The sequence below is a fragment of the Litorimonas taeanensis genome (assembly GCF_003634015.1).
In the GTDB taxonomy this organism is placed as follows: domain Bacteria; phylum Pseudomonadota; class Alphaproteobacteria; order Caulobacterales; family Maricaulaceae; genus Litorimonas; species Litorimonas taeanensis.
Genome location: NZ_RBII01000001.1, coordinates 1,268,773 through 1,384,115, shown reverse-complemented (window position 1 = coordinate 1,384,115; position 115,343 = coordinate 1,268,773). Strand labels below are relative to the sequence as shown.

The 115,343-nt window shown below is 46.9% G+C and carries 90 protein-coding genes and 2 tRNA genes (2 of these 92 only partly in view); 63 read left to right on the top strand and 29 right to left on the bottom strand.

The window, feature by feature from the left end; all coding sequences use genetic code 11:
- The 12 genes in view from DES40_RS06360 to DES40_RS06305 are tightly spaced (at most 49 nt apart) and all read left to right on the top strand, a layout consistent with a single transcriptional unit that may run on beyond the window.
- Positions 1-758: the 3' portion of a polysaccharide deacetylase family protein gene (locus DES40_RS06360; protein WP_233345464.1), read on the top strand. It extends 127 nt beyond the left edge of the window; 758 of the gene's 885 nt are visible here — the last part of the coding sequence; its start codon lies beyond the left edge, outside the window; the stop codon is at positions 756-758.
- A gap of 4 nt (positions 759-762) precedes the next feature.
- Entirely contained in the window at positions 763-1,575 is an 813-nt protein-coding gene (locus DES40_RS06355; protein WP_121099727.1) for an HpcH/HpaI aldolase/citrate lyase family protein, read from the top strand.
- Positions 1,576-1,577: 2 nt separating this feature from the next.
- Positions 1,578-2,099, top strand: coding sequence for a MaoC family dehydratase (locus DES40_RS06350; RefSeq protein ID WP_121099725.1), 522 nt, complete (start codon positions 1,578-1,580; stop codon positions 2,097-2,099).
- Positions 2,099-3,286, top strand: coding sequence for an acyl-CoA dehydrogenase family protein (locus DES40_RS06345; RefSeq protein ID WP_121099723.1), 1,188 nt, complete (start codon positions 2,099-2,101; stop codon positions 3,284-3,286). The genes DES40_RS06350 and DES40_RS06345 overlap by 1 nt, the downstream gene beginning before the upstream one ends.
- A 5-nt stretch (positions 3,287-3,291) precedes the next feature.
- Entirely contained in the window at positions 3,292-4,440 is a 1,149-nt protein-coding gene (locus DES40_RS06340) for a CaiB/BaiF CoA transferase family protein (RefSeq protein WP_121099721.1), read from the top strand.
- On the top strand, positions 4,437-5,540 hold the full coding sequence (locus tag DES40_RS06335) for a CaiB/BaiF CoA transferase family protein (protein ID WP_121099719.1): 1,104 nt from the start codon (positions 4,437-4,439) through the stop codon (positions 5,538-5,540). The genes DES40_RS06340 and DES40_RS06335 overlap by 4 nt, the downstream gene beginning before the upstream one ends.
- Positions 5,540-6,112 carry a carboxymuconolactone decarboxylase family protein gene (locus tag DES40_RS06330; RefSeq protein ID WP_121099717.1) on the top strand — a complete coding sequence of 191 codons (573 nt, stop codon included), beginning with the start codon at positions 5,540-5,542 and terminating at the stop codon, positions 6,110-6,112. The genes DES40_RS06335 and DES40_RS06330 overlap by 1 nt, the downstream gene beginning before the upstream one ends.
- Before the next feature lie 14 nt (positions 6,113-6,126).
- On the top strand, positions 6,127-7,308 hold the full coding sequence (locus DES40_RS06325) for a multidrug effflux MFS transporter (protein ID WP_170144908.1): 1,182 nt from the start codon (positions 6,127-6,129) through the stop codon (positions 7,306-7,308).
- Positions 7,309-7,357: 49 nt separating this feature from the next.
- Positions 7,358-8,656 carry an MmgE/PrpD family protein gene (locus DES40_RS06320; protein WP_121099713.1) on the top strand — a complete coding sequence of 433 codons (1,299 nt, stop codon included), beginning with the start codon at positions 7,358-7,360 and terminating at the stop codon, positions 8,654-8,656.
- Positions 8,653-10,011: an MmgE/PrpD family protein gene (locus DES40_RS06315; RefSeq protein WP_121099711.1), complete on the top strand. Its 1,359-nt coding sequence runs from the start codon at positions 8,653-8,655 to the stop codon at positions 10,009-10,011. The genes DES40_RS06320 and DES40_RS06315 overlap by 4 nt, the downstream gene beginning before the upstream one ends.
- A gap of 14 nt (positions 10,012-10,025) precedes the next feature.
- Positions 10,026-11,414, top strand: a complete 1,389-nt coding sequence (locus DES40_RS06310; protein WP_121099709.1) for a phenylacetate--CoA ligase family protein — start codon at positions 10,026-10,028, stop codon at positions 11,412-11,414.
- Positions 11,415-12,515 carry an amidase gene (locus tag DES40_RS06305; protein ID WP_121099707.1) on the top strand — a complete coding sequence of 367 codons (1,101 nt, stop codon included), beginning with the start codon at positions 11,415-11,417 and terminating at the stop codon, positions 12,513-12,515.
- A gap of 6 nt (positions 12,516-12,521) precedes the next feature.
- Here the strand turns inward: DES40_RS06305 and DES40_RS06300 are convergent, their stop codons facing one another.
- Entirely contained in the window at positions 12,522-13,304 is a 783-nt protein-coding gene (locus DES40_RS06300) for an enoyl-CoA hydratase/isomerase family protein (protein ID WP_121099705.1), read from the bottom strand.
- Positions 13,304-14,722 carry an aldehyde dehydrogenase family protein gene (locus DES40_RS06295; protein WP_121099703.1) on the bottom strand — a complete coding sequence of 473 codons (1,419 nt, stop codon included), beginning with the start codon at positions 14,720-14,722 and terminating at the stop codon, positions 13,304-13,306. Before DES40_RS06295 ends, DES40_RS06300 begins: the two co-directional genes overlap by 1 nt.
- Before the next feature lie 97 nt (positions 14,723-14,819).
- On the opposite strand from DES40_RS06295, the gene DES40_RS06290 reads away from it, so the two are divergent.
- Entirely contained in the window at positions 14,820-15,860 is a 1,041-nt protein-coding gene (locus DES40_RS06290) for a nitrilase-related carbon-nitrogen hydrolase (protein WP_121099701.1), read from the top strand.
- A gap of 99 nt (positions 15,861-15,959) precedes the next feature.
- Here the strand turns inward: DES40_RS06290 and DES40_RS06285 are convergent, their stop codons facing one another.
- On the bottom strand, positions 15,960-16,706 hold the full coding sequence (locus tag DES40_RS06285) for a CpcT/CpeT family chromophore lyase (protein ID WP_121099699.1): 747 nt from the start codon (positions 16,704-16,706) through the stop codon (positions 15,960-15,962).
- Positions 16,707-17,490: 784 nt separating this feature from the next.
- Here DES40_RS06285 and DES40_RS06280 point away from each other — a divergent pair.
- Positions 17,491-19,986, top strand: coding sequence for a TonB-dependent receptor domain-containing protein (locus tag DES40_RS06280; RefSeq protein WP_233345463.1), 2,496 nt, complete (start codon positions 17,491-17,493; stop codon positions 19,984-19,986).
- A gap of 108 nt (positions 19,987-20,094) precedes the next feature.
- Here DES40_RS06280 and DES40_RS06275 read toward each other — a convergent pair whose 3' ends face one another.
- Complete coding sequence (locus DES40_RS06275) at positions 20,095-21,642, bottom strand: tryptophan halogenase family protein (protein WP_121099697.1); 1,548 nt, start codon at positions 21,640-21,642, stop codon at positions 20,095-20,097.
- 71 nt (positions 21,643-21,713) lie between these two features.
- Here DES40_RS06275 and DES40_RS06270 point away from each other — a divergent pair, with 71 nt between their 5' ends.
- Entirely contained in the window at positions 21,714-23,231 is a 1,518-nt protein-coding gene (locus DES40_RS06270) for a tryptophan halogenase family protein (protein WP_121099696.1), read from the top strand.
- A 36-nt stretch (positions 23,232-23,267) separates the two neighbouring features.
- Positions 23,268-24,284: a LacI family DNA-binding transcriptional regulator gene (locus tag DES40_RS06265; protein WP_233345461.1), complete on the top strand. Its 1,017-nt coding sequence runs from the start codon at positions 23,268-23,270 to the stop codon at positions 24,282-24,284.
- A 19-nt stretch (positions 24,285-24,303) separates the two neighbouring features.
- On the opposite strand, the gene DES40_RS06260 is transcribed toward DES40_RS06265, so the two are convergent.
- The gene (locus tag DES40_RS06260; RefSeq protein ID WP_147405867.1) at positions 24,304-25,371 is read right to left on the bottom strand and encodes a glycoside hydrolase family protein; all 1,068 of its coding nucleotides are present in this window, start codon (positions 25,369-25,371) and stop codon (positions 24,304-24,306) included.
- A gap of 42 nt (positions 25,372-25,413) precedes the next feature.
- Positions 25,414-26,670: an MFS transporter gene (locus DES40_RS06255; RefSeq protein ID WP_121099692.1), complete on the bottom strand. Its 1,257-nt coding sequence runs from the start codon at positions 26,668-26,670 to the stop codon at positions 25,414-25,416.
- Positions 26,671-26,796: 126 nt separating this feature from the next.
- Here DES40_RS06255 and DES40_RS06250 point away from each other — a divergent pair, with 126 nt between their 5' ends.
- On the top strand, positions 26,797-27,723 hold the full coding sequence (locus DES40_RS06250) for an ROK family protein (protein ID WP_233345459.1): 927 nt from the start codon (positions 26,797-26,799) through the stop codon (positions 27,721-27,723).
- A gap of 89 nt (positions 27,724-27,812) precedes the next feature.
- On the opposite strand, the gene DES40_RS06245 is transcribed toward DES40_RS06250, so the two are convergent.
- The 6 genes from DES40_RS06245 to DES40_RS06220 all read right to left on the bottom strand — a co-directional run bounded on the left by DES40_RS06245 (position 27,813) and on the right by DES40_RS06220 (position 29,815).
- Positions 27,813-28,127: a helix-turn-helix domain-containing transcriptional regulator gene (locus tag DES40_RS06245; RefSeq protein ID WP_121099690.1), complete on the bottom strand. Its 315-nt coding sequence runs from the start codon at positions 28,125-28,127 to the stop codon at positions 27,813-27,815.
- Between the two features lie 127 nt (positions 28,128-28,254).
- Positions 28,255-28,464 (bottom strand): type II toxin-antitoxin system RelE/ParE family toxin, encoded by a 210-nt coding sequence (locus DES40_RS13355; RefSeq protein WP_233345457.1) that lies wholly within the window; start codon positions 28,462-28,464, stop codon positions 28,255-28,257.
- Positions 28,461-28,754, bottom strand: coding sequence for a site-specific integrase (locus DES40_RS06235; RefSeq protein WP_170144907.1), 294 nt, complete (start codon positions 28,752-28,754; stop codon positions 28,461-28,463). Before DES40_RS06235 ends, DES40_RS13355 begins: the two co-directional genes overlap by 4 nt.
- A gap of 27 nt (positions 28,755-28,781) precedes the next feature.
- On the bottom strand, positions 28,782-29,405 hold the full coding sequence (locus DES40_RS06230) for a hypothetical protein (RefSeq protein ID WP_121099686.1): 624 nt from the start codon (positions 29,403-29,405) through the stop codon (positions 28,782-28,784).
- Between the two features lie 6 nt (positions 29,406-29,411).
- The gene (locus DES40_RS06225) at positions 29,412-29,627 is read right to left on the bottom strand and encodes a DUF6538 domain-containing protein (RefSeq protein ID WP_147405866.1); all 216 of its coding nucleotides are present in this window, start codon (positions 29,625-29,627) and stop codon (positions 29,412-29,414) included.
- 112 nt (positions 29,628-29,739) lie between these two features.
- Positions 29,740-29,815, bottom strand: a tRNA-Asn gene (locus tag DES40_RS06220).
- 317 nt (positions 29,816-30,132) lie between these two features.
- Here DES40_RS06220 and DES40_RS06215 point away from each other — a divergent pair.
- A complete protein-coding gene (locus DES40_RS06215) occupies positions 30,133-30,480 on the top strand; it encodes a DUF962 domain-containing protein (RefSeq protein ID WP_121099682.1) in 348 nt (115 codons plus the stop codon).
- A gap of 66 nt (positions 30,481-30,546) precedes the next feature.
- Here DES40_RS06215 and pyrC read toward each other — a convergent pair whose 3' ends face one another.
- The 3 genes from pyrC to ruvX form a co-directional block, all read right to left on the bottom strand.
- Positions 30,547-31,812, bottom strand: a complete 1,266-nt coding sequence (gene pyrC, locus DES40_RS06210) for a dihydroorotase (RefSeq protein ID WP_121099680.1) — start codon at positions 31,810-31,812, stop codon at positions 30,547-30,549.
- The gene (locus DES40_RS06205) at positions 31,809-32,807 is read right to left on the bottom strand and encodes an aspartate carbamoyltransferase catalytic subunit (RefSeq protein WP_121099678.1); all 999 of its coding nucleotides are present in this window, start codon (positions 32,805-32,807) and stop codon (positions 31,809-31,811) included. Before DES40_RS06205 ends, pyrC begins: the two co-directional genes overlap by 4 nt.
- A gap of 103 nt (positions 32,808-32,910) precedes the next feature.
- Positions 32,911-33,363: a Holliday junction resolvase RuvX gene (gene ruvX, locus DES40_RS06200; RefSeq protein WP_121099676.1), complete on the bottom strand. Its 453-nt coding sequence runs from the start codon at positions 33,361-33,363 to the stop codon at positions 32,911-32,913.
- Positions 33,364-34,152: 789 nt separating this feature from the next.
- On the opposite strand from ruvX, the gene DES40_RS06195 reads away from it, so the two are divergent.
- Complete coding sequence (locus tag DES40_RS06195; protein WP_121099673.1) at positions 34,153-36,192, top strand: PAS domain-containing hybrid sensor histidine kinase/response regulator; 2,040 nt, start codon at positions 34,153-34,155, stop codon at positions 36,190-36,192.
- A 50-nt stretch (positions 36,193-36,242) separates the two neighbouring features.
- On the opposite strand, the gene DES40_RS06190 is transcribed toward DES40_RS06195, so the two are convergent.
- Positions 36,243-36,815, bottom strand: coding sequence for a 1-acyl-sn-glycerol-3-phosphate acyltransferase (locus DES40_RS06190; protein ID WP_233345455.1), 573 nt, complete (start codon positions 36,813-36,815; stop codon positions 36,243-36,245).
- A 42-nt stretch (positions 36,816-36,857) separates the two neighbouring features.
- Positions 36,858-37,433 carry a 1-acyl-sn-glycerol-3-phosphate acyltransferase gene (locus DES40_RS06185; protein WP_233345453.1) on the bottom strand — a complete coding sequence of 192 codons (576 nt, stop codon included), beginning with the start codon at positions 37,431-37,433 and terminating at the stop codon, positions 36,858-36,860.
- 316 nt (positions 37,434-37,749) lie between these two features.
- Here DES40_RS06185 and gatC point away from each other — a divergent pair, with 316 nt between their 5' ends.
- The 7 genes from gatC to DES40_RS06155 all read left to right on the top strand — a co-directional run bounded on the left by gatC (position 37,750) and on the right by DES40_RS06155 (position 42,763).
- Positions 37,750-38,052, top strand: a complete 303-nt coding sequence (gene gatC, locus DES40_RS06180; protein ID WP_233345452.1) for an Asp-tRNA(Asn)/Glu-tRNA(Gln) amidotransferase subunit GatC — start codon at positions 37,750-37,752, stop codon at positions 38,050-38,052.
- A 3-nt stretch (positions 38,053-38,055) separates the two neighbouring features.
- Entirely contained in the window at positions 38,056-39,522 is a 1,467-nt protein-coding gene (gatA, locus tag DES40_RS06175; protein ID WP_121099667.1) for an Asp-tRNA(Asn)/Glu-tRNA(Gln) amidotransferase subunit GatA, read from the top strand.
- Positions 39,523-39,525: 3 nt separating this feature from the next.
- On the top strand, positions 39,526-41,019 hold the full coding sequence (gene gatB / locus DES40_RS06170) for an Asp-tRNA(Asn)/Glu-tRNA(Gln) amidotransferase subunit GatB (protein ID WP_121099665.1): 1,494 nt from the start codon (positions 39,526-39,528) through the stop codon (positions 41,017-41,019).
- A gap of 9 nt (positions 41,020-41,028) precedes the next feature.
- A complete protein-coding gene (locus DES40_RS06165; RefSeq protein WP_121099663.1) occupies positions 41,029-41,235 on the top strand; it encodes a hypothetical protein in 207 nt (68 codons plus the stop codon).
- Positions 41,236-41,412 (top strand): hypothetical protein, encoded by a 177-nt coding sequence (locus DES40_RS13180; RefSeq protein WP_170144906.1) that lies wholly within the window; start codon positions 41,236-41,238, stop codon positions 41,410-41,412.
- On the top strand, positions 41,409-42,098 hold the full coding sequence (locus DES40_RS06160; RefSeq protein ID WP_121099661.1) for a nitroreductase: 690 nt from the start codon (positions 41,409-41,411) through the stop codon (positions 42,096-42,098). The genes DES40_RS13180 and DES40_RS06160 overlap by 4 nt, the downstream gene beginning before the upstream one ends.
- A gap of 368 nt (positions 42,099-42,466) precedes the next feature.
- The gene (locus DES40_RS06155) at positions 42,467-42,763 is read left to right on the top strand and encodes a hypothetical protein (RefSeq protein ID WP_121099659.1); all 297 of its coding nucleotides are present in this window, start codon (positions 42,467-42,469) and stop codon (positions 42,761-42,763) included.
- An 85-nt stretch (positions 42,764-42,848) separates the two neighbouring features.
- Here DES40_RS06155 and DES40_RS06150 read toward each other — a convergent pair whose 3' ends face one another.
- Positions 42,849-43,847, bottom strand: coding sequence for a polysaccharide biosynthesis/export family protein (locus DES40_RS06150; RefSeq protein ID WP_121099657.1), 999 nt, complete (start codon positions 43,845-43,847; stop codon positions 42,849-42,851).
- Between the two features lie 95 nt (positions 43,848-43,942).
- Between DES40_RS06150 and DES40_RS06145 the strand changes: the two genes are divergently transcribed.
- On the top strand, positions 43,943-45,949 hold the full coding sequence (locus DES40_RS06145) for a GumC family protein (RefSeq protein ID WP_121099655.1): 2,007 nt from the start codon (positions 43,943-43,945) through the stop codon (positions 45,947-45,949).
- Between the two features lie 59 nt (positions 45,950-46,008).
- The gene (locus DES40_RS06140) at positions 46,009-46,725 is read left to right on the top strand and encodes a P-loop NTPase family protein (RefSeq protein ID WP_121099653.1); all 717 of its coding nucleotides are present in this window, start codon (positions 46,009-46,011) and stop codon (positions 46,723-46,725) included.
- Positions 46,726-46,730: 5 nt separating this feature from the next.
- Here DES40_RS06140 and DES40_RS06135 read toward each other — a convergent pair whose 3' ends face one another.
- Genes DES40_RS06135 through DES40_RS06115 form a run of 5 tightly spaced genes read right to left on the bottom strand, consistent with a single transcriptional unit; the run spans position 46,731 to position 52,634 of the window.
- Positions 46,731-47,669 carry a glycosyltransferase family 2 protein gene (locus DES40_RS06135; RefSeq protein ID WP_170144905.1) on the bottom strand — a complete coding sequence of 313 codons (939 nt, stop codon included), beginning with the start codon at positions 47,667-47,669 and terminating at the stop codon, positions 46,731-46,733.
- A complete protein-coding gene (locus DES40_RS06130) occupies positions 47,666-48,565 on the bottom strand; it encodes a polysaccharide deacetylase family protein (RefSeq protein ID WP_121099649.1) in 900 nt (299 codons plus the stop codon). Before DES40_RS06130 ends, DES40_RS06135 begins: the two co-directional genes overlap by 4 nt.
- Positions 48,562-49,485 (bottom strand): glycosyltransferase family 2 protein, encoded by a 924-nt coding sequence (locus DES40_RS06125; protein ID WP_121099648.1) that lies wholly within the window; start codon positions 49,483-49,485, stop codon positions 48,562-48,564. The genes DES40_RS06130 and DES40_RS06125 overlap by 4 nt, the downstream gene beginning before the upstream one ends.
- Complete coding sequence (locus DES40_RS06120) at positions 49,478-50,989, bottom strand: lipopolysaccharide biosynthesis protein (RefSeq protein ID WP_170144904.1); 1,512 nt, start codon at positions 50,987-50,989, stop codon at positions 49,478-49,480. The genes DES40_RS06125 and DES40_RS06120 overlap by 8 nt, the downstream gene beginning before the upstream one ends.
- Before the next feature lie 43 nt (positions 50,990-51,032).
- Complete coding sequence (locus tag DES40_RS06115; RefSeq protein ID WP_121099644.1) at positions 51,033-52,634, bottom strand: exopolysaccharide biosynthesis polyprenyl glycosylphosphotransferase; 1,602 nt, start codon at positions 52,632-52,634, stop codon at positions 51,033-51,035.
- 364 nt (positions 52,635-52,998) lie between these two features.
- On the opposite strand from DES40_RS06115, the gene DES40_RS06110 reads away from it, so the two are divergent.
- From DES40_RS06110 to mmsB, 4 genes are read left to right on the top strand one after another with little or no spacing between them, the layout of a single operon-like run.
- Positions 52,999-54,492, top strand: coding sequence for a CoA-acylating methylmalonate-semialdehyde dehydrogenase (locus tag DES40_RS06110; RefSeq protein WP_121099642.1), 1,494 nt, complete (start codon positions 52,999-53,001; stop codon positions 54,490-54,492).
- Positions 54,493-54,501: 9 nt separating this feature from the next.
- Entirely contained in the window at positions 54,502-55,641 is a 1,140-nt protein-coding gene (locus DES40_RS06105; protein ID WP_121099640.1) for an acyl-CoA dehydrogenase family protein, read from the top strand.
- A 2-nt stretch (positions 55,642-55,643) separates the two neighbouring features.
- Complete coding sequence (locus tag DES40_RS06100; protein WP_121099638.1) at positions 55,644-56,690, top strand: enoyl-CoA hydratase/isomerase family protein; 1,047 nt, start codon at positions 55,644-55,646, stop codon at positions 56,688-56,690.
- 9 nt (positions 56,691-56,699) lie between these two features.
- The gene (gene mmsB / locus DES40_RS06095) at positions 56,700-57,590 is read left to right on the top strand and encodes a 3-hydroxyisobutyrate dehydrogenase (protein WP_121099636.1); all 891 of its coding nucleotides are present in this window, start codon (positions 56,700-56,702) and stop codon (positions 57,588-57,590) included.
- Here mmsB and DES40_RS06090 read toward each other — a convergent pair.
- Positions 57,587-58,717, bottom strand: a complete 1,131-nt coding sequence (locus tag DES40_RS06090; protein WP_121099634.1) for a CaiB/BaiF CoA transferase family protein — start codon at positions 58,715-58,717, stop codon at positions 57,587-57,589. The two genes, mmsB and DES40_RS06090, sit on opposite strands and share 4 nt — an antisense overlap.
- Positions 58,718-59,131: 414 nt before the next feature.
- Between DES40_RS06090 and DES40_RS06085 the strand changes: the two genes are divergently transcribed.
- From DES40_RS06085 to DES40_RS06030, 12 genes are all read left to right on the top strand, one after another.
- Entirely contained in the window at positions 59,132-65,350 is a 6,219-nt protein-coding gene (locus DES40_RS06085) for a DUF7507 domain-containing protein (RefSeq protein ID WP_121099632.1), read from the top strand.
- Positions 65,347-69,438 carry a TonB-dependent receptor gene (locus DES40_RS06080; RefSeq protein ID WP_121099630.1) on the top strand — a complete coding sequence of 1,364 codons (4,092 nt, stop codon included), beginning with the start codon at positions 65,347-65,349 and terminating at the stop codon, positions 69,436-69,438. The genes DES40_RS06085 and DES40_RS06080 overlap by 4 nt, the downstream gene beginning before the upstream one ends.
- 487 nt (positions 69,439-69,925) lie before the next feature.
- The gene (locus DES40_RS06075) at positions 69,926-73,027 is read left to right on the top strand and encodes a TonB-dependent receptor (protein WP_121099628.1); all 3,102 of its coding nucleotides are present in this window, start codon (positions 69,926-69,928) and stop codon (positions 73,025-73,027) included.
- A gap of 227 nt (positions 73,028-73,254) precedes the next feature.
- Entirely contained in the window at positions 73,255-76,362 is a 3,108-nt protein-coding gene (locus DES40_RS06070) for a TonB-dependent receptor (RefSeq protein ID WP_121099626.1), read from the top strand.
- 192 nt (positions 76,363-76,554) lie between these two features.
- Positions 76,555-77,301 (top strand): FadR/GntR family transcriptional regulator, encoded by a 747-nt coding sequence (locus DES40_RS06065; protein WP_121099624.1) that lies wholly within the window; start codon positions 76,555-76,557, stop codon positions 77,299-77,301.
- 170 nt (positions 77,302-77,471) lie between these two features.
- Positions 77,472-79,679, top strand: coding sequence for a polysaccharide lyase 6 family protein (locus tag DES40_RS06060; protein ID WP_233345451.1), 2,208 nt, complete (start codon positions 77,472-77,474; stop codon positions 79,677-79,679).
- Positions 79,676-81,853 carry a heparinase II/III domain-containing protein gene (locus tag DES40_RS06055; RefSeq protein WP_121099620.1) on the top strand — a complete coding sequence of 726 codons (2,178 nt, stop codon included), beginning with the start codon at positions 79,676-79,678 and terminating at the stop codon, positions 81,851-81,853. The genes DES40_RS06060 and DES40_RS06055 overlap by 4 nt, the downstream gene beginning before the upstream one ends.
- 2 nt (positions 81,854-81,855) lie before the next feature.
- Positions 81,856-82,224: a cupin domain-containing protein gene (locus tag DES40_RS06050; RefSeq protein WP_121099619.1), complete on the top strand. Its 369-nt coding sequence runs from the start codon at positions 81,856-81,858 to the stop codon at positions 82,222-82,224.
- Complete coding sequence (locus DES40_RS06045; protein WP_233345450.1) at positions 82,211-83,518, top strand: MFS transporter; 1,308 nt, start codon at positions 82,211-82,213, stop codon at positions 83,516-83,518. Before DES40_RS06050 ends, DES40_RS06045 begins: the two co-directional genes overlap by 14 nt.
- A gap of 45 nt (positions 83,519-83,563) precedes the next feature.
- Complete coding sequence (locus tag DES40_RS06040; RefSeq protein ID WP_121099618.1) at positions 83,564-84,445, top strand: NAD(P)-dependent oxidoreductase; 882 nt, start codon at positions 83,564-83,566, stop codon at positions 84,443-84,445.
- A 24-nt stretch (positions 84,446-84,469) separates the two neighbouring features.
- Positions 84,470-85,225 (top strand): SDR family NAD(P)-dependent oxidoreductase, encoded by a 756-nt coding sequence (locus tag DES40_RS06035; RefSeq protein WP_121099617.1) that lies wholly within the window; start codon positions 84,470-84,472, stop codon positions 85,223-85,225.
- 87 nt (positions 85,226-85,312) lie between these two features.
- Positions 85,313-86,350: a sugar kinase gene (locus tag DES40_RS06030; protein ID WP_121099616.1), complete on the top strand. Its 1,038-nt coding sequence runs from the start codon at positions 85,313-85,315 to the stop codon at positions 86,348-86,350.
- Between the two features lie 539 nt (positions 86,351-86,889).
- On the opposite strand, the gene DES40_RS06025 is transcribed toward DES40_RS06030, so the two are convergent.
- The gene (locus tag DES40_RS06025; protein ID WP_121100479.1) at positions 86,890-87,975 is read right to left on the bottom strand and encodes a polysaccharide lyase family 7 protein; all 1,086 of its coding nucleotides are present in this window, start codon (positions 87,973-87,975) and stop codon (positions 86,890-86,892) included.
- A gap of 300 nt (positions 87,976-88,275) precedes the next feature.
- Between DES40_RS06025 and DES40_RS06020 the strand changes: the two genes are divergently transcribed.
- Positions 88,276-90,549: a TonB-dependent receptor gene (locus DES40_RS06020; RefSeq protein WP_121099615.1), complete on the top strand. Its 2,274-nt coding sequence runs from the start codon at positions 88,276-88,278 to the stop codon at positions 90,547-90,549.
- Here the strand turns inward: DES40_RS06020 and DES40_RS06015 are convergent.
- On the bottom strand, positions 90,539-91,210 hold the full coding sequence (locus DES40_RS06015; RefSeq protein ID WP_121099614.1) for a TetR/AcrR family transcriptional regulator: 672 nt from the start codon (positions 91,208-91,210) through the stop codon (positions 90,539-90,541). The genes DES40_RS06020 and DES40_RS06015 overlap by 11 nt on opposite strands.
- 79 nt (positions 91,211-91,289) lie before the next feature.
- Between DES40_RS06015 and DES40_RS06010 the strand changes: the two genes are divergently transcribed.
- From DES40_RS06010 to DES40_RS05995, 4 genes are read left to right on the top strand one after another with little or no spacing between them, the layout of a single operon-like run.
- Positions 91,290-92,849 (top strand): class I adenylate-forming enzyme family protein, encoded by a 1,560-nt coding sequence (locus DES40_RS06010; RefSeq protein WP_121100477.1) that lies wholly within the window; start codon positions 91,290-91,292, stop codon positions 92,847-92,849.
- Positions 92,842-93,705: an alpha/beta fold hydrolase gene (locus DES40_RS06005; RefSeq protein ID WP_121099613.1), complete on the top strand. Its 864-nt coding sequence runs from the start codon at positions 92,842-92,844 to the stop codon at positions 93,703-93,705. Before DES40_RS06010 ends, DES40_RS06005 begins: the two co-directional genes overlap by 8 nt.
- Positions 93,702-94,622 (top strand): alpha/beta fold hydrolase, encoded by a 921-nt coding sequence (locus tag DES40_RS06000; RefSeq protein ID WP_121099612.1) that lies wholly within the window; start codon positions 93,702-93,704, stop codon positions 94,620-94,622. The genes DES40_RS06005 and DES40_RS06000 overlap by 4 nt, the downstream gene beginning before the upstream one ends.
- Before the next feature lie 3 nt (positions 94,623-94,625).
- Complete coding sequence (locus DES40_RS05995) at positions 94,626-95,897, top strand: spinster family MFS transporter (RefSeq protein ID WP_121099611.1); 1,272 nt, start codon at positions 94,626-94,628, stop codon at positions 95,895-95,897.
- A gap of 69 nt (positions 95,898-95,966) precedes the next feature.
- On the opposite strand, the gene DES40_RS05990 is transcribed toward DES40_RS05995, so the two are convergent.
- The gene (locus DES40_RS05990) at positions 95,967-97,544 is read right to left on the bottom strand and encodes a tetratricopeptide repeat-containing sulfotransferase family protein (RefSeq protein WP_121099610.1); all 1,578 of its coding nucleotides are present in this window, start codon (positions 97,542-97,544) and stop codon (positions 95,967-95,969) included.
- 201 nt (positions 97,545-97,745) lie between these two features.
- On the opposite strand from DES40_RS05990, the gene DES40_RS05985 reads away from it, so the two are divergent.
- The 10 genes from DES40_RS05985 to DES40_RS05920 all read left to right on the top strand — a co-directional run bounded on the left by DES40_RS05985 (position 97,746) and on the right by DES40_RS05920 (position 108,875).
- Positions 97,746-100,139, top strand: a complete 2,394-nt coding sequence (locus DES40_RS05985) for a TonB-dependent receptor (RefSeq protein ID WP_121099609.1) — start codon at positions 97,746-97,748, stop codon at positions 100,137-100,139.
- Between the two features lie 154 nt (positions 100,140-100,293).
- Entirely contained in the window at positions 100,294-100,971 is a 678-nt protein-coding gene (locus tag DES40_RS05980) for a hypothetical protein (protein WP_147405865.1), read from the top strand.
- Positions 100,972-102,064: 1,093 nt separating this feature from the next.
- Entirely contained in the window at positions 102,065-103,294 is a 1,230-nt protein-coding gene (locus tag DES40_RS05965; protein WP_147405864.1) for an RHS repeat-associated core domain-containing protein, read from the top strand.
- 534 nt (positions 103,295-103,828) lie between these two features.
- Positions 103,829-104,203 carry a hypothetical protein gene (locus DES40_RS05955; RefSeq protein ID WP_121099603.1) on the top strand — a complete coding sequence of 125 codons (375 nt, stop codon included), beginning with the start codon at positions 103,829-103,831 and terminating at the stop codon, positions 104,201-104,203.
- Positions 104,204-104,252: 49 nt separating this feature from the next.
- Positions 104,253-104,429, top strand: a complete 177-nt coding sequence (locus tag DES40_RS13175) for a hypothetical protein (protein WP_170144902.1) — start codon at positions 104,253-104,255, stop codon at positions 104,427-104,429.
- 6 nt (positions 104,430-104,435) lie between these two features.
- Positions 104,436-105,002, top strand: coding sequence for a DUF4329 domain-containing protein (locus DES40_RS05950; protein ID WP_121099602.1), 567 nt, complete (start codon positions 104,436-104,438; stop codon positions 105,000-105,002).
- 1 nt (position 105,003) lies between these two features.
- The gene (locus DES40_RS05945; RefSeq protein WP_121099601.1) at positions 105,004-105,414 is read left to right on the top strand and encodes a hypothetical protein; all 411 of its coding nucleotides are present in this window, start codon (positions 105,004-105,006) and stop codon (positions 105,412-105,414) included.
- 6 nt (positions 105,415-105,420) lie between these two features.
- The gene (locus tag DES40_RS05940) at positions 105,421-106,464 is read left to right on the top strand and encodes an RHS repeat-associated core domain-containing protein (protein WP_121099600.1); all 1,044 of its coding nucleotides are present in this window, start codon (positions 105,421-105,423) and stop codon (positions 106,462-106,464) included.
- A 980-nt stretch (positions 106,465-107,444) separates the two neighbouring features.
- Positions 107,445-108,260: an RHS repeat-associated core domain-containing protein gene (locus DES40_RS05930; RefSeq protein WP_233345449.1), complete on the top strand. Its 816-nt coding sequence runs from the start codon at positions 107,445-107,447 to the stop codon at positions 108,258-108,260.
- Positions 108,261-108,569: 309 nt separating this feature from the next.
- Positions 108,570-108,875 (top strand): hypothetical protein, encoded by a 306-nt coding sequence (locus DES40_RS05920; RefSeq protein ID WP_147405863.1) that lies wholly within the window; start codon positions 108,570-108,572, stop codon positions 108,873-108,875.
- Positions 108,876-109,085: 210 nt separating this feature from the next.
- Here DES40_RS05920 and DES40_RS05915 read toward each other — a convergent pair.
- Positions 109,086-109,176 (bottom strand) — tRNA-Ser (locus DES40_RS05915).
- 155 nt (positions 109,177-109,331) lie between these two features.
- Positions 109,332-110,522: an FAD-dependent monooxygenase gene (locus DES40_RS05910; protein ID WP_121099595.1), complete on the bottom strand. Its 1,191-nt coding sequence runs from the start codon at positions 110,520-110,522 to the stop codon at positions 109,332-109,334.
- 134 nt (positions 110,523-110,656) lie between these two features.
- On the opposite strand from DES40_RS05910, the gene DES40_RS05905 reads away from it, so the two are divergent.
- The 4 genes from DES40_RS05905 to pgl all read left to right on the top strand — a co-directional run.
- Positions 110,657-111,748 (top strand): NADH:flavin oxidoreductase, encoded by a 1,092-nt coding sequence (locus tag DES40_RS05905; protein WP_121099594.1) that lies wholly within the window; start codon positions 110,657-110,659, stop codon positions 111,746-111,748.
- Positions 111,749-112,358: 610 nt separating this feature from the next.
- Positions 112,359-113,375 (top strand): LacI family DNA-binding transcriptional regulator, encoded by a 1,017-nt coding sequence (locus DES40_RS05900; RefSeq protein WP_121099593.1) that lies wholly within the window; start codon positions 112,359-112,361, stop codon positions 113,373-113,375.
- A 185-nt stretch (positions 113,376-113,560) separates the two neighbouring features.
- Positions 113,561-114,994, top strand: a complete 1,434-nt coding sequence (gene zwf, locus DES40_RS05895) for a glucose-6-phosphate dehydrogenase (RefSeq protein ID WP_121100475.1) — start codon at positions 113,561-113,563, stop codon at positions 114,992-114,994.
- Positions 114,995-115,343, top strand: partial view of a 6-phosphogluconolactonase gene (gene pgl, locus DES40_RS05890; RefSeq protein ID WP_121099592.1) — the 5' portion only. 377 nt of this gene lie beyond the right edge of the window; only the first 349 of its 726 coding nucleotides appear in the window; it begins with the start codon at positions 114,995-114,997; its stop codon lies beyond the right edge, outside the window.

The window sequence follows — 115,343 nt, the reverse complement described above, 5'->3', positions numbered from 1 at the left end:
AGCCTGTAGATGAACTTGTTACAGGTCTAAAAGCGCCAATTCGCGTGCATGGTAATGAGAGCAATTACCAATACGGAATAAATCGTGGTGCACCTCGAATTTTACGTGCTTTGAATGATGCGGGCGTAAAGGCCAGCTGGACTGTGTGCGCGCAGGCGCTTGAAAAAGCTCCATGGCTCGCGAATGAGATTTCTTCTCGTGGTGATGAGCCTGTCTCACATGGTTATCGCTGGTTATTTACGGCCTTTATGGATGAGGCCAAAGAGGCGGCTTTCGTTCAAAAAGGCACGGATAGTATTTTAGCGACCACAGGGCGTAAACCCGTAGGGTATTTGTCGCGCTATCTACATACTGATCATTTGCGGAAAACTTTGGCAAAGCAAGGGTATCTTTATCACATGGATGATTTCTCTGACGACTTCCCGCGTTGGGAAAGCTTTGATGATGGAACGCCGCCAATTATTGTTTTGCCTTATGCGGTTGATAGTAATGATATGAAATTTTGGCTGTCTCCAAGTTTTACAGCCGAGATGTGGTTAAGCTATGCGAAACGAACTTTTGATGAACTTCTTGAAGAGGCGTCATCAGAAGGCGCGCGCATGATGAGTCTAGGGTTGCATCTTCGTATAATTGGCAGGCCCGGACGGATCTGGGCGTTCAAGGTGTTTTTAGAGTATGTCAAAGATCGCAGTGATGTTTGGATTGCCACGCGCGAAGATATCGCAAATCATTTCGCTAAACACGTAAAGCCGGAGTAGAGCTATCTATTATAGATCCCAATTATTCGTCCCTGGAAATCGCCCGGATAGATTTGAAAAGGCTTGTCAGGCTGGCGCCGATTTAGTGTGTATCGATCTTGAGGATGCTGTGGCGCCAGACGATAAAGTATCAGCCAGAGAATCCACCTTGGCCTGGCTTGCCGAGACAAAACATAAAAATGTTGGCTTACGTATCAATGCCATGGACAACCCATTTGCAAAAGGGGACATAGAAGCGATTGCGTCTAGCGGTGTCTCGCTTCCTTTTGTCATGATTCCAAAGGTCTCTACTAAAAAGCAACTCAAAGCCTTGGATAAAGCTTTGCCAAAAGAAGCGGGTGATTTCTTTGTTATAATTGAAAGCGCTTTGGGGTTGATGAATGCGGGAGATATTCTCTCTCATAAACGCGCCAAGCTCGCACTCTATGGCGCAATTGATTATGCTGGCGATGTGGATTGTGATTTAGAGTGGGAAACGCATTTGTATGCACGGTCTAAACTCGTGGCGGCCGCGACAGCTCATAATGTTCAGCTATTTGATGTGCCCCACATTCATGTGCGGGACTTAGAGGATTGCGAGCAGACCACACGTCAAGCCAAATTGATTGGCATTCATTCACGGTCTGCCATTCATCCGGCTCAAATTGCTAGGATTCATGCTGCGATAGCGCCTTCGGATGAAGAAGTCGCTCAAGCAGAAAAAGTGATTGCGGCGTATCAAACATCCGATGGGAATGTTGCGCTATTAGATGGAAAATTAATAGAGACGCCGCTGGTGAAAAAGGCTGAGCGCATACTTGCAGCGAGAAAGATTTAAACGTGGTAGGAACAATAAAAGAAGTCGGACCCAACAGATTCCGTGAAACTTTTGGACGATATTACGAAGACTTTGAGGTCGGGCATATCTATGAGCACCGTCCGGGTAAAACCGTCACTGAGTATGACAACCATCTGTTCACTTTGATGACCATGAACACCCACCCAATGCATTTTGATGCAGAATTTGCGGCCGCCAGTGAGTTTAAGAAAAACCTTGTCGTCAGCCCATACACGCTGGCCTTGCTAATTGGGATGTCCGTGACGGACACGAGTCAAAAAGCCATTGCGAATTTGGGGATGGATGACGTCAAATTTACCGCGCCTGTATTTGCGGGTGACACCATTTATGGTGAGAGCGAGGTTCTGGCAAAACGTGAAAGTAAATCACGTCCCGGGCAGGGCATTGTGACAATTGTCACTCGCGGCCTTAACCAAAGGGGCGAGATGGTCTGTACCTTTAAGCGGAATATGTTGATCCCATCTGCGGGTAATGCGGTGGAAGATAAAGTTGAGAATTACTAATGAGTGATACTGCTTGGACAGCCGAAGACGAGAGCATGATGTTTGACACCATCGATAGATGGTGCCGCGACGAAGTGCGAGATAAGGTTATGGAGATGGAGCATGCGGACGAATATCCGCATGAATTTGTCGAGCGAATGAAGGAATTTGGTTTGTTCGGCGCGACGATTAGCCAAGAATATGGTGGCTTGGGTCTTTCCGCGTCTTTTTATGCAAAAATTGTAACGCGCATATCCGAAGAATGGATGAGCTTAACGGGCATCTTTAATTCACATATCATGATGGCGACTGTCGTTGAAAAATACGGAACAGACTTTCAAAAAGACTATTGGCTTCCAAAGTTTACCTCTGGGGAAATTCGTGGAGCTTTAGGCTTAACCGAACCCAATGCTGGCACCGATTTGCAGGCCATCAAAACAGTCGCCAGAAAAGACGGTGATCATTACGTTATCAATGGTTCTAAAACATGGATTTCAAACAGTATCATGGGCGGCGCTGTTGCGTTGATGGTTAAAACCAACCCTGATTCAGATCCCCGTTATAAAGGGATGTCGATGTTCATCACGCCTCGAATGGACCCAGATACAGGCGAGAAGTATGAAGGCTATTCCAACGGAACGAAGATGCAAAAACTTGCCTATAAAGGTATTGATTCTGCGGAACTGTTTTTTGATGACTACCGTATTGACGCTAAACGCCATTTGATTGGCGGCGAAGAAGGTAAAGGTTTTTACATGGCCGTTGGTGGTCTGGAGCTTGGCCGAATTAATGTGGCGGCGCGGTCAGTGGGTATCGCAAAGCGCGCGCTTGAAGAAGCCACACGCTATTCTCAAGAGCGTAAAACATTTGGCAAACCAATTTGTGAACATCAAGCCATTCAATTAAAACTTGGCGAGATGGCAACACGGGCCAAAGCGGCAGAGCTTATGGTGGAAAATGCCGCTGCGGCTTATGATGCAGGTCAGAGATGCGATATGGAAGCCGGCATGGCGAAATATTTTGCGTCTGAAGCAGCAGTTGAAAATGCACTTGAGGCGATGCGCATTCATGGCGGTTATTCCTATTCAAAAGAATATCCCGTTGAGCGCTTATTCCGAGAGGCTCCATTAATGTGCATTGGTGAAGGTACCAATGAAATGCAGCGCATCATTATTGCAAAGCAACAAATCGCACGGAACAAGATTTAACTGTTATGGCACAAAACCTACCCCTTAAAGGCATTCGAATTATCGCAGTTGAGCAGTATGGCGCCGGGCCATATGGCACACAGCTTCTGGCTGATTTAGGGGCGGAGGTTATTAAAATTGAAAACCCTCTCACCGGAGGAGACGTCTCGCGTTTTGTTTCACCGCACTTAATTGGTGAGAAAGACAGTCAGTTTTTTCAAACCTTTAATCGGAATAAAAAATCCATTTCCCTTGATTTGAAATCAAAAGAAGGCCGCGCAGCATTTGAAGCCTTAGTGAAGACGGCTGATGCGGTATCGAATAATCTGCGCGGAGATTTACCCGAAAAGCTCAAGATAGACTATGCGGCACTTAAATCTGTGAACCCTAAAATTGTCTGTGCTCACCTATCGGCTTATGGTCGAGGGAACTCTCGAGAAGCCTGGCCAGGCTATGATTATTTAATGCAGGCCGAGGCAGGATTTTGTTCAGTGACCGGAGAGCCTGACGGGCCGCCCGTCCGTTTTGGTTTAAGTATGGTAGATTTCATGACGGGGTCTATGTTTGCGACGGGCCTCGTTTCAGCTGTGTTTGGCGCGCATAGGAGCGGCGAGGGCAGTGATATCGATGTCTCGCTTTTTGATACAGCTTTGCATCAGTTGTCTTACCCCGCCACGTGGTATTTAAACTCTGGTGATATTACAACGCGCCAGCCTCGCGGCGCTCATCCGGCGATTGTTCCGAGCCAGCTTATGGAAGCGGGTGATGGTTGGATTATGTTTTGTTGCCAAACCCAAAAATTCTGGGAACGCTTATGTGAATGTCTTGGTAAAACCGAGTGGGTTTCAGATCCGCGATTTGTGAAAGTCGAAGATCGCCGCGCGAATAGAGACATTGTGCAAGAGGAAGTCGAACGGGTTTTAAAAACAAATACAGTGTCGTATTGGATGGAAAAATTTGGCGGTTATGTACCCGCTGCCCCAGTTTACGATATACAACAAGCCCTTGAAAATGATTACGTCCATGAAGTCGAAATGGTATATGAAGACCGCCATGATGATATGCCGGGACAAAAAATCAAATTACTGTCTTCGCCTTACAAATTTAATGGAGAGCGCCTAAAGGGCGGAATATCTCCTGAACTAGGCGCTGATACGCAGGTGCTTGTTAAATGAAACTAGACGGCGTTAAGGTTCTCGATCTTTCGGCTTTTCTCCCGGGGCCGCACATGTCCATGATGATGGCCGATCATGGCGCAAGTGTCGTGATGGTTGAACCTGATAACGGTGTTGGGGAGCCCACGCGAGTTATGGGCGAAACATATGATGACGGCACATCTGTGTGGTTTGCCAATATTGCGCGCGGCAAGAAGAGTTACAAAGTTAATTTAAAAGACCCTGAACAGCAGTCTCAGTTTTTGAAACTTGCCGCCGAAGCCGATGTGTTCGTTGAGGCTTTCCGTCCTGGTGTTGTCCAGCGTTTGGGCGTCGATTACGAATCTATCAAAGCAATTAATCCCAAAATTGTTTATTGTTCTATTTCAGCTTTTGGACAGAATGGTCAATATAAGAATAAACCCGCACACGACCTCGTTATACAGGCGATGGCTGGGACAGCCGACCTTACGCGCGGGATGGACGGTGCGCCCGCTTTAACGCCAATGCCCTCTGCGGATATGACGGCATCCTTACATGCGCTTTCTGGCATTTTGATGGCGCTTTACCGACGAGAATCGACAGGTGTTGGGGATTATTTAGATATATCGATGTATGACAGTCTTTTGTCTTGGGTGCCCAATGTTACAGGCGCTATTTTTGCGGAAGATCGTCAGCCCGTGCGTTCGGAAATGCGAAGTTTCGGTGGAAATGCTTTTGTTAATATTTACGAGACCTTGGACGGCGGCCACATCATCCTTGGAGGCAGCGAACCTAAGTTTGTTCTGAATGTCCTGACCGCTTTGGGCGGCCTTGACCATATAGAGGATATGCGAAAACCTGTTGGGCAACAGGGCGCTGTCATTTCATTTCTCAAAAATACATTTAAAACTAAAACTCAAAGTGACTGGGAAGCTATTTTCGATGAAATAGATTGTTGTTGGTCTACAATTAGGACCCTGCACAAAGCCCTAACTGAAACTGGAGCGCCGACGATAAAAGACCCCGCAGGAAAAACCCATATTAAGTCACCTATTCGATTTAAAGATGAACCTGCTCAGCTCTCTTTTGATTTGCCTGAATTTGGACAACATACACAAGAATTGAAAGGCGGGTTCTAATGTCACGCTTACCCCCTGTGCCGCCGACAGAAATTTCAGAAGATGCAAAACCGCTCTTTGATTTTGCGGAAAATATGATGGGATTTACACCCAATGATGCACAGGACATGGCCCGAAACCCAGAAATATTAAGCGGTGTCGCGGCCATGTGCGGAGCGATTTATTCACCAAACGGCAAAGTCTCTCCTGGGTTAAAACGCCTTATTGGATTCATAACCTCCAGCGCTTCAGGCTGTAAATATTGCCAAGCTCACACAGCTCATGGAGCACATGAACAAGGTGTAGAAGATGAGAAAATATTGAAGGCTTGGGAATATGAAACGTCCCCTTTGTTTACCGAAGCCGAGCGGTCTGCCCTTCGTGTAGCTCAAGGCGGCGCCATGAGCCCATCCGAAGTAACGGATGAACAATTTGCCGATATGCGGAATTATTTCAGTGATGACCAGATTGTCGAAATTGTAGCTGTGATTTCCATGTTTGGATTTTTAAATCGCTGGAATGCTATTATGGACACAACACTTGAGGAGACACCGCTTAACTTCGTTAATAAGGCGGGTGTGGTAACGCGGTAATGAATGCGCGCGCTATGGCATTGACCCAAAATCGTTGGGGCTTCATTCTGTTTATGTCTGCTATGTGCAGTCTTTCGCCATTTGCCATGTCATTTATTATTCCTGCTTTTCCGTCACTGGCGGTTGAGTTTGGAAAACCTGTCGCAGATATTCAGTTTTTAATTTCAGCCTTCCTTATTGGACTGGGGGTCGCTCAACCAATCCACGGGATGTTAGCGGATAGAATTGGTCGCCGTCCTGTTCTGTTGATGGGGTTCGTAATCTTTGTAATAGCGAGTTTTGCAAGTGTACTAACGACCTCATGGACAGCCTTGATTATTTGCCGCTTTTTGCAAGCCGCGGGTGTAAGTGCTGGGACTGTTATCAGCCGCGCCATCGTAAATGATATTCAGCCGCGCGAAGAGGCGGCTGTGTCACTTTCTTATATTTCTATCGCGATGGGACTTGGCCCTATTATTGCGCCGATATTTGGCGGGCTGTTAGATGAAGCCTATGGATGGCGCAGCATTTTCATGGGGTGCGCAGCCTCTGGGCTCATCATTCTTACAATGGCTGTTCTGCGATTGCCAGAAACGCGCCCAGTCCAAAAAGAACCGCGCAGGGTTGGGAGAGATTATAAGCGCCTGTTAACGAGCCCAGCGTTCATCGGTTACACATTGATGTTCGGCTTTGGGCAAGGGGTTTTCTTTTCTTTTCTGCCATTCGCGCCAGACTATTTCGAAAATGTGTTAGGACATGGCACAGCATTCTTTGTTCTGTGTTGGATACTCTTATCGCTTGCTTTTATGTCGGGATCGCTTTTGGGGACAAAGTTAACGCGTAGGTTAGGGATGGATAAGTCCCTATTCTATGCCGCGTTATGGCTAGTCATGACCCTAGCCATAATGATTATTGTCTATAGCGTCATAGGAGACAATGCTTTCGCCTTTACCGCGACGCTCATGCTGGCCATGATTGGAACGGGTTTAATTTGTCCAATATCTCTTGCGGGGTCTATCAGCATAGACCCAAAGCTAGCGGCTACGGCTGCGGGACTCTCCAGCTCTATCGGGTTGATGCTCGGCGGTGTGTTTACCGTGATTGGCGGATCAGTTTACGATAAAACTTTGTGGCCTTTCTTTGCCTTGGCGGCGATGGCTATCTTTGGAAATATGTTTGCCGTGTGGTTAACCCAGGTGGGACGCCAAGGCTCATGAGGATACTAATCGAGAGTAAACATTTTTCACTGCCGGAGGAGCTAAAGATATGCGTAATCTGACACTCACTGAGCGTTTGTCCCCAATCTTGTGCCGGCCTATCTCAGAGGTTGATAGACGGCGGGCGGCTTTGTTATTCCTAGATTGGACGGGCTGCGCCGTCGCCGGGCAGGTCGAACCCAGCGGGCAGAAAATGACAGCCGCCTTTAAGGAAGAAACTGGCCCATGTTCGCGAATAGGGACAGGACCGTCTTCACCGCTCATGGCGGCTTTACATAACGGGGCTCTGGGTAATGTGCTTGAAATGGATGATGTCGATAGGCAAGCGGTGCTTCATGCGGCGCCCACTATAATCCCCGCTGCCTTATCCGTGGCTGAATATGTTGGCGCTGACCCAGATAAATTCCTAAATGCAATTGTTGTGGGTTACGAGGCCACAATTCGAATTGGCCGCGCTGTGGGCGCAGGACATTATGCTTTTTGGCATAACACAGCGACATGCGGCCCTTTCGGCGCAGCGGCGGCGGCTTGTTATTTATTAGAGAATAGCGATTTGGTGTCAGCGCTTGGCCTCGCCGGGACGCAGGCCGCAGGCCTTTGGCAGACGCGTCACGAGCCTGATAGCATGGCAAAGCAGCTCCATGCAGGCCATGCCGCACATGCAGGGGTTCTAGCGGCCCTCTTATCTGTGCAGGGGTTTCAAGGCCCCAAATCTATACTCGAGGGAGAACAAGGTTTCTTCAGGGCGATGTGCCCGGGGGCTGACCCAGAAGATATTCTAGCCAACCCAAAAGCAGAATGGCTATTACATGAAACGAGCTTGAAACCTTATCCGGCCTGCCGTCATGCTCACCCCGCTATTGATGCGGCTCTTAAGGCTTTTAACGAATTGGGGGCTTCCGACTCGGATGTTCTGGTAGAAACCTATGCGGATGCCATAAAATTTTGTGATCGTCCAAATCCTCAAAGCACAATTGAAGCGAAATTCTCGTTGCAACACAGCGTTGCTTTGGCCTTGACGAAAGGCGTGCCTGTGCTTTCTGATTTTGAACCGGATGTTGTAGGGGGGCCTCTTAAGGCTTTAAGGGCGCGGGTGAGCGTTAAAGAAACCGATGCGTTTTCTGGTGCTTATCCTAAACATTATGGCGCCTCCGTAACCCTTTATGGGAAGACATACACGGCTCATGATGCATATGGGGACCCAGAAGTTCCAATGTCTGAAAATGCCGTAAAAGACAAAGCTATTGGCTTGATGACCCATGCGGGGATGCGGGCCAAAGATGCAGAACGACTAGCCCAAGCTGCATTAGAGTCTGATTTAATTAAATATCTGAGTTTATTGCCATGAGTGAGTCCTCTCGTACCTTTGCACGATATGCTCTGACCCAAGCAAAATTTCCTGATTCTGCTTATCGGTCGGCCAAAATATTTATTTTGGACAGTCTTGGTGTTGGCATTGCTGGGGCTAAAGCGCCATTTAACCAAGCGGTTTTCAAAACTGCAATGCGTTGGGGAACCGGAGAAGAGGCTTGCTTGTGGGGTAGAAAAATAAAGGCACCCGCGGCCACCGCTGCTTATCTTAATGGCTTCCAAATTCATTCAATGGAATATGATTGCGTGCATGAACCCGCCGTGGTGCATCCAATGGCCACAATTTTTGCGGCTATTTCAGCCGAAGCAGAAAGGCAAAACGGCGTAACAGGGAAAGAGCTTATAGAGGCTGTCATCGTGGCTGTTGATGTGGCGGCTGAACTTGGCGTGGCCGTGAACACGCCATTGAAATTTTTCCGTCCTGCCACCGCAGGTCTGTTCGGTGCAACGCTCGGCATAGCGCGATTAAGAGGGTTTGATGAAGCGACGGCCATGTCTGCAATGGGGTGCGCGCTGTCTCAATGCGCGGGGGTCATGCAGCCTCACTTAGAGGGCAAGCCTACACTTCCTGTGCAGATTGCAGGAGCAGCCCGTTCTGCAGTTGTTGCTTGTGACCTTGCGGAAGCTGGTCTGCATGGGGCAGAGAGTTCACTGGAAGGGCCGTTTGGGTATATGGCGTTGTTCGAAGATGATGGCAGCGCGTCTTTGGCCGCCGAGAGATTGGGCGCTGTTCATAGAATTACCGAAGTCAGTTGGAAACCATTTCCTACGGGGCGCGCGGCGCAAGGCGGGATTGTACTTGTGCAAAAGCTATTGGCGGAAGGTGTTACAGCGGATAATTTAGAGGCGCTCATACTCTCAGCCCCACCAATTATTCAAAGATTAGTCGATCGGCCAATCCCCAAAGATATGAGCGCAAATTATGCGCGGCTATGCTATCCTTATTTAGCCGCTGTAACTTTGCAAAGGGGAACCGTTGGGTTGGAAGACTTTTCACATTCTGATTTACAAGATGCGACCTTACGCGAAATTGCAGGTAAGGTTAAAATAGAAATCAATCACATAGAAGACCCCGCAGAATTTGTTCCTCAATCTCTGACCGCGAAACTTAAAAACGGCGAAGAGAAAACCGTCTCGATTGAAAAACTCTTTGGGTCTCCCGCTGATCCACTCTCTCAGGAACAACATTTAGAAAAATTCCGAAAATGTCTTTCATTCGGATTGAGTGAAGTCAAAGCGAAAGTGACCACAAACAGGCTCATTAGCGAAGTAGAGAGTTTAGAAAAATCTGATGATTGTTCTGAACTTTTCATGCTCGCATCGGGCTTGTAAATGGACACTGTATTATGCACGCAACATATTTTGATTTTGTGAACCCAGCGAAAATTCGCGCAGACCATCCTATTGGTGAAGATTTCTTATTATTCGCAAAACATACAAGCCGTGATGAACTATTCGCGCATCAAGACCGCTTGTTTCGAAAAATGTTATTACGCGCGTGGAAGACGCCCTTCTATCAAAAGCTTTGGGGCGCAAAAGGTATTGAGCCCGGTGATATTGATGGGCTGAAGGATATTAATAAGCTACCTACTTATGATAAATCAGACATTATGGCATCAATTGATCGCTGTCCTCCATTCGGAGATTTTTCAGGCTTGGACAGCTATCCTCCGAATGAACAACCACCCGTAAAATTTCACACGACTTCGGGAACGACGGGCAAACCTCAGGTTTTGATTTTCGGCCCTAAGTCACGCGAAGTACAAAATTTACTTCTTGCACGGCTTTATACACTTCAAGGCATTGGCCGTGGGGATGTTGTACATTCTGTTTATGGGCATGGCCCCATTAATGGTGGGCATTACATACGGGAATCAGTCACCCATTGGACACAAGCAATTATGGTTTCAGCGGGTACAGGTGTTGAAACGCGCTCTGTAAAACAAGTTCAAATGATGGCTGATTTTGGTGCAACGGCAATTGTTGGCTTTGCAGATTATATCAAAAAATTGGCAAAAGTCGCGCGAGAGGCAGGACTTGAACCGGGTGTTGATATACCTGTCCGAACAATTTCAGGACATATGGGCCGCGAAGATAAATCCGCCGTTTCCGAAATGTGGGGCGGAGCGGCCTGTTATGACTGGTACGGCGTTGGGGACACAGGGGCGATTGCCGGAGAAGGTCCAGATCAAGACGGGTTATATGTCATGGAAGACGCCCAATATCTTGAGATTTGTGATATTGATACAGGAGAACCCGTCAAAGATGGTCAAAGTGGCGACATGGTTTGTACATGTTTGTTCAAAGATGATGTTTTCCCAATCATACGATTTAACACACATGATGTTTCGGCCGTAAGAACTGGGAAGTCTTCTTTGGGCCTTAATTTTACACGTATTGAAGGCTTTTTGGGCCGCTCTGATAATATGGTGAAGCTACGCGGCATTAATATATTCCCGCAGGCGATTGGCCCATTAATGGAAGAAATAGATAGCTTCGCTGGTGAGTTCTATTGTCAGGTCGACAGAGATGATGCGGGCCGCGATGAAATGACTGTGATTGCTGAATGTAAATCAAATGAGATAGATAAATTATCACCCAAATACGAAGCGCTTCTTAAGGAAAAACTCGGTTTGGGTATGAAGGTGAAACTGGTTTCTGTGGGCGCTACAAGTGAAACAACACAAGTGGATGTTCGTCAAAAACCTATTCGTCTCGTTGATACCCGCTTTTAAATGCACAGCAAAATAAATGCGATATTAGAATCTATTCCTTATAGCGGGAGTGGCCCAACCCTTGGCGTAAAGGCCAATATTGCTGTCAAAGGTCACGCCTGTCACGGCGGCATCAAAGCCTATGATTCACAAATGGCCGAAGAAGATGCCTTAGTTGTTGCGCGGCTTCGCGGCGCTGGGTTTAACGTGTCTGCTATTTTGAATATGGAGGAGGGCGCATTAGGCGCGCAGACGGATAACCCATGGTTTGGGAAAACATATAATCCAATGAAAGAGGGTTATACGCCGGGCGGCTCCAGCGGCGGATCGGCTGCGGCGGTAGCCGCTAAAGAAGTCGATGTCGCGCTTGGTACGGATACAATGGGTAGTGTTCGTATTCCTTCTAGCTATTGCGGGCTGTGGGGATTTAAACCTTCACATAGTCAGAATATGCTTCAAGGCGTAATGCCGCTCTCGCCTACTTTGGATACAGTAGGAACACATGGACATAGCTTGTCCGATGTTGTTTCAGTTACAGAAATTATTTGCGGCAAAACATTTTCAGCCGGCACTGCCGGTGAAGTTACATTGCTTGATTGGGGCCAGGACGTTGTTTGCGATGAAGAAGTGCTATCGCGGTATTTAGAATTTACAAGTCAGCTAGGGCCCTTACAAACAACTAAGCTCTCGCCCTATAAATATACGCAGTCGCGTAAGGCTGGATTAGTGCTTTCAGAAGTAGAAGGTTATGATTTCCATAGAGACATGTTAGCGAAAAACCCCGAGGGTTTCTCTAAGTTTTTCAGAGGCATGCTAGAGTATGGGCATCAACTGCCCAAAGAAAAGATAGAGGCGGCCTATCAACATGTAACAGCCCTTCGTCAGGCGGATTTTCCAGATTTCATTTTAATGCCGACCGCTCCGCAAACGGCATTTAAGTTCGGCAGCCCTGTCCCCAGTAACCAAGCCGATTTTACGGCTTTTGCTAATCTCGCCGACCGCCCCGCGATACAATTTCCGATTGGCGTTAGCGCCGAAGGCTTGCCTATAGGGGCGCAGTTAGTTGGACCACGGGGTAGAGAGGCTGATTTAGTCGCAACCGTTAAGGCTTTACCCGTTTAAGCCAGATTATTCGGTTGGAAAAACGGGTTTTCGTTTTTCTAAAAAGGCTTGATAACCTTCTTTAAAATCACGGCTTTTGAAACCGCTAAGAAACATTTCTTTTGTGTCTGTAGTCTCGCCGCGCTGGCCGCTTTCATAGGCCGCGAACATCTGCTTCGTGAGGGCATTAGATTGGCTTGAAGTTTCGCAGATGGCTTGGGCGTATTGGAGAGTTTCGTTATCCAAAGCATCAGGATCGACGAGCTGATTGATAAGGCGCATGTCTTTGGCTTCGCCAGCGAGGATTAATCTTGCTGAATATAATATGTCCTTTGCAGGGCTAAGTCCCACAGCTTCGATGAGGCGCTTAATATCTGAAAAAGGGTACACTAGACCTAGCTTTCCAGGCGTAATGGCAAATTTCGATGTGGTGTCAGCTATGCGTATGTCACAGGCGAGCGCAAGGCCGCATCCACCGCCAACGCAGGCGCCGCGGATTTTGGCAATTGTAGGTTTGGGGAAATTGGCTAATGCGTTCATCGCATTCGATATACGCATTGAAATTTCTTCTGATGTCTCGGCCGTCGCATAGAGTGTTTCGAATTCACTGATGTCAGCACCGGCTGCAAAGTGCTGGCCTGCGCCAGTTATAATGAGCACCTTTAATGCTTGATTGTCAGAGGCCATTGAGATTGTTTGTTCTAAATCCAGCCACATTTGTGCCGAAAGGGCGTTTCGCTTGGTCTCCTTATTCAGTGTGATGCAGCCAATATTCGAGGCTATCATTTCAAATTGGATGTTTTCTGACATTATTCTTTGAAGTCTTCCATGGTAAGTGGAGATATAGTATTCGCTATATAGGCCTTTTGACGGAAAAAGCGCAAAAATCCGTTTTCGCCCATACGAGAGGGGCCAAGCCCAGAATGTTTAAAGCTCTGTTTGCCGGCTTCGAAATATTGTCCAGTAAGCGCGGCGTCCATAATACTGATGGCACCCGCATCAATATAGTCGCCAATTTGTTTGGCTTCATCAATTGATCCCGCGAAAACGCCGCCAGACAATCCGTATTCGGTGTCATTGGCAAGCTCTATAGCCTGTTCTATGCTGTCATAAGCCATGACTGGAATAACAGGGCCAAAGGTTTCGGAACGCATCACATCCATATCATGCGTGACATCAATGATAACTGTTGGCTCCAGCCAATATCCGCCGCCGTGCCTTAAAATTTCTCCGCCTGACAAGACACGCGCGCCTTTGGCTTTGGCATCATCAATCTGCGCGCTGACAATTTGGGCTTGCTTATCAAAAATAAAGGGGCCGATATGGCCATCATCTATATCAGGGAAATTTAAGCGAGTCTCTTTTGCTTTAATTGCCAGCTTTTGAGTGAAGTCTGAATAAATAGATCGCGGCACATAGACACGTTCAATTGATTGGCAGGCCTGCCCAGTGGCGAGAACTGAAGACCGTAGGGCAAGCGTGGTCGCGGCCTCTAAATCAGCATCAGCTGTAATAATAAGCGGATCTTTGCCGCCGAGTTCAAGATTGGCAGGAATTAGGTTTTCAGCGGCTTTCACCGCGACCTTTTTACCCGTAGGGACTGAGCCTGTAAAACAAACGCTATCCACATAATCTATCAATGCGGCGCCTGTTCTCCCATCGCCTTGAATGAAGGTTAGGATATTTTCCATACCTGCTTTAGGAATGGCCGACATAACAGCATCTGCAAATCTTGGCGTTACTTCACTTGGTTTTACGATAACACAAGCCCCCGCTAGCAAAGCAGGAATGGCATCAATGAAAGAGAGCGTCATGGGGAAATTCCATGGGCTGATGACGCCTACGAGGGCATAAGGCACATAATCATTTTTGTGTTTGAAGTTTGGTTTCGCGCGGCCTTGTATCCACTCGCTATTGGGCATTAATTTTGGCGCTCGGTCTACCCAAGCCCGTATGTTCGCAATGACGCCTAGAACTTCCATTTGGGCCATACGCTTTCGGCCCGTATCAATAGATAGCGCCTGTTGAATAGCGCTAGCTTCAGCTTCCATCGCATCTGCGAGTTTCAACATCGCTGCGCCCCGCACCTCTAAACCCTGTGCACGCCATTGCAATTGTGACGCTCTGGATCGCTTTGCGATAGACGCTATTTGGTCCTCTCCGACGGGCGAAATTTCATAATCCGCAATACCTGTCCGGGGGTTCTTAACCTGGAGTGTTTTAGTCATAATGATGCCCTTTATATGAGCTTGCTCTAAACAGAAAGCAACGTCATAAATATGACTTAGGTCAACTCAGATAATAGATAAGTACCTATAGGAAGCTATGTCAAAATCACCCCGTATTTATAAAGCTCTCGCTCTTCAAACAGAATGTAAGGCCGTCAATCGCTGCGCTTCCCGAGAGGAAAGTCGATTAATCATGATGGGTTCAATTGCCCGTATCAGAGGCCAGGTGTTTTCTGCAAAAGCCTTTCACGGACAGGATTTAAAGCTCATCTGTTTGCCAGAGTATTTCCTTACGAGTTTCCCAGCAGGAGAATCCGCAAGTGAGTGGAGGGCCAAAGCCGCCATAGATATTGATGGCCCTGAATATAAGGCACTAGGGAAAATTGCCTCTGACGCGGATATTTACTTGGCTGGCAATGCTTATGAAAACGACCCGCATTTTCCTGAACTCTATTTTCAATCAAGCTTTATCATAGCGCCGTCAGGTGAGGTCGTTCTTCGTTATCGGCGCCTTATCTCAATGTATGCACCTTCCCCCTATGATGTGTGGGATAAATATATGGAGCATTACTCTGTGGCTGATTTATTTCCTGTGATTGATACGCCTTTGGGACGATTAGCCGCCTTAGCAAGTGAAGAGATTCGTTACCCAGAAATCAGCCGTATTTTGGCGGCGCGAGGAGCGGAGATTATCTTACATCCAACATCAGAGGCCGCGAGTACGCAGATGACGTATAAAAACGTGGCCAAGCTTGCACGCGCACAAGAAAATCAATGTTATGTCATTTCTGCCAATAGTGCGGGCATTACGGGTACTGGCCTCGCCGCCTATAGCACGGATGCCCGTAGCCAAATCGTTGACGACCGCGGTATTATTTTATGTGAAACGCCAAGTGGTGAGACCATCACCGCCTGCGCGGATATTGACATTTCGGCGCTTCGCTATCGTAGGGAAAGAAACGGAATGGATAATATGTTGGCGCGGCAACCTATGGCGCTCTACGCAAAAGCCTATGCTGGGTTTGATATGCACCCTAGCGGATCCTTAGGCGATGGCGCCACGCCGCCAGCCAAAGAATTTTACAAAAAACGCCAAGATCAAGTTATCGAAAAACTGGGCAAAGCGGGTATAATCTAACCCTCTCGTGCCCCCGTAAACCTTAAGGAAGCAGAATGAGACATTCCGCTCTATGCGGGTAAAATGGACTTAAGGCTATTATTGTAAGACTGTCTGTCTTTAATCAGAGACTCTTATAAATTTGTCTGCCGTTTCATGACCTGGGTGCGGGATTTCTTCACCAGACATTTCAAAATTTCTGTCATGGCGCATTAGGCGGTTCGGTTCCAATACACCTAATCCTTCAACGGTAATATTTCTGTCCATATATGAGTTTGTCACACAGGCCCCTTGTTGGGTAGCGCCTTCAAATCTCTTACCCGTCCATTTCCAATATAGCCGACAACTTTCGCGCGCTCGGATGTCATCTTCTGTAATCATTTCGAGTGGCTTCAAACTTACAGCGAGGCTCTTTCGAAAAGCTTCATCTTTCAAAAATAATATTTCGTGTAAAATGAAATGGCTGTCTTCGCTTAGCATAAAGCGATGTAACGAGACGCGCTGCATATTACCCTCAAAGCCTCGTCCATCGTCATAATTCTCAATGGCCAATAACCGGCCTTGAATAGAGGGGGCCTGAATCGCGGTGTACTGCATCGCATAACGGTGACGGCGATCGCTTTCAGCAACGCCGCTATCGATTTCTGCTTGGACTTGGGCAATATTGTCCCAACGTCCTACGAGCCACGACGTAAATTTGATAAGGTCGTTTTCAGTTAATCTCTCGGATGGTGCCTCCGCTAATGTCTTAGGTCGTGTCTGTTGCGGTATCTGTGTGTCAGCGGAGCAACCCTGTAGCCAGATAGATGAGATAGAGAATAAAACGGCGACGGCTCGAAAGTAGGCTTGAGAGGTTATGTGGCTCATGATGATATTGAATTCCCTTACTTCGCTTCAGTGAGAGTTGTAAGCGGGCGAGGTCGGTTCAAGATTGTGAAATCTCAACCCCGCAAAACATGCAAATCCAAAAAATGTCGTTCAAACACTATGTTGTTCAAAGGCAGAGCCGTGAGGACGCAGCATTATTGGGAAAGTAAAGCCGCGCCGAAATGCAGGCGGGGTCGTTAATTCTAAGAAGGAAAAGTGAATGGCTCCGCAAGCAGGAGTCAATAGAAATCAGTAAACACAATTAAAACAGTATCTTAATTGCTTTTCATTTTACAAAAAGGGCACATGGAGAGGCGCCTAAAAGGGCACATGAAAGGGCACGACATGTTCTTTGCAAGTTTCGGGCTTAAAAATCGTCTGCAAATGACCACATGATTCGCCCATGAAAACTCCCTATCATTCTCAATCTTCAATCACCTTAAAGATAGAATGCTTGAAGCTACCGGGTGTGGATCGACCTCAAGCTGTCTGAATGGCTTTGTGACAGATAAAATACATCCTTATTCGTGCGGGATCATTTTTCTCAACATTACTCTATATATGACGGCGAATATTTTCGGCACTTATTATAGGTCTTACCACACATCGCACCCAAATGTGATATTTTTGCCACGACGCAAAATAATCATACAATCGTTTGTATTTATTGTTGCAATCGTTTGTAATATGAGTCATGTCAAGGTCGAAATTGTCTGTTGGTGAGTCTATTAACTACGCTTTCAGGCTAACAAAAAATAAAAACTGGCCATAAGGGGAGATATCGATGTTTATTCGTACCAGCCAAAAACTACTCGCAACTGCAGCAACTGCTGCGCTTCTTACGGCGCCTGCCTTCGCGCAAGACGCAAATAGTGATGAAGTGATTACAACCGGTGTGGTAAGCTCTAAGGGTAAGACTAAAATAGACACATCAATTTCAGTATCTTCGATCAATCTGGAAACAATTCAAGATTTGGCCCCAACAAATCTCGCTGAGATTTACCGTAACCTTCCGGGTATTCGCTCAGAATCATCGTCTGGTGGTGGTAACTCTAATGTGGCTGTTCGTGGTCTCCCTATCTCAACGGGTGGTGCGAAGTATTTATCGACGCAAGAGGACGGTCTCCCAGTTCTTTTGTTTGGCGATTCTAACTTCGCACCAGCTGATGGCTTTGTGAAAGCCGACTCTACATTGGCCCGTATCGAATCTGTTCGCGGTGGTACATCTTCTACGCTGACAACAAATGGCGTTGGCGGCATTATCAACATCATTGGCAAAACAGGCCAGCAAGAAGGCGGTAGCGCAGCTATCACTTATGGACTTGACCATGACGACATGCGTTTTGATGCTGAATATGGCGGAAGTCTGTCGGAAGACATGTATTTCCACATTGGCGGTCACTTCCAGCAGGGCGGTGATTATCGCGACTCTGGTTACGACCCAATTTCAGGCGGTCAAATCCGCGGTACACTGACAAAAGAGTTCGAGAACGGCTTCGTTCGCGTCACAGGTAAGTGGCTTGATAAGAAGGATGCGGCCTACTTCCCGCAATTGGTGTCTCGCACGGATGATGGTAGCGGTGTCGGCACTGTTGGCGAAAGCCTTGGCGGCTTCGAAGCTCAAAATCACAGCATCTATAGCAACCTCACACGTAATGGTATTTCTGTTGACGGTGCGGGCAATGCAATTCCATATGACTTAGCAGATGGCCTTGATCACAAAGTTAAAGCCATTGGCGCCGAAGTTGATTACGATCTCGGCAGCGGAATCAATTTCAATAACAAAATGCGATATCAGGATATCAAAGGCCGCTTCCTTGGCGGCTTTACGAATGGTGTGTCGGACGCAGGTGGTGCCAATTATCCAGCTGATAGGTCTGTTCATGTGCCTGGGACGGATGAACTAACATATTTCAATGGTCCGAATGCGGGACAAGTCGTCACGAATGCAAACCTCCCAAATGGTGTTGTTTCTAATGTGGCTGTTTTCGATGTTGAGCTTGATGACATGAGCAACTTCGCTAATGAGCTGAAGCTATCGAAAAGTTTTGATTTTGATGGCGGTTCGACGCTTGACGTGACACTCGGTCACTTCTTCATGAACCAGAACCTCAATCAAGATTGGCACTGGTCAGAGCTTCGCACCACGACTGAAAACGATGCGGCTCTTATTGCAACGCCGCAATCTATCAATGGCATTCACGGCGTAAACCAAGCCTTTGGCTGGGACGGTTCAAACCGCAATTACGACCTTGAAGGTCAAGTTAGCTCACCCTTTGCAGCTGCGTCTTGGACAAATGATGCCCTTACGCTTGATGCCAGTGTGCGTTTCGACAATATGACACAAACAGGTGTCCGTCTTGAAGCCGCCGGTGGTGACTTTGATGTCAATAATGACGGTGTCATTACAGGCTCAGAATCGAGCGTTTCCTTAAACACAGGGACGGTTGGCGCGCGCGCTGACTTGGAAGTTGATAATACAGCATGGTCCGTGGGCGCAAACTACCGCCTCTATGATGACTTCTCAGTATTTGGTCGTGCTTCCAGCGGTGCAAGCTTCAACTTCGACCGTGCGCTTGATTTTGGCGTTCGTAATCCGGATGGGTCTTTGAGATCCGGTGGTGAAGATGCTTATGTCGATGTTGCTGATCAGTATGAAGTTGGCTTTAAAATGCAAAACAGAGAAATTGCCGGTGGTGATTTGGATTTCTACGCAACAGCCTTCTTCACAAATACCGAAGAGTCTAACGTCGAAATTCTGTCTGGAACGCCAAACGGTCGTGTCCGTGAATATGATTCCAAAGGTGTTGAGCTTGAGGCGAACTATAATAATGGCGGCTTTGATCTCTTCGCTACAGCCACATTTACAGACGCTGAAATCACGCGCGCCGAAGATAACGGTGTTGCCAACACGGTTCTGGAAGGCAATACGCCGCAACGCCAAGCTGACATGATTTGGACCATATCACCCAGCTACACCTTTGACCGGTTCCGCGTTGGCGGCAGCTGGGTTGGAACGAGTGACAGCTTCTCATTGGATGACAATCTGCTCGTCCAAGACGGCTATTCAGTCTTGCATCTTTATGGTGCGGTGAATGTTACCGAGGCACTTGAGCTGTCGATTAACGCAAACAACGTCTTTGATGCTGTCGGGATTACAGAATCTGCCAATGATGGCCGTAATGGCTGGGATACGAATGGCGACGGGAATCTAGATACAACGATTGGCCGCTCTATTACCGGACGGACAATTTCAGGTCGCTTGCGGTACACATTCTAAATTGAAAGTCTCTGAAAGAGGCCTCTGTCTCTTTCAGTTTTTACGGTTACGTCTGTCACTGGACGTAGCTTCCCCTGACGAACTTTGCCCGCCTTTTGGCGGGCTTTTTTATTCTATATTTGATGGCGTGATGGCAGTGAAAATTTCGCTATTAGGTAGCGTATCTCTCAATACAAATTCTTTTAACCGCGCACGCCGAATGGCGAGCTGTTCCAGCAAATTTTTAGTTTGACCGGTTAATACGTTGGGCTCTTCATGCCCCCGCCAGCCCATCCCATAGAGTACAAACTGATAGTTCGTTGCTGAGAAGCACTGGATTGACCGTCCGAAATCATAGACGGACGGCACATCATTCTCCCAAGCCTTGAGATTAGCTTTCAGCGTTTCAGGCCATGTGTCGGGATTGGCATTATCGCGCCAAAACGGCGTATCGCGCCGTTCGCTAATGGCATAGTGAAGCTTTAGAAAATCTACGATATTCTCATAGTGATGGACCATCGCATCCGTATATTGCGCCTGCGGATTATGGCCTGACATGTAACGCGGCAGCATATCCGCCAAAGCCCAATTTGCCATTTCAGTTAGATAAATGCCCGTCGATTCGAGCGGCTCTAAAAACCCGCTTGCAAGACCAATAGCCACGCAATTACCGCGCCATTGATGCTGTTGATAGCCGATGCGCATATTGAGCGTACGCGTTTCAAGCGCGTCTTCGCTCTGCCCAATATAGCTTGCAAGTTCAGTTTTTGCTTGAGCGTCGCTAATGTATTTAGAACTATAGACATGGCCGATGCCACGGCGATTTTGCAGGACGATGTCCCAAATCCATCCCGCGCTTTGCGCTGTACAGGTCGTAAAACCGTTAATACTCGCTGTGCCTTTCGTCGGGAGCCGGGTTGTAACGGCTTTGTCGACAAAAAGGACATCCGTTTTATCGATAAAGGGGTTCTGCTTATCCGAGTTTATCAACCGCGCGGCAAAGCCCGTGCAGTCAATATAGAAGTCGGCTGTCAGCTTTGTGCCGTCATCTAGGGTTAAAGCGGATATAATTTCTGTGCTTGGATTATAGTCAACCTCAGCGACTTTCCCGATGATGTGCTTAACGCCTTGTGCGCGAAAGCGCTGTTTCAGGTATTCAGCAAATTTACCGGCATCCAAATGATAAGCGTATGAGAGTGCGCCGTCATAAGGTCTGTCTTTTAGATGTTTAGGCGCTCTTCCCATTTCCGCCATCTCAGACTGTACGGAAAATATGTCGGCGATATTGCCGCGCTTATCCTGAGGGAGTTTCGACCAAGCCCTGAGAGGATCAACGGCCCCAACTTTGAGCGGCGCGCCAAAAGGATGAAAATAAGACTCGCCCGAGTTTTCTTTCGGTGGCTGTCGCCAATTTACAAATTTGATCCCATGCTTGAATGTCGCGCCGCAGGATGTGAGAAAATCTATTTCTGAAATTCCGCAGGCTGCAAGTGTTTCTCTTAAAGAAGGAACCGTCGCTTCCCCTACGCCTACAGTCGGAATATCGGAGGCTTCAACAAGCGATATTTGAATGTCCCGGCCCGACGATAGGGGCAACTGTTGACTCAAAAACGCTGCGGAAAGCCATCCGGCTGTGCCGCCGCCTACTATAATAATTTTAAACGGCTTATCTGTCATATGGCTCTCTGAAATCGATTGTATTTTAGCCTATTTTCTTGGTAGTCTCAACGCCTAAGAGGTGGGACGAAATGGTAGTAAATGCGGATAATAAACAGGTAAAAACTATTGCCGTTGTTGGCGGCGGCAGTTCCGGCTGGATGACTGCCTGCCTATTAAATGCGCGCCTGAATGAAGACCCGAGGCGGCCCGTAACAATTACATTGATCGAAGCCCCTAATATTCCTGTTATAGGTGTTGGCGAAGCAACAGTCCCCAGCATACGCCGAACATTGAAAGCAATTGGCATCAGTGAAAAGGCATTTATGATCGGCGCGGACGCCACGTTTAAGTCGCTGATCAGATTTGAAGATTGGAATAAGGGAGAGCATTTTGATCATCCCTTTGACAGGCGGGAAAGGCCAAATTCGGATCCTGCCGTACTATCATGGCTTGCCAGAAATCAAATGGGTGGTGAGGGTTTTTCAAATCGATTCTCAGTTTTATCAAATACAAGCACGAAAGGCCTTGCGCCAAAAGCCCTGGGTTGGCCTGAATATCAATCGACTTTTCCCTATGCCTATCATTTGGACGCTGTGAAGTTGGGAAAGGTTCTTACGGAGTTTGGAACGGAAAATGGAATCGCGCATAAGCTTGCAAAAATTGTAAATGTCGAGATTTCTGAGGCGGGTGATATTGAAGCTTTGGTGAGTGAGGACGGCGCCTCATATAGAGCTGACCTCTATGTGGACTGCACAGGCTTCTCAGCCCATCTGGCTAAACATATCATGCCTGAGACCCAGGATTATTCTGAGCATTTATTGTGCGATCGTGCCGTGACTATGTCTGTTCCCTATGAGGTTCACCGGCCAGACCGTATATTACCCTATACTTCTGCGAAAGCGTTAGGGGCAGGCTGGCTTTGGGATATTAACTTACGGTCGCGCCGCAGTCTTGGTTACGTTCATTCAAGCGCGCACTTGTCCTCTGATGAGGCAGAAGCGGAACTGCGCGTAATCGAGGGTCGGCATGCTGACAATATTGAGGTCAAACATATTCGATTTAAGACCTATAAAAGAAACAAGTCTTGGCACCGCAACTGCCTAGCAATTGGATTGGCAGATGGTTTTGTTGAGCCATTGGAATCCACAGGGCTTTATATGATGCAGTTTGCAGCGCAAAGCGTGGCTGATATATTGCGGTTTAACCGCCATTTCGACGCGGCGACCACAAACCAATTTAATAAGTTGATGCAGACTTTATTTGATGAAATCTTGGGCTATGTCGCCTTACATTATTTGACCTCTAAAAGACGAGACACGCCTTTTTGGAAAGATGCGACCGCATCCCATCGCACGCCAGCTGCGCTTCAAAATTTACTGAAAGAGTGGAAAAAACGCCCGCCCCACGACGTGGACCTTTTGAGCAATCACCGCCTATTTTCATTGGAAAGTTACGAATATCTTCTTTTTGGTATGGGCTATATGAGTGAGGGACAGATAAATGCTGCGCCAGTCGTCTTTGACCAAACCGATATGTTGAATAAAGTTTACGCGAAGTTTCCTGAGCATGAAGATTGGTTATCCAGCACACTTGGTCATATCAAATAAAATTGCGTACCGGATAGGAATGGGTAAGAGTTAAATATGGCAAAAAAAGTAACAATGTCTGAACTCGCACGGCTTGCAAAAGTCGACATCTCTACAGTATCGCGTGCGCTCAATGATAGCCCCTTGGTGAAACCGCATACGAAAGAAGCCATCCTAAAAATTGCAGACGAGATTGGTTATACCGTTAACGTAGCGGCGCGGAATCTGCGCAAGCAATCTAGTGAAGCCATCGGTATTGTTATTCCTTTAGCACCAGGGTCTGAGCAGACGATTTCAGATCCGTTTTTTTTGGAAATGGTTGGCGCTGTGTCTCATGCAGCGTCCCAAAACGGATATGATCTCATTGTTTCTGTGCCACAAGACGAGATGAAAATTGCAGAGCGACGATTACTGGGATCAGGTCGTGCGGACGGATTGATCGTTATTGGTCAGGCCGGGCGAACAGAGCGCCTTAACGCTATGAGTGCGTCCAATAGTAATATCGTTGTTTGGGGCGGCGCCCATGGCGAACAGAACTATACGCTTGTCGGGAGTGATAATGTGAAGGGCGGTCAATTAGCGACCTCTCATCTCTTATCTCTGGGGCGTAAAAATATACTCTTCCTGGGTGATGTCTCACTGCCCGAAGTGGCTTTGCGCTATGAGGGTTATGTTAAAGCCCATAATGATGCAGGCATGGCCTATGATCCAGATTACATATTAAAGCTGAATTTCGGGGGCCAATCAGCTTTCAATAGCGTACTAAAATTCATTGATGAGGGCTTTGTATTCGATGCAATTTTTGCGGCCTCGGATGTCTTAGCGATGGCGGCTATTCACGCCTTACAGTCGCGAGGCAAATTAGTTCCCAAAGATGTTTCGATTGTCGGTTATGATAATATTGGTCAGGCACAACTTTCTACGCCTACACTCACAACCATTAACCAAAATATATCGCAAGGTGGTGCTATTATGGTCGACCTGCTTCTTGCTAAAATCGCAGGAAAACCAGCGATCTCTAGGTTTACAGATACAGAACTTATTGTGCGTAAATCCTGCGGCGGGGCGGCTTAAGGCTTGAATGAGTATGTAATTAAACCTTGAGGGTTTTTACAGGTGCAAATGTGAGCTCTAAAGAAGAGACGGCCTTTTCAGTGTAAGGCGCGATGATTTGGAATGAATTCTCTTTGACAGTCATATCGAGAAAACTTGCACCAAATAGGTTATCCATATTCTTCAAGACATTTGACCCAGCTTTATAAGGCTTCCATGGGCCCGATAAGCTTTCGCTTTTATAAAGGCGTAATTGTTTGAAGACCTCTTCATCCGCCTGCTTTTCATCCAGTCGACTACAAGCTGAGATCATCATGAAATAGGTGTTCGTCGCTAGGTTTTTGCAAATTTTTGGCACTTCAGCTTGCGTGTAATCACCGTCATCGGGCAGCGAAATTGGGGGAAAAAGGTCTAAGCGGACATCCTTACCATCGATAGTAATTTTACCCCACGCGACAGCAGGGCGGCGCGGGCCTAATTTGGCCGACCAAAAGGCATAAATGTCCCCGCTGTCTTCGCGGTAAAAATAAGGATCACGCCATGCGGATATTGGCCCATTTTCTTCGCCGTCGCCGTGTCCGATGTCCTCAGCGCTAGGGAGATAATAGCCCATCTGAAGAATGGCGTCCCTATCTCGAGCAGGATGGCTCGCCGCCTTATCGGCAAAGTATACGGGACCGTCAGGCGTGCCAATGGCAAAGTTAATTGATTGTACAAAAGGATGGTCAGGCGAGTCGTCAGAAATGCCCGTAAAGCCGAAGAGAACTTGGCCGCTCTCTATAGGCAAGACACCGCCGCTCCACACATTACCTGCGTCATTACCGTCAGCAATGTTTCCAGGTTTGAGGGCGACACCTTTATCTGTCCATGACGCGCCGCGGTCACTCGATTCAAAATGGCGGAAATGGAATTGATAAGCGTTACGCTGCGCAGGAGTAATGGGCGAGCCATCATGGTCACGGCGCGCCAGTGCTAAACAATAAAGAAAATCTTTCCCATCCATATGCATGATCCAGCTGTCCCATAGGTGTAAGTCAGGATGTTGTATCGGCCCAGAGAATGTCCGCGGGTAGGGTGCAGGAAAAGGGGGTGTTTTACGAAGTGTCACAAGGTGTCTCTTGTTCTTATATATTTACGGAAAAGCCAAATATCACTGATTATATTCAGTGATATTGGCTTGTTTGAGTGCTGAAGCTGCTGGGTCTTTGATGAAATTGTAAATCATCCCGACAAATAATAACCCTGCGAGGATTGTGGCGAGTATGAAACCGTAACGCATATCGCCGCCAAAGCTATCAGCAACGAATCCCATTAGCGGCGCAATAGCAGCGGCAGAAACGGCGGTGAAAAATAATATTAGACCCGCAACCGCGCCATGTTTCGTTTTTGGAAAGCAGCTAATGCCCTTAGAGTTAAGTGTCGGGTACATCATTGACATGAAGAGGCCTGATAATGGCATCAAGAATGCGGCAACAGTTTGCCCAAAGAAAGCGCTCGCGGCAAAACATACGAATATGACTCCAGAGAATATCATCATGACAGTTGTCCATTTGATATGTTTAAGAATCCATATCCCGAGGAAACGGCCAAGCGCGCGGAATACAAAGAAGACCATGACGGCATAAGTTGCCATCCATGTGGCTATTTGAGTGCCGGTATAACCTTCAAGATATGAGGGTAACCAAACAAAAATGGAGACTTCGGCAGCAACGTAAAGTGCAATCGCCATTGAGAAACCCATAGCATATTTATTGCTCATAAGGGCAAAGGACTTCCATAAGTTTACGGGCTCATCTGTTGATTTTTTAGTTTGAGGATAACTCGTAAACGCGGCCCAAATAATCATGACAAGACAGAGAGCTGCGGCAAATAGATAGAGATATGTCCATGAAATTCCTCGGGCATGCAGAGAAATGACCAGCAGAGGGCCGACTATGGCGCCAATACCGAAAAAGCCCTCAAGGGCATTCATAGTGCGCGTATGCTCTTCTGTTGACGTCGTTATGTCGCTGATGAGGGCCAATGCGGCTGTTTTAAAAATACCGATCGCAAGACCACTCACAAAGAGAAGGCTGAAATAAAGTTGAAAACTTGTCCCCATGAAAAATGACGCGCTCGCGAGACCGTAGAGCCCAAGACCGGCAATGATTGTTTTTTTGCGCCCAAACTTATCGGCAAAATATCCGAATAATATTCCAGACAGGGCAATCGCTGTCATCGTTGCCCAATGGAACGCGCTGGCTTGTGTGTTGGAGAGGTTCATATCGCCCTTAGCGATTTTAATGATTTCACCTACTGCATCGGTTGTCATCGCAAACATGAAGAACATGGTATAAGTTAATGCCGTCACCGCGAAATAACTGGGTGCAGGTGTCACCGTCTCTGAATTTGGCTTTAGAATTAACATTTATTTTCCCCTTTTTTTTGACTCATAACCATAAATACAATCGATTGCAATTTATTTTATTTTCGCGCATATATCGCCAGATAATAGAATGAATTAGGTTTGAACTGGTCCTCGAAAGGTAATTTTATGACTATGAACGACGGTTTAGAAACTGCGCCTATTTTTGCAGCGATTGATGCTGGCGGAACAACATTTAAATGCGCCCTGATCCAGATGGGAAATGAGAAAAATCACCGTGAAGTCTTAGCCGGCGTGCGTATTCCTACGACCAGCCCAAATGAGACCCTATCCAGATGCGTAGCTTTCTTTCAAGAGCAGGCCGTTAAAGGCATTCAGGCCCGCGCTATGGGTATCGCATCCTTCGGACCCATAGATGTCGATATTCAATCCCCAAATTACGGTATGATACTGGAAGGACCAAAATTGGGCTGGTCCGCGACAAATCTGAAAACCTATTTCGAAGCGGCGCTATCAGTGCCGGTCTCTATCGATACGGACGTAAACGGGGCGCTTCTCGCTGAAATGGAATGGGGGGCTGCCAAAGGAGCGAAATCGGCGGCCTATATCACGATTGGCACAGGGATCGGTGCCGGGCTTTTTGCTAATGGATATCTGATTGGAAAACCCTCACATCCGGAATTTGGTCATATACGCCTCAAGCGTCACGATGCTGACATGGATTTTAAAGGCGTTTGCTCAATTCACGGCGATTGCCTTGAGGGTCTGGCATCGGCAACAGCCTTAACCCGAAGATACGGCGACCCCAAATCTCTTTCACCTGCGCATATAGGCTGGGACATAGAAGCCTTTTATCTCGCTCAAGCGTGCAATATTCTTTCACTTACGCTCCGCCCTAATAAAATTATTCTTGGCGGGGGCCTCATGCTCGCCCCGCATTTACTTGACAAAGTCAGAGAGCAATATGCCAATTTAATAAATAATTATCTCGGACAATCAGAAGCGGCAATCAATAGCCTCATTGCCTCCCCCGCTTTGGGAGATGACGCGGGTCTGTTTGGTGGGGTCGTTCTAGCACAACAGCTAGATATCTAATGATTGTCATCTGTCAGCTTACCAACAGCAGAACGATAAAACGTAATGTGCTTGGCTTGCGAATAGCATCAAGTGTCAATCAATAACGCTTAGGCCGTTCTAATTTGTAAATGCAACCCTTCTTCACGCTGTAAGAGGCTGATGATAGCAAAGAGGTTCTTAGCCGTTGGATTACCCGAAGGACTGACCATCCGCATGAGGCTTTTTGGCGATTTCTCTGTGAGTTCTGCCAAGCCCTCAAAGCCAATCGTGGCATTCACATAATCGCGCAGGAGCGACTTACCCGTGTCGATGTCGCCGGACAACATGCTCTCAATGCTCTCAGTGAGGAGGCCATAGCGAAATTCAGAATCGCGCGCGGCGCGATTTTGAATACGGTCTTTAAAACTTTTTGTTAGGGCCATCGCTCTACTTTCTGTCTTTGCGCTTACACGCTTTATAGTCTTTCCATGCGGTTTTGGCCGCGTCGATGTCTTTGCTCTGGCGGCGTTTCGTCCCGCCGCCAAGCAGGATGACCAGTTTTGTGCCACCCTAGGCCAAATAGATCCGAATGCCCGGACCCCAATGGATACGACATTCTGAAATGCCGTCGCCCAGGTTTTTGAGCTGGGACGTGTTACCCGTCTCAATGCGCGCCAGATAGGTTGTGACTTTCAGGGCCGCCTGACTATCCAGTTTGTCGAACCAGGCTCCAAAGGGGCTTTGACCCTGCGCATCAAGATATTCTTCAACCTCAATCATATGGTAACATATGTGTTACTTGTTCTTTTGTCAAAATATCTCGGAAATCCGTGCGGATGTAACTTCATTGCCGCAAGGGAAATTCCTACCAACGGAATATCACGGTCAGAAGCGTCCGCTTTGATCTCGCGGCTATCCGCTTCCCGAATTGCCAAATAGGGCACATCCGCATCAAGACGAATATTCTCAGGACGTAAGTTACAAAGCTCACTTGGACGAGCACCCGTTTCAATCAGTGTGTAAAGAATGTGGCGTGCTTCTTCGTTCACACTATCAAACAGGCCGGGCACTAGAAATTTGTCTTTTATCCAATCTGTCTAAAATGGCGGTCGTTTCTTTTTTGTAGAGCGGTCTTCCTTGAACGAAATACGGCGGAATGGGTTGGAGCGGTCTTCTTCTCCTTTATAAGAAAAGTACTCGCGGTAGAGAGAACGCATATTCCCGATATGACGGTTTGCAGTATAGGGTGTGGGACGATCCCCATTGTCATCGCCTGATTTTATCCTGTCAGCCCACCAGTTGCGATATTGAAGGGCGTGACGACGTTCAATTTTACCAATCTTCAAATCACAGATGGCTTGCACAAAATAGTTGATAGACGTGCGTTTGGCTTTCTCCCAGGAACTGCGCTGAGCGGGGGATTTTTTACGTTGAGCATCAAACGCGATTTCTGCAACATAAAGCTCGAAAACCTCGGTCAGTGTGATTGAGCCTGCGCTTGGACGCTCAACGCCACCCAAGAGAGCAGCCGTTTCAGAGACAGGGGGTTCTGTCCCCAACTCATAATTTTCAGCCAGCTTCTCAGTGCGCGCTAAGAATTCTTCAAGAGCTTGCTCATCGCGGAGCTGTGAGATTGGCTTGTAGTCAAACCCGTAGGCCAAAGCTCTGGATGAAGCAGCTTTGTAAAGATGCTGCTGAACGGCCCGAGTTGCATCTGTCACGCCGCCTTAAGATTCGGCCTCTAAAGTCAGGGCTTGCCAGTAATTATCATCAGCTATGACGAGGGCATCACGCTTAGCACGGGCTAATTCGAGTGAACGCGTATTGAGCGCGACTCGCACACGAGGGCGCGGTTCGACATGTCTGAACTTCTGCGGCACATTGCGCTTATAATTCCAATATTCCCCTCGCATGTAGAGGTACTTGTTGACAGCACGAGTCATGCCGAAAACTTAAAAAGGGCACATGAACGCGATAAGGGAGTATTGATGAGCCAATTCATCCTTAATTTATAAGGAAAAACAGGCATTTAGTCAATTTCAGAATAGGAAAGGATGGCTCCGCAAGCAGGACTCGAACCTGCGACAAGCTGATTAACAGTCAGCTGCTCTACCAACTGAGCTATTGCGGAACATCATTCTTGGTAGGCGCGCTCAATAACGGGAAAGAACCGTTTCGACAAGCCCGATTTTCACTATTTTCAAACAAATTTCATATTAGTTGTTTGAGAGGTTTTAAAAGGCGTAAATATTCCCAATACGCAAAAAAAAAGGAGCGCGAGGGCTCCTGAAGGTATTAGGTGAAAATTGGGGTGTCTCTGTTGGAGACATCGCTCTTATTAACGAACGAGGTAAAGATAACCTTAATTTTTCTTCAAAATTTTAAATTTGATTCATGAAACTGTTCAAGCTGTTAAGATTGTTCTATGATAGGGGCGGGAGAACAGAGATGAAGACTATAAAAACATATTCAGAGTTTTGGCCGTATTATTTGCGTGAACATGCCAAACCCGCGACGCGGGGATGGCATTATTTTGGCACGGCCATGGGGCTGGCTATATTGATTTACGCGTTTCTTTCACAAAATTGGTGGTTGATTCCCCTTATGTTTGTCTCAGGCTATTTCTTTGCTTGGATGAGCCATGGCTTGATTGAAAAAAATAAGCCGGCCACATTTACCTATCCTGTCTGGTCCTTCATTAGTGATTTTAAGATGTTATTCGTGTTTCTGACGGGGCAAATGGGCAAAGAGCTTGAAAAGGCCGGCATTGACAAAGATGGCGCGATACGAGCGTAATCAGGCCTAAATCCTTGTCGTAACACGTCAATTTTTGCTTAAATCTCACTAAAACCTTATAGGGGCTCAGAGGGAAAAGACCTCTTTACCTTTGTAGAATGTCTTAACAGCGCGGCCCGTTAAGCGGCGACCGTCAAAGGGCGTGTTCTTTGATCGGCTGCGAAGTTTGTCACTCTCACAAATCCAAGGCTTATGCGGGTCTATGAGAGCAAGATTAGCTGGCGCGCCGATGGCAAGGCGTCCGCAATCAAGCCCCAGTAAATCCGCAGGGTTACATGTCACCGTGGACAAGAAGGCCATAAGGTCCAAATGCCCATCAGCGACTTGGGTTAATCCCGCAGAGAGTAAAATCTCAAGCCCCACAGCGCCGCTGGCCGCTTCGGCATAGGGTAATCGCTTCTCACCCGCAGGGCGCGGATCATGATCGGAAACGACAACATCAATCGCCCCTTCATTAATGCCATTAAGCAGGGCCATTCGGTCGCTTTCTTCACGTAGCGGCGGAGAGAGTTTGGCGAAACTGCGGTAATCCCCGATATCAAGTTCATTCAAACAGAGATGATTGACGGAAACGGAACAATAAACATCAAGGTCACGTGACTTTGCGCGAATGATAGACTCTAAGGCGGCTTTGGATGATATTAAATCAATCAAGATTGAACCGCCCGTAAGTTCAGCCAAGGCGATATCACGCTCTGCCATAATCCGTTCTGATATGGCGGGGGAGGCGGTGAGGCCTAATCGCGATGAGAAATTACTCTCATGAGCGACTGTGTCCGCGCTTAAGCTGGGTTCAACGGCTCGGTTGGCAATTAAGGCATTAAAATTTGCCGCATAAGACATGAGGCGGCGCATAATTTGTGCATCACCAATAGGCTCTGACCCATTTGAGAAAAGCACAGCCCCCGCTTCGCGCATTAATCCGATTTCGGTCAGGCTCACGCCGTCCAGACCTTTCGTCAAAGCGCCCGAGATATAGACATCAAAGGGTAAATCTTCACCCTTGCGTATAAGATAATCGACCAGAGAGACGTTATCGATAACGGGGTCTGTTTGCGGCGTCAGAACCACAGATGTTACGCCGCCGGCTATGGCGGCTTGCGCCGCCGTAGCGAGGGTTTCTCTGTTTTCACGGCCCGGTTCGCCTGTGCGCACACGCATGTCAATAAGGCCCGGGCAGAGGATCAAACCACCTGCATCAATAATATCACCGCGTGGAATAATATCCCCGATTTCGATGATTTTCCCATCTTCACAAACAATACCGCCTTCTTCATCACGGCCAGAAGCGGGATCTATCAGACGGGCATTCACGATTGAGAGCAAGCTCATGAGGCTGCTCCTGTGTTATTATGACTGTCTTGCGCTTCGGCCAGAGCGTGAAGAATACCCATGCGCATGGCAACACCCGTCTCCACTTGGTTCGAAATTAAACTGACTTCGGGGTCGTCTGCGATAGACGCCGCAATTTCGACGCCTCTATTCATCGGGCCGGGATGCATCACAAGGGCGCCCGGCTTGGCAAAATTAAGCTTGGTTCGGTCAAGGCCGTAATAATGAAAATATTCGCGTTTAGAGGGGACAAAGGCCCCATTCATACGTTCAGTTTGCAAGCGTAACATCATGACAACATCACAGCCCTTTAATCCGGCTTCCATATCATGAAAGACCTCTGCGCCCCATCTATCGGCATCCATAGGCACAAGGGTCGGCGGCCCGATAAGGCGGACATCTACACCCAGCATGTTAAACAAGGCGACATCTGAACGCGCCACGCGGGAGTGCATAATATCTCCACAAATGGCGATGCGAAGGCCGTCTAGCCCTTCGGGAAAGGCTTGTCGCAGGGTGAGGGCGTCGAGCAAGGCTTGTGTGGGATGGGCGTGCATGCCGTCACCGGCGTTAATGACCGAACAGCCGACTTTTTGTGCTAAGAGTGACGGCGCACCAGATGAGCCATGTCGCACGACTAAAAGGTCAGGGTTCATAGCATTCAATGTGACCGCCGTATCCAACAGCGTCTCGCCTTTTTTCACGGATGAGGTGGCAACATTCATAGAAATTACATCTGCGCCAAGGCGTTTCCCCGCCAACTCAAAACTTTTCTCGGTTCGGGTCGAGTTTTCAAAGAATAAATTAATAAGGGTCTTGCCCGATAGGACAGATCTGTCAGGGGATTTTTGAACGTCAAGGTCGAGGTAATGCTCGCCAAGTTGTAATAGGTTTTCAATATCAACGCGGTGAAAGTCTGAAACAGAAAGACAATGCCGTTTGGTAAACGGATATTCGCGAGTCGCATTCTCTAAAATAGACGGTTCAGAATTCAAGACGAGATGACCTTCTTACGATTTTCGCGGTGATAGGGCGGGGCGGTTTCAGAGTCAAAGTTTTCCTTATGGTTTTCTCAACTGGGTTTCTCTTGTAGATGACTTAAGTGCGAAGCCTGTCCAGAACCCCTTGCAAAATATAAGCCGCCGCCATTTTATCAACATTCTTGGCGCGTTTGGCGCGTGACATATCATCAGACAGCATGGTGCGCGTCACAGCCATTGTCGAGAGCCTTTCATCCCACAGGAAAATAGGAATATCTTCGATACGGGTGAGATTGGTACAGAAATCTCTGACGGATTGCGTGCGGGGCCCGTGGCTGCCATCCATATTTATGGGCAAGCCCACGACAAGCGCTGTGGCCTCGTTTTCCTGAAAGGTTTTCAAAAGGCTTTGTGCATCAGGCGTAAATTTCTTGCGGTGTATCGTGTGCAATGGCGAAGCGATAAGGCGCGTACGGTCGCTTATGGCGAGGCCAAGCGTCTTTGTACCCGGGTCAAGCCCAAGCAAAGCGCCGCTGGTTTCGCGCAGATCGTCTAAGGTGATGTATGCCATGTGGCGCTCTTAGCTTTGACGCCATAGCGGCGCAAGCGGCATTCGCGTTGCAAGGTATTTGTTTATTTTAAGGGCTCATGTCTCTGCTCAATTATCGCCTAATTATATGTCTGTTTTGGATGAAAGTGGGCGTCCGTGTGGTCATTGGGTTACGGGCTGGGGAACCCTGGCTAGCGAAATTTATTTTTGTAACCTTTCGGCCACACGGTGACATGTTTCATCCAGATTACTGATGGCCAAAAGACCCCTCATTACAAGGCGTTGATAGCACGCATCAGGCCGCCTCATAACTTTGGGCGCGTTACAACCCAAAGCGTTCAACGACGCATGTCATCTTTATGCCAATCCAACGTACGATCAGGCCCGCCATAAAGAACAAATCTAATTTACCCTCGCTTTGAAGAGCGGGGATTAGATATTGAAAAAGGTAATGATTATGGGGCTTTTGCGGCAGACTTTTGAGGACGTAAATTTAACAGAGTTTCCAAAGGGGCGGTTGATATTCAGTAATAAATTCATCGCAGCCTTCATTCCTGGGTCATTAGCCTTCTGACATGCCTGTGCCTTTACCCCGTGATTTGGCCGAGAATAGAGATTTGGCCTAGAACAGTATAAAAATCTACCATAGGTAGATAAGTCATTGATTTTATTGTATAATATTTATAATTTGGTAGTAAGTTTGGTGTTACTTCACAGTGTTGCAGGGTAACGCACATTCATTGGCTCAGCAAAATATATTCAAGAAACGTAAGGATTTACGGAGAGAATTTGTTGGACAATAGGTTAGACATGAATGTTCCGCCTAAGGACGGCGTTGATTTTTTAATCGACGTTATCAACTTGCTTCCGAGCCCCGTTTACATAAAAAATGAGAACCATGTTTGGGTTGAGGTTAATTCGGCATTTTGTGAATTCATCGGAATTCCTCGGGAACATTTAATTGGAAAGACTGATTTTGAACTGTCATCAAGTGAGAGAGCGAAAGCGTTTTGGAAAATAAATAACGCTGTTTTTGAAACTAAAAAAACGCGATCTGATATCATTAAAATGCCCATGCGAAATGGTGATGTTAAATGGATGGAATCCGTCAAATCTTACTATCAAGATAGAAGTGGTAAGGGGTATATCATCGGCATATTGACGGATATTACGGAGCTGAAAAAAAGAGAAGCGGCTCTCATTAAAGCGGAAAAGAAAGCTTTTGCTGCCTCGCAAGCTAAATCAGATTTCCTTGCTAATATGAGCCATGAAATCAGAACCCCTATGAATGGTGTTTTGGGAATGGCACAAATTCTTAAAGGGGCAGAGCTGACGGGAATGCAATCGGAATGCGTTGATGTTATAATGCGCTCTGGTGAAGCCTTGGTCACCATCATTAATGATATTCTTGATTTTTCTAAAATTGAAGCGGGCAAGTTTGAATTCGTCGAAGAGGCTTTTGACTTAAAAGAGGCTGTAGAAGATGTGGTGGCTTTGCTTGGTGTGACAGCCAATGAAAAATTAATAGAGCTTATTCTAGATTTTCAGAACCCATCTAATCGCCTCGTCTTAGGGGATAAAGGGAGGATACGCCAAGTTCTGACTAACCTTATTGGCAATGCGATTAAGTTTACACCAGAAGGCTCTGTTTTAGTCAAAATACGTATGGCCGATAGAGCGGACAGGCTTTGTGTCACGATAGATATTGAGGATACAGGCATTGGTATTGCCGAAGACCAAATAGAAAAGATTTTTGACAAGTTTTCTCAAGCAGATAACTCACGCACACGAGAATATGGAGGGACGGGGTTAGGTCTTACGATTACCAAGAGCTTGGTAGAAGCCATGCAGGGAAGCATCAGAGCCGAATCTGTTCTGGGGGAGGGCACAAAAGTTACGATAAAGGTGGGTTTAAAGGCGGGGGGCTATATAGAGGAAGTCTCATCAGAGGCTCTGAATAAAGCCTCTGAGAAAATACTCTCTGAGAAAATTCCCTCTGATAGCCGTGTTTTGATTGTGGATGATTTGGAACAAAATCTGGGTGTGCTTGAAGGGTTGCTAAATAAGTTTGGCATTAAGCCCGATAGAGCCACATCGGTTAAAGAGGCCATCAGGAAAATTAAACAGGTAAGAGCCGAGAAATCGCAATATGACTTGCTCATTACGGATTATCATATGCCAGAGGTAAATGGGTTTGATTTTGTCAAAGCGCTTCGCCAAGTCTCGATATTTGATGATCTAAAAATTCTCGTTTTATCGTCGGTCAATTCGGACGAATTACATAATCAGTTCTCTAAAATAGAGAATTGCACCTATCACCAAAAACCAGTCAGGCTGTCCCACTTAGAGGCGTCTATTCAAAAGAACTTAGTGCCTCAGACCCCTGTTAAAATGGCTACAGAAACTATCGCTTTGCCGCCTAAAAATAGCTCTATGCCGTCTAAACGTATTCTAATTGCTGAGGATGACGTAACAAATCAGCTTGTCTTGAAACGCATGCTTGAGGGGATGGGATATGAATTTGATGTCGCTAGCAATGGGCACGTGGCTTGTCAGCTCGTTCAGGCCAGCCAATATGATTTAATCCTTATGGATATTTCAATGCCGGTCATGGACGGAGTGACGGCTTTAAAGCGTATTAGAGAAATGGAGCGCGGCGGCGATTATACCCCTATCATTGCTGTCACGGCCCACGCGATGAAAAGCGAGGAACAGCGATTTATAAAAATGGGTTTTGACGATTATATTCCAAAACCCATTTTCGCTGACGTTTTAAAAGAGGTGGTCGCTCGTTCATTAGCGCCATATGAGTCGCCATATGAGTCTATGTCTCATAGGCGCGCCTCTTAAAGCTTTTTGAGGCAAGCCATTGTGTTGATTATTGCCGTTCGGGGGTTTGATTATTGCCGTTCGGGATTGACGCCGATCCATGTCTCATCGACATATTTTTTAAGCGCTTTATTATCGGTTTTCATATCACCCGTCAGCGGGAAAAGGCGGTCTAGAACGACTTTCTTATTGGGCCCATCAAAAGCACATATGAAAATCGGCACATTGGCGGCATAGGCCGCGCGAAGATAGCCTGTCTTATAGCGCTGAACTTTTGACCGGGTGCCTTCAGGGGGGAAGCCGACGCAAACTTTGTCTTCGCTCTCAAAGAGTTCGACAATTTGGGTGACGACATCATTGCCCTTGCCGCGGTCTACGGGATAGCCGCCAAGCGCGCGAAAAAGCGGCCCCATCGGCCAGAAGAACCATTCTTTCTTTATCAAAAACGTATATTTAAATCCAGATGCCAGCATGGCGAGCGAGGCCGCAATCGCGTCCCAATTAGAAGTATGTGGCACGCCAACAATGACAAATTTTGGCGTATCAGGCATTTTCCCAACAAGCTCCCACCCTGTTAGCTTTAGCCCCAAAGACCCGATAGCGCGGGTCAAGCGGTTCCCCATGCGCGGGGAGTGTTCGCTCATATGTGGATTGTCGTATTTCATGAGAAATACTCAGCGTTGTGGCTAGCCGTTTTTAGGCACGATGCCTTTAAAATTGTCGTCGAAAAATGCTTTGACCGCTGCATTGTCTTTTTCCATGTCTCCTGTCGTTTTCCAGATCTTCTCTAAAACGACTTGTTTCGTTGGTGCATTTATGCCGATTATAAAAAGAGGGACATTGGTGCCATAGGCTATACGCAGATATCCCTTTTTAAAAGAATCAACTTTTGTGCGTGTACCTTCGGGCGTGAGGCCAATCCACACATTATCATTGTTTTCGAAGTATTCAGAAATTTGCCCCACCACATCAACATCGCCGCCTCTATCAATTGGGATGCCGCCTAACGCTTTCCAAAGATTGCCCAATGGCCAAAAGAAAGCTTCTTTTTTCATCATCCACGAAAACCGTAAACCCACAGACAACATGGCGGACATAGCGAGAATAAGATCCCAATTAGACGTATGAGGCGCACCGATAATAATCAGTTTTTTCTCGTCGGGAAATGATCCTTTAATCGTCCATCCCATCATATTCATAATGGTTTGGCCTAACCACCGCGAAAAACGGTTGCCCATGCGCGGCGTAGAGGGGCTGACCACCCTATTGTCATATTTCATATATTAGATTTCATATTTAAGTTTCGTCTTCTGCTTCATCTTTCTTCTCTTCTATCTGTTATGTCCGCTTAGGGCTTATTAGACTGCTTTTGCCTGAGAGGCTAGGCTTACGCAAAAGCAGGGCGCAGCCTAGGGAGAGGGCGATGAGCGGCGCTGATAATAAATTAGATAAACAAGGCAAAATATGGCCTTAGCGCTGTGCAAGACGGCCGAAATTACAGGCTTCAATCAATCCATGACTTGCCCAGTCACATTGCCCCTGCTAACTCGCGCATTCAAACGAAAGATGGAGACTCCTGTGAGTAAGCCTGAAGGCGCCGTAAGCGCCGAAGATGTCAAGAAAATCGCCCGATTATCGCGGCTCCATGTTGAGGCGGATAGGCTTCAACCTTTGGCCGATGACCTAAATGGGATTTTGTCATGGATTGAGCAGTTAAACGAAGTGGATGTGGAAGGCGTAGAGCCGATGACATCCGCCGTGGATATGTCTGCGCCATTGAGAGCTGATGCGATCACTGATGGTGATAAGCGCGATGATGTATTGAAAAATGCGCCGAAAAAAGACGATGGCTTCTTTGTCGTCCCAAGAAGTGTGGAGTAGGGCATGAGCGAACTTACACAACTTAGCCTCTTTGATGCCCTAGACGGCATGGCGAAGGGCGATTTCACATCTGTTGAGCTGACAGAAGCTCATATCAAAGCCTGTACTGAGGGTAAAAAGCTCAACGCTTTTATCACAGACACGCATGAGCTTGCGATAGAGCAGGCCAAACAATCTGATAACCGCAGAGAGCGCGGCGAGGTCGGCCTTTTGGAAGGCGCGCCGCTTGCCGTGAAAGACTTGTTTTGTACGGACGGTGTGAAAACATGTGCGGCCTCTAAGATTTTGGGGGATTTCGAACCGACTTATGAAAGTTCCGTCACCGCCAATATGAAGGCAGACGGCATGGTCATGCTGGGCAAGTTGAACTTGGATGAATTTGCGATGGGGTCTTCGAATGAGACTTCGGCATATGGCCCAGTTATAAACCCTTGGCGTAACGAAGAAGACCTCGTGCCGGGCGGATCATCTGGGGGGTCAGCGGCGGCTGTCGCGGCAGATATGTGTCTTGGCGCAACGGCCACTGATACGGGGGGGTCAATCCGCCAACCGGCTGCCTTTACTGGGACAGTTGGGATAAAGCCAACTTATGGACGGTGTTCGCGTTGGGGTACCGTTGCTTTCGCTTCATCGCTTGACCAAGCGGGGCCGATTGCAAAGACCGTGAAAGACGCCGCGATATTGCTTGAATCCATGTCGGGATATGATGCCAAAGATTCTACCTCTTTGAATGTTGAGGTGCCGAAATGGTCGGACGCATGTGGTCAATCTGTCAAAGGCATGCGTATCGGTATTCCCAAAGAATATGCCATTGAGGGCATGCCCGATGATATCCAAGCGCTTTGGGACCAAGGTATTGAGTGGATGAAGGCCGCAGGCGCGGAAATCGTGCCAATTACATTGCCACATACGAAATACGCCTTGCCGGCTTATTATGTGGTGGCGCCCGCCGAAGCCTCTTCAAACCTCGCCCGTTATGACGGTATGCGATATGGCTTGCGTGTTGATGGCAAAGATCTGAACGATACATATGACCGCACACGGACTGCTGGCTTTGGCAAAGAAGTCCGTCGCCGTATTATGATTGGTACTTATGTTCTCTCTGCGGGCTATTATGATGCTTATTATCTTCGCGCGCAGAAAGTCCGTACGCGGATTGTCGAAGATTTTGAAAATGCGTGGCAAACATGCGATGCGATTTTAACGCCGACAGCCCCAAGCGCGGCTTTCCCCGTTGGGCGTAAAGTGACAGATCCGGTGCAAATGTATCTAAATGATATTTTCACTGTCACGACCAACCTCGCAGGATTGCCGGGTATTTCTGTCCCTGCGGGCCTCGACAAAAACGGCTTGCCATTGGGCCTCCAATTAATTGGACGCGCGCTGGACGAAGAAACCGTGTTCAAGGCCGCAAGTGCATTGGAAGACGCAGCAGGATTTAAAGCCAAACCAACAAAGTGGTGGAGCTAGAACATGTTCACAGCAGAGCGGGTCGGAGACCCTAAAGATTATATCAAAGGCGAAACGGGTGATTGGGAAATCATCATCGGGTTAGAAGTTCATGCGCAAGTGGCATCGACGTCGAAACTCTTTTCAGGTTCATCAACAGCCTATGGTTCTGAGCCAAACAGCCAAGTTTCATTAGTTGATGCGGGTATGCCAGGCATGCTCCCTGTCTTGAATGAATTTTGCGTTGAGCAAGCCGTAAAAACAGGTTTGGGCCTAAACGCGCAAATCAATTTATTCTCGCGATTTGACCGTAAAAATTACTTCTATGTCGATCTGCCGCAAGGTTATCAAATTTCTCAGTTTGAGTTCCCCATTGTCGGCGAAGGCGAAATAGAAATTTTGCCTATCGATGCTGACGGAAATGTTGGTGATGCCGTCACCGTTGGGATTGAACGCCTGCATTTGGAACAAGATGCTGGTAAGTCAGTGCATGATCTGTCGCCAGATGAAACCTATGTCGATTTAAATCGCTGTGGTGTGGCCTTGATGGAAATCGTGTCTAAACCCGATATGCGCTCGCCAGAGGAAGCCTCGGCCTATGTAGAAAAACTACGCGGTATTGTGCGGGCCCTTGGCACATGTGACGGCGATATGGAAAAAGGTAATTTACGCGCTGACGTGAATGTCTCTGTACGTAGACCTGGCGGAGAGCTTGGGACGCGCTGCGAGATTAAAAACGTGAACTCTATGCGTTTCATTCGCCAAGCCATTAATTACGAGGCCCGCCGTCATATTGAAATCATCGAAGCAGGCGGGACTATCGATCAAGAGACACGCCTGTTTGACAGTGTGAAGGGCGAAACGCGGACTATGCGGTCCAAAGAAGACGCGCATGATTATCGCTATTTCCCAGACCCTGATTTGCTCCCCTTGAAATTAGAGCAAAGCTTTGTTGACCGGATTAAATCAGAGCTTCCAGAGATGCCTGATGCGCGTAAGAGCCGTTTCATGAGCGATTACGGCTTACCCGAATATGATGCCCGTATTCTTACTGCAGAGGCGGTTAAGGCAGACTTTTACGAAAGCGTGGCCAAGGGCCGTGATGCAAAAATCGCGTCGAACTGGGTCATGGGTGAATTGTTTGGGGCGCTGAATAAAGCAAGCCTCGACCTAGAAAACAGCCCTGTCTCTGCGGATGCATTGGGTGGACTGCTTGACCGTATCGCTGATGACACAATTTCAGGTAAGATTGCCAAAGATGTGTTTGAGCGTATGTTCAATGGCGAAGGTACAGCCGATGAAATCATCGAAAAGCAAGGTCTCAAGCAAGTTACCGATACAGGCGCGATTGCGGCAATGGTGCAAAAGGTGATTGATGCTAATCCCGATCAAGCCGCGGCCGCCAAGGAAAATCCAAAGCTTGTCGGATTCTTTGTTGGGCAGGTCATGAAGGCAAGCCAAGGTAAAGCTAACCCGCAGGCCGTGAATAAGATTTTACGAGAAAAATTAGGGTTATAAGGAGCCAATATGTCAGAAACGCCAGATAATCAGCCGCCAAATTTAATTTGGGACCTTATGCGGGTTATTGGGCCTGCTGTTGTCTTTGTGGTTATCTTTTTGACATTAGCCCTCATCGTAAAAATGAATTTTTGGCTGGCCGGCGGCATTGCTTTTGCCGTCGCTTTGGCTGACTTCTTGGTATTCTCTTTTTTGAAAAAACAAGGCGGAGCTTAGATGCGCCTTCAAGAGGGCCCTGCCTTTAGCGCGTCTATCATCGCTGTTGGTGTGGGGTTCTTATTCTATAACCAAACAAAGAACTTGGCCCTTGCCCTTTTGTTAGGGCTTGGTTTGGGCCTTGCGGATTATGCGATTCTGGTCTGGATTAATTCTATCAAGAGTAAGAGAAAATGAGCCTAAACACATCTACGAGTCAAACCGTCAGCGAAGCGCTCTCTACACGTATTACCGTCAGGGACTTTTTGGACACGCCCGTTCCTAGCGCCTTACTGCGTGAAATCTTGGAAAAGGCTATGCGTAGCCCGTCTGGCGGCAATCTCCAGCCGTGGAAGCTCCATGTTATGACTGGCGATACATTGGCCGAATTCAAAAAGCGCGCAACCGAGCGTACTTTAGCTGGAAAAACCGAAGAGCCAACTTATCCCGCTTATCCGTCTCCGTTGTGGGAGCCTCAACGCTCTTGGCGCTATAAGCTTGGCGAAGATATGTATAAACTGATCGGTATTGCGAAAGACGATAAAATGGCTCGTTTGGCTTGGCTGGCGCGAAACGCCGATTTTTTCAATGCGCCTGTCGGGATTATCATCACGGGGAATAAAAAGCTCAATATGCCGCAATATATGGATATTGGGATATTATTACAGTCATTAATGCTGTTGGCGCGTGAAGCAGGTCTGCATACAGCGCCGCAGGGGTGGTGGCGGAATTGGTCTTCTGTCTGCCATGAAATCTTGACCATTCCAGACGAAGAAGAAGTTCTGGTTGGTATGGCGATGGGATATGGAAATCCGGATAAGGCCGTCAATTCCCTCTATGCTGATAGGGCAGAGCTTGACCAAGTAAGCCAATTTTATGATTAGTACTTGAAAGTTCAAATAAATCGTTATCAAAATCCATTTTTTTCAAAGAAAAGTGGATTTTTTTTTGGCTCTTTCCAATCTTGGCATACTTGAAAAATACTTGTTTGTTTGGGTTTTAAATTGACAGTATACTTGATGTAATAATATTTTAATCTAAGTATAACTTAAAAGTAACTCATATTTACTTGTTTTAACTAAGATAAACCATGATTAACCCTGTTCCTTGTTAACTGTATATTTATCCTGTGAAGTAAAAGTCTAATCACAGTCTGAGAGACACAGGAAAACTGGCCTCAGACAGTGCTTTAGGAAAAGGGTCTCCGAACTCCTGAAGGTTTTAGGTGAAAACAAGAAATAGGGAGGTCAAGATGGCCTTTACAACAATTGAAGTACAAGAAGCCGAGCAGGCGATTGCCGTTCAAGCCAACTCAGATGACATGTTTCGTTTGGGCCTGATCTACTCAACAGATGTAGAAGATAGAGGACCGGATTTCGTTGAAGCGCATAAATGGTTCAGCCTTGCGGCCATGATGGGTTCATCGCCGGCCAAAGCCTATCAGGCAGAATTAAAGCGTGAAATGAGCCAAGAGGACGTCACATTGGCGCTCAAAGCGGCGCGAGGTTGGTTAGCTGAAAACCGCCAAATAGTTTCAAAAGCGGCTTAGTTTTAGATAAGCAAAAGGCCGCTTGATGCGGCCTTGAATGAATAAGTTGGTCTTTCGCGATTTATAGCGCGATATCTGGCGCGATTTATGGCGAAATGACTGTTGTCCCGCCGCCATTATTACCGAATTGGTAGCTCAGATTAAAGTCCACAGGCAGGGCGCCTCTTAGGTTCTGCATAAAGGTTCCGACCTCGGCGATACTGGACTGAGGCACATAGACGATATCGCCGCGACGTAGCTGCATATTATCATTATATTCAATAATATTGCGAAGTCCGTTGCGAATATTGACCGTCCGCATCATCATGCCGCCATTTGGGGCGCGCCGTAAAATGGCGACCTGAGAGGTTTTAGCCGTAGGCCGCATGCCGCCTGCCATAAAGATAGCTTCAATCGCGCCAATTTTACCCGGAATAGTGAAGGTGCCAGGCTGTCCGACTTCACCGCCCACAAAGATTTGCTGCGGCGCATAAGAGCGCGGCGTGACCGCCACTGTGGGATCTCGTAATTGCTTCGAGAGCTCAGCCCGCAATAGCCCTTGTAATTGTGTAAAGCTCCGACCTGCGGCCATAATCGGCTTGCTCATAGGCATGACAACCCGCCCATCAGGGCCTACTGTCAAAGTGCGCGATAATTCAGGGGCAGAGGATACAACGATATCAAGCTGATCATCTGGTTGGATAAGATATTCGGGTTCGTAATCGACCCATTGTTGGAACAAGGCTGGGCGCGTCATTGTATGCGCGGCATAGCTCTGTGGATGGCCTTGCATCGGATAGGAACTGCCATAAACGAAAGGCGTGGCCATGCGTCCAGGGTAGCCCTGATACGGCATGCCATATGTTTTAGACCCTGTATTTTTTTTTGTGAGACGCCCCATTAATCCGCCATTTCGCACCTTATTTAGCGATTGAGCCTGCATCATGGGAACTGTTTTACCATAAGGTGTAAACTGATTTGCTGTGTTTACAGTCATTGGCCCCGCTGGTGAATAGCGAGATTGCGCCTCTGATTCGGCGGCGTTGGTAAAAATGAGGGCGCCTGAAACCACCATTAAACCTAATAATTTTGATGATTTTTGCATAAAATACTCAATATCCGACTTTTTCTGCCGTTACGTTCACTTTTTTCAATTCTTAACAAGAATGGATAAGGAAATATTAAAATTTACAAGGCTTTATGGTTAACGAATCGCAACAAGGATTATCTATGCCTCTGTTTGGCCTTAGAAATAGACTTAGAAATGCTGGAGCCAAGAGAGCGGTCTTAGCCTCTGGTGGAACCGTAGACACGGAAAACTATGGCGCTAAAGGCGGTCATGACTTGACCGTCCGCGACTATGCGCAGGGTGTTCCTAATATTCGTCTCTCCGAAGCGGTGAAGTCATTTGGTCGACAATTGAAATGGTTGATTCCGCTATTGCTCATCGGGATGATAGTGGCGTGGTTTGCGACGAATAAGTTCAAACGCACCTATACCGCGCATGGTAGCTTGATGGTGCAGCTTGGTGATGAATATGTGTATCAGCCCATCGGAAGCCAGGCGGCGCAAAACGGTCTACAATTAACGCCAGATACCATTATCTTAACCGAAGTCGGTATTATCAAAAATTCAGAAGTGATTGATGCTGTCATTGGCCAAATGACATCAACGCCTTCGGATAGTATGCGTTTTGACAAAACGGCCGAGGAAAGCATTCGCGCCGCAGGGAATAATCAAGCCGCAATCAGAGAGGCGCAAATGGAGCGCCGTAAGCGGGTTGAATCGTCTTTTGTGGTTATGCCGCAGCCAAAATCTTCGATTATCAACTTGGCCTATAAGCATTCTGATCCTGCCGTAGCGGTTGAGGCCCTCAACGCCTTTATCGATGAATATAAAGTCTTTAGACGGTCTGTCTTTGTAGAAGGCTCTTCTGACCTCATTGGTCAACGCCGTGTAGCGACCGAAGAACAGCTGACGGAAAATGAGAAGATGATTGCGCAATTTTTAAAGCGTAACAACATTTCTGATTTCGCTTCAGAGCAAGAGGGCGTTCAAAAACGGACGGAAGAGCTTAAGGAAATGCTCAATAAAACCCGCGCCGAAATCGCAGAGACCGAAGCGGCTTTGGCCAAGGTCGAAGACCAGTTGCGATCAACCCCGGCTATGATTGATTTATATCGTGATGACCGCGCTTCGCAGCGTATTGCACAGGCCGAACTTGAATTAGGGCAGTTACTGGCAAAATATCTCCCGAATAGTGACCCCGTTCGTCAAAAGCGCGAAGAGCTAGAACAGTTACGGTCGGTTCAATCTGGCTATAATGGTCAAGCAACAGGGGGGCGCCGCGTCGGCCCCAATCCTGTGCATCAAGATATTATGAAAAGCCGAAATACATTACAGGCGTCTGCAGATTCTTTGCGCGAAAAAGAATTTACTCTGCAGCGTCAACTTAACAGCGCCGATGGCAAAGTTCGCCAATTAACGCAGTTAACGCCGCAATATCAAAATCTTGTCCGTGAACGCAAAACGCTCTCTGAGCGCTTGGCGACATATAATGCACGTGAGCAGGAAGCCTTAATCAATCAGGCACAAGCGGCGGCCAATAATGAAAATGTTCGTGAGATTTCACGGGCGCGCTATGCCTTAAAGGGGCAAAATACCCGAATGCTTATGTTCGCCTTGGCGACATTATTTTGGGGCTTTGCTCTGCTTATGGTGGCCTTGGCACGTGTTTTCCTTGACCCCAGACTCTTTGTGTCAGCGCGGATTAGCCCGCCAGCCTCTGGCCAGACAGTGGGCGGAGGTGCCTATATCCCTGAAGCCGTCGCAGAGCCGCGGTTTGCGCCAACAGAGTATCAGCCTGCGGCGCACTATCAGCCTGTGCAATATCAACAAGACTACGCTGCGCCGCATCAAGAGCCATATTATGCGCAACAGGCCGCTGGCGGTGGACAGGCACAACCCTATGCTGCGCCTTCCCAAGCAGATACCTCTTCTGGGCCTTTATCTGGCCCCGTTGAATGGACGCCCCAAGTACAGAACGGCCCATATGTGGCGCCGCAGGGGAGTTCAGCGGCTTTGGACCCCTATGCAAATCCATATGATGCTCCCTATTCTGGGCAGAACCCGCAATTGCAGGGGCAGACTTCCAGTGATATGAACGTGCTAGGAACGCTTCCGCCGAATTCAAATCCGCAAAGTTAATAAGCCGAGGTTAAGTCTGACGCTTTGTAAGCAAGGGTTTATCTTTAGGGCTTAACTTTATGGACAATAGGACGAACCCTTCGTCACAAGCCGCAAGCTCTGTTTTGAAACAGGTCTTGCAAGGCATTCAATCCTCGCCGCGTCCTGATGGCCTTGGAAAAATTATACAAGTTTGCGCCGCCAATCCCAAAATGGGTACAAGTTTCGTCGCGCGAAACCTCGCCGAACTTGCCGCTGCAAATTCGGGATATGATGAAAAACGCGTGGGCCTGTTTGATTGTGATTTACAGCAGCAAGATCAAACGGGGTTCTTTTTTGCGCCGCACCGCGCCGTTGATATGCAAGGCCCCTATGACGTTAGATTTGGCGGCTCTGGGTTTTGGGCCGTCCAAACCCCAACGGGTCAATATAAAGACATGCCAAATTTATGCGGCATTTTCATAAATGCGAAATCAGGCCTCGCCTTTACCACATTATTCTGGGATCAATTGCAGGCAGGAGACCAGCTACAGTTTTTCGTAAATGATGCCTATTGGATGCATTTACGGTCTCAGTTTTCTTATATTTTTGTCGATATGCCTGCATTTGATAGATCGCAAGATTGTCTTGCGCTTGCGCCGCATTGCGACGGGACAATTATTGTGGCGTTGGCCGATGAAGCAGAAGACCCGCTACACCGGCAAATGCGCGATAGAATTATTCAGACTGGGGGGCGTTATGAGGGGCTTATCCTAAATGGGGGGTCTCCGATACAGGCTCTAAAGGGGGCCGGGTAAAGCCTTTAATTGCCATAGAGTTTGGGCGAGAACGCTTTGAACCAAAAGATTTTACCCAGACCTTGTGCAAATTTCGCCAGAGATAAAACGCGCTTTGGCGAGAGAGTCATCGCGTCCCAAGCCAGCCTAGGGATAGATAAGAGAGACTGGGCGCCGCCTACAGCCATCCAAAATAAAACTCGCGGAAAGCCTTTGAAACCCGCTTCGCTGGCTTCTTGGCTTGGGCTTTGCCCAAAAGCAAAATTGCGTTGCCATATATAATGGAAGGTAGCGCGTTTTTCTGGAACATGTTCCAAACATTTTGCCTCATTTATCCAAACGGCTTTTGCCCCTTTTGAAATCACATGTCTGAATAAGGCGTCATCTTCGCCGCCTGTCTGATTCAGCGAGACGTCAAATGCAGGGCTGGGCATATCGCAACGGCCCAAATCGACAAGACAGCCGCCCGTTGCAACGCCTTCGTCAATATAGCCCGTTACCGAATGTGGGAGGCGATCAAAAGCAGGGGCCATGAAAGGATATATGGCTTTGCCCGTTGGCATAACTGCGGTCACGGGCCCAAAGACTAATCCTGCATCATAGGACTCGCAGGCGCTTAACATGGCTGACACCCAGCCCGGGAGCGCTTCCATGTCATCGTCCAAAAAGGCAATATATCGACCGCGTGCTTTGCTCAGAGCGGTGTTGCGTGCATTGGATACACCGGGATTAGGCTCATGAATATAATGCGCGTCGGCTTGCGTGTTTTCTATAAATTCCGCTACGGCCTCTTTTGCAGAAGCGGCGGGGTCATTATCGGTGATAACAATTTCGCAGAGTGGCAGAGCTATCGCTTCGGCTTCGACGCTTTTAAGGGCGCGGATGATATCGTCTGGTCTTTTATAGGTTGGAATGACAATAGATACGCCAGTTTCAGTCCATGAAGCGTGTGATGTAATCGTCATGATTGATCCTCCTGCCATTTATTGTCTTGGAGAGTGTCACCCTTAAAGTATTCACCTTTAAAATTTTTACTCTTGAGGTTTTCAGCAAAGGCGTTGTGACTTTCAACTGCGTCCAAAGCCTCACTTACGGGGAGAACCTCAGCGCCAATTGCTTCAACGTCATCTAAAATGGCTTGGAAGTCTTTGGGTGTGCAGCCAAATTCACTGGGGCTCTTACGCACATCATGTGTAAAGAGTATTAGCCATGACGGTTTGGACTTCAGGGCGCGAATAGCCTGACGGCAAGCCACGAAATCTGCCCCCGAATATAAGCGTTGTGAAGCCGCCTGATTTAAATCGAGGGCGTGCGTTTGTTTTGGCGAATGAATACCGCGTAAGAGATCAAATCGTTCAGACAAGACTGATTTTGCAGCGAAATTGACTTCACCATAAGGGTAAGCAAAGCTCCGCGCTGGCGGTAATCCGAGCGCCTGAAAGGCGGCTTTGTTCTTATCAATATCTCTTTGGAATTCATCCAGTGAAACTTGGTTCGCATCAAGGTGAGAATAGGTGTGATCAGCAATTTCATGTCCCGCCTGATGGGCGTGTTGCATTTCCGTTCGGCTCATGTGACGGCCAAGATGGTTAGTCGTTTCGCACAACCCCATGGCGGCATATATTGTGCCGCGCCAGTTGCGCTCTTCCATGGCGGGAAGTGCATTAAGAAAAACAGATTGCGGACAATCATCAAAAGAAAAGCTGACGATAGGTTTTTCCGTGCGAATATTCAGAACCTCGCGTTTACGATATCGGACAAGACGTCGATCCAATTTTGCGCGTAAAGACTGTGAAGGGTTGTAAATATTAAAGTCTGAAGCTTGGAAGTTATTTGTAGAATTTATAGCCGCGCTGTTCATGAGAGCGCCTCTGCGTACCAAGAGGCCCTCCACAGTTTCAAGGCAATTAAACGCGCCTTGATAGGGAAGGGCAGCTTTACAATTAATTTTAAGAACGGACGAATGAGTTTTTGTCCCGGTATTGATTTCAACTTATTTGAGAGCTGGAATAGCGTGAGGGTTTTTGCGAGCTCGGGGTGTTTCTGGGTGAAACGCGCATAATTCGCCCCGCTTGATGAAAAGCGATTAAGCAAGGTGTCTGTGCTTTCTAGGCCCAAATGCAAAGCAGGATTGTCGACATGGAGGAGGGTATGTTTCGACGCAATGCGGGCGGCCCATTCACTGTCTTCCCAGCCCCAGCCTTGGAAACCGTCATCAAAGGGATTGTCTTCTATAACGGATTTACGAATACACAAATTGGATGAGGCCACAAATTGCGGCCCTGCGGCTTGGCGTTCATGTAAAGGCAGGCAATCAGATACAGCCGATAGCGCGCGGTGAAGCTCGCCTGATTTATTTTGACTTTTGGCTTCGACTGTAAAGCCGCCAAAGAATACATCCGCCATATTGGCTTCGATAAGAGAGAGGTAATTCTCTAGGAAATTATCCTTCACGGGCCGCATGTCAGCATCTAGAAATAATATCCAATCGGCTTTTGAGGCGGATTGTAAATGATTGCGAGCTTTGGCTCTGCCTTGGTTTAGGGCTAGCGTGATAAGTGTGCAAGCGGGTTTGCAATCCATAACGGCTTGGGATGTTTTAGCCGTTAAATCCGCATCGCCTGTTCCATCATCCACAAGGATAATCTCAACATGTTGAGAGAGGTTTTGCGCGGATAAGGCGTTTATCAATGCACTCGCATCGTCTTTGTAGAACGGTATTAATACGGACAGGCGAGGCGTGGCGCCGTTTGCGGCAGTATTGCAAATAATCTTATTCATAAACCGCCCCCTCTATGTCATTCGCGCCCTTTATGTCACCCGCAGAGTCATTGTTGCGAGTTGGACTAAATTTAGTGCGCAGAAGCTGGGCAAGGTTTCGGCAATTCGCAATATTCATGACCCAGCAAGCAAAGCCGTAAACAAAGGCGCCCCATCCGGCTTTTAAAATCAAGCGGACAGCGTCAGGCCAAGCCTCTGGCCAAGGCATAGTCAGAACTGAAATTGACATTAACCCACAGGCAACAGAGATTTGGCCAAGGGCTTTTATCGGCAGGGGCAAAGGGTAATGCCGTCTGGCAATAATCATAGATAAAACAGCGCCCAAGCTATAGGCCGCGACCGTGGCGTAAACAGCTCCCATCAATCCATAAAGAGGGATGAGCCAAAGATTGAGCCCGATATTCATGATAAAGGGCGGCAGCATAACCCAAGCGAAAGATTTGGTTGCGCCTGATAGCATGAAAGCTCTTTGGACATAGTAATTGATAAAACCGTTCAGCACACCAGCAAAGGCGATAAGGGGCATGACGGTTACGGCATTATCACGAACGGATTCTCCCATGATAAATCCTGCATCTTTGGCGACCAAGGCGATCCCTGTTGCTGCGGGTAGGGCAATCAAAAGCAGTGTTGCCCCGTAATCACGCATGATGGATTTAGAGTTCTCTGCGCCGTCTTGTTCAAAAGCGCTGACGGCCAGCGGCGTGACCGCCATTGCGAGCCAGACGAATATGATTTCAAGACTGCGATTTGCCAAATTATATCCGGCATTATATTCACCGGCGGAGGCTTCTCCCATATATCCCGCAATTAAATAAACATCAGCGGAGTTAAGGGCGTAAGATAATAATAAAGATAGGCTGATAGGAAGGGCGTAAGCCGCGTAATCTTTTGTTTTTACACGACTAAATTTACCGCCTTTCATTTTAGGTAGCATGAATAACAGGTCGAATATCAGAACAAAGGACACACCAATCATGATGCCGATAAAGGGGGCAATCTCTCGTAAAGGCGTCGTTAGTATCAGGATAATACCAAGGCTAAAGCTCAATAAGGTTTGAAAGGAAAAGCTGAGGGAATAACGCTTGATACGGTGAGAGGCTCTATGGGCTTCCATGCCGATATTGAAAAACACCTGAATACAGGTTGAGGCCAGAGCAAAGCCTATAACCGTTTTCATGGGGCCCGTGAGCGGGATGAAATAATAAAACACGGCGAAAAACAAACTCGCAAACAGACACATTCCTGCGCCAAGGCTGTAGAGCGTTTTTAAGTGATGGGCGACGTCGCCTTCTTTTTCGGCGCGAGCTTGGAAGCGTGCCATCGCGGCTTCAATCCATGTAAATATAGCCATATGGGCAAATTGCATAGTGATAATTGCCACGGCATAGCGCCCAAACTCTGCCGCAGACAGAAGGCGCGTCAAGATCACAACCGTACCAAAACTCACGACAATATTCGCAAGATTGACCGGTATATAGGCGAGCATGGAACGCCCAATCATGAGCGTTTGCCTTGGCATTTATGACGGTTGCGTTGAATCATAATTATCGAATTGAGTCCTTGTCACCCAATAATACGGGTAAGGTCATCAACATAATATAAAGGTCAAAGAAGAAACCACTGCGTTCGATATAATCGACATCAAGTTTAACGCGCGTAGCAATATCCTCGGCCGTTTCAAGCGCGCCGCGAGAGCCATTTATCTGTGCCCAACCCGTCATGCCGGGTTTGACTTTGTGGCGGTGAGCATATTCTTCAACCAATTCCATACTGTCTTTGCCATTTGTGCGCATGCCAACAGCATGAGGGCGCGGCCCCACCAAAGACATTTCACCTTTTAATACGTTTAAAAGCTGCGGTAATTCATCCAAAGACGTCTTACGGATGAAACGGCCTAGCTTGGTGACGCGGTCATCCCCATGGGTGACTTGGCGTTCCGCTTTTAAATCCTCTGACTCTTTTTTCATCGACCGAAATTTATAAACATAGAAGATACGGTTATTAAATCCGTGGCGTTGTTGTTTGAAAATAACAGGGCCGGGACTGTCGATTTTTATCATGATAGAAATCAAGAGCAAAATAGGGGCCCCTAATACCAAAGCAATCGAAGACAGGGCGATATCTGTCACGCGTTTGAGCGCGGTGTGCCGGCCTGATTTTGGGCTGCCTGTTACATCACGCAGGCTAACTTCTGCGATTTCTGAAACGCGCTGACGCACGTGATTAAGCGTTTCAAACTCATCAACCACAAAAGCAATGCGGTTGGGTAGCAAACGCACTTGCTCAACAAAGGCCTGTTTCCGTTTAGCCGCCATAGACGGCAGGGTCACAACAATACGATTGATGAATGGCAGCTTATCCCACGCCAGAAGATCTTCGACTTTGCCGACAACAGGCACGCCGTGAATATCATGCGGCGCACGGGCGATGCGGTCATCAAATATAGCCAGAATGTTCAATTCTTTGGTGCGAGCGTTTTCTTCGATGATGCGCCGCGCAGATTCCGTTGCGCCGAGCATAACAATCGTTGGGGCCAGTGCATGGTTTTCATGCAGTCGCCGTATATGCATATAATAAAGCGTATGCAGGGCCAAGAGAACGCCCGTGGCAAGCAAACCTGATTTCGCCAACGTGTCTGGAAGGAAGCTATCAGGACGCAGAATTAACGCTATTGTCAACCAGACACCTAAAGCTCCTGTCGAAGCCAGAGCCACGGTTTTCATATGGTCAAGATATCGTTCTGTTGGCTTGAAACTATGCGCGCGGTTTAAAATCAAAAGGCCAATAAAGAAAAGACTGCCTAACGTCGCGGCGGCAATCGGGGCAATAATGCCATTATTATTGGCACCAATATATCCGTTCCATATGCCCACTGTGATAACATAAATCACAGCGAAGGCATCAAGACTGCGCATAACGAAACGCCAAGCGCTGAGGTTGGATTGTTTCTCAGTCACTTTAATATCTGTAACGGATTTACGGCGTCTACGGCGATCGGGCATTGACGGTAGAGGCGCCTGTTGGCCTGTTCGCTTCTCATCTTCTTTACGGACAGACGCTCGTGGAGCGCTCATGGCAGAGGTCAATTCGGCGCGTAACTGCGCTGTATCTGTATAGGTGTCTGCTTGTTTTTTCTTTGCTGACATCTTTCTCACTTTCCATCGATTACTTGATATGAACCCCAAGATTGTCCCATTTCGGACAGAGGGCCGTATCCATGCGGTATTCGAGCCACACACTTTCTTATGTTATAAAGGTGACCAATTCGCGGGGATTTAGGGTTAATGTCGAATTAAATAGTATTTTGAATTGAGACGGGCCAAGTTCGGATGAGAGTGATTTTTAGGAATGAACGCTCAGAACTGAAGATTTTAGATTGTACTAATTTTGCTATATTTTATGAATTATTGAAAAGTTATTCTATCATTTCTTTTAATTCTGCTAAATTACTATGTTAAACTTCAATAATAGCGTCTAAGTTACCCAAAATAAAAAATGAGGAAAGAGTTGATGAACGTAATCGGGCATTTTGTAGATGGTAAACGCGTCGCGGGGACCTCTGGTAGAACCAAAGATATATTTAATCCCAATACAGGACAGGTGCAGAGCCAAGTGTCTATGGCGACGCCAGCCGAACTTGATGCGGCTGTGGCCTCTTCCGAGAAGGCTCAAATTGCTTGGGCTAACACAAACCCGCAAAAACGCTCTCGCATACTTTTTGCCTATAAACAGCTGGTAGAGGCGAATATGGATGACCTCGCGGCCATGCTGTCTTCTGAGCATGGTAAGGTGCTGGCAGATAGCCGCGGCGATGTTATTCGCGGCGTGGATGTTATTGAATTTGCCTGCGGTATTCCGCATGGCCAAAAGGGCGAGCACACTTACGGCGCGGGTCCAGAGATTGATGTTTACTCTATGCGTAAGCCGCTGGGCGTTGTGGCAGGCATTACGCCATTTAACTTTCCTGCGATGATTCCAATGTGGATGTTCGGCATGGCTATCGCAACAGGCAATGCCTGTATTTTAAAGCCTTCAGAAAAAGATCCCTCTGTACCGATGCGCCTTGCAGAGCTTTTTGTCGAAGCGGGCGGCCCGATTGGCCTCTTGCAGTGCATTAATGGCGACAAAGAAATCGTGGATGCGATTTGCGATCATCCGACGATCAAAGCGGTCAGCTTTGTTGGTTCATCGGACATTGCGCAATATGTATATGCGCGCGCAACAGCCAATGGAAAACGCGCGCAATGTATGGGCGGGGCAAAGAACCACGGCATCATCATGCCAGATGCCAATATGGATCAAGCCGTGAAAGATATTCTGGGGGCGGCCTTTGGCTCCGCAGGCGAACGCTGCATGGCTTTGCCTGTTGTCGTACCCGTAGGCGAAGGCACAGCCGAGCGTTTCTTAGAAAAAATGCTCCCTGCAATTGAGGCCATGAAAGTGGGCGTGTCCGAAGACCCAGAGGCAGATTACGGCCCTGTTGTCACAGGCGTGCATAAAGAGAGTATCAAGGCACAAGTAACAAAAGCGGTTGAAGAGGGGGCAGACCTTCTGGTTGATGGGCGTGATTTCTCTCTTCAAGGGTATGAGGATGGTTTCTTTATTGGACCTTCTTTACTCGATAATGTCACAGCAGACATGGAAACCTACCAAGACGAGATTTTCGGCCCTGTCTTGCAAATTGTCCGCGCAAATAGCTTTGAAGAAGCGCTTAAGCTGCCGTCTGAGCATCAATATGGCAATGGCGTTGCAATCTTTACGCAAAATGGTCGCGCCGCTCGTGAATTTGCGGATCGGGTAGAGGTCGGTATGGTTGGCATTAATGTGCCCATCCCTGTGCCTGTGGCGTATCATAGCTTTGGCGGTTGGAAACGCTCTGCCTTTGGCGATGCAAACCAATACGGAATGGAGGGCTTACGCTTTTATACGAAAGTCAAGACGGTCACACAAAGATGGCCGGAAGGCGAGACAGAAGATAGCGCCTTTATTATCCCGACATTTTAGGAGGGCCTCTTGGACTTTCAACTTACTGAAGAGCAGACCCTTATTCAGGATATGGCGCGGCAGTTTTCTGATGCGGAACTCGCGCCGCATTCTGCGATGTGGGATGAAGAAAAATTTCTTGATCGCGCCGTCTTTAAAAAATCCGCAGAGCTTGGCTTTATGGGTATCTATACAGGCGAAGAACATGGCGGAACGGCGTTATCGCGTCTGGATTCTGCGCTGGTCTTTGAACAGCTTGCGCGGGGGGATGTCTCTCATACGGCGATGATGACCATTCATAATATGGCGACATGGATGATTGACCGTTACGGCGATGCAGACTTACGCGCTAAATATGTACCGCGCCTGACGGCCGGAGACTTAATTGCCTCCTATTGTTTGACCGAGCCCGGATCGGGATCAGATGCGGCGTCTTTATCAACCAAGGCGGTTCGCGATGGTGATGACTATATTCTCAACGGGACAAAAACCTTTATCTCAGGGGCAGGGTGGTCAGATGTTTATGTCGTTATGGCCCGAACATCAGATGATGGCGCGCGTGGCGTTTCGACATTCGTTATTGAAAAGGATTCCCCTGGATTATCATTCGGAGCGAATGAGAAGAAAATGGGATGGAATGCCCAGCCCACGGCGCAAGTGATTATGGAAGATTGCCGTATTCCAGCCAGTAACCGCGTCGGTGCAGAAGGAGACGGCTTTAAATTTGCCATGAGCGGCCTTGATGGTGGGCGTATTAATATCGGTTGTTGTTCGCTGGGCGGCGCGCAAAAGGCGCTCGATGCGACCTTGAACTACACCAAAGAGCGCAAACAATTTGGCAAATCCGTTTCCGATTTTCAAAATACGCAGTTTATGCTCGCGGATATGGCGACAGAACTCGAAGCTTCCCGTGTTATGATTTATCGCGGCGCAGATATGATTGATAAACAAGTCCCAAATGCAGGCGCGGCTTGCGCTATGGCCAAACGTTTTGCCACAGATATGTGTAGCAAAATCGCGAATGATGCGCTTCAACTTCACGGGGGGTATGGCTACCTTAAAGACTATCCGATTGAACAAATTGTACGGGATTTACGCGTGCACCAAATTCTTGAAGGCACAAATCAAATCATGCGCGTTATCGTAAGCCGTAGTTTGCTGAGACAATAATTATGACCGATCAAATCATCTCTCATGTCCGAGGAAATTTGGGACACATAACGCTTAACCGCCCTAAAGCGCTTAACGCGCTAACGCTTGATATGTGTGTGGAACTAACGCGGCTGTTATTGGCTTGGGAAAAAGACGATACTATCGGTGCTGTCCTTATTGACGGTGCGGGAGACCGCGCTTTTTGCGCGGGAGGTGACGTTATTCTTTTGCATGATAGCGGCAAAGCAGGCGACGATCGCGCCGAACAATTCTGGCGTACTGAATATGCTTTGAACGAATTAATTCATCGCTATTCAAAACCTTATATCACACTGATTGATGGTTTTGTTATGGGCGGCGGCGTCGGATTATCTGTGCATGGACAATACAGAATTGCGGGTGACAACACACTCTTCGCGATGCCCGAAACGGGGATAGGTTATTTTCCTGATGTTGGCGGCACTTATTTTCTGCCTCGCCTAGGTATGGATGTTGGGCAGTGGCTTGGCTTAACAGGGGCGCGGCTCAATACCGCGCAATCGCTTGAGCTTGGCGTAGCGAATGGTTTTATTCCCACTGAGAAGCATGAATGGTTTATCAAGGCGCTTTCTGAAGCGGCTTTGGACGGCTCTGATGAAGCCGTAATTTCTGTGATGGATAAGTTCCAAGAGGCCGGCCCTATGGATTCAGACCTGCCTGGCGCCCTTGCGGCATTTAACGAAAAAGACGTGCCCTCTATTTTACGGGCTCTAGACGGAATGGACGGAGAATGGGCCGCGAAACAGGCGGCGACGATCCGCAAGAAAAGCCCTTTGGCTCTGTCAGTGACCTTTGAGGCAATTAAGCGCGGGCTCGATTTGGATTTCCGTACGGCGATGACGCAAGAGCTCGATTTGTCTTTGAACTTCCTGAAAACACAGGATTTCTATGAGGGTATTCGCGCGCAATTAATTGACAAAGATAGAAATCCAAAATGGTCGCATGATAGCGTAGAGACTGTCAGTTCTGAGCAAGTTGAACGCCTCTTTCGTCAAACCGCTGATCCGCGCCAAGCCTTTTTAGATTAGGAACCGAACATGACTAAAATCGCTTTTATCGGATTGGGGAATATGGGCCTCGGCATGGCGGCCAATCTCGCCAAAGCAGGGCATGAGGTTAAAGCCTTGGATATCTCCAAAGACGCCATCGCCAAGGCTGCCGAGGCGGGATGCGAAGCGGCAAAGAATACTCAAGACGCGGTGTCCGGGGCTGATGTTGTTGTGACAATGCTACCTGCGGGCGCGCATGTGAAATTAGTCTATGCAGGAGAGGACGGTGTCTTCTCTCATGCGAAAGCGGACACGCTCTTTATCGATTGCTCAACCATTGATGTAGCCTCTGCGCGCGAGGTTATCTCACACGCTGAAAATCAGGGCTTTGCTATGATTGACGCGCCCGTGTCTGGCGGCGTCGGCGGGGCCGCAGCAGGGACGCTAACCTTTATGTGCGGCGGGACAGAGGCGGCCTATAATCGCGCTAAACCTTATTTAGAGATTATGGGGAAAAATATATTCCATGCGGGTGACGCAGGAAATGGGCAAGTCGCTAAGATTTGTAATAATATGCTGCTTGGCATCCATATGATTGGAACCTGTGAGGCGTTTAATCTGGCTGAAAAACTAGGGTTAGATGCACAGACTTTTTATGATATTTCTTCAACGGCATCTGGTCAAAACTGGTCGATGACAAGCTATTGCCCTGCGCCGGGGCCCGTGCCTTCTGCGCCGTCAAATAATGAATATGCGGCAGGTTTTGCTGCGGGTATGATGTTGAAAGATTTACGTTTAGCCCAAGAAGCGGCAACGGCCGCCCGCGCCGCAACGCCGCTTGGCGCGCAATCGGAACAGATTTACACATTGATGGAAGCTGCCGATAAGGACGGGCTCGACTTCTCTGCCGTTATGAAGCTTATAAATGGGTCGCTTTAAATCGGCCCAATAATTTTATCCGAGGCGAGGTTTTCAATTTTATCATTTGAATAGCCCAGCTCAGAAAGAAGATCTTTCGCTGTATCATTCAGGCCTAAAATAGGGGGCGGCGTAAAGGGTTCTGGCGTGTTAAATATGGGGGCAGGGCGTGGGTGAAGAAAGGGGCCGGCCTGATGGAAACCGCCGCGGGCTTTATTTTGGGGATGCTCCGCTGCTTCTTGGTAATCTAAGACAGGGGTGACACAGGCGTCGCTGCCGTCAAAAATGTCTTCCCATTCCTGACGTGTTTTAGATTTGAACAGTGCCTCAAGTCGCGCTTGTTGTTCTGCATGGGCTTGCGTGTCATTTTGCCCGCCAAATTCTTCGGCATCGATGTCTAGTCGTGAGAGCATTTCAGCAAAAAATTGTGGTTCAATACAACCCACAGCCATGTATTTTTGATCGGAAGTTTCATAACAGCGATAATAAGGTTTTGATCCATCCAATAGGTTGCTTTCGCGTTTTGGCGTCCATTGGCCTAGCCCAGACAAGGTGTAAAATAACGTCATCATGGACGAGACACCATCAATCATGGCGGCGTCAACAACAGTCCCTTTGCCCGTTTTTTCGGCTTGCAATAAAGCTGCTAACAGACCCGAGACAAGAAAGAGTGACCCGCCGCCATAATCTCCAATAAGGTTTAAAGGGATAGGCGGCGCTTCATTGGGTTTCCCCATCGCGCCGAGAGCGCCTGTGATAGAGATATAGTTGATATCATGACCGGCGGTTTTAGCCCAAGGCCCTGTTTGGCCCCACCCTGTCATACGGCCATAAACGAGCTTGGGATTGATGGCGTGACAATTTTCTGGGCCGACACCTAATCGTTCTGCCACGCCGGGGCGTAACCCTTCGTATAGTCCATCTGCTGTTTGGACGAGATCCATTAAAACAGCCGCGCCTTCACTTGAGCGCAAATCCAAGGTTATTGTTTTTTTTCCGCGATGAGAAATATTTGGAAAGTTCATACCAGCTTGGTTATTTACCAAAATAACCTCTGCGCCCATATCGACCAGAATTTGCCCTGCATAGGGGCAAGGGCCAATTCCCGCGAGTTCAATAAATCTGTAACCGGATAGAGGGGCGTCCATACATACCTTTCAAATATTTGTAGGCTCGTCATGGCGCGGGTGAGCCAAATAGGTCAAGAGCATATAAACTCTGCAGAATTATTGGTGTCTTTCAGGCGTATAGATGTGAGGTGAAAACTAAGTGCCAAATACAGTCAGAATAGATTTATTCTATGTTAGGGTGAAATGATGGCGCACCCCAAGATAGAATTGAGTGTGGTTTCTTTTTATTATCGCTAAAATAGTTTGAAATTTCCAACATATTGCGCAAAATTTACACTCTGTTAGGTTATTCTATATACCGATTCTAGTCGTTAAGTTACTGAGATTCGGTCCTCTGATATTGTAAACGGCGCGCAAAAATTCGCATAACTCATTCTTTTTATGCAATTTTCTCTGGCAGTGGATCTCACAAAGTAAAGTGCTTTGAGGGATATGATGCCGAATAAAAATCGAAATATAAACCTCATGAAATCACAAGCGACAAGGGTCGGGTTTTTAAAGCCTTTCTTTGTATCTGTTTGTACGAGTCTTATGATCCCTCAAGCAGCCCTGGCAGAGGGCACACTACAAATGGGCATTTCTCAAGAGCTAGTCGAATGGGCCCCATCAGAGACTGACCGCCTTGTCCGCATTGATATTTTGAATGCAGGCGAAGTTATTAATGTGGTCGCGGGGGGCGGCGAGCGAGACAACCAACCGCATGAAAATGACAATATTCGTTTCACAATCCTAGATGAAAATGGCGTTACGCTGGCAACACATACAACCACGGGGCCGGGGTCTATCGGAAAAATCAGTCCGACTGATCCGATGACAGGACTCATCACAAATGCTTGGAAATACACCCCCGCAACAACGGGGCAATATTATCTAGCCGTTGAAAATACAGATGCCAATAATGATGAAATTCATCGTTTTGATGTTACGGTTACTGCGAATAACTCGATTGACCCTGACCCAAGCGGAGCCACAGGTATTACAGGCCGCGTAAGTTCAAAACATTGGCGTTTTCGGGCTGGGTCATTTGATCCTGCGGATGCAACGGATGCCAATTATTTTATTCTGACACCCGGTGGTTTCCCAAACACGGATTATGTTTGGACGCTTGATTTAAATAATTTTGCAGGTTTTGGCTTTTCACTACGCGCAAATTCCCAAGGCGTTATTCCGCCTAACTCTGGGTTTTCTGTCCCTTTCCCAGTGGGTAGCGGAAATACAGGGCCGAATTGGGTAGAGGAAGATTTTGATATTTATCTGTTCCGCCCCGTTATCGCGCGTCCAGAACCCGCGGGTCCACCTACGGTTCAAGATTTTAGATTTCTTGATGATGAGGGTGTTGATAATTCAATTTCCCCTGATACCAGCAATACGATTCAAGATGCAGGCGTCTTTAGCTTCAGAACCGATGCGTCTGAAGCCACATATGAAATTGCAATTGATATAAACTCAAATGGTCAATTTGGGGATAGCGGCGATGTGCGTCTTGTTGGCAATGCGGTGCAAGGCGTCAATTCCGTTGTGTGGGACGGAAGGGATAGCAATGGCAATTTTGTGCCATATGGAAATTTTACCGCGCAAGCCAATGTTCGACTTGGTGAATTTCACTTTGTGGCGGATGATGCCGAAACCTCTGGGGGCAATGAAGACGGTTTAACGGTCTTTAAAAGTTTAGCGGGCGGCGGTTCAGAACCAACAAATGTTTTTTGGGATGATGTGACAAAGCTCGGGGCAGGGGCAGGCGGAACGAATAACCTCCCCGAAGGCGGCACGTCAGGTACGGCGGCGGGTTATCACACTTGGGGTGATTTTACCGAGGGCCCACTTGGGGACAAACAATTTATTGATACATGGGTGTATGGTTTGTCCTCCACTGGAACAACGGGCGTAGTGGTTGCGGATAATGACGACCCTGTGCCTGTTCTCGCCACTGTTGATATCACGCCTTTTTCAGTTCCCGGCGATACGTTGACCCTTAGCGTCAATGATGCTGACCGTGCAGGGTTAGGCACTGTTTCCGTTGATGTCGTTAACCTTGATAACGGCGAAACCGAGGCGGTGACACTGACCGAAACGGGCGCGAATACAGGCGTGTTTACGAGTACAATCGTGACAGAGGCTGGAGCAGGCGCCTCGGATAATTCAGGCACGTTGGAATCAAGGCCCGGTGACACAATTGAGCTTCGTTATAATGATACGACGACCCCGTCAGGCCCCGCCGAACTCCTTACTGATAGCGATGAAGTGTTGGGTGTATCCCTTTTAAAATCCGGCGTTTTGCAAGACGGCGGTGACGGACAGGCAGATGAAGGTGATTTAATTAATTATGCTTTCACGGTCACAAACCTGTCTGCGGTGGATATCACCAATGTTGTGGTGACAGACCCAAAGGTTACGATGAATGGTGGCCCGCTGGCGAGTTTAGCTGTTGGCGCGAATGATAGCACAACCTTTACTGCGAGCTATGCTTTAACCCAAAGTGATATTGATGCTGGCCAATTTGACAATATTGCAACCGTAACAGCCAATGTGTCGGGTTTTGGTCAAATCTCATCAACCTCTGATGACCCTGCCAATACCGCAAATGATGACCCTGATAATGACGGCGTTCCCAATGACCCAACAGTCGTGAATTTGCCTGAATTGGCGTCGGTGACTTTGTTAAAGGCAGGGACATTGGATGATGGTGGTGATGGCCGCGCGGATGTTGGGGATGTTATTAATTACGTCTTCACCGTTCAAAATACAGGTAATGTCACGCTGACAGCCCTAACGGTGACGGATCCAGATGCGATCGTATCAGGCGGGCCAATTGCGTCTCTTGCACCCGGGGATATTGATAATACGACTTATACTGGAAGCTATTCTCTGGTGCAGGCTGATATTGATGCAGGCGAATTCACCAATACGGCAACAGTGACGGGACAAACGCCGACAGCGGCGACGGTTTCAGATATTTCTGATGACCCAGCCGGTTCTGGCGGCGGCCCTGATGACCCTACAGTGACGTCCTTTAGCCAAGACCCAAGCGTGGCCTTGTTGAAAGAGGCTGTATTGGAAACTGGGCCTGATGGGCGGGCAGATGTTGGTGACGTTATTAATTACAGCTTTACCGTCACGAATACAGGCAATGTGCCCTTGGAAAATGTGAGAGTGACGGATGCATTAGTCACTGTCATAGGCGGGCCTATTGCTAATCTTGCCGTAGGCGGCACAGATGCGGCGACTTTCACGGCGCAATACGCATTAAATCAAGCCGATATCGATAATGGGGGCGTCACGAATGTCGCTGTTGTTACGGGCGAGACCGCAGGCGGCACTGTGGTGACCGATAATTCAGATGACCCTGTTAATCCAGCAGATGTTGACCCAGATGCAGATGGCAACCCTGATGACCCGACAGAAACAACACTGCCAAAAGATGCGAGAATAGAATTATTAAAACAAGCGAGCCTAGATGATGGCGGCGATGGTGAGGCGAATGTTGGTGACGTCATTAATTACACCTTTACTGTCTCTAATATTGGCAATGTGACATTGACGAATGTGTCTATCACTGACCCATTAATTACCGTGAATGGCGGGCCAATAGCCTCTCTAGCACCCGGCGCTAGTGATGCGGCGACGTTTACAGGGCATTATAGTTTGACGCAGTCTGATCTAGACGCCAACCGCGTAGAGAATACAGCCACAGTGACGGGCAATGACCCGCAAGGTAATCCTGTCACCGATATTTCTGATGATCCTCTTGGCGCGGGCGGCGGCCCTGATGACCCGACAGTCACAGAGCTCGGCGCGATGGGGCGCGTTGACCTGCAGATGGAAGGCGTACTTGACCTTGGCCCTGATGGTGTTGCCACGGCAGGTGATGTTATCAATTATGTTTTAACTGTGACGAATACGGGGCCCGTTACACTCACGACGCTTATAGTTGATGATGCTGATTTAACTATTCTTGGCGGGCCACTCCCTAGCCTAAATTCTGGGGGTGTAGACAATACGACTTTCACAGCGGTTTATACCCTTACGCAAGACGATATCGACAATGGAGAGGTGACCCATCGCTCTGATGTTCGAGGGCAGACGCCAGCAGGGGACACAGTTGTAGATATTTCTGATGACCCTGCGGATCTAACGAATACTGATTTAAATGGCGACAGTAATCCAGATGACCCGACCCGTGTTATTTTGCCAAACGACCCCGCGCTGGCCTTGTTTAAAACAGCCGTCTTGAATGATGGCGGCGATGGTTGGGCCGATGTGGGCGATACAATTGATTACGCCTTCCGCCTTGTGAATGTTGGTAATGTCAATCTGACGAATGTCACCGTGGCTGACGCGCTTGTTAATGTAACTGGCGGCCCTATTGCAATGCTTTCCCCCGGGCAAGAAGACACGACGACCTTTACGGCGAGCTATGTTTTAACGCAGGCCGATTTAGAGAATGGTTCGGTCACAAATACAGCGACATCTTCGGCCAGTGCGCCAAATGGAGATGTCATTAGCGCCGTGTCTGATGACCCTGCGGATACGGCTGAGGCAGACCCTGACGGAGATGGACAGCCCTCTGATCCCACAGTGACGCCTTTACCCGTAAGTCAACCGCCCGTGGCCACGAATGATATGCGTAATGCGGCTTTCAATACGCCTGTAACATTAGACCCCAGAGAGAATGATACCGATCCGGAAAATGATCCACTCACTGTAACAAGCTTTGATCCGCCAGCTGATGCGACTGTCGTGATTAATTCGGATGGCAGTTTAACGGTCACACCGAATACAGATTTTGTGGGCGTGATTACGGTGCCTTATACGGTTTGTGATAATCGTAATAATTGCGATACAGCCGAAATTACGATTACTATCCAAGACCCAATGGCAAGCCTGTCTGGCGTCGTATTTTTGGATGAAAACCTAGATGACCTCTTTGATGGTTCAGAAGCTCCGCGCCCAAATTGGGTGGTTGAACTTCGCGCGCCAGATGGGAGCCTCGTTGCAACAACGATAGCGGATTCTTTGGGTCAATATGAATTTAACAATATTGATATTCTGGCACATGCAGGGGCTGTTAGTGGGAACTTCACTGTCATTTCGCGGCATCCTGAAACGCAGGTTGCCTATCGAATTTTAGATATGATTGTTCTTACGGGTGGGGCTGACATTGATAATGTTAATCTGCCTATCGAGCCGATGGGCGTCATTTATGACAGTATTGACCGTATTCCCGTTGCCGGAGCGATTGTCACCGTCGCGACTGAGGACGGTACGCCGCTACCCATAAGCTGTCTGCGTGATGCGTCGCAACAAGGACAATCCACAGGTTCAGACGGGGAGTACTTTTTTGAAATTGTCCCCGGCGCAGACATGAGCTGCCCTATAGCGCCAACGCCATACCGTATTAATTTAACGTCTCCGTCTGGATATCGTGATGGGGCTTCGGCGATTGTGCCGTCTAATGCTGATGCCATTGACCCGCCAGCAGGGACAGGGCCTTTCCCTGTTGTGGCAGATTTCGGTGCGCCGAATGTGAACTCTGACACTAATCACTATTACACGGTCACAGTTGGGGCAGGCGAACGCGAAATTACGCGAAACAACATTCCTTTGGACCCGATGAGCGTCGCACAATCGCCGCTTATGATTACGAAAAGCGCAGGCGTTTCGACGACGAGTATAGGCGGAATTGTGCCTTATACAGTCACTGTGACGAATGCAGAAAACTATCCGTATAGCGGCGTTGATGTTGTCGATATTATGCCTGCTGGATTTCGGTACCTGCCAGATACTCTAACGGTTGATGGTTTCTCCTATACATCACTCGCTACGCCAACAGGCTTTACGGTAGAGAATTTAACGATTGCTGCGAACCAAGTTCTGACGTTGGAATTTTCAGCTGCAGTCGGTACGGGCGCGCCGATTGGCATATCTGTCAACCAAGTCGTGGTGCAATCCGCTGTTGATGGAAGCGAACTCTCAGGCCGAGCAGAGGCAAGCGTGAGATTGTTGCCAACGCCTGAATTCGATTGTTCGGAGGTCATCGGTAAGGTTTATGAAGATCGCAACCAAAATGGCGCTCAGGATTTAGGGGAGAAAGGTCTGGCAGGCGTAAGGCTCGCGACTGTGAATGGTTTGCTCGTCAATACTGACCCTGAAGGTCGCTATCATATCGCTTGTGCGGCCGTTCCTAATGGGACGATTGGTTCTAATTTTATTCTTAAGCTTGATACGCGTACTCTGCCAACGGGCTATCGCATGGTGAGTGAAAACCCACGCGTTATTCGTTTGACGCGCGGTAAAATGGGGAAAGCAAATTTTGGTGTTTCTCAGATGCGCGTAGCGACGTTTGACGTCGAAACGGCTGGATTTATGAATGGCCGTATTGAGCTTGCGCCCTATATTATGGCTGAATTGCCAAAGCTCTTTTACGCGCTTCGGGAAAGTCAAAGCGTTCTGAGATTGACCTATCATACGCAAGGCTATGACCCGCTCGCACAGACGCGCTTGGACGCTCTGGAAAGCTATTTGAAAGACCGCTGGAAAGTCGAAGGATGCTGTTATGATTTGGTAATCGAACAGAGATTAGTTTCGAGTGCGCCCAATATGATGCCCGCAATCACACCCACCCAGAGACCCATATGGGGAGGCGGCCGATGAGTAATTTTTCACAAGGAAAACCAAGTACAGCGCGCCCAGCGGCTTGGACACGCCGCGTGCTTATAGGTACGACTGGACTCGGGTTAATTGCGGGAATTGGATTGACCCCAATCGGTCGCTTGGTGATTTCTAAAGCAGTAAACATCACGCCTTCAGCTGTTGCTTATCCAGCGCAATTTCAAAAGTTTTTTGCAGACCCTCGGGCGTCTCGTACCTATGTGCCGCCGCAATATAACCCGCATTATAATGGCCACGGCCCCGTCTTGCAGCGTTTTGAAGTGCCAACTCAGGTGCCAGCCTATGGCCCTGTGTCATATCCTGTTCAACCTATTCCCATGCAGGCCCTGCCTCAGAGACTACCTCAAAGGCCACTTCAGAGACTGCAACAAAGACCCGTTCAAATGCCTGTTGGCCTGAACAACCCAGCGGCTGGATCCGTTTATGTGCCAGCCGGTCACAATCCATTTCTTGGCAGGCAAGGGCCAGCGCTAACGCGCTTCGCTGTGCCGCAAAACTTACCGCAGCATAACGGGCCGGTGCAACACCCGCACCCTTATGGAGCTATGCCTCAAGCCTATGGGATTGCGCCGCAAGGGTCTCAGTCACGCTCGCATTTCCGTATGTCCGTAGATGGACAGCATATTACAGGGGATGGTTTCGAAGAAGGCTTAGGACAGGTTAGGGCTGACCAAGCTCTGGCGCGCGCTAATATTCAAGTGCGTGTTGACGGATTAGATGTGAAACCTTGGCTGAATGTAGGTACATTAAATGACAGCGTGCATGTCCCTCGTGGCGGGCCAGTGCAATTTTTATCCTATAGCAATTATGATGCCTATATCGCACATTCTGAGGTTCTTGTTTTTGCCGCGCCTGTCGAAGGTTCAGAAGCCCTTTCTAAAACGACACGTCCAAAAGACGCTGAAACAGACAAGCCGCTTTATGTCGTTCCATTAGATAAATATGGACGCGGGCAAGTCTTCATGGCGCCGCAAACGCCGGCTAAGCTCATTTATCAATTACGCGTTTATGACCGTGAAGGCCGTTTCGATGAAACAAAACCTAAAACGCTCATGTTATCAAATGAACCTTATCAAGGGCCAGATAGCCTAGGGGGGCTTGGCGCTTATGGTAAAGATGCCACACAAACGCGAAACATTCGCGTGCGCGGCGGAGCGATTACGGTAAACGGATCTCACGTGCCAGCTGGCGTCAGCCCGCATGTCTTTGGCCGTCCCGTTCCAACAGATGCAGATGGACAATTTGTTGTTCAGCAAATTTTACCCTTTGGCAAAGCGCCCGTACATGTTCACCTTACCGGTCCTTATGGCCAAGACCTTACTTTTCACCGCAATGTAGATATTAAAGATACAGATCTGTTTTATGTGGCATTGGGGGATTTAACAGTCGGGAAAAGCCGCGCAATTGGTTTGGCCGATTTAACAGATGCGAGTGATGATTTTGACTCCGTCGAAATTATGGGTCGCGGCGCTTTTTACCTTAAAGGGCGTATCAAAGGGGAGACGTTGATTACGGCCTCACTCGACACGGGCGAAGCCTCAATAGACGACTTGCTCTCAAACCTAGATGATAAAGATCCACGCCAATTATTACGGCGATTAGATTCCGATGCATATTATCCTGTTTACGGTGATAATAGTACAACCCGTGAAGATGCGCCGACGCAAGGTCGTTTTTATGTCCGTCTTGAAAAGGATGACTCGACCCTGATGTGGGGTAATTTTGCAACGGCAGTGACAGGAACAGAAATCGCACAGCTTGATAGAGGGCTGTATGGTGGATTGGCGAATTATAAAAGCCTCGACACGACCCGTTTCGGAGAGCGTCGCGGCCAAGCGACCGTCTTTGCCGCGGACCCAGGAACTTTAGCTGGGAGAGATGAATTCCGTGGCACAGGCGGCTCGCTATACTATATTCAACGCCAAGACATCACAGTGGGGTCAGAAAGACTTCGGATAGAAGTTCGCGATAAATTGACAGGCCTTGTTCTCGAAACGCGCGATTTGACGGCTTACGAAGATTATACCGTTGATTACCTGCAGGGTCGAATTTTGCTCAATGAGCCTTTACAAAGCACCGTGTCAGATAACCAAGTTGTTCGTACAGGGGGGCTGTCTGGTCACGAAGCCTATTTGGTCGCGCGTTATGAATATACGCCGGGTGTCGCAGATATCAGTGGCTTTACTGTCGGCGGACGCGCCAGTCAATGGTTTGGAGATCACTTGCGTGTCGGGACGACTATGCAGCGCGAAAAAACAGGGACGGCTGATCAGACAGTTTTGGCCGCAGATGTTTTGTTGCGGGCGTCTGAGACGAGTTACTTAAAAGGTGAGTTCGGCGTGAGTGAAGGCCCGGGTTTTGATGAGGCGCGTTCTTCTGATGGTGGATTTATATTCGACTCAGTCAACGCCCCTGGTGTGCGCGGCGAAAAAGCCGAAGCGTACCGTGTGGAAGGTCAACTTGATCTGGCAGACATGGCTAGAGGCCCAAGACCTTATACAGCGAAAATTAAAGGGACTTATGAACATCAAGAGGCTGGCTATTCAGGGCAGGGCCGTATTGGATATGGAGAGGTAACGCGGGCCGAAGCGGGATTTGATGGGTCTTTGGGTGATAGCACTCGGGTCAGCTTGCAATATGACGAGCTGTCTTCTGAAGAACGCGGCAAGCGTAAATCTTTCTATGCGGACTTAACCCAAAAAATCACGAATAGTTTTGCCATTGCAGCAGGTATTCGCCGAAGTGATCAAGATCCTTCTACGATTAGTAACCTTTCTGCAGATTCTCCGCGAGGAATTGGCGCGCGAACGGATGCCACAGCAGAGCTACGTTTTGAACCGTCTGATGAATTATCGGTACGGGCGTTCTATCAAGATACTTTGGAGCGCGATGCAGGGCGGGCGAGTGCAAACCGATATGGCGCCGGCGCGGATGTGCGTTTGAACCAGCATATGCGTCTTTCTGGTGAAGTTTCCGAAGGAGATGGGGGTATAGGCGCTTCGGCGCAGCTGAATTATCAAAACCCAGAGGGTGCGGAATATTATATTGGATATGCGCTCAGCACGGATGACCAAGATGACTTGTCTACTGTGCCGCGCGAATCCTATTCTAGCTATGGGACGATTACAGCGGGTGCACGTCGTCGATATAATGATGCCCTCTCTATTTACGGCGAAGAAAAACTCTCTTTCGGTCAGACTGGGCAAAACCTTACCCATGCATATGGTGTTGATTTCCGTCCGAATGCGCTTTGGGCTTTTGGCGTGAGCGCCGAAGTCGGGAATATTCAAGATGATATTAATGGGGACTTTGACAGAGAGGCTTTTGCTTTCTCCTCTGCCTTTACGGGCGAAGCCCTGCGCATTGCCACGAATGTCGAAGCGCGGTTTGAACGCGGCGTTCTAAACGCCCAAAACCGTGATAGAAACAGTTACTTCCTGCGCAACACATTGGCCTATAAAGCCGGACGAGATTTTGAACTGTTAGGCCGGTTTAATCTTGCTACGTCAGAATCGGATCAAAGCTCTATACTCGATGCGGACTTTATCGAGGGCGTTGTTGGTGTCGCCTATCGGCCTGTTTTCCATGACCGCTTCAACGCTTTGGCTAAATATACTTTCTTTGAGGATCTTTCCCCTGCTGATCAGGGGTTGAATGATGCGGGCAATCGTAGCCAAATTACAGCGCGGCAGCGCAGCCATATTGCTTCGCTTGATGGGACATATGACCTTACAAATCGCCTATCTCTTGGTGCCAAGCTGGCCTATCGCCTAGGCGAGGTCGAAACCGTCCGCGGAAGTAATGAGTTCTATGATAGTGAAGCGGGATTGGCCATATTGCGCGCTGATTTGCATATTATGAATGAATGGGATGCCTTCATGGAAGGTCGTTACTTGACCGCCAGTCTGGCAGACGATGCGCGAACAGGCTCTTTATTTGGTCTTCACCGCCATATCGGGGATAAAATGAAAATTGGCGGCGGCTATAGTTTTTCAACTTTCTCGGATGATTTGACAGATTTTGAAAATGACTCTGATGGTTGGTTCATCAACCTTGTTGGGAAATTATAAGAGATCTACTCTTTTAATTAGTCCTTTTGGCACGATTCTCATGGGTGTCGAAAGGATGAAGCCGCTCTCTGGGGCACTGGCTATCTAATAATCTAATTGCATAGATAATTGTCTTTCTGTGAAGGCCTGAGGCTTGTTTGCCCCAAACAAATGTTCGTGCGGGGAAGGGCTTTACAAGACCGCTTATCAAAAAACGGATAAAATAAATATAACCGAAAAAATCCTAAGTGATTGTGATAGTTGAGTTGTTAGCGTTCACCTGAGTGTCTCATTCTGGCCTCAATATAGAGAGGCGCACCCCTTTAAAACGCCTCCAAAAATGAACTGTGTTTAATATGCAACAGATGAAAGGAAAAGATGATTGGTCATACCAATTATTGCAAATCGGTAATTATAATAGGTTGACATACGTTTTTTTATTGGTTCTTTTAAAGAAACTAAAAAATCCGTCATAAAGCGGTTAAGGTCCATATAGGGGAATAGATATATGACTCATTCACGAGATACCTTTGGGTGTTCACTTTTCAAGAAATCGCTATTGCTGAGTGTCGGTCTTTCGACTTTAGCGCTGCCGCAAATGGCACTCGCCCAAGACGCAGCCGTTCCTGATGAGGTTGTTGCCACAGGTACGCGGGCCGTTATTCAGGATTCGATTGCGTTAAAACGTCAAAATACACAGATTGTTGACGGTCTTTCTGCATCAGAAATCGGTGATATTCCAGCGCTCTCAATTGGTGAAGCGCTTGAAACTATCACAGGTGTAGCCTCTCATCGTGAAAATGGTGGTGCGACTGAGGTGTCTATTCGGGGTCTTGGGCCTTATCTGAGCTCGACAGTGTTTAACGGCCGTGAAGCGACAAATGGTTCGGGTGACCGCTCAGTAAACTTCTCTCAGTTCCCTTCGGAGTTAATGAGCAAGCTGTCAGTCTTTAAAACTCAAGATGCTAGCCAAATCGAAGGCGGTGTTGCTGGCCAAATTCAACTCGAAACCCTTAAGCCGCTTGATTATAATAAGCGTCGTGTTCAAGTGAATTTAAAGGGTAATGTAAACCCTGATCAGCTGAATCAAGATGATACGCTAGCCGGCGATATTGGTTTCCGCGGAACGCTATCTTATGTTGATCAATTCGAAGTCAATGGTCTGGGCGATATTGGTTTCTCTGTTGGTTTACAGCGCAGTGATATTTCACAGCCAGAGCAAGAAATTCGGTCAACAAGTAACACAGGTAGCTCATCTTTTGCTTGTATCGTTGGCGGCTCAGCTGGTGCCCAAGGTTTCACCAACAACCCATCGCGTGATGATGATTGTGAAGACCAAAATGAAAGCCGTACGCGGGATGATGGCAGCCGTATCCCAGATGGATATGATACAGCGATTAACCCAGCGACGGGCTTAGCCTATAGCCATGGCGAAGATTATGTCTTTGTGCCGTCACAGCGCCATTATCGCCAAAACGATACACGCGACGAACGGGATTCTTTATTCGGTGCTTTACAATGGCAGCCAAATGATCGTCTTGATGTCAATTTTGACGTTGAATGGTCAGAGCGTATTCAATCAGAGCAGCGTAATGATCTGACATTTAATGGTCAAAAGCGGAATGATACGAGCCTTAATGTCGGAACGGGGACGAATACGACAGCCTTTGACAGTATCGAGTTTTCTGATACGGGCGCGATTACATCTTTCACGACTGATAACACGATTGAAATTCAGGGTGACGATTACGAGCGTAAAGAAACATATCTTGGCGGTGGTATTAATGTCGCTTATGATTTGACAGAACGTCTTAGCATGAGTGCAGACGTCTCTTTCTCTGAGACGAAGCGGAATGAGCAGGGAATTCAGTTCCGTCTGCAGTCTGATATTTCTCCTGTTATTTCTTGGAATTTAGATTCTGGTATTCCGCAATATACACTCTCCGACGAAGTCTTTGATGTGAATGATCACAGCAATTTTGTCGACCGTCTCCGCGTTCGTATTGATAACGACCTAGAGCGTAGAAATACGAGTAAGGCGGCGCGCTTGGACTTTAAATATGACAGAGATTTTGGCATCGTCAACAGCCTTGAGGTTGGTGGCCGTTATTCTGAGCTTGAGTATTTAGCACTGGTTGGCGGCGGCGGCCAAGGCCGTACAGAGTTTGAACTCCGTAACTCAACAGATACAATCCTAACGGAAGAGCAGAACGAGGTCATTCTCGCTGAGGCTAATCAAAATTGTCGGACGTCTTTCGCGGAAAGCGACTTTTTGGGCTCTGTTCGTGATGGAGATTTAATTACGAATATTGATGACAGCGGTGCTGTTATTAGCTCGACTAACTCTTGGGCGACTTATGACGCTTCGTGTTTGGTTGAGTTCGCTGTTGATGCAGTGAATGCTCAGGGCGGAAACTTTGTCTTTGGTATTCCTGATCTAGAGCGTGAAAACTCTTCAACAATTGACGTCACAGAAACAGTCTTGGCTGGTTATGTTATGGCGAATTACGAAACGACACTTGATGGCTTGCCTATGCGAGGTAACTTTGGTGTGCGTGTTGTGGATACGTCTGTAGATTCTGTTGGTTATCGCCAAGGTTATGCGATTACGACGAATACGGATGGCGGCTTGGAAATCAGCCCTGAGGGTGATTTGGAGCGTGTCACAGCGAAAGGCGGATACACAGAAGTTCTGCCAAGTGTTAATGCAATCATCGACATTAACGACACGGTTCTTTTCCGTGCCGGCGCGTTTAGAGGGATTTCACGAGCTGACCCCGCTGATATGGGCTTTGCGAGAACATTCTCTTTCAACTCAGGTGACGCAGATGATCTCATCACAAATGTTGACGATTTGATTTCTGGTGTGAATGCCTCTGGTAACCCTGATGCCAAGCCTTTGACGTCATGGAATTTAGATGCCGGTGTTGAATGGTATCCGAATGAAGATTCAATCTTTGCTATTGGAGCGTATTATAAGAGCTTCAAAGGTGGCTTTGAGAATGTCCGCGCAATTGAAACTTATGTTCTTGATGGGCAGGAAGTTGACGGTGAAGTGACGCTGAGCCAGTCAAACCAAGATACAAGTGACTTGTTTGGTGTAGAAATTACTGCGTCTCATCGTTTCTCATATTTGCCAGGCTTCTTGAGCGGTTTTGGTACAAAAATGAGCTATAACTACACAGATTCTGATTTCGAATTTGAAGATAGTCTTTATGGCGACCTTTATACGCGTGAATTAGACGGTACGCTTGTTCAAACAAATGCAGGCATTGTTGCACCAGCGAGTATTCCTGGTCTCTCTAAACATGTCTTCTCTGGTCAGCTCTATTACCAAATTGGTAATTTAGACCTTCAAGGTTTGTATAAGTACAGAAGCGATTACTTCCAGCCATTTACATCAAATGGTACACGGATCCGCTATGTTGGTGATGTTGGTGTCTTCGAGGCGCGCGCATCGTATAAAATCAATGATAACTTCAAAGTTTCGGTTGAGGCTATCAACCTCTTTGATGAGCCGAAAGAGCAATATAAGTGGGTGCCTGATGATCTTTATGAGGTCAATGTTTACGGACCACGTGTATTCTTTGGGATCCAAGGCAAGTTTTAATTAAAGCCTAAAGTAAAAATTTTAGCGCCGTTCGAGATTTCGAGCGGCGCTTTTTTTTTGCTGAAAAGGGTGAAAAATGGTTTGCGTAAATGAGGGGGCATTAAAATTGCACTTCAATTGGTATGACCAATATATTTAAAATTGGTAACAATAAATGGTTGCATTTTCAAATAGATTGGTTACGGTAGGGTAATAATACTTATAAAAATCACATCAGGGGAATTATTATGCCTATAACGGACGCAAAGCTTGCTACCTTAAAATATTTTACCGCTTCAGGGCTTAGGGGCACATTGCTGCTTGGTACTGGAATTTGTACAATGGCTTATGCTGGCGCGGCCTCTGCGCAGACAGCTCCACAGGATGAAGTTGTTGCAACAGGTATTCGTCAGTCGCTTGAAAATGCTTTGGTGGAGCAGCGTCAGGCGGATAGTTTAGTCGAAGTGATTTTAGCGGAAGATATTGGTAAACTTCCTGATCAAAACTTGGCTGAAGTTTTAGAGAACATCACTGGCGTGCAAATCACGCGTGAGGCCGGCGTTGGTACCGGTGTTCAAATTCGTGGTACGGACGAAAACAGAATTGAGATCAATGGAGTGGGCACTGTTGGCGCTGGCAATGAAAGAGGGGGCATTAGTTTTGAAGACATTGATGCGTCTATTATTGCTGGCTTGGAAGTCATTAAAGCGCCAGAGGCAAAGACCACTGAGGGGTCAGTTGGCGGTACAGTTAACCTGCGTACGATTCGCCCTCTAGACCTGAAAGAGACCTTGGCGTCTGTTCGTATTCAGGGGGAGCATAGTAGTCTTTCTAAAACCACGACACCAAGAGTGTCTGGCGCCCTTGGTAAGAAGTGGGAGAACGCTTCAGGGCAAGAAATTGGTGTTGTCTTAAGCGGTAGCTTTACGCAGTCAGATGTCAGCGCATTCCGCCCACGTCTTGACCGCGATAACCCAACAACATGTTCAAATGGTTCAACGACTTGCCCTGATGGGGCCACGCATTTCCTTGGCGTTCAGTTCTTGAACCAAGTGCAAATCAACCAAGAATATGAAACTTTGAACTTGGCTGGCTCTATCGAGGCGCGCCCAAGTGAAAATATGAAGCTCTATGCGGATGTCATTTATAACGATCAAGAGCGCCGTCAGGAAAGCTCTCGTGTACAGGTATCTAATATCAGTCGCCTCAATGGTCGTTCCGACGGAGCAGACGGTATTTGGTCAACATTTGACACTTTTGATACGTTCGATCTGGGCGTTGTTGAGGGAGCAAATGGGCCGCAGGATTTAGGGAGTATTTTGGCTGTAACCTCTGGTACTTTCTCTCCGCAGCAATTGACAGATGCAACGGTTGATCGCGGCGCGCCATTCCTACGAGGCTCTATGGATTCTGGTTCGCGTTTGACAGAAAGTTCTGTCGTTAGATTTGGCGGCGAGTATGAAAAAGACGCCCTGACTGTGGGCGTCGAGTATTCAACAGTTTCATCTGAAACCGTGAACCCGAACTTATCGCTTACACTTAACTTTATTAACCCGAATTCGGATAGATTTGGGACGCGTGATGAAAATGGTACGCCTATCAGATTCGATTTGCGGGACGGCATTGCCTTCGGCATTAATTTCGATGATCCATTTGCGCCTACTGTAGAGGACCTATTAAACCCTGCGAACTACGTCATGGATAATGGCGGAACCTATAGTGCAAATGTGAGAGAGAACTCAGAAGATACATTCCGTATTGATGCGAGCTATGACTTTGATACCAAGTTTTTGAAATCTGTAGACTTTGGCTTCCGTCACAATAACCGCACAAGCCTTCGTGATAACAGAAGTGCAAGTGCTGGTGGTACGAGTAATTTTGACAACAGTCTGAATGGCGCTGCGATTGCTGACCTATTAACAGCGATCCCTGATAATTTTGGTGATGGTACGGGGAGCGATTTGTTCTTGCGTGATATCCTGCATTTCAATCCAGAGCTAGCCGTTGACGCGGAATCATTTGTGTCAACTATTAATGCCGCTATTGCTTCTGAGGGTATTACACAAAGCCCAATCAGTACTGTGCTTGTCTCTGACGAACTCGCCTTCTTTGATGTCGAAGAGAAGACAAATGCGTTCTATGCTCAGGCTAATTTTGAGCATGGAGTCTTCCGCGGTAATGTTGGTTTGCGGTATATTGAAACTGACTTTAGTTCGATCAGCAATGAAAGAGTGTTCGATGATGTGGGTAATCCTTCAACTAATCAGGTTGATGGCCAAAGCTCATATAACTTCCTCTTGCCGCGTGTGAACGTCGCTATGGATGTGAGAGATGACATCGTTCTTCGTGGTGCTTATTCCAAAGATATCAATCGTCCTGACTTTACATTCCTGACAGCTGCGCGGACCTTACCAAATCGCGGCGGTGTGAATGATGTCTCACGCGTTGGTAACCCAGAGCTGAAGCCAGAAGAAATCGAATCTTTCGATGTATCTGCATCATGGTATTTTGCGCCGGGCAGTGTCTTGAGTGCAGGTTACTTCCATAAAACACGTAGTTCTCTTTTCGGAGACCTGATTGAGCAGCCCGGCTCTTTGGCTAATGGTGATCGTGAACAGGTCGACATTTTTGGGCGCGATGGCGGTGATGTGAATGGTGCCAATGATGGTGCGCCGTGTGCTCTTGGTGGTGTCTTTAGTGAAGATACAGATGCGGGTATTTTCGGCTCTGGTCGAGGTGTATGTGTTGGTGACTCAACGCGGTTTAATGCCGATGGTGAAACCACTCAATCTGGCTTTGAATTTGCGTTCCAGTATAGCCTTGGTGAGCTGGAAGACCGTCTTGGTAGCTTCGGCTGGGCCTCTGGTTTTGGTGTGATTGCTAACTATACGCACCAAAAAGAGGACACGAATACTGGCTTCATCAATATTGGTGAGACGCGGGCGCAAAATATCTTTGCACTGCAAGGTTTTGACCCTGTCACCAACCCCGTTAGCCGCGAAGCTGCGACATTGTTAAATCTGTCTGAGGATTCTTATAACCTTACAGGTTTCTATGAGAAGTACGGCTTGTCCGCCAGAGTGCGTTACACTTGGCGTAGTGCTTATAGAACTGATGATTTGCCAGGTACGAGCAATGTGTTCGATCCTCTTGGTTTCAGAGGTGTAGCAGGGGCCCGTGGTCAGCTTAACGCAAGTGCGAGTTATGATTTCACGGATCAATTCACAGTGAGTGTTGACGCCGTTAATCTGACGAAATCTGATGCGCCAGTCTATTGCGTCAATGAGGATTCATTGCTGTGCTATCAGGGCATTACCGACCGCCGCGTTATTTTCGGTGCTAGCTATACTTTCTAGCTAAAAGCGTCATGTGACGTAAATACAGGGCTGTTGTTTCAACAGCCCTCCTATACCTAAATTTCGGCATTTATGTTCATTTCGCTGAGCCATTTCATGGCTGGCTTGAAGAAATTAGGGCTTTTTATAAAATTGGTATGGACAATTATGGTGAAATAGTCACTATTGGTATAGTCTAGTTTTGAGGAAGAAATGGCTGAACAACGTTTATATCATAAAGTGGCAAATCAGATTTTAGAGTTGATTGATTCTGGGGTCTTCCCGCCGGGGAGTCGTTTGCCGGGTGAGCGCGATTTGGCGGAAAAGTTCGGGGTTAGCCGTGTTGCTGTGCGCGAGGCGGAGATTTCATTGCAGGCGCAAGGCCGCATAGAAGTCAGAGTAGGGTCGGGTGCCTATGTCCTCGATGGGAGTGAATATACAGCGCATGGTTTACCAAAGGTCGGGCCGTTTGAATTGACTGAGGCTCGCGCGCTTTTTGAGGCCGAATCAGCCGCATTAGCCGCGCCTATCATCACGGATGAATCCATTGCCGAGCTAGAACGACTAATTCAAATTATGATGGGGACAGTGTCATCTGAGATGACAGCGGATGAAGCGGATGAGGCGTTTCATTTGGAAATTGCCAAAGCGACAAATAATCCAGCAATTATATTTGTCATAGGTAGTATGTGGAATATGCGAAAAGAGGCGGCCCAGTTGCAAAAGGTCTACCGCTCTGTTTGCCATAAAGATCCTAGCCATCGCGAAGATGAGCATAAAGATATTCTGAATGCTCTGAAAAACAGAGATTCTTCGGCGGCAAGAATTGCCATGCGCGCGCATTTTACACGAATGATTGAAGCTTTACTCGTGGCTTCTGAGGAAGAGGCTTATCAAGCGGTCAAAAAGAAGACCTCTGAAAGCCGGTCAAGATTCTTGATAACAGCTCAATTGACCTGATCGGTTTATACCGATTTATATATACCAATCTTGACAAATTGGTTGGAAATATTGGTTGACAAATCTGTCTGAATCTTCAACTATTCCTCTATAAAATAATACAAAATATATGGGGAATGAGGATGAAGGGTTTGTCGGGGGTGCTGTATTTATACGTTTCGGCGTCAGCCATGCTCGCTCTATCTGCGTGCAATGTTCAGGCGGAAGAGTTTTTAGTTCAAGATCAGAAAGCCTATAAAGAGGCCCTTAAGCAGGCTGGGCCTGGAGATGTTATTAAGCTCGCAAATGGAACTTGGGAGGATTTCGAAATCCTTTTCAAAGGCGAGGGTAAAAAGAATAAACCTATACGATTGACGGCGGAAACTTCGGGGGGAGTATTTCTTACCGGTCAATCCAACCTGAGACTTGCGGGAGAATATCTCGAAGTTTCAGGTCTTGTTTTCAAAGACGGTTACACACCAACGAGCGAGGTGATTTCATTTCGGAGGAATTCAAAAGACCTCGCGAATAATTCTCGTGTCACTGAAGTGGTGATCGATAATTTCAATCAACCTGAGCGGCAAGAGGTTGACCATTGGGTCATGCTGTATGGGAAGAATAATCGCTTTGACCATAATCACGTTGTCGGAAAGCGTAATAAGGGTGTGACGCTTGCTGTTCGTTTAAACGACGAAGACAGCCAAAATAACCATCACCGTATAGATCATAATTATTTTGGTCCGCGCCCAATTTTGGGGTCAAATGGTGGTGAGACTATCCGAATTGGTACGAGCCATTATTCGCGTACAGATTCTTATACGGTTGTAGAGAATAATTATTTTGATCGGTGCGACGGTGAATTGGAAATCATTTCTAATAAGTCTGGACGTAATCAATTTCTAAATAACACCTTTTATCAATCGCGTGGAACGCTGACGATGCGCCACGGGAATAACAACCTCGTTGAAGGCAATGTCTTTTTTGGTAATGACGCAGACCATACAGGCGGTATTCGCGTCATCAATGCGGGTCAAACTATACGAAATAACTATATGGAAGGCCTGAAAGGGACACGCTTTGGCGGCGCTTTGGTTGTCATGAATGGCGTTCCGAATGGCCCCATTAATCGTTATGATCCGGTGAAAGATGCGCTGATTGAGAATAACAGCTTAATTAATAGCGACAATATCCAGCTGGGCGCGGGTAGCGATGAAGAACGGAGCGGGGTTCCTACGGATAGCCGTTTTGAAAGTAATCTCATTTATAATGATGATGGCCGTGATGTCTTCACCGTCTATGATGATATGTCAGGTATTGATTTTGAGAACAATATTCTGGGGTCTATGGATCCGCCTGACTTTACGGATGGATTTTCTCGCGAAACAGTGAGTCTTACGCGGGCTGAAAATGGTCTGATGTACCCCCAAGAGGGTATTTCTGCTGGTATAAAGCGGGACATGACCGTTACGACGAAGGAAATGACGGGAGTCACGTGGTTTCCCAAGACAGAGCCAATTGTTCAATTTGGCTCTGGTGACACGCATGCCGTTACATCAGAGGAGGGCGCTTTATTTGCGGCGATAGAGGCGGCTCAAGCCGGCGATGTTATCGCGCTGAGTCCGGGTGATTATGTCGTTCGCAAGTTTTTGAAGATCGATAAGCCTCTGACTATCAAGGCTGTGGGCGAAGTTAATATTAGTTTCGAGCGGTCGGCTTTGTTTGAGATTTTAAATGGCGGTAGCTTGCAACTTTCTGGTCTAAATATTTCCGGAGCAGAAGCGCCTGATAATGCGGGTAATAGTGTCATCCGCACGAGCCCTTATTCCATGCTCGAAAATTATAGGCTTGAGATTAGCGACACGAATTTTACGCAAATGGATGTCAATCACTCTTTCAATATTCTGAGAGTCTCTAAAGGGACATTCGCGGATAATATATTAATCGAAAATTCCAACTTTAAAGATGTAACGGGCGCGATTTTTCAGCTTGATAAGGAAGATGATGATTACGGCATTTATAACGCTGAATATTTGACCATTAAAAACTCAACCTTTGAAAATGTTGAGGGCGCAATTGTGAACTTTTATCGCGGGGGTACGGATGAAAGTACTTTTGGGCCGCATTTCAATTTAAGCGAGTCTTCTGTTTCAGATATAGGAGGCGGGAAGCGAAATAAGTCAAAAGCGTCACTTCTCTTGCATGGCGTTCAGGTGACGAATATTTCTGGGAATAGTTTCAAAAACAGCCAACCTTTTGTCATTAATCACACAGTTGGTGAGCCAAAAACGCGCATTGTTGAAAATAAGTTTTCTCAGATATCGGCTCCGATTGTGACCGAATTAAATAGTGGTTTGGAGCCGACGGCTATCATATCTGAAAATGAGGGGTTAAAGCCATGATACGGTTCTCTCATACATTATTGTCGGCGCTTATATTAGGAACAGCTTTATCGGGCTGTGAAAGCTCAATTTCCGAAAAACCTGTGTCAATTTCGCCGCAAGCCAGTGGTTTTGATAGTGTACAAAGCCAAGCGGAGCAGCGCGTAAAAACACAAATATCACAAGACGTCATCGTCCCTACGCCCAAAGATGCAGGCGGCGGCTACACGCATGAAAAGCATAAAGATAATGCCAAACTAATCTATGATGCGGGACAACTATATACCCTGACGGGTGATGCGATTTATGCAGAATATGCCGGAAAAGTCATGTTGGCTTATGCGGATGTCTATCCAAGCTGGGATTTGCACCCCGCCCAAAAAGAACAGTCACCGGGGCGAATGTTCTGGCAGAACTTGAATGAAAGTTGGTGGCTTTTACATGTGGCGCAGAGCTATAATGCCATTAAGGCGACTTTGAGCGAGGAACAGCGCGAGAAAATTGAAACAGACTTGCTGCGAAACATGGCTGATTTCTTATCCGATGGTTCTCCAAAAACTTTCAATAAAATTCATAATCATGGCACATGGGCGACAGCGGCTGTGGGGCTCACAGGCTATGCGATTAATGATGAAGACTATGTAGAGCAGGCTTTACTGGGATTAGATAAATCTGGTGATGCGGGTTTTCTTAAGCAAATGAATAAGCTCTTCTCTCCGGATGGGTATTACAATGAAGGGCCCTATTATCAACGCTATGCGCTGATGCCTTTTGTTATTTTTGCGCAAGCCGTTGAAAAGAATAATCCAGAGCGCAAAATTTTTGAACAAAGAGACGGCATTCTTAAAAAAGCTATCTATACAACAATTCAGCAAAATTACGGCGGGCTGTTCTTTCCGATTAATGACGCTATCAAAGATAAAGGTATCGCGACGACAGAGCTGTTACACGGTGTTGCCATTGCTTATGAGCTAACGGGTGATGCAGGGCTGCTCTCTATTGCTCAGGCTCAAGGGGAATTTGTCCTTACGCCAGAGAGCCGAAAATTGGCCGAAGATATTGCGGCAGGTAAGACTAAATCCTTTAATTACAAAACAATGCGCCTCGGAGACGGTGAAGACGGAACGGAAGGGGCGCTTGATATCTTACGGGTTTCAACCGATCCAAAGGATTTGGTTCTTGTCGCGAAAAATACGTCTCAAGGCCTAGGTCACGGCCATTTTGATAAGTTGGGTTTCTTACTTTACGATGAAGGGCTTGAGATTATTCGAGATTATGGCGCCGCGCGATTTTTGAATGTAGAAGCCAAATATGGCGGCCATTATCTTGCCGAGAATAATAAATTCGCCAAGCAAACCATCGCGCATAATGCACTGGTTGTAGACGAGACCAGCCATTTTAATGGCAAAGTTGATGTGGGTAATGAAAATGCCCCCGAGCTAGGTGTGTTTTTCGATGGCGGTGATTTAAAAATTACGTCGGCAGAAATTAAAACAGCCTATCCAGATGTCACCATGGATCGTACTATGGCGATGGTCTCTGATGCTGCATTCCCAAGCCCGATTATTATCGACTTGATTGAAGGTCATTCTGAAAATTCACATCAATATGACTTACCCTTTTACTATAATGGTCAGTTAACAGAAACGAACTTCAAAATCACCGCAGACACGACTGTGCGTAGACCTTTGGGGCTGAAAAACGGTTACGAATATTTATGGCGAGTGGGGCATGGAAGCGCTGTTGATGGTCTATCAAAAGTCACATGGCTATTGGATCGAAAGTTTTATTCGGTCACCTCATCCGTACCTAACGAGGCTGAGTTAATCTTTGCTGAAATTGGCGCCAATGACCCAAATTTCAATCTACGCCGAGAGCCCGCCTTTATCATCAGAGCGAAAAGCGATGATGGTATTTCAATTGCTTCAGTCATAGAGCCACATGGCGAGTATAATCCAATTGTGGAATATACTGTGAATAGCCATTCAAATGTTAAAACTGTCCAGCATTTCGAAAATGGCGGCGATGAATTTATTCGCATTGAGACAAAAGATGGCGAAGTTGTAGGCTTGGCTATTTCTGGCGAGACGGACGCTGAGGCTGTTCATAGTATTGAAGTCGCAGGCACGACTCAAACATGGACGGGGCCATATAAACTCTTTCATTCACAAAAACACTTATCCGGAGATAATTAATCATGCAAAGCCACGCTTTTCTTTTTGGTGACAAGGTTCCGGTGGAAGATGTTGATCCTGGTATCAAACGTCAAATCCTTGGTCACAATGACGATATCATGCTTGTAAAAGCGACCTTCGAAACAGGGGCAGAGGGCTATCAGCATTCTCATGTTCACTCCCAAGTCGCTTATGTTGAAAGCGGCGTTTTCGACGTAACAATTGATGGCGTCACAAAGCGCCAAAAAGCAGGAGATTGTTTCTTTGTAGAACCTCATGCGATGCATGGTGCCGTCTGTATCGAAGCGGGCGTTCTCTTGGATATGTTCTCACCCATCCGTGAAGACTTTTTCGAAAATTATAAAAAGGGGAAATTCCATGATGAAGGGTAAGTTGCGGTGGGTCGTTGTCGGCCTTGTCGCGTTAGCAACAATTATTAATTATATTGACCGTCAAACGCTTAGCGTTTTGTGGTATACGGAAATCGCCCCTGATCTTTTCCCTGAAAAAGACGCGACAGGCATTAAGCAAATTTATTCCGTGATTACGATTGTCTTTATGTTTTCCTATGCCTTTGGTCAGGCCATTTTCGGGAAGATATTTGACTGGGTTGGCACGCGTCTTGGTTTTGTCCTTTCAATTGGTGTGTGGTCTCTGGCAACGATTGCGCATGCCTTTGCAAAAGGCGTGTTATCATTCAGCATTTTCCGCGCTATCTTAGGGGTATCTGAAGCGGGTAACTGGCCCGGAGCGGCAAAAGCCAATGCGGAATGGTTTCCAGTCAATGAGCGCGCTCTCGCGCAAGGTATATTTAATTCTGGCGCTGCAATTGGCGGCATTATCTCAATTCCACTTATTGGTTACATGGCTTTATTCATGAGCTGGCAGCTGATTTTCATTGCTGTTGGTATATTGGGTATTCTTTGGTTAGTGCCGTGGTTGGTTATCGTAAAAGCGCCGCCGAAATACCATTCTTGGATTTCAGATGAAGAACGCGAGTATATCCTCAGTGGTCAGATTAATGAGGACCTGAATGAGGACGGTAGCTTGGATGGTGGTTATAACCCACCAATGGGTGAGCTGTTGTCGCGTAAACAAAGCTGGGGCGTTATTGTTGCCTCTGCGACAATCGACCCAATTTGGTGGTTGTTCATTGTTTGGATCCCGACTTACTTATTCGAAGTCCATGGCTTCGTGATGAAGGATCTCGTGGCCTTTGGTTTTATCCCTTATATCGGCGCTATGCTTGGGGCTTGGTTCGGCGGGCTATTGGCTCAAAACCGTATCGATTCTGGCTGGACCGTAGATAAGACTCGCAAGCTTACAATTACATTGGGCTGTTTAATTATGTTGCCTTCGCTCTTGGCGCTTGCTGTGGCATCGACGCCTGGTTTGGCTTTAACTTTGATGTTTATCATTCTGTTTGGTTTCCAGACTGCAATCGGAAATGTACAGACATTGCCTGCTGATTTTTACGGTGGAAAAACCGTTGGTACTTTGGCCGGTTTGGCTGGAATGGCCGCAAAACTTGCAGGCGCAGCATTGATTTTCCTTGTGCCTATTATGACGCAAGGCGGCAATTATTTCACGGTCTTCGTTCTTGGTGCCATAATGGCTCTCACGGCGATTGCTTCAATTTGGTTCCTTTGCGGGAACATCCAACCTCTTAAACCTCGCGCGAAATAATCGGCGCGAGAATAATTTAATTAGATACTTAATAGGAGTAGAGTTATGTCAAAACCAATCATCGGTTTTATCGGCCTTGGCCTCATGGGCGGCAATATGGTCGAAAATCTACAGAAACGCGGCTTTGAAGTCATCGTTATGGATTTGAATCAAGACGCCGTAGACGCTGTTCTGGCGCGCGGAAATGCGAGCCAAGCCAAGTCGCCCAAAGAATTGGCAGAAAAAAGTGATATCGTTCAGCTTTGCTTGACGACATCTGCCGTTGTTGAAAAAATCGTCTATAGCGAAGACGGTATCTTGGCCGGTATCAAAGAGGGTTCAGTCCTTATTGATTTTGGTACATCCATCCCAGCGTCTACACAAAAGATCGGCGCAGCATTGGCTGAAAAAGGCGCTGGCATGATTGACGCGCCGCTTGGCCGTACGCCAGCCCATGCCAAAGATGGTTTGCTGAACATTATGGCCGCAGGCGATAAAGCTACATTCGACAAATATGAGTCTATGTTAAAAGAGCAGGGTGAAAATGTATTCTATCTTGGCAAACTCGGTGCAGGTCACACAACGAAGCTCATTAACAATTTCATGGGTATGACAACAGTTACAGCGATGTCGCAAGCTTTCGCTGCTGCGGAACTCGCAGGCGTAGACCGTGCACAGCTTTATGATATTATGTCCTCTGGCCCTTCAAACTCGCCCTTTATGAAGTTCTGTAAAAACTACGCTGTTGATGGCGTGAGCGACCTTGGTTTCTCAATCAATAATGCGAATAAAGACCTTGGATATTTCGTACAAATGGTCTCTGATTTGGGATCACGTTCCTTGGTTGCCGAAGGTACATCCACTTGTCTCCAAGCGGCTGTAGACGCCGGAATGGGTAACGGTAATGTCCCTGAGATTTTCGACTATTTTGTAAAACTCAAGAAGTAACCTTCAGTAAGAGTGAAATCAGAAATGACCGGTTTAAAAGGTAAAGTCGCAATCGTTACAGGCGGTACTCGTGATATCGGCCGTTCCTGTTCTATCAAACTTGCCGAGGCAGGGGCGAAGGTTGTTGCAAACTATTATAATAACAAGGCCGCGGGTGAAGAGACAGTCGCGGCTATCGAAAAGATTGGTGGGCAGGCTATCCTTGTCAAAGGGGATATGACCCTGAAAGCTGATGTCGATAATTTGGTCGCCGAAACGCGTAAAGCCTTTGGCGATAATATTGATGTCCTTGTGAATAATGTTGGCGGCCTCGTGGCTCGGAAAACATTATCGGAAATGGACGAAGACTTTTTAAACTCTGTCATGTCGCTAAATTTAAATTCGACATTTCTCGCGACGCAAGCGGTTGTTCCGTACATGCCACATGGTAGCGCGATTGTGAATTTAGCGTCTCTGGCAGGACGTGATGGCGGAGGCGGGGGCGCTTCTGCGTATTCCGCTTCGAAAGCGGCGGTTATGACGTTTACGCGATCAATGGCAAAGGAACTTGGCCCTCAGGGTATCCGAGTAAACGCCCTTTGCCCCGGAATGATTGATACAACTTTCCATGATAAATTCACACCCGATGCGGTGCGGAAAAATGTAGAGGCCTCTGTGCCTTTGCGCCGTCAAGGGCACCCTGATGATTGCGCTGATACGGTTGTGTATCTCGCGTCTGACGCAGCGTCATATATCACAGGGGCCAATCTTGATATTAATGGGGGAATGTTTTTCTCATAGCTTAACTTAATTATTTGGCCGGTCTGAGTGACGTTGCAAAGGTCGGCCAAAAGATATTTCACAGCATTAGACAAATAGAGACTTTAAATGACTGATTTTTTATCATTTGGCGAAATCATGCTCCGCCTCCGTACAAACGGTTATGAGCGCTTTTTTCAATCACCTAGCTTTGAAGCCACCTTTGGCGGCGGCGAAGCCAATGTGGCTGTTTCACTCTCAAATTATGGATTAGACGCAGGATTTATTTCTGCTTTGCCAGATAATGACATCGGACAAAACGCCGTAAATTCATTGCGCGCGCTGGGTGTCGATACGTCAAACATCCTACGTCAAGGCGAGCGCGTCGGTATTTACTATCTCGAAACAGGTGCCAATCAACGTCCATCCAAAGTTATTTATGACCGCGCTGCCTCTTCAATTTGCGAAGCCAAGGTTGGTGACTTCAACTGGCCAGAAATTTTTAAAGGGGCAAAGTGGTTGCACATTACAGGCATCACGCCGGCCTTATCACAAGATTCTGCGGACCTTAGCCTTGAATGCGTGAAGGAAGCTCAGAAAGCTGGCCTGACGACATCATGTGATTTTAACTTCCGTGGTAAACTCTGGAAATATGGCAAGACAGCGCCGGAAGTCATGAAAGACCTCGTCAAACATATTGATGTTGGTATTGCCAATGAAGAAGACTGTCAAAAGTCACTTGGTATCTCTGTTGATGTTGATGTTGAAAGCGGCAGCGGTCACTTGGACCTTAGTAAATATGAGGAATTATCTCAAAAAGTTTTGGATATTTACCCGGGTATGTCCACAATTGCGATTACGCTTCGCGCGGCTGTAAATGCTAATATTAATGGTTGGTCAGCTTGTATGCGGGATCGCAAAGCGGGTTTCTTATCCTCTAAGAAATATCAGCTTACTGATATCGTTGACCGCGTTGGCGGCGGCGATAGCTTTGCGTCAGCCTTCATTGCTGGATTGCATCTTTATGAAGATCGCCAACAAAGTCTTGAATTCGCTGTTGCGGGTTCTGCGCTTAAGCACTCAATCTTGGGCGACTTCAACCGTGTGAACCGTAAAGAGGTAGAAGCGCTTATGGGCGGTGACGGTTCTGGTCGTGTGCAAAGATAACGCACCTATTGACTTATAAACTAGATTTCAAAACCTAGATTTCAAAACCAATATTTATAAACCTAAATTTATAAACTAAGAGGCCGAAACTTTTCGTTTCGGTCTTTTTTATGAGCCGCTGAGATTACCTTGGGGGGAGTACATCATATTCATCATTTCTGGTTTCATTAGTGATGAGATATGCAAACAAGCCTTGGCTTTGAATTATATAAAGTGTGAAAAATCTATTCTTCAGACAAATGAATGCATAGCGAGCGGGCTGTGCTATGATTTTTTACATAGCTTCTTTGCAAAGCTGTCTATTCCCGAAAAAACAGGATCGCGTATTAAAGGATTAACGGGACACAGGTCTCGCCAACGCTTTTTAGAGTGTTTTGTTTTTCAGGATTGATACAATGTTTATGACACGTATTTCTAAATCAATGTTCACATCATTTTGCTCAGCTGTCATCACATGTACAGCGGCTATCGCGCCATCAGCATTTCAATAAGACGACATGGCGCGCGCCGTAATTAATCGGCGCGCATAATACTTGTCTTTAGGGCGCTGTTGAGGGCCCGACGGTAAGTTCCGAAAAGCTTGTCTGAGCGTAATCGCCATTGGCTTTATCTTGGGCCCAGTCACCTGTACCGGAACACGCCACATACCACATGCCTGGTTCATCTTTAGTGCTACACTGATTATAGACGCCAGCTTTGAAATAGAGTGAATCGCCTCCGTAACTATATTTGTTATCTAGGGGGTCGATATTACCATTGGCATCAATATTGTTAGCCAAGTTGATAGCGTATTTAACCGTGTCTTTTGTGGGGCTTTCAAAGGTTAAGTACATTGTGTTTTGATGCACATTCACGGTGTAGCTAAAGTCTTCGCCTAATGCGACCCCTGCGGCGCCCGGCTTGTCAGAATTTTCCCAAGTGTTACCCCAGACTGGATAGGCTATGTCCGTACGGTTTGGATCATCTTTGGCGAGATTTCGTTCATAAGTCCAGAATACAGATCCCGTTTCGTGATCAGGCCATTTTTTGTAGTAAATTTTCAGAGGTTCGTTTCCGTAACCAAAACCACTTTTAGTGCTCTTATATTTAACCGCGTGAATCTGACCAATGACAGCGGAATATGCGGCTTTCTTATCGGGATGTCCTGCATTCAGAGCGACATGATCGACGCGAAGCGTGGCGTCCATCCGTCCGCCAATCGAACCGAATTTGTCAGAGTCTTTACGCGCGAGGACAGCAAAGTTGTTTTTAGCGTCATGGGTTTTAATTTTTGTGTTTTTGCCCCGTAACATATAGCGAAGTTCACTGCGTGTATTACTCGTATTCTTGGTCTTCGCGCCTCTATTCGGGGCAACAAATACCATTCGGCCTTCATCATCTAGGTAGAAAAAATCTGGGTGCGAAAATTTTTTAATTTTCTTTACGGGGATACTATCGACCTTGCCATCCTTGTTTAAATCGACAGGAAGGGTGATATTCCAATGGCTCAAATCAAAATGTTTTGCGGGGACATCGTTCTTTTTTGGCGCTTCATTCGCGGCGGCATTGGCGCCCACGCTTAGGGCAGAGCCACAGAGTAAACTCGTAATGCTGGCTTGAGTAAGTGAATTGAATTTATAAATCATCTTGCCGTTATCCTCATTAGCCAAAATTGTCGAAATCATTGTTTAATAAGGATAAAATTGCAAATTTTATGAAAAAAAGCAATCAATCTTTGCAGGCCGTTATCGCTATCACCTACGAAAAGAACTGTGAAAAAGGTCCTGGCGACAGGCCAAATCCAGCTAGATTTAAAGGGAAATTATAGAGTTTGGATTTTGAAAACTAGGGGGTGAATTTCCCTAATTGACATGCGGTGTAAAATATTCAACAAGTGTTGAAATTGAACGCTTGTTGAAATTAGCGTCGCCAAACAGGGGAATACAATGTCTATCCATCGCAGTCTAAATCTATCTTCTTCTCTGCTCGTGCTTGCGGCTATTGCGAGCGCAGCACCCGTTTATGCGCAAGTACAGGATGAAGTCGTTGTCACGGCGCAGCGCCGTGTCCAAAGCATCCAAGATGTACCGCTCGCCGTAACGGCTGTTTCCGGTGATTATCTTGAAGATATTGGCGCCGTTGACATAACGGATGTTCAAAAATTGACGCCTAATGCGACCATAGAAGCGGCGCGCGGGTCAAGTTCTACTTTGATTGCCTTTATTCGCGGTGTGGGACAGCAAGACCCTGTTTGGGGCTTTGAACCTGGCGTAGGAATCTATGTCGATGATGTGTATATCGCGCGTCCTCAGGGGTCAGTTCTGGACGTTTTTGATGTTGAACGCATAGAAGTTCTGCGCGGGCCACAAGGCACGCTGTATGGCCGAAATACAATTGGCGGCGCTATTAAATATGTCACCAAGAGCCTGAATATGGAAGCGCCAGAATTAAAAGCTCGCGTTAATGTGGGCTCTTATGGTCAATTTGATCAAATTGTGTCTGGCTCTGTTCCTGTATCTGACACTTTTGCATTGGGCGCTGCAATCGCGAATTATAAACGCAACGGCTTTGGCGAAAACCTGAATACTGGGGCCGACCATTATGACAAAGATGTACTTTCAGCGCGCCTGAGTGCCGAATGGAATCCAACAAGCACCTTTAACCTGAGATTAGCTGGCGATTACACGCAAGACGATTCAAACGCAAAACACGGCCACAGATTACTCCCTAGCTTTGATGGGACGATTGCCGTGACCGAAGACGAATATGACACGCGCGCTGGACTCGGTGATGATAATTCAGTGGAAACGAAAGGGGTCTCTTTGACCGCCTCATGGGATGTCAATGATGCACTGACCTTTAAATCCATCACAGCCTACCGCGAAGGTGAAACAGTAACGCCGATTGATTTTGATGCCTTGCCTCAGAATGATTTTGACGTACCGGCTGTGTATAATGACGAGCAATTCAGTCAAGAATTTCAGGTTCTATATTCAAATGATAGATTATCTGGTGTCGCGGGTGTGTACTATCTGGACGGCACGGCTGATGGGGCGTTTGACACCATTTTAGGGGGGCTCGGGCTCACTGTTTATGTGGCCGGGGAGCAACAAAAAGAAAACCTCTCAGCCTATGCTGATTTTACTTATGAACTGACAGACCGTTTGGGACTCTCTTTGGGCGCCCGTTATACAGAAGATAAATCGATTGCAGATGTCACACGAGAACTTTGGTTGGGTGCGGGCTCGGCGTCATTTGACCCGTCAATTACGACATCGACGGGGCCTATACCTTTAACAGGATATACGGGACTTGAGCGTAAAGATAATGAGTTCACGCCTCGTATCGCCCTAGATTATGCACTCTCACAAAACACAAATATTTACGCTTCATTCTCTCAAGGTTTCAAAGCGGGTGGGTTTGATCCTCGCGCCAATGAATCCGCAGATTTAGGCATTAGCCGCGCCGGATTTGGACCAGAAACTGTTGATAGTTATGAAGTGGGTGTAAAGGGCGCTTTATTAGATAACCGCCTAACTTATGCTCTTGCTGGCTTTATGTCTGATTATACAGATCAGCAAATTACAGTTCAAACAGCCATTTATAACCCCGCACTACCAGGTGCGGTTGGAACCCCAAATGACTTTGCTTCAACAGTGCTGAATGCAGGTAAGTCTGAGTATAAGGGCCTAGAGTTTGAAAGTGCTCTACATCTCAGCGAGAATTTCACCCTCAACGCAATGGCTGGTTATATCGATGCTGAAATCACCGAAGTGAATGACGCTAGTTTAGGGAATATTGCAGATCTTTATGTACCGCAAAACACGCCTAAAATTACGACACGATTTGGCTTTAGTTATAATTATGATCTCGAAGGTATGGGCGGGCTTCTCTTTACGGGCTCGGCCTCTTATCGCGATGAATATCATCTCTTTAACGTAGCTAACCCAGCATTTGCCGCAGGTACGAACCCAAGCTTCCCGGATGGTGGCCCTGCACTAGATCCCACGAGCTACACTGTCTTTGATTTGGGCGTAAATTGGACAAGTGAAAGCGGTCGGTGGGATTTCGGAATTTATGGCCGAAATCTAACGGATGAAAGAGCGCGTGTAGCAGGATATAATTTCGCGCATCCAGCACCTCTTGGCTTGGATAGCTCGTATTCTGCATTCTATCGCGCGCCTAGAACCGTGACGGCGTCTATTGGGTTTAATTACTAGGTTCCCCCCGCGCGCATATGGCCCGCATGCCAGCGGCTATAAAGGGGATCATATGCGCGTATCCCGTCTTGAAGTCAGATGAAGAGGCTTTGCCTTCTGACAAAATATCGAGACGACCTGTATCAGCAAATGTTAGCGTAAGGGCCCCAGAGAGATAATGATAACCCCAGTAAATCGCTTGTTCATCAGCCTCAGGGAGAGCTTGGCGCAAAGCGTCGATAAATCTTTGAACCAGTGGGTTAAAGAATTGGGTCATGAACTCTTTGCCATATTCATGCGAGTTATTGACGTAAGCAATCAGCGCCAAATAATGCCGCAATCCATCGTCGGCAGAGCTTTGAATTTCTCCAAGCGGACGAAGATAAGCGTCTATAATGCCTTCGACACTGGGCGCGCCTTTAGAGGCCTGCAAACATTCATCAAGCGCCTTAAAACGCGCACTGTTTACGATATCAGCTCGGCGTTCCAGAACGGCATTAAACAAGTCGCGTTTAGGGCCGAAATGGTAATTAGCCAAAGCCAAATCGACACCTGCTCTTTTGGTAATCTGGCGCAGAGTCACTCCATCATAGCCATATTGCGCAAACAAGGCCTCAGCCGAATCCAATATCAAAATCTTTCGCGATTTTTTGGCTTTTGGTTCAACGGCTGGGTTTGCCAATTTATTCCTCTTTCAATGCGTAATTCCAGTGTCGTTATGGGCAGGGTTACGACGCGCGTCAATTCATGCGAGATATATTGTGTCTAATTTAATTCAGTCAACAAATCCTCTTTTGCCGGATATTTTTGCTCTGCACGGGAAATGGAGAGCGAGTAAACCCGCTGTCGTCTCTGATGATGAAACGCTAAATTGGAAAGCGTTTAACACCCGAATTAATCAGGTGGCACATGGGCTTTCTGAAATGGGCCTTAAAAAAGGAGATCGCGTCATCGTTCTGATGTCTAATGGTCTGCCTATGATGGAGTGCCTGTTTGGCATAATGATGGGCGGCTTTGTTTCGGCGCCACTCAATGTTTCCGTTAGCGATGATGCTATCGCGAATATGATTAATGACAGCCAAGCCAAGGCAATTATTGCCACCCCTGAACATTGCTCACGACTAGAGGCTATGGCGAATGCCCTTCCGGGCATGGCCAATAAAAACCGTATCTGTACTGGCCCTGCACGAGAGGGGTGGAAGCCATATAAGGCGTGGCGCGATACTCAGCCCAACACAAGACCCGATACTCAAATAGACCCTGATGATTATTTAAACATTATATATTCTTCGGGTACGACGGGGCAGCCCAAAGGGATTGTTCACACACATCGTGGACGCCGTGATTGGGCCTATGATTTGTCAATCGCGCTTCGTTATAATAGCGGTTCGCGATTTCTTGTGACTATTGGCCTTTATTCGAACATTACATGGGTGGGGCTACTGTGCACGATGCTTGCTGGCGGGACAGTACTCATCAATGGGAAGTTTGATGCGGAAACGCTTTGGCAAAAGATAGAGGCGGAAAACATCACGCATTTATCTATGGTGCCTGTTATGTATGAACGGATGATGGCCGTTGAGAATGCGGGCTATGACGCTAGCTCTATGCAAGGCATGATGAGTGCAGGTTCGCCGTTGCGAAAGCCCGTAAAGTCAGCCTTATTTGAACGTTTTTCTTGTGGCATTATTGAACTTTACGGCCTTACTGAAGGCGTCATCACGACGCTGGATCCAGAGGATGCAGCAGACCGTTTATCTTCGGTGGGTTTACCGCTTATCGGAACAGATTTGAAAATTCTGGACGATTCAGATTCTGAATGCCCGTCTGGCAAAGCCGGTGAAATCGTTGCGAATGGCCGTATTGTTATGCCCGAATATTTTAACCGCCCTGATGCGACACGTGCGGCGCAGTGGATAGATTCTGATGGCGTTCATTGGTTGCGCACTGGCGATATCGGCTATTTGGATGAGATGGGCTATCTTTATATAGTTGATAGAAAGAAGGATATGATCCTTTCAGGAGGGCAAAATATTTATCCGCAAGATATAGAAACTGTCCTTTTATCACATGAAGACATCCAAGATGCGGCTGTGATTGGGGTGAAGAGCGAAAAATGGGGCGAAACGCCTCTGGCTATCATTGTCCCAAAAATAAAAAATGTTGATGCTGAAAGCTTGCGCATTTGGACAAATAATCAATTAGGGAAGCAACAACGAATTACAGGCGTAGACCTCATTGATGAAATACCGCGAAATCCAAATGGTAAAATTTTAAAGCGGGAGTTAAGGGAGAGTTATAAGGGGCGAGTCTTTGACTAAAGTTTACAGTGATATTTTTTATGAAAGTCCGGATGGGCTAACGCTTTATGCGCGGGATTATGGGCCGAACTCTGATAAACCTGTTCTCTTATGCTTACATGGATTGTCACGAAATTCAGCAGATTTTCATGAACTCGCACTGTATTTGAGATCTGATTTTCGCATAATTTCCGTAGATCAACGTGGTAGAGGGCGTTCAGATTATGACTCGAATACAGATAACTATCGCCCAGATATTTACTGTGGAGACATGTTTGCCCTGTTGGAGCATTTAAATTTAAAAGAGGTGATTGCCATAGGTACGTCTATGGGGGGTATCATGACAATGATGATGGCGGCGATGCGACCCAGCATTTTTCGGGCGGCCATAATAAACGATATTGGCCCTGAAATTGATGACGCCGGATTGAACCGAATAAAAGGCTATGTTGGTAAAACAGGGGTTTTTGAGAGTTGGGATGCGGCGGTTGCGGCGTTAAAAGATCAAGGACAAGATATTTTCCTTGATTTCACCGATACAGACTGGCTGGCGTTTGCGCATCGAACCTGTGAGCCCATAGAGGGCGGACAGGTTAAATTTGCTTATGACCCCGCCATATCAAAGCCTTTTAAGAGTGATGATACAGCCTCTGCACCCGTAGACATGTGGCCAATTTTCGCGGCCTTAAACCCCATTCCCGTCATGACGATACGGGGGCAGGGTTCGGATATTCTCTCATCAAAAACCTTATCCGCTATGCAGAAGGCCCATCCCAATTTTACTGCTGTTGAAATTCCAAGAGTGGGGCATGCGCCTTTATTGACCGAGCACGAATCTCTGTTGGCGATTGACAGATTTCTGAAAGCCTTTCTATGACCCTATTGCGTTCATTTTTTATTTTATGGGGCCTTATATTTCTGGGAGCATGCAGCGCGACTGAAACGCCAACGGATGGCGTGATAGACAATCCTTATTTTCTTTCACAAGATAAAATAGTCGATATTGATGGCCTAAAGATACGGTACCGAGATGAAGGTCCTCAGACAGCAGAAACGCTCATACTTGTTCACGGCTTTACCTCATCGCTCGAAACATGGGACGCTTTAGCGAATAATTTAAAGCAAGATTTCCGCCTTATTCGTTTAGATTTACCGGGGCACGGATTAACGGGGGCCGATACGCAGAAACGCTATTCTGTTGATGAAACCGTGATGTTTCTAAGCCATTTCATTGATGTTTTGGAAATTGAAAAGCCAGTTCTGATTGGTAATTCTTTGGGGGGATTGGTCTCTTGGCGTCTTGCGGTAAAGTCTCCTGAAAATGTCTCAAAATTGGTCCTTATTTCACCCGGCGGTTTTTCGATTAACGGCGTGACGGAAAAGCCAGTTGAAGTGCCGATGATGCTTAAATTCTATTTGAAAAATGCACCCTTAGCTGGGGTTAAACAAGCCACTCAAGCTCTCTTTTCAAACCCAGAAAAGCTCTCAGAAGAACGCATTAATACTATACAATCCATGATGCTTTACGGAGGAAATGGGGAGGCTTTTATCGAAAGACTAAACGTTTTTACTCTGCCTGACCCTGAGCAAGATTTGGCTAATGTTAGGTCGCCAACACTGATTGTGTGGGGAGAAAATGATATTCTGGTACCTTCAGACCATGGGGCCAAATTCGTAAAACATATGCCAAATGCTGAGCTTATTACTTATCCCGATACAGGGCACACGCCTCAAGAAGAAGCGCCGGAAAAGTTAGCATTTGATATTCGTAGATTTTTAGAGGCACAGGAATAGTCCATGACATTACGTTCAAAAAATAAATGGTACCTCTTATTTATTCTAACCATGGTTTACACATTGAACCATGTGGACAGACAAGTCATGGTGATCTTATCAGAGCCAATTAAACAAGAATTTGGTCTGAGTGATACACAGTTAGGTTTATTGACGGGTATAGTCTTTGCCGCTTTTTATGCTGTGCTAGGCATTCCTTTCGCGGCTTGGGCAGACCGTGGAAATCGCCGAAACATCATTGCGCTCGCCTTGACGATTTGGTCGGGTATGACGGCGCTTTCGGCTTTTGCAGGGAATTATGGTCAATTAGCACTTGCGCGAATGGGCGTGGGAATTGGTGAGGCGGGGGGCACGCCGCCAGCGACGGCGATGATTGCAGATGTGTTTCCGCCCAAGCGCCGGGCTCTTGCACTTGGAATTTACACCACAGGTATAAGCCTAGGAATATTATTCGGGTTTATTTTGGGAGGGGCTATTGCGGCTAAATATGGCTGGCGTATGGGCTTCTTTGTGGCAGGTGTGCCGGGCCTATTCCTCGCGCTTGTTTTGCTTCTTACCGTCTCAGAACCGCGCAGAGGCCAATCCGAAGAGAGAGTGTTAGATGAGAATGTCCCAAGCTTAAAGGACACATTGCGTTTCTTTCTCTCTCAACGGGCCATGATTGGTCTCTTATTGGGTGGGGTCTTTGTTTGCATTTCTGCCAATGCTTTTCTTGTCGGGATTCCGCTTTATCTCATTCGTGTTCACGAGGTGCCAATCGGTGAATTGGGTATTGCGCTTGGCTTATTAATGGGCGGGCTCGGCGGAATTGGAGCAATCGGAATAGGGGCCTTATGTGACAAACTTTCAGAGAAAGATCTGCGTTGGCGGCCATGGACAATTTTATTGACGGGTTTAATTGCGGGCCCCTTTATTGTGTGGTTCCTCTATGCACCTGACAAGCAAACAGCTTATTGGGTTTATACTGTGCCGGGACTGTTTGGATTACTTTACGCGTCAATTTCTTACACAGCGATGCAAGAGCTAGTCCCGGTACGCATGCGAGCTATGGCTTCGGCTGTGATGCTATTATGTATGACCTTAATTGGGATTGGCCTAGGCCCAGTTATTCTAGGAATGATTTCTGATTACTATGCCTCAACTCTGGGCACACATTCAATTCAACGCGCGCTGACAATTATCATGATATTTAACGTGTTAAGCATTGTCTTCTACATTGACTCGGCTCGGCATTATAGGGCGGGCGTTGCACGTGCCGAGAAGAGTGGAATTTAAGCGCCTTAAAAAGGCTAATATGCCAGTCTGGCAGTGATGTGCCAGACGGCCATAAAGTGCATGACAGCCTTACTGGGCAAGACTTCCTAAGGCTGTCATCAAAGGGTCTAGCTTATCATTATATTTTTTCCATCGCCCAATGGATCCAGAATAAAGGGGTTGGCGAACTTGCACAGAACTCGCGGTAGAGACAGGGGCGGCGTTTTCATGAAAACGCAAACAGGCTTCATCCCATTCCAAATCGCAAAAGTCTAACAGTCGCCGCGTTTGGTTTTCCTGATCAAAAATGATGTCTTCATAGTGTACTTCCATGAAGCGGTTCCGAGGTATGGTTTGGCGCCAATGAGCTATCAGCGCGTCGAATTCATGATAAAACCAAGCTGTGTCTTCAATATCGAAAGTATAATTATAATAAGAATATTGGGTCGAAAAAAGCTGTCTGAAATTTGATAAACAGCTATCCATGGCGCCCCGGCGAAGCGTAATTAGGCGCGCATTGGGCAGCGCTCTGTGTATAAGACCTGCATAAAAGAAATTAAGCGGCATCTTATCAATCATGTGTTTTGAATGTCCTGCCCAGTCAATCGTGTTGGCGATATAAGACCTGCCAATGGACGTTAAATCTGAACTCTCTGTTCTCAAAAACGTATCCGCATCCATCACTAAATTAGATTGCGTCTTTGTGTTTTCCTTCACAAGTTCAGCGAATATATTGAGCTCACCTGCTGAGGTGACTTCAGGGTGAGAAGATAAAATGCGATCGACTAGTGTGGTGCCCGTTCGCGGAAGACCAAAAATAAAAATGGGGGCATCCGTCACGGTTGGTGTAGGCGCCGTAGAGATAGATGGTGAAGAGATTGTTGGGCTCGTTGTCTTGGCCGCTTCGAACAATGCTTTGCCTGCACGGCGGTCATAGCGAAGTTGACCTCGCTTGGTTTTCTTTCCGCGGATCAGCCATTCAAAGCTGTCTTCATACTGCCCTAAATCTTCTAGAGTTTTTGCAATGGCATGGCCAAGTTGTAACGTCGCGTCCGCATCGTTTTGGGCTTCGTTGAAAAGTGTGGTCAAGGTCTGGAGGTGATTATTACTCTCGGTTTGCTTGTTCAGAGAAACCAAAGCTGACCACGCTCGGTAAAATTTAGGGTCTAAAAGAATTGTCTTCTCATAGGCTGTTTTAGCTTTTTTAAAGTCGCCTAAAAATTGGGCTGATGCGGCGAGATTGTAATAGAAATTTGCTTGGTTTTTTTCGAGTGAAACCGCCTTGTCAAAATGAGGCAGAGCTTGTTCATGATACCCTGAACGACTGTAAATTACGCCTATTGTATCGAGCAAGAATGGGTCTTGGGTCTCAAGTTTTGCCGCCTTATCGAGACGTTCTTTCGCAGCCTTTTGTTGTCCCAATGTCGAAAGTTCTTTCGCAAGGTAAACGTGAAAGCCTATCGTGTCTGGGCCTAGCTCTACGGCTTTTGTAAAGAGGTCTAAGGCTTTGGAATGATTGCCATGTTCAGAAGCGATAACGCCAAGTAAAAAATACGGCGTGGGACTATGGATGTTATCCTTAATCGCCTCAATTGAGTCGCTATGTACGGCTTTATATGCCTTTTGTTTCAAGAGCAAAAGGCCGGTGCTATATGTCAGGTGAGGCATGATTAGTCTTTATGTGATGAAACCTTGGCCGCTATTGTCTTACCAAAGTTCAATCTTTGTGCGTGTTCATTCGTAGACGAGGCTGCAGGCTAATTAACTTGATTTGAACCCTTAAATTTTCCGACACCCTCTAAGATTGAGGCTAGTAAATTACGTTTGTGATTGCAACGGGCCTTTATTTAAACAGGAAAGAAGGAATTTATGTTGCGTCGCACGACCTTGAAAAACAAATTAAAATTGACTGCGAGTATTTTGGCTTTGCCCATGAGCTTTTCGTCAATTGCTGCGCCGGCTCAGGCACAGGTGAATGATGAAATTATCGTGACGGCAACACGCCGTGATGAATCGGTTCAAGATATTCCGTTTAATATTTCTGCTGTATCTGCGGCTGAGCTTGATGAGATTGGTATCACTGACCTTGCTGAATTATCCGCTTGGGTACCGGGTTTCCATATTATCAATAGCGGCGGACGCGAGGTGGATGGTATTGTCATCCGCGGATTAAATGCTGACGGATTAGGTGCTGCCAATAATAATGGCACCGTTGAGACTTACATTGGTGAAATCCCCTTATTTGTCGATTTGAAAATGAATGACATGAAGCAAATCGAAGTCTTACTTGGGCCGCAAGGCACGCTGTACGGGGCCGGCACCATGGGCGGCGCTGTTAGATATATACCAAATAAACCTGATTTTGAGGAAGAGTTGTTCTCTCTAAGGGCGGATGCTTATGCTTATTCAAAAGGCAGCGGGATTTCTACCGATGTTGGCCTGACAGCTAACGTGCCTGTTTCCGATAACTTCGCATTACGCATGAATATTGATTACCTAAAAGATGATGGATACATTGATTATGTGAATGTGGTGAACCAGATTGGTTTCACAAATCCAGATGATCCCAATGGTGTACATACGGTCGAAGACGCCAATAAAGAAGACACGTTTTCTCTTCGTTTTGCCGCGCGTTGGGCCCCCACTGATGCCATTGATGCAACTCTGACTTATTACGGTCAGTTCCAAGATGTCGATGCGCGTTCCCACAATGGTTACGTAAGAGAGCGTGCGCCAGATTTTTATGTCTCAGGCCCTTATGAATCTGCAACGCGTGTGCTTGAACCTAATAAAAGGGATGACCAATTAGTCGCTCTGGAAGTCATCGCTGATCTAGGCTTCGCTGAACTCACTTCGGCAACAGGTTTTGGGAAATATGATGAGCTTGGCAATCGTGACCAAACGGACCTCTTGGTTGGCCTTCAATATAGTTATGAAAGCTTCCCCAACTTTACAGCCATTACTGAAGAGGCTGTTCAAAGCCAGTTCTTTAACCAAGAAGTTCGCTTGGTCTCAACAGGTGATAAGTGGTATAATTGGATTATCGGCGCCTATTATAATGAAACCGAAACGCAGTCCCTCTCACATGAGTTCACACCAAATCATCCTTTTTCAAACAGAGATGATGATTTAGAATATGATGCTTTTTCAAATTCAAAAGATAAAGAGATGGCTCTTTTTGGTGAAGTTGGATTTGATTTAACAGAGGCTTGGCAGGTGACTCTGGGGGGTCGATATTTTGAATATGATTTAAAATCGGTGAGTGACGCTATTGTACCTTTCTTTGCGGCTGCCAGTTATGAGCAATCAACACTCGAGGGTATAAAACAGCTTGCATTTGATCCGGTGAACGACGCCAAAGATGATGGCACATTGTTCAAGATAAACACATCTTACGCCGTTACTGAGGATGTAAATGTTTATGCGACAATTTCAGAAGGGTTCCGTTTAGGCGGGTCTAACGGAATTCAATCTTGTCCTGACGTCTTGCCGACAACACAAATTTTATGTGCCTTGCCAGATGAACAAAATTACGCACCTGACACAACGACGAACTATGAAGTCGGGGTCAAATCGACATTGATGGATGGGCGTTTAACCTTGAATGGTGCCTTATATATGTTGGATTGGGAGGGTATTTTACTCGCAGGTGCCACAGTCAACGGGACTTTGCCGATTTTGCAAAATGGCGGCTCTGCTCAATCTAAAGGGGTTGAAGTCAGTTTCGATTATGCGCCTACGGATACAATAAATATTCGCGGTAACTATGCCTATACAAATGCAGAGCTGACAAGTGATGCGCCTGACCTTTATTCTCCTAATGCATTTTATAATGTGGACGCAGGCGATACGGGGGGCGTTGATGGCGATCGTCTGCCGGGCTCCCCAGAGCATCAATTTAGCTTGTTTGGTGACTATACCTATGGCTTGGAAAGCGGGCAGGACTTAGTCTACCGTGCAGGCGTAAGCTATACGAGTGACATCTTACAACGTGTAGGGTCGATCGCTAATGGCGAAACTTTGGACGGTTACTTTTTAGCCAATATGTCACTCTCTTATGTCGCCGATAATTGGGATTTGACTGTTTATGCAAATAATTTGTTTGATGAATATGCAGAGACAACCATTACGGGCACTTCTGCCTCTATCCAGACATATCGGGACGGATTTGGAACAGGCGGAACGCATTTGTTCAGAGGTTTCCGCCCAACGCCTATCGCTCCGCGCGTCGTGGGTATGCGGGCAACGTATTCATTCAAATAATTAATCAGAGAGAGACTGTCTCTCAGTCTCAAAGTTACCTTTGATAAACAAGAGCAAGAAAAGCGGGGCAATTCGTCCCGCTTTTTTGTTACCCCGATACAGGGTGCTTGGGCGCCGATCCGGTGAATAGGCGTGATCCGAGTGGGATGCGTACGTGTCACGGAACTCCAGATGGCGTTGCGTGTCAGAAAGTGGAGACGGTGTCTCAATATATCCGGGAACCCAAGATTGGCAAGATTTGAGAGCAATGTATGATAATAGTTCTGATTTTGGCGACAGTTTCGTGGGAGGGCTATTAAACGATCTTCAAATTTCAATCAGGAGGGCGCTAGATGCAAGTATGCCAAAAATTGCTGCGTGCGCTGCGGGTAAAGCTATAGCGACAGCGGCAAATGTCGCTATGCATTTGCAAAATGGTTATTCTGTAGAAACAATGGGGGGGACAACAGTAGTCGGGCTGAATTCAGGTGCTCGCTTTGGGGATTATAAACTTGGTGCTATGGGTTCTTTTTTATATATTCAATCAGCTGAGGAGACAGCGATTTGCACTGCTGTAACAGGAAATATAGGAAGTTCAGGTAGGTCATTAGGTGGACTACCTTCTGTGTCTACCTCATCTTCTCTTGGAGCTACAACTGCAAGCTTGGATACGTTTATGAGTGGAGATGGTTACGGTTTAGGACGTGGATTTAGGGGTTTTGTAGGGGTGTCAGGAGGAGTTATCAAAGATAACCAAGAAAACTTTCATCCTCTCGTAAATTTAGAATTAGGTGTTGGAACTGCACAGGAAATTTCAACTGGCGTATATTCCGATTTTGAAAGTTGCTCGTAGGGGGAGGTATGAAGGTACTTGCTTTTTTCTTATCTGTAATGGTTGCCATTATGTTCTTTGGTGTGTTGTTTAAATCAGAATATTTTGTCAGATTTGCAGATTTGTTACTTCCATTTTTTTCTTTCACAATATTGGCATACTCTGTTGTCTCATATTTAAACTTCAAAAAAAACGGGGTGGACTACAAGAAGACTATGATTTTTGCATATTTGGCGGTTTCATTACTTTTCATATTATTATTCAGGCATTTACTTCGCGGGTGAACTAATGGCTTTACCCGCCCGTAGACTAAATGCCGTGAAAGCGGTGGGCTTACCATTGATAATCTGGCCGCCCAACGGGGGTTGACGTGCCGGGTACGGCTGAAGACCTAACTCTGACCTATGATATGGCGGGGCGTATGCTTTCTATGGCCAAAACGGGGTCAAACCTAAGCTATAGGAATTACCGCAGCGCAAGCAACCGGCGTTGGAGCATTAGGCGGCTGGGTCCGAAACCCAGGTATGGTTTCAGCAGCGCTGTTTGTTAATGGATATACATCAATTATGTGGGCAGGAACGAATGGCAAACTGGTCCACCCTGTTCCCGCTGAAGGAGTACGTTACGCTGCTTCAGCCCCCGTTGAGTGATTATCTATCAAAAGTTAAAGTTTTTATTTGTAGTTGTGGTGGAAAATATTGCAAATTCGTCTTGATTAATACCGGCAGTGCACTTTTGAATAGGATGTATAAGAAAAATGCCTAAACTTTCTGATATAGCAACAGCTTTTGTGAATTTTTTATATCTTTCGATTTTTATCGTTAGCGTTATATTCTTGCTTTTTACTTACTGTAAGTCCTGCTCTATCTTTGATGTAAATTTATCTTTTGAAAAACATTGGTGGTTTTTTTTTATGCTTCCAGTTGTTGTCTGTTGCGACCTTATTGTAAAATACCTGATATCTTTGGTAGGTAAGAAAGGTGAGAATTAAAGTACAGTATTTGGTATCTAGTTGTTAAGAAGTTATGTAATAGAAGATTTACTACCTTGTTTGTACAGGCACGACCTTACTTGCCTCCTCTATGACCCTGCATCGCGCCTTGCGACCGTGGACGTGACCACATCCTCAGCCTCTACACGCTTTGTTTATGACGGAGCGCGTATGATTGCGGAATATTATGATAATAACACCAATGCGTTAAAGGCCCGCTATGTTCACGGCCCGGGCGTGGACGCCCCGATTGTGCAATATGATTACAGCAGTCCGAGCAGCTTCACCCGCTCTTGGTATGTCACAGACCAGAAAGGCTCTATCACGGGGCGCACCAATGCGGCGGGTACATCGCTCTCGGTCAATAGCTATAGCCTCTACGGACAACCAGACGCCGCCAATGTCGGGCGGTTCCAATATACGGGGCAAGTCTGGCTAGAGGAGGTGGGCCTTAAGCCCCTGCCGGGGCCTTTTTCGTCTATTTTTGATTCACGGGATCAAAAATCATGGCTTCGCCATACCGCCTCCAAAGACTACAAAGCCCGCTTCTATGACCCGACCATCAAACGCTTCCTCAATGCCGACCCGATTGGCTATGGCGACGGGCTGAATATGTATAGCTATGTGGGCGGTGATCCGGTTAATCGGCGTGATCCGAGTGGGATGCGTACGTGTCACGGAACTCCAGATGGCGTTGCGTGTCAAGAAAGCGGAGACGGTGTTTCAATATATCCGGGAACCCAAGATTGGCAAGATTTGAGAGCAATGTATGATAATAGTTTTGATTTTGGCGACAGTTTCGTGGGAGGGCTATTAAACGATCTTCAAATTTCAATCAGGAGGGCGCTAGATGCAAATATACCAAAAATTGCTGCGTGCGCTGCGGGTAAAGCTATTGTGACAGCGGCAAAGGCTGCTTCACTAGTAAATGGAAATACATCTCTTCTTACTTCAAAACTCACAACAGTAGTCGGATTGAATGGAGGAATGAGGATTGGTAATGTAGGCCCTGGAGGTACTACTTCATTACTTTATGTTGAAAATGGCGAATCTTCTGCTATCGGAGTCGCAGAAAATGCTACTGGAGGCACATCAGGAAACACTGGTAAAAAGAATGCATCCTTTTATACATCTATATCTCTTGGAGTTACTCCGGCGCCGATTGATACATTTACAAATGGAAGTAGCTTCACCGTAGGTAGGGGTTTCGTTCGTAATATTGGAGCGTCCCTAACTTTTATACCTGATAATGCAAGTTCAGGTCTTTGGCCAATGGCAACTATTGAAGTTGGTCTTGGTACAGCCAAAGAATTCTCAGTAGGTATATTCTCTGGCTTTCAAAGCTGTCAGTAAAAATATTGGGATAGGTGTACGAGAAATGAATGTTATTTTGACTAGCTCAATAGTTTTTTTTCTTATTGCAGCTTCCATAAAGCCGCAGATTTTTTACAGTCATTATAAGTTTTCAATATTCGTTTTTTCTATATTGGTTTTAGGTGCTCACATAGTAAACTATATTGAAAATAAAGAGGTCATTGGGAGAGGTAGAAAATTTATTAGGTTGATTTTTTCATTGATTATAATTGTCATGTCAATTTTTATCTTTGTAACTTTACTCAAAAAAGGTTCTAATCCCTAGACGCTTGTTCTTCAAATTAGGACCAGAATTTTGTAATCAACAGCCTTAACCAGATCATGAGCGAGAATAGCTAGAGACGGACGCTTAAGAAGATCTGCGGTCATTGCTGATAGAGCTGACGAAGCTGCCAGAGCCGCCAGAGCCTTATATGACTTCTATGATTTCGCTAGTAACCTTCCTGTAGAGAAAATACTTGGAGCACCAGATGCTTTTTGCTCTACATAAGAAGCAGTAATTAGGAATGGGTTATGAATATAAACAATATTTTCAAAGTAAATTTCCTACTGATAGTTGCTTTATTTGGCTGTGCAGAAGCATTAGAACAGCCTGAAATAATTTTCGTCACAAAACAAACCAACTTAGAATTACAAGTAGATGAAAGCCAAAAAATCACTATCGATACGAATTTAAGTGTATATAAAGGGAACTATTTTTTAAATGGACAGCCTATAGATAAGGTTGAACTTTTAAATCAACTGGAAAGAGGAAAAAATAAAGCTCACGCCACAAGAATTAAAATTGCATCCTTATCTAAAGGTGATGATCAATTAGCTCATAAGTTAGAAGACCATATTCGATCATTAGGTTATGAGCAGGTATTTACCTTTGTATTGAAAAGTTGAAACCAGTAAAGTATGGTTCAAGACCGCCGCAACGCTCACCCGTGATACGGTGGACAACCTCACTATAGCAGGCGGGAAGACCTATAGATATGACTTCGCTAATCGCCTGACCTCCGTCACGGGCAGTTCAGGGAATGCCGCCATGACCTATGACCCGAGTGGGATGACGGCTGATGATGACGAAATTATTACGACGGGAGTAAGAATCGGCATGTTAGTAGATTGAGAGTTGTTGCAACAACTACGTAGTATTTATGGCGATAATGATGGTTTAATCTATCCAGTCGGAGTTTTTGATCATCTAATTGATGGGGGTGCGACGAGAAACGAAGATGACTGCAGTAGCTCAGAGGATAGACCAAGGAGCTTCGACCCAAGGAATCAGTCAATTATAAATCAAATGGACTCCATGAATGCAAATTCTGTGGTTGATAATAAAGAGCATCAATCATACGGTCATGTGCAATCAGGTGGCGATATTTTGTTTTCAAACCCAACCATTCATCAAACAGGTAGTGCGCAAGTAGATTTAATGGCAGCTGCGTTTGCGCCTGGTCAGTTTCGTTACTTACTACATACGCATGGCGCTACTGACCCTAGATATATTAGTGACACATTTTCACGGGGTGACATTTTGACGATAAATAACTTAGATGTCATTGGAATTTTGGCAACTCCCGATGGGTCCGTATATTCAATTCAACCAAATTTGATAGATGTTAGCGGAATGAATCAAAACGAAGCAATGCAGGCAGGCCGAGATAACCGCGTTTTAATTGGTTGCGTAACAGGGGAATAAAATGCGATTTATTCTATTTAATTACATTTTATTTTCGCTGTCTTTATGCTCACTCGAACGACAAGAAAAAAACAACTTACATTATGCGACTGATATATCCTTCCCCCATCCCCTTGAAACGCTTGGGCGAAACAATGAGTTTTCTACTCCATGTTATTACTTTGTTAAAAAGGCTGAGAAATATCTCAGGGAGTTTGAAAATCAGAGCATATTTGACTTCGAACTCATCAGGTGTTTTGATAGAAATGAGAAAGTAGTTGTAAGTTTAATAGAATACGCCCCTGTTACAAAAGAGCAGATAGAAGCGGCAAAAATAAATAAAACTCAACTACCATATCGCCACGGGTCAGCATTGGAACTGGAGATATCGAAAAATAATTCCAGCGTATTAAGCCTTATAAGAATAAGGTGACGACTGATGTGTGCCTTGTCTATCACAGACCAGAAAGGCTCTATCACGGGGCGCACCAATGCGGCGGGTACATCGCTCTCGGTCAATAGCTATAGCCTCTACGGACAACCAGACGCCGCCAATGTCGGGCGGTTCCAATATACGGGGCAAGTGTGGCTAGAGGAGGTGGGCCTTAAGCCCCTGCCGGGGCCTTTTTCGTCTATTTTTGATTCACGGGATCAAAAATCATGGCTTCGCCATACCGCCTCCAAAGACTACAAAGCCCGCTTCTATGATCCCACCATCAAACGGTTCCTGAACGCCGACCCGATTGGCTATGGCGACGGGTTGAATATGTATAGCTATGTGGGCGGCGATCCGGTTAATCGGCGTGATCCGAGTGGGATGACGGCTGATGATGACGATGTAGATGAAGTTGTTGTAACAGGAACTAGGCGGCGCCGGGTTCGTCTGCTCTTCATTAACCCTTTTGAGTTTTGGACAGGTAGAGATATTATCACTGGTGGTGTATTGAGTATATTTTCTGGTGGCGGGGCGGCTGGCAGAGCTATACAAAGAGCGGCGGATAAAAAACTTGATAACTTATGTGAGTCGCTAAAAGAAAGTGCCATAAGCTTAAACCAAGTTTTCGATAATGTACCTCACGGCGTAGGCTATATTAGCGATCAAATAAGGGCAGAGAACCCTTGGCTGACTTTAGAGTTTGGTGCGTCTGGAGGAAATGGACTTCATGGGGGTGTTGATGTTGGGTTGTTTGTTCATCAGACATCTGGTGATTATGGTGTTTATATTGCCCCTTCAGGAGGAATCGGAGGAGGCGCTCAAGTTCACGCCACCTTCATTGCGACACCAGTGCAGCCTACGGGTTTAAACGGCAATATCAATGTGACTTTAGGACGTGTTTTGCAGGCTGGTGGCGGTGTTAAGTTTGGGGCCGATGAAGCTGGATTGACCGGCAGATTTGAAGCGGGGCTAGCGGCTGGTGCGTCAATATCCTCGACACTTGCTTTTGCTTTGGGGAAACAATGTGGAAACATCAATGATGAATAAACAAAGCTTTTTGCCTTTTTCATGTGGGATTTTCTTATTGCTCGTGACCTTTTCATTTTCTGTAAAAGGAAACGAGAATATACTAGCCCTTATTCCCGTCATATTACTTACAGTGTCTATTTATTTTTTTTCAGTTTCAACTAATTGGTATAAAACAATAACGAAAGTTGATCCGGTAAAATTTTCTCAAATGTTAATTATAATTAGTTGCGTCTTGTATTTTCTAATTTCAATTTTCTATTGATAAAATACTTTTTCATTGTCTTATACAAATGAGTTAGGCCAAAATTATTGTTCAACAGAAATTGTCCGTCGTCATATAAAGTGGCACAGATTATGGGCCATGGGCGCTGACATCAGACAATAGTTCAATTAGCGAAACCCCGACATCTTACAAATTTCCTTCTCAAGACCTAGGTAGGAGCAATGAGCTCTCAACACCTTGTTATTTGTTCTTTAAATAAGCAAAAAATACCTTAAAGACATTGAAAATGAAGGCATATTTGATTACGGGTTGGTCAGGTGTTTCGACCGAAAAGAGAAGGTTGTAATTAGTTTCATAGAGAATGCTCCTTTTACGAAAGAACAGCTAGAAGCGGCGAAAAAAAATAAACTACCATTACTGTACAGACATGGAACATCTTTAGAAATTGAATTGGCTAAGGATGACTTTAGCGTGTTTAGCGTCATAAGAGTAAGGTGACTGATCAATTAATTACTGCATTCAAACTAATTTAAAACGGGTTGTGTTGGAAATAGATGAAATAGACTTTTATAAAGTATTTAGCTGATCTTGCTCTTACTGCCGTCCGGCAACATTCATATGCTCTTGGTATGTAACAGACCAAAAAGGCTCTATCACGGGACGCATCAATGCGGCGGGGATATCGCTCTCTGTCAATAGCTATAGCCTCTACGAACAACCAGACGCCGCCAATGTCGGGCGGTTCCAATATACGGGGCAAGTCTGGCTAGAGGAGGTGGGCCTTAAGCCCCTGCCGGGGCCTTTTTCGTCTATTTTTGATTCACGGGATCAAAAATCATGGCTTCGCCATATCGCCACCAAAGACTACAAAGCCCGCTTCTATGACCCGACCATCAAACGCTTCCTGAACGCCGACCCGATTGGCTATGGCGACGGGCTGAACATGTATAGCTATGTCGGCGACGATCCGGTGAATAGGCGCGACCCGAGTGGGCTATCGGCTGATGATGACGAAATTATTACGACGGGAGTAAGAATCGGCATGTTAGTAGATTGGGAGTTGTTGCAACAACTACGTAGTATTTATGGCGATAATGATGGTTTAATCTATCCAGTCGGAGTTTTTGATCATCTAATTGAAGGGGGCGGAGAAAACGCTACATCGGATGACGAAAACGAAGAAAATTGCGGCAAATTAATTACAGCCCCAAATGGAGATGTATATACTCTCCCACCTGGATACACATCAGTTCCAATTGGAGGGGCCGGGCCTGACGCGGGTCATCATTATATGGCTTCACCCGATGGAAATTTGGTTTATACACCTTATTATGCAGCACGTGCGTTTGAAAATTACGATGTGATGATGGACTCATTGGCAGGGCTTGGTGCTGGGATTAGTGTTGGCGATTTCAGCGGTTCCGTTATCGGCGGCGTTGTTGGGGCAAGTTCAGGGAGCGCCATTTTAGGGGGCTATTTGGGCGGCTTAGGAGCTCTCCCAGGCTTGATTCTTGCTCTACTGGCTAACACGCCGCCACCGCCAGACAGCTTGCGACCCTCTTCAGTAACTCCGTGCACACCAAAAAACTGAATCTTTATTTAGAGGATTATTTATGAAAAAGTTTTTGGCTTACATAAATGTGTTTTTTTCAATCGCACTCTTGACGACATTGCTGGTTATTAGTTTTTTACTAAATTTTCGAAAAGATATTGGTGAAAAAATATTTGGGAGTGTTGACTTTTTAACACATAAGGAGTTTTTCTATTTATCTCCCGCTATTATTCTAGTCTCAGTCTATCTAGGAATAATTTTACGTAAGCTCTTCTACAAAGAAGGTGATTGATATCATGTTTCTCTCATACAGGACGGGTTCGAAATCTTGAGTGAAGACGGCCTTAATTGCGCCCATCGCGTATGATTGCGGAATATGATGATAATACCAATGCGTTAAAGGCGCGCTATGTTCACGGCCCGGGCGTGGACGCCCCGATCGTGCAATATGATTATAGCGCTCCGAGCAGCTTCACCCGCTCTTGGTATATCACAGACCAGAAAGGCTCTATCACGGGGCGCACCAATGCGGCGGGTACATCGCTCTCGGTCAACAGCTATAGCCTCTACGGACAACCAGACGCCGCCAATGTCGGGCGGTTCCAAAATACGGGGCAAATCAACACGGAAGTGAGCTCCACCCGCCTATTATAAACCTATTGTTATTTAGCGTAAGGCTATCGCTCGTCTCTTAATCGACGTCGAGCCCCGTTACGGTCATTGTCCCCCGTCACGGTCATTGTCAAAGTGACGGCATGATTGAAGTCAGTTTGAGCCAGAAGGTCGTGTCAGAGAGGCCGAAATTTATGTCGCACGCGAAGACCGCAAGCTGGGTTGGCTGGCGGCAACTTGCGAACAAAAAAGTGGCGGAGACGAAGGGATTCGAACCCTCGATGAGCTTTTGGCCCATACTCCCTTAGCAGGGGAGCGCCTTCGACCACTCGGCCACGTCTCCGTCGGCGGGACTAGCGAATTGCGGGCAGGGGGGCAAGCGGTATCTGCTCTTAAACTGCGAGAAATACGATATTTTTAAAAGCCCTCCATTCATAAGGTCAAACCCTGTTTAGAGCAGACAAAGTAAGAGCGAGGTAATAAGGCTATGCGTAATGCTTATGCAGGGTAGTCTTGGGTCACATCAACGCCATAAATTTTATCAAGCCGAGCCAATAAGGCGGGCGAGAAAAGCGTAGCGGCTTGGAACTTTAGATCGCGTATCATTCTGCCCAATCCGGGCCGCATATGATAGAGGGCGGCGTTCTGACGTGAGATAGATTGCATAAATGTGGTGCGTGGTTTTCGGGCCGTTTCATAGCGCTTTAACGCGAGATGCGGGTCGTTCTCATATTTTGCTAGGCAAGCCGCCAGTACCCATGCGTCCTCGATAGCCATGGCGGCCCCTTGTGCCATGAAAGGTAGCATAGGGTGCGCTGCATCGCCTAACAAAGCCATTCGGCCCTTTGTCCAATGGGGTAAGGGGGCGTGGTCAAACAGGCCCCATAAAAAGCTCTCATCACAAGCCTCAATCAATTGTGAGATACGGCTATCCCAACCTGAAAAGGCGGCGGCCAATTCGGATTTATTAGCAGGCATATCCCAGCGCTCTTCGGTCCATTGCGCTTGTTCTTTGACGGCCACAAAGTTTATCATAGTCCCGCCTTTGACATAATAGCTAACGAAGTGCTGTCCGTGGCCGAGCCAATTATTTGCGGCAAAAGGGATTAGGTTTTTGGGCACGCTTTGGGTGGGTATAATACCTCTCCACGCGATTTGGCCTGTAAATTCTGGTCGGCTTTCTCCGCATATAGGGTTTCTAAATAGAGAACGAATCCCATCTGCTGCAATTAAATAATTCCCCTGCAATGCAGTGTGACCAATTTGAACTTGTATAGGGTCTTGTTCAATATCGCTTTCTTTAATGTTCATGCCTAAGTGAATGTTTATATTATGCTTTTTTGTATTTAATAAAAGCGTTTCAATCAAATCAGCTCTGTGAATGTGAAGGTATTTATGACTATATCGACGGTGATAAACCTCGCCCATTTCTGTCATCATCAAGGGTGTACCCTTTTTTCCGTTTCGTAGAATGCCAGCCTTTGGTTCACAGGACAGAGCTTCTATTTGATTGGCTATGCCGAGGGCAGAATAGACCGCCATAGCATTTGGGCTGAGCTGTAATCCTGCGCCAACCTCTTTAATTGCAGGGGCCTGTTCTAAGACTTCCACCGCAAAGCCTCGCTGCGCCAAGGCGAGGGCTGTTGTAAGGCCGCCAATGCCTGCGCCAATGATGAGGACTGTCTTCATAAGGGCTTTCTTTTCGAATAGGGCTTAAACTAAAACGCCGCTACCCCTCTCGTATTTCACCGCTTAGATACCTATCTGAATAGTCACGTATTTAAAAGCTATGTAACCGTAAAATCACCGCATTAGGAGAGTTCATGTCACCCTTGTTTAAACCCTTTTCTTTGAAATCCTTGGACCTACCCAATCGTATTGTCATGGCGCCTATGACGCGTAATTTTTCGCCTAATGGTATTCCGGGGGCAAATGTCGCCGAATATTACCGAAAGAGAGCGGCCGCTGATGTGGGGCTGATTTTATCCGAAGGCACAACAATTGACCGACCTGGCGCGTCAAATGATCCTCGCATTCCGAACTTCCATACAGAAGAAGCCCTAGCAGGTTGGGAAAAAGTCATATCCACTGTGCATGAAGCGGGCGGCAAAATGGGGCCGCAAATTTGGCATACAGGTATGGCACGAAAGCCCGGCACAGGCCCTCACCCTGAGGCGGATTCAGATAGTCCCTCTGGTTTAACCCATACGGGTAAACAGGTTATGCCAGCGCCAACTATGGAAGAAATTTCCGATATTGCGGATTCTTATGCTCGCGCGGCTGCGAATGCAAAACGCCTCGGATTCGATATGGTCGAAATTCACGGCGCGCATGGTTATCTGGTGGATGAATTCTTTTGGGATGTGATGAACCAGCGTGACGACAAATATGGTGGAACGCTTGTAGACCGCGCGGAATTCGCTCGCGAAGTCATTGGTAAATGCCGCAAAGCGATAGGTGAAGACATGCCGCTTTGTATTCGTGTGTCGCAATGGAAACAGCAAGATTATGCGGCGCGTTTGGCCGAGACGCCAGAAGCTCTCGGTGAGTTTTTAACAAGCTTAACTGAGGCTGGTGCCGATATTTTGCATTGCTCTCAGCGCCGTTTCTGGGAAGCTGAATTTGAGGGTTCTGATTTGAACTTTGCGGGTTGGGCGAAAAAATTAACAGGCGCCACGACCATATCAGTCGGTTCAGTCGGATTGAAAGGGGATTTCTTTGGGTCTTTCAAAGGGGAGGGCGCCGAAGTCGCTAGCCTCGACAATTTGATAGAGCGTATGGAGCGCGATGAGTTTGACTTGATTGCTGTTGGCCGGGCTTTAATCCAAGATCCAACCTGGGCGCAAAAGGTGAAAGAGGGGCGTTTAGACGCTCTTGAGCCTTATGACGGTGCGGCTTTGATGAGCTTAAACTAGGCAGTCCAGCAATACCTGCTTTTACATAACAGGCTCACCTATAATCAGGTGAGCCCTAAGTAGATGTTTTTTTGCAAGCTATATTACCAAGAAAAGCACGTTCTGTGCAGGCGGGGACGATCATCTACGGGCGCATATTCAGCCTTTGCTGAAACTCCAAGAGCTCTGTTTTAAAGGTTACTTTGTAATATTATAGGATTGACAATTTTGACTTTTCACAGTTTAAGGTCAAAAAAAGGGAGGTGACATGGTTACTTTAATCAAAAATATCTTGCTCGCCATTATCGTTATTTTACTGTCAGTCCTACTAGGTCTTTAAATAAACGATTAAATTGCCAATTTCTTTGCTCGCCTCTTTGGGGCTGTAGATAACCCCTTGTTTGATTGTCTTTTTTAAGTCGTCCTCTGCACATATACCATAATTCTATGGTCTGAAATTTCGCCTAATTTGAGGGCAAAAGACCCTCTATTCTATCTTTTATGAGCCTGGCTGAGTTGATTCCCTGGCACTGAAACCACATTCGTGACCTTTGCTTGAAATATACGCGCAAATCAGGCACACAAAATTGTGGACGCTAACACTGAATTTATCAGGGGCGGATAGGGAAATATGAAAGCAACCATCACAGATGTGGCAAAACAGGCCGGCGTGTCGATGAAGACCGTCTCGCGTGTTCTAAATAACGAGCCTAATGTGGCCGACAAAACGCGGGAAAAGGTTTTAGAGGTCGCGAGCGCCTTACGTTATTCTCCGAATTTAGCAGCCAAAGGTTTGGCCAGCTCAAAGTCATATTTAGTGGCGCTCGTCTATGACATCCCAAGTGCGCATTATGTATCGAAGATACAATTAGGGGCCATCGCGGCCTGTCGCGAATTTGGCTATCATCTTGTCCCAGAGCCCTTAATGATTGGCGATGTTGAAACAAATGAGCAGAGTTCGGTTCTCTTGCGAAACTTATTTAGTCGCCTGCCTGTTGATGGTGTTATTTTGGCGCCGCCATTGTCGGATTCTGCCGAAGCGATAGAAATCTTAGATGGTCTTAAAATCCCCTATGTGCTCGTTGCCCCGTTTAATGTCGGAACGGGCATAAGGGCCGTCAAAATGGATGATGTCCTAGCGGCAGAAAAAATGACGCAATTCCTTATCGATCAAGGTCATAGTTCTATTGGTTTTATTAAGGGGCATACCGACCACAGCGCCGCGAGTTTGCGTTATGAAGGCTTCCGAAATGCGATGGCCGAAGCGCATCTGACTGTGCACTCCCATGAGGTCAAACAAGGGGACTTTACCTTTCAATCGGGCGTCACGGCCGCAACCGCCTTATTGGCGGACAAATCGGATAGGCCTAGCGCAATTTTTGCATCCAATGATGAAATGGCGGCAGGGGTCGTTTCGGTGGCTGCAAAGCTCGGTATTGATATCCCTAGCGAACTCTCTGTCGTTGGTTTTGATGATACCCCATTGGCAAGGCTCATATCGCCCCAGTTAACGACGGTTCAACAACCTATTTATGATATGGGCTATGAGGCCGTTCGAATGTTAATTGATCCTGCGGAAAACACGAAGCCGCCAAAAACTCAAGAACTAGATTTTAAACTTATTATACGGGATTCAACTTCGACATAAGCAATATAATTTTAGGGGAAGAATACCAGTGATTGACAGCGCTGTCATATCTGTCATATTTTGCCTTAAAAAATGAGGGGAATCTGTTGGTGTCTGACATCGGGAAAGTTACTGTGAACAAAGCCAAAATCGACAAAAATACAGAGGGAGATCGCTCAGCCTTTGTACCTGTTTCGCCATTTGAAATGGTGATTTTTGGAGCCACTGGGGATCTGGCGCGGCGTAAAATTTTCCCAGCGTTATATCACCGCTTTGTCGACGGCCAAATTCCCAAGAGCTCACGCATTGTCGGTGTCTCACGAAGTGAGCATAGCCGCGAAGAATTCATTGATATTATTCATAAAAACTATTGCGAGTTTGAAGGCGCCGATACGCTTGATGAGAAAAGTTGGAAGGCGTTCTGCGCGCTTATCGATTATGTAAAGATTGATGTGGTGAATGATAAAGATTGGAGCGCTTTAGCCAAAGCCGTTTCTAAATCACAAGATCTTATTCGTGTGTTCTATCTTGCCATGCCGCCATCTATGTTTTCAGGCATTTGTCAGGGCTTAAAGCGCGAAGGTCTGGCGCATGAAAAAGCGCGTGTTGTCTTAGAAAAGCCCATTGGGACGGATTTTGATTCAGCTCATGCCATTAACGAGGGCGTGGCACAGGTTTTTGAAGAAAACCGAATTTACCGTATTGATCATTATTTGGGCAAAGAGACCGTACAAAATTTGTTAGTTCTTCGGTTCGGGAATGTTTTGCTTGAACCGCTTTGGAATAGTAACGCAATTAAACACATTGAAATTACGGTGGCCGAAAATATCGGGGTTTCTGGGCGCGGGGCTTATTATGACGGGGCCGGGGCCTTGCGGGACATGGTCCAAAACCATCTTTTACAGCTTTTGTGTCTCTCAACGATGGAAGCTCCATCTTCGCTCGGCGCGGATGATGTGCGGACCGAAAAAATCAAAGTGTTACGCGCTTTGGAGCGCATCACAGTAGAGAATGTTCAGTCCAGAACTGTGCGCGGGCAATATACGAACGGGCGCGTAAACGGTGAGACCGCCAATGGGTACCTCGTAGATTTGGATGTGGATGAGAGCAACACAGAAACTTTCGTTGCTATAAAAGCTGAGATACAAAATTGGCGATGGGCGGGTGTGCCGATTTATCTGCGTACAGGTAAGCGTATGAGTAGCAAGCGCTCTGAAATTGTTATTCAGTTCAAACCTGTCCCGCACTCAATTTTTGGCGATGACACCAAAGTAAACCCGAATAAGCTTGTTATCCGGTTGCAACCCGATGAGGCCGTCAAACTCTTTATGGAAATCAAAGAACCTGGGGCGGGTGGGTTACGCCTTAAGACGCTCCCGCTGAATTTATCCTATGCGGCTAATTTCGCGGTGCGTTATCCTGATGCTTATGAACGCCTCTTAATGGATGTTGTCCGGGGTAATCTGGGGCTGTTTATGCGCCGTGATGAAGTCGAGGCGGCTTGGCGTTGGTGTGACGGCATTCTTGAGGCTTGGGAAAAAACAGGGCAGGAAGCCATGCCGTATTTCGCCGGAACAGATGGGCCGAGAGCGGCCGATAAAATGCTAGCTGAAGTTGGCGATGCTTGGTCAGAATCCTAGATGTCCGATCTTGATTACGGATATAGGATTTTGGATGATGCAGGGCAATATGTGGAGCATGCGAGCGCATATATTGAAAAGGCGCTGAGGGGGGCGCTTACTGAACGCGGTAAAGCGAGCTTACTTGTTTCGGGCGGGTCAAGTCCTAAACCTGTTTATGAAATGTTGAGCCATGTTGATTTGCCTTGGGAAAATGTGACCATCAGCCTCGTTGACGAACGCTGGGTAAAAGAGGGCGAAGCGGGATCAAATGCTGATTTCATAAAGGCGACGCTTTTGCAAAATCGTGCATCATCGGCGATGTTTTTCCCGCTCACGAATGAAAAAACAACCGCCAAGCTGGGCGCGA

Bases quoted from the DNA above. Each gene is read 5' to 3' on its own strand.
- ruvX (WP_121099676.1), bottom strand. From the start codon at position 33,363: ATGGCATACATCACCTTAGACGATCTGCGCGAAACCAGCGGCGCTTTG.
- DES40_RS06315 (WP_121099711.1), top strand. From the start codon at position 8,653: ATGAGTGAGTCCTCTCGTACCTTTGCACGATATGCTCTGACCCAAGCA.
- DES40_RS06330 (WP_121099717.1), top strand. From the start codon at position 5,540: ATGTCACGCTTACCCCCTGTGCCGCCGACAGAAATTTCAGAAGATGCA.
- DES40_RS05900 (WP_121099593.1), top strand. From the start codon at position 112,359: ATGAAAGCAACCATCACAGATGTGGCAAAACAGGCCGGCGTGTCGATG.
- DES40_RS13355 (WP_233345457.1), bottom strand. From the start codon at position 28,464: ATGATTGAGGTTGAAGAATATCTTGATGCGCAGGGTCAAAGCCCCTTT.
- DES40_RS06345 (WP_121099723.1), top strand. From the start codon at position 2,099: ATGAGTGATACTGCTTGGACAGCCGAAGACGAGAGCATGATGTTTGAC.
- DES40_RS06250 (WP_233345459.1), top strand. From the start codon at position 26,797: ATGACTATGAACGACGGTTTAGAAACTGCGCCTATTTTTGCAGCGATT.
- DES40_RS06065 (WP_121099624.1), top strand. From the start codon at position 76,555: ATGGCTGAACAACGTTTATATCATAAAGTGGCAAATCAGATTTTAGAG.
- DES40_RS06030 (WP_121099616.1), top strand. From the start codon at position 85,313: ATGACTGATTTTTTATCATTTGGCGAAATCATGCTCCGCCTCCGTACA.
- DES40_RS06300 (WP_121099705.1), bottom strand. From the start codon at position 13,304: ATGTCAGAAAACATCCAATTTGAAATGATAGCCTCGAATATTGGCTGC.
- DES40_RS06025 (WP_121100479.1), bottom strand. From the start codon at position 87,975: ATGATTTATAAATTCAATTCACTTACTCAAGCCAGCATTACGAGTTTA.
- DES40_RS06290 (WP_121099701.1), top strand. From the start codon at position 14,820: ATGTCAAAATCACCCCGTATTTATAAAGCTCTCGCTCTTCAAACAGAA.
- DES40_RS05995 (WP_121099611.1), top strand. From the start codon at position 94,626: ATGACATTACGTTCAAAAAATAAATGGTACCTCTTATTTATTCTAACC.
- DES40_RS06310 (WP_121099709.1), top strand. From the start codon at position 10,026: ATGCACGCAACATATTTTGATTTTGTGAACCCAGCGAAAATTCGCGCA.
- DES40_RS06055 (WP_121099620.1), top strand. From the start codon at position 79,676: ATGATACGGTTCTCTCATACATTATTGTCGGCGCTTATATTAGGAACA.
- DES40_RS05945 (WP_121099601.1), top strand. From the start codon at position 105,004: ATGCGATTTATTCTATTTAATTACATTTTATTTTCGCTGTCTTTATGC.
- gatA (WP_121099667.1), top strand. From the start codon at position 38,056: ATGAGCGAACTTACACAACTTAGCCTCTTTGATGCCCTAGACGGCATG.
- DES40_RS06040 (WP_121099618.1), top strand. From the start codon at position 83,564: ATGTCAAAACCAATCATCGGTTTTATCGGCCTTGGCCTCATGGGCGGC.
- zwf (WP_121100475.1), top strand. From the start codon at position 113,561: ATGGTGATTTTTGGAGCCACTGGGGATCTGGCGCGGCGTAAAATTTTC.
- DES40_RS06115 (WP_121099644.1), bottom strand. From the start codon at position 52,634: ATGTCAGCAAAGAAAAAACAAGCAGACACCTATACAGATACAGCGCAG.
- DES40_RS06190 (WP_233345455.1), bottom strand. From the start codon at position 36,815: ATGAGCGAACACTCCCCGCGCATGGGGAACCGCTTGACCCGCGCTATC.
- DES40_RS06135 (WP_170144905.1), bottom strand. From the start codon at position 47,669: ATGACGATTACATCACACGCTTCATGGACTGAAACTGGCGTATCTATT.
- DES40_RS06325 (WP_170144908.1), top strand. From the start codon at position 6,127: ATGGCATTGACCCAAAATCGTTGGGGCTTCATTCTGTTTATGTCTGCT.
- DES40_RS06000 (WP_121099612.1), top strand. From the start codon at position 93,702: ATGACCCTATTGCGTTCATTTTTTATTTTATGGGGCCTTATATTTCTG.
- DES40_RS06285 (WP_121099699.1), bottom strand. From the start codon at position 16,706: ATGAGCCACATAACCTCTCAAGCCTACTTTCGAGCCGTCGCCGTTTTA.
- DES40_RS05940 (WP_121099600.1), top strand. From the start codon at position 105,421: ATGTGTGCCTTGTCTATCACAGACCAGAAAGGCTCTATCACGGGGCGC.
- DES40_RS06335 (WP_121099719.1), top strand. From the start codon at position 4,437: ATGAAACTAGACGGCGTTAAGGTTCTCGATCTTTCGGCTTTTCTCCCG.
- pyrC (WP_121099680.1), bottom strand. From the start codon at position 31,812: ATGAGCTTGCTCTCAATCGTGAATGCCCGTCTGATAGATCCCGCTTCT.
- DES40_RS06085 (WP_121099632.1), top strand. From the start codon at position 59,132: ATGATGCCGAATAAAAATCGAAATATAAACCTCATGAAATCACAAGCG.
- DES40_RS06320 (WP_121099713.1), top strand. From the start codon at position 7,358: ATGCGTAATCTGACACTCACTGAGCGTTTGTCCCCAATCTTGTGCCGG.
- DES40_RS06165 (WP_121099663.1), top strand. From the start codon at position 41,029: ATGTCAGAAACGCCAGATAATCAGCCGCCAAATTTAATTTGGGACCTT.
- DES40_RS06050 (WP_121099619.1), top strand. From the start codon at position 81,856: ATGCAAAGCCACGCTTTTCTTTTTGGTGACAAGGTTCCGGTGGAAGAT.
- mmsB (WP_121099636.1), top strand. From the start codon at position 56,700: ATGACTAAAATCGCTTTTATCGGATTGGGGAATATGGGCCTCGGCATG.
- DES40_RS06150 (WP_121099657.1), bottom strand. From the start codon at position 43,847: ATGCAAAAATCATCAAAATTATTAGGTTTAATGGTGGTTTCAGGCGCC.
- DES40_RS06045 (WP_233345450.1), top strand. From the start codon at position 82,211: ATGATGAAGGGTAAGTTGCGGTGGGTCGTTGTCGGCCTTGTCGCGTTA.
- DES40_RS06100 (WP_121099638.1), top strand. From the start codon at position 55,644: ATGACCGATCAAATCATCTCTCATGTCCGAGGAAATTTGGGACACATA.
- DES40_RS05985 (WP_121099609.1), top strand. From the start codon at position 97,746: ATGTTGCGTCGCACGACCTTGAAAAACAAATTAAAATTGACTGCGAGT.
- DES40_RS06035 (WP_121099617.1), top strand. From the start codon at position 84,470: ATGACCGGTTTAAAAGGTAAAGTCGCAATCGTTACAGGCGGTACTCGT.
- DES40_RS05990 (WP_121099610.1), bottom strand. From the start codon at position 97,544: ATGCCTCACCTGACATATAGCACCGGCCTTTTGCTCTTGAAACAAAAG.
- DES40_RS06195 (WP_121099673.1), top strand. From the start codon at position 34,153: ATGAATGTTCCGCCTAAGGACGGCGTTGATTTTTTAATCGACGTTATC.
- DES40_RS06270 (WP_121099696.1), top strand. From the start codon at position 21,714: ATGGTAGTAAATGCGGATAATAAACAGGTAAAAACTATTGCCGTTGTT.
- DES40_RS06080 (WP_121099630.1), top strand. From the start codon at position 65,347: ATGAGTAATTTTTCACAAGGAAAACCAAGTACAGCGCGCCCAGCGGCT.
- DES40_RS06215 (WP_121099682.1), top strand. From the start codon at position 30,133: ATGAAGACTATAAAAACATATTCAGAGTTTTGGCCGTATTATTTGCGT.
- DES40_RS06075 (WP_121099628.1), top strand. From the start codon at position 69,926: ATGACTCATTCACGAGATACCTTTGGGTGTTCACTTTTCAAGAAATCG.
- DES40_RS06060 (WP_233345451.1), top strand. From the start codon at position 77,472: ATGCTCGCTCTATCTGCGTGCAATGTTCAGGCGGAAGAGTTTTTAGTT.
- DES40_RS05955 (WP_121099603.1), top strand. From the start codon at position 103,829: ATGAATATAAACAATATTTTCAAAGTAAATTTCCTACTGATAGTTGCT.
- DES40_RS06155 (WP_121099659.1), top strand. From the start codon at position 42,467: ATGGCCTTTACAACAATTGAAGTACAAGAAGCCGAGCAGGCGATTGCC.
- DES40_RS06255 (WP_121099692.1), bottom strand. From the start codon at position 26,670: ATGTTAATTCTAAAGCCAAATTCAGAGACGGTGACACCTGCACCCAGT.
- DES40_RS06020 (WP_121099615.1), top strand. From the start codon at position 88,276: ATGTCTATCCATCGCAGTCTAAATCTATCTTCTTCTCTGCTCGTGCTT.
- DES40_RS06280 (WP_233345463.1), top strand. From the start codon at position 17,491: ATGTTTATTCGTACCAGCCAAAAACTACTCGCAACTGCAGCAACTGCT.
- DES40_RS13180 (WP_170144906.1), top strand. From the start codon at position 41,236: ATGCGCCTTCAAGAGGGCCCTGCCTTTAGCGCGTCTATCATCGCTGTT.
- DES40_RS06120 (WP_170144904.1), bottom strand. From the start codon at position 50,989: ATGATTGGGCGTTCCATGCTCGCCTATATACCGGTCAATCTTGCGAAT.
- DES40_RS06275 (WP_121099697.1), bottom strand. From the start codon at position 21,642: ATGACAGATAAGCCGTTTAAAATTATTATAGTAGGCGGCGGCACAGCC.
- DES40_RS06160 (WP_121099661.1), top strand. From the start codon at position 41,409: ATGAGCCTAAACACATCTACGAGTCAAACCGTCAGCGAAGCGCTCTCT.
- DES40_RS05905 (WP_121099594.1), top strand. From the start codon at position 110,657: ATGTCACCCTTGTTTAAACCCTTTTCTTTGAAATCCTTGGACCTACCC.
- DES40_RS06090 (WP_121099634.1), bottom strand. From the start codon at position 58,717: ATGGACGCCCCTCTATCCGGTTACAGATTTATTGAACTCGCGGGAATT.
- DES40_RS06110 (WP_121099642.1), top strand. From the start codon at position 52,999: ATGAACGTAATCGGGCATTTTGTAGATGGTAAACGCGTCGCGGGGACC.
- DES40_RS06295 (WP_121099703.1), bottom strand. From the start codon at position 14,722: ATGACTAAAACACTCCAGGTTAAGAACCCCCGGACAGGTATTGCGGAT.
- gatB (WP_121099665.1), top strand. From the start codon at position 39,526: ATGTTCACAGCAGAGCGGGTCGGAGACCCTAAAGATTATATCAAAGGC.
- DES40_RS06125 (WP_121099648.1), bottom strand. From the start codon at position 49,485: ATGAATAAGATTATTTGCAATACTGCCGCAAACGGCGCCACGCCTCGC.
- DES40_RS06225 (WP_147405866.1), bottom strand. From the start codon at position 29,627: ATGACTCGTGCTGTCAACAAGTACCTCTACATGCGAGGGGAATATTGG.
- DES40_RS06265 (WP_233345461.1), top strand. From the start codon at position 23,268: ATGGCAAAAAAAGTAACAATGTCTGAACTCGCACGGCTTGCAAAAGTC.
- DES40_RS05910 (WP_121099595.1), bottom strand. From the start codon at position 110,522: ATGAAGACAGTCCTCATCATTGGCGCAGGCATTGGCGGCCTTACAACA.
- DES40_RS06145 (WP_121099655.1), top strand. From the start codon at position 43,943: ATGGTTAACGAATCGCAACAAGGATTATCTATGCCTCTGTTTGGCCTT.
- DES40_RS06305 (WP_121099707.1), top strand. From the start codon at position 11,415: ATGCACAGCAAAATAAATGCGATATTAGAATCTATTCCTTATAGCGGG.
- DES40_RS06245 (WP_121099690.1), bottom strand. From the start codon at position 28,127: ATGGCCCTAACAAAAAGTTTTAAAGACCGTATTCAAAATCGCGCCGCG.
- DES40_RS06070 (WP_121099626.1), top strand. From the start codon at position 73,255: ATGCCTATAACGGACGCAAAGCTTGCTACCTTAAAATATTTTACCGCT.
- DES40_RS06140 (WP_121099653.1), top strand. From the start codon at position 46,009: ATGGACAATAGGACGAACCCTTCGTCACAAGCCGCAAGCTCTGTTTTG.
- DES40_RS06340 (WP_121099721.1), top strand. From the start codon at position 3,292: ATGGCACAAAACCTACCCCTTAAAGGCATTCGAATTATCGCAGTTGAG.
- DES40_RS06130 (WP_121099649.1), bottom strand. From the start codon at position 48,565: ATGAACAGCGCGGCTATAAATTCTACAAATAACTTCCAAGCTTCAGAC.